The sequence below is a fragment of the Microbacterium sp. zg-B185 genome (assembly GCF_030246885.1).
Classification (GTDB): Bacteria; Actinomycetota; Actinomycetes; order Actinomycetales; family Microbacteriaceae; genus Microbacterium.
The window spans coordinates 1,081,506-1,193,568 of the sequence record NZ_CP126739.1 but is presented as its reverse complement, the minus strand read 5'-3'; the positions used below and the strand labels follow the sequence as shown (position 1 = coordinate 1,193,568).

Here is a 112,063-nt window from a genome sequence, read left to right as displayed (position 1 = left end):
GGAGTGGGTCGATGCGATCGTCGATTCGACGGATGCCGCTGCCGGCGTGCTGGTGCTGCGGACCCTTGACGGGTCGGAGCGGATCGAACTGTGGAGCGGCTCCGGTGCGGCGCAGGCCGCCGGCCCGGGCACGCCCGTCGCGCTGCACGGCCGATACGACGTCCTGTCCGCCGGACCCCTGCGTTTCAATGTTGCGGTGAGTCGGATCAATGCCGCGCAGCGGCGTTGATGCGACTCACCGCAAGATCGAGTAGCGCCGCGAAGCGGCGCGTATCGAGATCTCCCCCGTCGGCGACACCTGCGAACGGCCGTGATCGAGATCTGCCCCGGGCTCAGGCCATCTTCATCATGCTGTCCTTCAGTGCCATGCAGGCATCCACGCACGCCTTGCAGGACTGCGCGCACATTCTGCACACTTCGCTCTCGTCCGCGTGCTCCAAGCACTCGTCCATGCACAGCGAGCACATGGCGATGCACGCGTCGAGCATCGACATCAGCACGGCTGGGGTCATGCCCTGCAGTCGCAGCATGGCGCGCATCATCGTGTTGCACATGTCGGCGCAGTTCATGCACGCCGGCGCGCACGACATCATCTGGGTGGAACACACCGTGCAGGCCTGCTCGCATGCCGAGCAGGCGTCCAGACAGGCCTGCATGAGCGACATGTCCATCGTGCTCATGCCCGGCATCGACATGCCGTCCTTGGCCATCATGTCCATCATCATCGAGTCCACGAGACACTCCTTCCGATCTCTCCCGGACGGCGGCTGCCGCCCCTGCGAACGCTACTCTCCGCCCGTTCGGACGTCACGGGCATTCGCGTCGCGCACAGGAGGATTTCACCTGCCCGTCACACTCAGCAGGGCGGCGTAGCCTTGACCGGATGCGCCCGACAACGACCTCCCCTCGCTCCCTCGTCCGCTCCCTCGCTGCGACGGCCACCGCACTCCTGCTCGCCACCGCGGGCGTCCTGGTCGCCTCTCCGGCCCATGCCCACGACGAGCTGATCTCGACCGATCCCCCGGCGGGCGCGGCGCTGGAGACGCTTCCCCCGCAGTTGACGCTGACCTTCAGCGGCGAGCTCGCGAGCGATCCCGGTGCCACCGAGTTGCAGGTGACGGATGCCGCGGGCACGACGCTCGCCGACGGCGACCCCGTCGTCGAGGGCACGCTCGTGACGCAGCCGCTGACGGGAACGGCATCCGGACCGGTCACCGTGCTGTGGAAGGTCGTCTCCAGCGATGGACACCCCATCTCGGGCGAGTTCGCGTTCTCGGTGACACCCGCCCCGGCTCCGTCACCGACCCCGACGTCGAGTCCTTCGGCCACCGGCACGCCCAGCGAGACGCCCAGCCAAGAGGCGACGGCCACCCCGACGGCGGCGCCGGTCCCGGCGGACAGCGGCAACCCGGCGCTGCCGTGGGTCATCGGCGGCCTGCTGCTGGTCGCACTCGTGGGCGGCGCCGTGGTGTATCTCCTGGTCTCCCGAGCACGTCGGCTGCGGGACCAGGAGGCCCTCCGTGCGGGCCCTCCGGCCACGCCGGGCGACGCGCCCTCGCCCGACTCCGCGCCCCCTGCCGGACGATAGGCTTGAGCCATGCCTCACTACGACGTCGCCATCCTCGGCGCCGGCCCCGGCGGATACGTCGCGGCCGTCCGAGCGGCTCAGCTCGGTCTTTCGGTTGCGATCATCGAGGAGAAGTACTGGGGCGGTGTCTGCCTCAACGTGGGCTGCATCCCCTCCAAGGCGCTGCTGCGCAACGCCGACCTCGCGCACGTGTTCCACCACCAGGCGGAGCTGTTCGGCATCTCCGGCGACGTCTCCTTCGACTTCGGGACGGCGTGGGATCGCAGTCGCAAGGTCGCGGACACCCACGTCAAGGGCATCCACTTCCTGATGAAGAAGAACAAGGTGACCGAGTACGAGGGTCGCGGCAGCTTCGTCGACGACCACACCATCGACGTCACCAAGGCCGACGGTCAGGTGGAGCGGGTCACCTTCGACAATGCGATCATCTCGACGGGCTCGAAGGTCCGCCTGCTTCCGGGGGTCCAACTCGGCGCCAACGTCGTGACGTACGAGGAGCAGATCCTCTCGCGCGAGCTGCCCGGCTCGATCGTGATCGTCGGCGCGGGTGCGATCGGCATGGAGTTCGCCTTCGTCCTGGTCAACTACGGCGTCAAGGTCACGATCATCGAGTTCCTCGACCGGGCGCTGCCCGCCGAGGACGCCGACGTGTCGAAGGAGATCGCCCGCCAGTACAAGAAGTACGGCGTGGAGATCCTCACCTCCACGAAGGTCGAGACGGTGACCGACCACGGCGACCGTGTCACGGTCGCCTACACCGACAAGGCCGGCAACGCCGGCTCGATCGACGCCGACAAGGTGCTCATGTCGATCGGCTTCGCGCCGAACGTCGAGAACTTCGGCCTCGAGAAGACCGGGGTCACACTCACCGACCGCGGCGCCATCGACATCGATGACTACATGCACACGAGCGTCCCGCACATCTACGCGATCGGCGACGTGACCGCCAAGCTGCAGCTCGCCCACGTCGCCGAGGCACAGGGCATCGTCGCCGCCGAGACCATCGGCAAGGCGGAGACCATGGCGCTGGGCGATTACCGCATGATGCCGCGGGCGACGTTCTGCTCCCCCCAGGTGGCATCGTTCGGCCTGACCGAGCAGCAGGCGCGGGATGCCGGGTATGACGTGAAGGTCGCGAAGTTCCCCTTCTCCGCCAACGGCAAGGCCAACGGCCTCGGCGAGCCGATCGGGTTCGTCAAGCTGATCGCGGACGGCGAGCACCTCGAACTGCTCGGTGGCCACATGATCGGCCCCGACGTGTCCGAGCTGCTCCCCGAGCTGACACTCGCCCAGAAGTGGGATCTCACCGCACTCGAGGCGGCGCGCAACGTGCACACGCACCCCACGCTCTCCGAGGCGGTCCAAGAGGCGTTCCACGGCCTGACCGGCCACATGATCAATCTCTGACGCGTCCCGGCTGAGCCGGCGTCGGTCCCTCAGTAGCCCAGGGCGCGGGCGAGCTTCGAACTGGATGCCGCGGTCCGACCCCCTGCGGTGAACACCGCCGCCTCGACCGCTGCGAAGAACTCTCGGGGATCCGCGGAGGCGGCGGGGCCGAGCTCGATCTCCCACTCGCGCCACGCACGGACCGCGCCGGTGCGCACGTCGGTGGCGGTGACGCGATCGTCGACGAACTCCGCGATCACGGTGCCGTCGGCTGAGAGCACGGCGTATGCCGTGCGCGAGTTGAGGATGCGCGCGATCGGTCGAAGATCGGCATCCGTCACGTCGGCGATGCCGGCACGCACGTCGTCGGGCACCTCTTCTTCGGCTGATTCGCCGAGGGGCCAGCCGAGCTCGGTGCGGCCTGCGCCGACGCGCGGACCCTTGACATGCCAGCCCGCATCCGGGCCGCCGCTGCGCCGCCGCACCGCATAGCCCGCGGCAGCCAGCGCGTACTCTGCGGTGTCGAAGTATCGCGCATCCAGCTCGCGGCGTTCGGCGGCGCCGACTGACGCGACGCCGGGCAGCGCGGTCAGATCCGGCAGCGGCGTCTCATCGTCCGCGTCGAATTTGAGCTCGATCTCCACCGAGCGCGAGGGCTCCGGCGAATGTGGACCTGAGTCAGCGGCGGTCACGGGGCTCGTCGGCGTACGGGTCGATGTCGTCCTGCGCCTCCACGAACCAGAACACCGCCTCGGTGGGGCCGTCGCTCTCGCCGGTGCGCTCCAGATCGCCCTTGCGTACGTAGACGACCTGCGTCTCGCTGTAGGGAACGATGAGTCGGTCCAGATCCGGGTTCTCGAGCGGGAGGACCTGTCCGTCGAGGGGTCCGCCGTGCAGACGTGCGATAGCCATGCGCCGAGCCTAGTCCTGTCATCCCGGAATGGTCGGAGCAGACGCGGTTCCCGGGGAAGGTCCGTCAGCGCCGGCATCGGCCCGGGTCCGTCCTGCAGCGATGCTCCCAAGAGCTGGCTCGGCGCCCGCGATCGCGGGTGAAAGCGCTCGCGACCTGGGCAACTAGAATCTTCGCGTGAAGGCCATCCGAACGTTCACCGTCCGCCCCGTGCTGGCCGAGTCCCTCGCGCCGCTGAACCGGCTCGCGTCGAACTGGCGGTGGTCGTGGAGCCGGGCGACGCACGCGCTGTTCGCGTCGATGGATCCGGACCTGTGGGAGCGCATCGGGAGCAACCCTTCGCGCATGCTGGGTGCGCTCGGCCAGACCCGGCTGGACGAGCTCGCACACGACGAGGAGTTCGTGGCGCGCGTGGCTGCGGAGGACGAACGATTGAACGCCTACCTGGGCGGCGATCGCTGGTTCCAGGAACTGGAAGGCGCCAAGCCCAGCGGCATCGCCTACTTCTCCCCCGAGTTCGGCGTGGACGGCTCGCTGCCGCAGTATTCCGGCGGTCTGGGCATCCTCGCCGGCGATCATCTCAAGAGCGCGTCCGACCTCGGCGTTCCCCTGACCGGCGTCGGACTCTTCTACCGCGCCGGATACTTCCGCCAGTCGATCGGGGACGACGGCTGGCAGCACGAAAGCTATCCGCTGCTGGATCCGTACGGCCTCGGGCTTACCCTGCTGCGCGATCACGACGGCACGCCCGTCGAGGTCACGCTGGACCTGCCCGGTGACCGGCAGCTGCACGCTCGCGTCTGGGTCGCCGACATCGGCCGGATCCCCCTGCTTCTGCTGGATTCCGAAGTCCCCGCCAACTCCGAGGAGATGCGCCGCGTCACCGACCGCCTCTACGGCGGCGGCGGCGAACACCGCCTGCTGCAGGAGCTGCTGCTGGGCGTCGGCGGCGTACGTGCCGTGCGCGCCTTCTGCGCGGTCACGGGTCGGCCCACGCCCGAGGTCTACCACACGAACGAAGGCCACGCCGGGTTCCAGGGCCTCGAGCGGATGTCGGAGCTCATCACCCATGACCAGCTGAGCTTCGACGCGGCGCTGGCCCAGGTGCGCGCCTCCACCGTGTTCACGACACACACCCCGGTGCCGGCCGGCATCGACCGGTTTCCCCGGGGCCTGATCGCCGATTTCCTCGCCGGGCGCCTGTTCGCCGGCCTGGATCCCGAGCGGGCACTCGCACTCGGGCTCGAGGACTACGACGGCGGAGATTCCAGCGTGTTCAACATGGCCGTGCTCGGCCTGCATCTCGGCCAGCACGCGAACGGCGTCTCTCTGCTGCACGGGGAGGTCAGTCGCGGCATGTTCGGGGCGCTCTGGCCCGGCGTCGATACCGACGAGGTGCCGATCACGTCCATCACCAACGGCGTGCACGCCCCCACATGGGTGCACGGCGCCATCAAGGCACTGAGCGAGCGCGCCTTCGGCGACGCGCACAGCACCGCGCACGACTGGACCGACAACAACGTCGTCAGCGACGGCGAGCTGTGGGGGGTCCGCTCGCAGATGAAGAACGAGCTCGTGGCCGAGGCTCGGCGGCGGGTCGGTGCGGCTGCCCGCTCGCACGGCAGCGGCGTGGCGCCGGCATGGATAGAGGACATGCTCGATCCCGACGTCCTGACCATCGGGTTCGCCCGTCGTGTGCCGACGTACAAACGCCTGACGCTGATGCTGCGCGACCCCGAGCGTCTGACGAAGCTGCTGACCGATCCGGAGCGGCCGGTGCAGATCGTGATCGGCGGAAAGTCCCACCCCGCCGATGACTCCGGCAAGATCCTCATCCAGCAGCTGGTGCGCTTCAGCCGGGACCCGAAGGTGCGCGGACGCATCGTCTTCCTTCCCGACTACGACATCACGCTCGCCAAGAGCCTCTACCCCGGTTGCGATGTCTGGCTGAACAATCCGCTGCGTCCGCTCGAGGCGTGCGGCACGTCGGGGATGAAGGCGGCTCTCAACGGCGTGCTGAACCTCTCGATCATGGACGGCTGGTGGGATGAGTGGTTCGACGGCCAGAACGGCTGGGCGATCCCCACCGCCGACACCGCCGCCAGCGACGAGGAGCGCGACGACGCCGAGGCGACCGCCCTCTACGACCTGATCGAGCACCAGCTCGTGCCCAAGTTCTACGACCGCGAGGGCGGCATCCCGCTCGGATGGCTGCGAATGGTGCGGCACACGATGACCGGGCTGGGAAAAAAGGCCACGAGCGACCGGATGGTGCAGGAGTACGTCACCCGCCTGTACGTTCCCGCCGCCCAGCACGACGCCGCGCTGCGAGCCGACGGGTTCGCCGGGGCGAAGGAGCTGTCCGCCTTCGTGACCCGGGTGAAGGACTCGTGGCAGGACGTACGGGTCGACAGCGTCGACAGCTCGGGCATCCCCGCGCAGGCACAGGCCGGCGATGTCCTGCAGGTGAGCGCCGGGGTGCGCCTGGACGGGCTCTCGCCCGACGACGTCGCGGTGGAGCTGGTGTACGGCCGCACCGACGAGGACGACGGCCTCGCGCGCGACCACGCGGTATACCGGCTCACCCCGGCGGGGGTGCCCGTGGACGAGGTGACCCAGTTCACCGGCATCCTTCCGCTCACCGTGACCGGCAGCTTCGGCTACACGGTCCGCGTCGTGCCGACGCACCCGCAGCTGGTGTCCCCCGTCGAACTGGGCCTGATCACCTACGCATCCTGATCCGCGCCGACCCGCACACCGACGCCGCACGAAAACCCGAGGTGACGCCATGAAGCCGTTCGTCCTGCTCGCCACGAGGGCTGAGGACCAGCCGGCCGACGAGGAGTACGCGCTCTTCCTGCGCTACACCGGACTGTCCGCGGACCAGCTCATCCGCGTCCGCCTCGAGGCGGGGCCGATGCCCGCCCTGGACCTGGACGAGCTGTCGGGCATCTTCGTCGGCGGCGGACCGTTCAACGCGTCGGACCCGCCCGAGGACAAGTCCGCCGTGCAGCACCGCGTCGAGGCGGAGTTCGCGCGCCTGCTGAACGAGGTGGTGGCGCGGGACTTCCCCTTCCTGGGCGCCTGTTACGGGGTCGGCACGGTGGGCACGCACCTCGGCGCGACCATCGATCGTGCCCACTCCGAACCGATCAGCGTGGTCCCCGTCACGCTCACCGCTGCGGGGCGGGCCGACCCGCTCCTGGCCGCGATGCCACGGACCTTCTCGGCATTCGTCGGGCACAAGGAGGCGATTTCGGCGCTGCCGTCCCCCGCCGTGCTGCTGGCTTCCTCGCCGCTGTGCCCGGTGCAGATGTTCCGGGTCGGTGCGAACGTCTACGCGACGCAGTTCCATCCCGAACTCGACGTGGACGGCATCACGACCCGCATCCACGCGTACGCCGACCATGGGTATTTCGGGGCCGACGAGCTCGAGCTCACTCTCGCCGCGGTACGCCGCGCGGCGGTGTCGGCGCCGAGCCTCATACTCAAGGCCTTCGTCGAGCGCTACGCGCGATAGCGGCTCGAGCTGGGCACGGGTCGGGGCCAACCGCCCTGCCGAGGCGCGCCGCTCAGCCCGGGATGACGGCGGCGACGGATGCCGAACCGGCCGGCTCCGCGTCGGACAGGGCGGGCGTAAGCCCGAGGTCGACCAAGAGGATCGCCCCCGCGCGCTCGGGACCGCTCCCGACGGTCAGCCCGGACTTGACCGCCCCGAACGTCACGGTGATCGATGCCGGCAGCACGACCCCGTCGCTGGATCCGTCGTCGGGCTGCAGTCCGCTGGGCAGGTCGACCGCGATCACCCGCGGTCCCCCCGCACGGACTGCGGGCAGGAGCCCTTCCACGACGGTTCGCGCGGTGCCCCGCAGAGCGGGATCGGTGGACGCGCCGATCCCGAGGATCCCGTCCAGCACCACGTCATAATCGGATGCCGCGGCCAGGACTTCGGGGAGATCCACTCTGCGGGCACCGGCCGCGACAGCCGCGCCCAGAGCGGACTCGTGCACCCGGGCGGAGGTGAGGAGGACGTCGACGGCAACGCCCGGCGCATCGGCGACCTCGGCGGCCGCGAACAGCGCATCGCCGCCGTTGTCGCCGCTGCCGGCGAGCACCAGCACCCGCCCGCCCGCTCCGCCCAGCTCTTCGGCGACGAGCGCGGCGAGGGCCGTCGCTGCTCGGCGCATCAGGGGCTCACCGGCCTCCAGAAGGGGCTTCTCCGCCGCCCGCACCTGCGCCGCGGTGTATGTCGGCACGCGCGACGCCGGTGCACGGTCAGCCATGGGAGCCCGCCCGCTCCTTCTCCTCTTCGGCCCGCGCCACGGATAATTCGTCCGTGGCCAGGCGGACACTCAGCTCGGCGCGCTTCACGCGACGCTGCGCGAAGGTCGACGCGCCGAATCGGGCGCTAACGCGGTCACTCTCCTCATCGACGCTGGTGATGATGTACGCACCCGCGAGCAGGATGACCTGCGCGGACAGGTTGAACCACAGCAGCAGTGCGATCAACGATGCGAACGAGGCCAGCAGCGGGTTCGACGACGCCCCGCCGACGAACAGGCTGGACAGCTGCTGCAGCACCAGGAGTCCGATCGCGCCGTAGAACGTGCCGGGCAGCAGGGCCCGCAGTGACGGCTTCACACCGGAGAGGGTGCGGAAGAGCACTGCGATCGCGGCGGCGTCCAGGAGGAAGACGAGGATGACCGAGACGGCGCGCGTGCCGATCACCGTGACGGGGTTGCCTTCGGAAAGCCCGAGGAGATCGCTGAGTGCCCCGATGCCGGCGTTCGCGAAGAACGTGAGAAGGGCGGACGCCGCGAAGGCCGCGCCGATGCCGATGGCGATCACGAAGTTGCGCAGCAGCACCCAGATCCACAGCACGTCGTCGGTGAGCTTGTCTGCGAGAGTGCGGAACGCGGCGCGAAGCGAGCCGATGGCGCCGATCGCGGCGCCGACCAGTGCGATGATCGACAGGACCGTCGCGACCGTCAGGCCGGCGGCGATCTGGATCGATGACGGATCGATGAGGCCGTCTTCGCCGACCAGCCCGGGGATCGCGGCATCCACCGACTCGGTCAGGGCCTGCAGGAGTTCGGGGTTGCCGGCCAGGAACAGCCCGGCGATCGAGAAGCCCAGCAGCACGCCGGCGAAGACGCTGAACAGCGTGCGGTAGGTGACGCTGTCCGCCAGGATGGGCCCGCGGTGCTCGCTGTAGAGCAGGAACGCGCGGACGGGTTTGCGTTGCAGTGCCCACGCGATGATGCGCGCGATGAAAGCAGCCATGCCCTCGAGGGTATCGGCCGGCTGACGCGCACCGGCGCCCTTGACAGTCGCACCGAGCGCGCGGACTACACGCCGGACGGCCAGGACGTCACGTTCGGCAGCGCTGCCATGGCGATGGCCACCCATGCCCCGCCGAGCATGGCCGGGCCGAATGCGATGCGGGATCGGCGGTCCGCACGCCGCAGCAGGATCAACGCGATCGCCTGGGCGCCGCCGATCAGGAACGCCGCGGCGGTTCCGATCACAAGCGCACCCCACCCGATCCAGCCGAAGTACAAGCCGAGCAGACCGGCGAGCTTCACGTCGCCGCCGCCGAGGGAGGCCGGGCTGGCCAGCCGCATCGCGAAGAAGCACGCGAACAGGATCGCCATGCCGGCGACCGCTCGCAGCAGCCGTGCCGGGTGCCCGTCGAGGGTGGACGCCGCAGCGAACAGCAGCAGGGCGACCGCGTAGCCCGGCAGCACGACGCGGTTGGGCAGCCGGTGCGCGCGCAGGTCGATGATCACCAGGACGATGCTGAGGACGCCGAGATAGGCGAAGGCTGCCCCCGCCAGCACGAAGGACGCAACTGCGCCGGTCATGACGTCCGAGCGTAACGCGTCGGCGGCTCCGGCAGCCTGGGCAGAGCAGTGCTGTGGATAATCCGCGCACCCGCGACCAGCCCGCGGGTCAGCCGTCCAGGACCTCGAGCCGCGCCGTCACAGGTCCACCTTCGACGAGCGACTCGGCGTCGCGGACCGCGCGCTTCAGCGGCAGCACGTACGCGCCCCCCGCGCCCGGGAAGATCGACGTCGACCACTGCGACGTTCCCACTCGGGCGCGCACCCGGACGGATCCGAAGCCGCGATGCGGACGGGGGATCTCCCGGATCTGGGCGCTCAATTCGGGTGGGACCGCGACGAAGAACCACGCCGCGTCCTCGCGGGCATCCCAGCGGAACACGTCACCGTCGAACTCGACGATCACGCGTCCGGGCCCCGAACCTGCTCCGTCATCTCGTACACGAGGGCCACCCTAGCCAGGCCTACCGACCGAAGCCCGGCGCCCAGTCCTCATCGCTGGGCGTCCAGCCATCGTCCCCGATGGCGGAACCGGGGGCGCGCCCGCCATCCAGATCGCGGCGCTTCCACGCGGCGCCCTCCGGCCAGCTCGCCGCGAACGTCGGCACCACCCGCCAGACACGGCGCCACAGACCGCGCTGCGTGACGAGCGGACGCGCCGAGACCGGCATGCGCAGTGCGGGATCGAACCGCACGCCGTCGGCGGGGCGCAGGCGGATGGTGAGGTCGAGGTCGTCGTGGATCCTTCCGTTGGTGCGGTCGACCACGTCCCGCACCCGTTCCCACACGCGGGTGCGCATCGCGAAGTTGGACCCGAAGACCAGCGGGATGCCGAGCCACTTCTTGATCCAGAAGTGACCGCCGCCGATGTACCAGTGCTCGCCGAGATAGCTGACGAGTGGGCCCGCGCCGTAGAACTCCGCTCCCCCGGTCAGCACGCCCAGGTGAGGATCAGCCACGAAGGCGCCCACGAGCCGGGCGATCCAGTCCGGGTGCGGGCGGGAATCGGCATCCAGCCGCGCGATGATGTCCGTGTCGGGCAGGGCCTCGTCATACCCGCGGGCGGCAGCCGGCCAGATCCCGATACTGGTCTCGACGAACACCTCAGCGCCGAACGACCGGGCCACCTCGGCCGTGGCATCGGTGCTGGCGTTGTCCACCACGATCACGCGATCGGCGGGGTGCGTCTGGGCAGCCAGCGCCTCGAGGCACGAACGCAGATACTCCGCATCATTGCGGCAGGGCACGACCACCGTGACGCGGGGCGAGAGGGACACGGCACTCACCATACTCCCGGGACGGGGTCGCCTGCCGAGGACGCAGCCGGGTCGGTCCGCGCCGCCCCGCGCACGAGGAGGCGCAGGAGCCGCCGACCGCCATCGCGCCGAGGGGATCGCCGCGATGTACCCGGCCGGGTCTACTCTCAGTGCATGGACCCGGGAGCGGAACGGGCGGACGGGCTGCGGATCGTGCGCGCCAACGAGGCGTCGTGGGAAGACCTCCAGGCGATCCTGACCGGGCCGGCCCGCCGATGCCAGTGCCAGCGCCAGCGCCTCGGCGATCACGACTGGTGGCATCTGCCGGAGTCCGAACGCGGCGCCATCCTCCGTGCCGAGACCCACTGCGACGACCCGCGAGCGACCGAGACGATCGGCATCGTGGCGTACGTCGACGGCGATCCGGCGGGCTGGTGCGCGGTCGATGCCCGAGGCGTCTTCGGGCGCCTGCGCGGTTCGCCCGTGCCGTGGAAGGACCGCGATGAAGACAAGGAGGACGAGTCAGTCTGGGCGATCGCGTGCCTGATCGTGGCCAAGGAACACCGCCATCAGGGTCTGACGTACCCGCTCGTCGCGGCAGCGGTCGAGTATGCCCGCGCGCGCGGAGCCAAGGCGGTCGAAGGCTATCCGCTGCTCACCGGCGGCAAGCAGGTCATCTGGGACGAGATGAGCGTGGGTGCCGTCGGTCCGTTCCTCGCGGCAGGGCTCGCGGAGGTCTCGCACCCGACGAAGCGACGGCTGGTGATGAGAGTCGATCTGTGACCGCACGCGCGGCGCGTCACCAGAGCGGGTGGATGGCCTCGCGCAGGCGACGGTCGTAGACCTCGTGGACGACTGCGTCGAACGCCGCGACGTCGAAGTCCGCGTCCAGCAGAGCCGCAGCATCCGCATTCGACACCGCTTGCTGGACGTTGCGCGCCCCCGGGATGACGGTGGTCACCCCGGACTGCGAGGAGATCCAGGCAAGTGTCGCGGCCGGGAGCGAGACACCCTCCGGCAACGCCGCGGTCAGCTCCGCTGCCGCGGCGAGCCCGATCCCGTAGTCCACACCTGAGAACGTCTCACCGCGATCGAACGCCTCACCGTGACGGTTGAAGCTGCGGTGGTCGTTCTCGGCGAACGTCGTCGCGGCGGTGTACCTGCCCGAAAGCAGACCGGACGCCAGCGGAACACGCGCGAAGATCGAGACGCCGGCGGCCGCCGCCGCGGGCAGCACCTCATCGAGCGGCTTGAGCCGGAACGGGTTGAAGATGATCTGCACGTTCGTCACGTTCGGCCACGCGATCGCCGCGAGCGCCTGCGCGCATGTCTCCACCGAGACCCCATACGCGCGGATCGCGCCCTCGGCGACGAGCGCATCGAGCGCGTCGTAGGTCGCAGCATCCTCGATCACCGTTGACGGCGGGCAGTGCAGCTGGACCAGGTCCAAGGTCTCGACGCCCAGATTGGCGCGCGAGCGGGCAGTCCAGGTACGGAAGTTCTCGAGGGAGTAGTTCTCCGGCTCCTGAGCGGCGCGCCTGCCCATCTTCGTGGCGACCGTGATCTCGGGGGTCGGGCGGTCGGCAAGGAACCGGCCGATCAGGGACTCGCTGCGTCCATCGCCGTAGACGTCGGCGGTGTCGAACAGGGTGACGCCGCGATCGGCGGATACTGCCAGGACGGCGAGCGCGTCATCCTCGCTGACCGATCCCCAGTCCGAGCCCAGCTGCCATGTCCCCAACCCGATGGCTGAGACGTCGTGGCCGGTGCGGCCGAGCGGTCGCTTCTGCATGAGGATCCCCCTTCGCCCGCGCCGGTGCGCAGCCTCTCCAGCATGCCATGGCCGAGGTCGGGGACCCTGGTGCTTGTGTGGCGCTCAGCTCTCGCAGTTGGCGAGTTCGGTCTCGGCGAGGGGCTTTCCGTCCTGGATGACGTAGGTGACCCAGAGGATCACATCGGTGTCGCCCTCGTTGCGCCCCTCGTGCGGATAACCCGCACCCTCGATGATCGACTCCCCCGTCTTGTAGACGCGCACACCGCCGGGGTGCGTCTCCGAATAGTGGGTGAGCGCACCCGCCTGCACGACCGCGATCAGCTGCCCGTAGTGGCAGTGTTCGCCGGTTCCGGCTCCCGGTTCGATGGTGATCTCGCGGAAGGTGACCCCCACACCTGCCGCACCCCCGTCGACGGCGACCTCCACCGCCTCGGCTTGGTCCCCCGTGGCGACATCGACGGCACTGACCTTCGGTGCCACGGTTTCGGATGCGCCCGGCGCCGGGCTGCCACAGGCAGCGATGGCCAGTGCCATGGCCGCGCCGACGGCGATCGCCGCCGCCCGTCTGAAATGCCTCGTTGCCCGCTTCACGGTTACCCCCACGTCGTACCTCTGCGAACGCACGACCCCGCATGTGCGTCCTTGGACCCTAGCGGGAAACGACGCCCAGCCGAGCGCACGGCCGCCAGGAACACGGCGGTGAGCATAACGCTTGGGTATCGAAGAGCTGCCGGGGTGACTGGTGAGCAGAATGCCGATATCGCATCGATAGCATCAGCAACATGACACGAACTTCCTGGAAAGCACGAGCAGTCGGGATCGGCATCATCGGAGCGCTCACCGCAGCTCTTGCAGCATGCGGTGGACCCGGCGGAGTTGCGGCCCCGAGCGCACCCGTCCCGGCGAACACGATGTGGTCCGGCACGACGATGCCCGACCCGGTGCCGGAGGAGAACGTCGTCCTGAGCGTGCCCAAGGACATGTACCGTCATGACGGTGCCCCCACGGAGTGGTGGTGGCACACCGGCACGCTTCGCGCCGGCGACCGGGTGTTCGGATTCGAAATCAACGCCGCCTCGTTCGTGGGCCAGGACTTCGCGATGACGCAGGTCTCGCTGGCCGACGTCGAGAACGAGCGCCACTACCAGCGCACCCAGGTGTACGGGCCGTCCCCGATCGGCGTCTTCGATGTCGCGAACTGGGCAGAGGGCGATCCCAAGAAGGACTGGTACGCCAAGCTCGGCGATCCCAGCTGGGCGGTCGGTGGTTTCAGCGTGACCGACCCGGGTTCCGGATACACCAAGGCCCCCGACGTCAAGATCGAGGGCGACGGGTCGGATGCCTCGGGCGTCGCGATCCTGGATGACGACGGCGGCGTGGCCCAGATCGTCCTGCTCCAGCCGGGTACCGGCTACACCACGACACCGACCGTGACCCTCAGCGGAGGCGACGGGACGGGCGCGACCGCAGTCGCCGTCCGCAGCTACGTGTCGATGACGGCACCGCAGGCCGACCCGACCCAGAACATCGCCGTGCAGTCGCTGCTGGTCGACGACGAGACGCTCGAAGAGGTCGAGTTCGATCTCACCTTCTCGCAGCAGGGGCGGCCCCTCTACGTCTGGGGCACGGGCATCGACCCCACTTCCACGACACAAGACCTGACCAAGGACAACTACTACTTCTCGTACACCCGCCTCGCGGCATCCGGAACGATCACTGTCAACGGCGAGCAGTTCGCCGTCGAGGGCACCACCTGGATGGATCACGAGTACGGCTACTTCGGCGGCAAGACATCCGACGCGCGGGTGCGCTGGCTCCTGCAGGACATGCAGCTGGACAACGGGTACACGATCTCCAACGCCGGCATCATCGGCGAAGGCTTCAAGCCCCAGATCGGAGTCTCGGTGGACGCCTACGCGACTCTGCAGGATGCCGACGGCAACCTCTACTACGTCGCCAGCACGGTCACCCCGGTCGGCGAGCTGTGGACCAGCCCGGAGACCGGAAACGGCTACGCCCAGCAGTTCCGCGTACAGATCCCCTCCTTCGATGCGGACATCACCGTGACGACACGACTGCAGGACCAGGAGTTCTCGGTGAGCGGGTCCCCGCTCTACGAGGGAATCGCAGATCCCGAGGGGATGATGCTCGGAAAGCCCGTCTCCGGCGACGCCTGGATCGAGCAGGCGTTCTGACGATCGATGCGCGGAAAGGGTCGGCCTTCGGGTCGGCCCTTTCCTCGTTCTGCGGCTCGGGTCCCTGCGGGAGACGGCCGTCGTGACGGTCAGCCGATGATGCCGGCGGCCCGGGCCGGTGCAGCGTACGCCGCCGCGAGGGTCCGGACCGTCTCGTGCGCGTTCAGGCCGCTCGGGTTGGGCAGCACCCACAGCTCCGCCTCCGCGATCCGCTCCGGCTGGCGACCCTGACGCGCCTCAGGATGGTCGAAGCCCTGCCGGTACGCGGTCAGGCCGACGACGGCGACGACGCCGGGACGCCATCGCGCGATGTCTTGGACGAGCCGCGCTGCCCCGTCACGAAGTTCCTGTCGCGTGAGTTCGTCGGCCCGCGCGGTGGCGCGGGGAACGATGCTCGCAATGCCGATGCCCGAGTCGAAGAACATGGCGCGATCCTCGGCCGGCATGCCGGCATCCGGAATACGCGGCATCCGGGGGATGATCCCGGCGGCCACCAGCGCGGGGTAGAACCGATTGCCCGGGCGCGCGAAGGGCGTGCCCGTGGCCGCCGTCCACAGGCCGGGATTGATCCCGACGAAAAGCAGGCGCGGGTGCGGTGGAACGAACTCCGGGATGCTGCGGTCGCGGAACGACTCCAGCTCGGCGCGTGTGAATCCCATCAGCGGTGCTGCTCGTCGTTGCTCATGTCATCCGTCCCGCCTGCCCGGCGTCTGCGCTGAACCCCACGGATCGCCCGCCGGGCACGCCCGATCGTGCCACGAGCCAGGCGCGCGCGCGAGCCGGCGCGAGAGCGGCCGGCACCCGAGGGTCGAATCCGCGCAGCCACTCGACTGACGTGCGGTCCCGGGCAAGACTGGGCCCGCACGCGCGTCAGCTGGAGATGCTCGTGGACGGCTTCCCCGACTTCGGCGTGGATGTACCCGGCGCGGACTACGGCGCGATCGCACGCGCGGTGGGGTTCCACAGCGCGCGCATCCAGGACCCGACACAGCTGCGCGACGCCGTATCGGCGGCGCTCGCGCACCCCGGCCCTGCGCTGGTCGACATCGTCACGGATCCACGCGCGCTGTCGCTGCCGCCCGCGATCACGGGAGAGCAGGTCCGCGGATTCGCGCTGGCGATGTCCAAGATCGTGCTGCGCGGCGGCGCGGCTGAGGCGGTCGCCATGGCCCGGTCCAACATCCGCCACCTGCCCGGGCTCTGAACCGGGCGGGCGCGCCGGCGGGGCGCGTCAGCGGGGTCGACACGTCGTCCGGCGATCACCCTTCAGGATGACGGGACGTTCGAGGAGGTCATCCGCGCGGACGACGACACCGACGTGCGCGGCGGCGATGCTGGAATCATGAACCCCTCAGTGCTGCACGCCAGCGGACTCACGAAGACCTACGGATCCACCACCGCGCTCGCGGGCGTTGATCTGACCATCCTGCGTGGGGAGTCAGTGGCGGTCATGGGGGCGTCCGGCTCCGGCAAGACGACCCTTCTGCACGTGCTCGCCGGCATAACCGCACCCGATGCGGGTCGGGTGTCGTTCTCCCCCGCGGCCGGTGGCGCCATGGATGTCACCGCGCTGGGCGAGGGGGGACGATCGAAGCTGCGGAGGGAGAACTTCGGCTTCGTCTTCCAGCAGGGTCTGCTCATCCCTGAGCTGACCGCGGTGGAGAACGTCGCGATCGCCCTCATGATCACCGGGTGCGGCCGCGCCGAGTCTGTGGAGCGCGCCATGTCCTGGCTCACCGCCCTCGGCCTGGCGGGGATGGAGACCCGCCGTATCGGGGAGCTGTCCGGCGGGCAGGCGCAGCGCGTCGCCATCGCACGCGCGCAGGTCACCGGCGCCGAAGTCGTCTTCGCCGACGAGCCCACCGGCGCTCTGGACTCCCGCACGTCCGGGGAGGTCATGGATGCGCTCCTGTGGGCGACCACCGAACAAGGACGCACGCTCGTGGTCGTGACGCATGACGCCGACGTGGCCGCCCGCTGCTCACGCACCCTCTCGGTGCACGACGGCCGACTGGTCGGCGCCGGGGTGTCCGCATGAACCCCCGTGTCCTGATGATGCTGCTGCGGCCGACCGCGGGGCAGCACGACGTGCTCGTGCTGCCCGTGGTGGCGTTCGCGACGGTCAGCGCCATGGTGCTGACCGTCGTCGGCGGCGCGCAGTCGTTCTGGAGGTGGACGGACGCCGAAGCGCCGATCTATCACGTCCTGGCCGCGATGGCGATCGTCCTGCTCGTCGTGCCCCTGGTGGCATTGGGCGGAGCCGCCGCGAGGCTGTCCGCCCGGCGACGCGACGAGCGGCTCTCCACCCTCCGTCTGCTAGGAGTCTCGCCGGCGGGCGTCGTGGTCGCCACCGTCGCGGAGTCCACCATCGTCGCCGCGGTCGGCGTGGTGGCCGGACTCCTCGTCCACCTGCTGCTGGTGCCGCTGGTGGGTCTGGTGTGGTTCCGGGGCGCGGCGCTCGGCGCGGGGTCCGTGCTGCTGCCGGCATGGTCCGTCCTCGGGATCGCGACCGCGATCGTGCTGCTGGCCGCGGCCAGCGCCGCCGTCGGCCTGCGCACAGTCGTCATCTCGCCGCTCGGTGTCCGCACCCGAGCGGTGACCGAGAAGCCGCACTGGATCCGCGTGGTCATCACTGTCGGCGCGCTCGCCGGGGCTTTCATCCTGATCTCCATCGTCCCCGGCGCTGCGAGCATGCTGCCGACGATCGTCGTGCTGTCCATCGTGTTCGGGATGGCTTTCGCGGTGCTCAACGTGATCGGGCCGTGGGCGATCGGCGTGCAGGCACGCAGACGGCTGCGCCGCGCCGACCGGCCGGACCGCCTGCTCGCCGCACGCACCGTCATGGAGTCGCCGAAAGCGGCCTGGCGTCAGGTCAGCGGGATCGCGATGGCCAGCTTCATGGCGGTATTCGCCGGTGCCGCGGTCTCAGCCCTGGATGTCATGGGCAGCGGATCAGCGGAGGATCTCGTGCTCGCCGCCGACATCCGCACCGGCGTGGTGATCGTCCTGGTCGCATCGTTCCTCATGGTGGCGGCATCCGTCGGTGTCAATCAGGCTGCCGAGATCCTCGACCGTCAGGATCTGCACCGCAGCCTGCACCGCCTGGGCATGCCGATCGCGACCGTCGAGCGAGCCCGACGCAACGCCATCATGAGCCCGCTGCTGTTCACCGCGATCGGATCCGCGTTGTGTGCCGGTGTTCTGATCTTCCCCCTGCTCGGGGTCGCCCTGATCACCGCTCCGGTTTCGCTCATCACGATCGCCACAGTCGTGGGCGCGGGCATCGGAACCGTCTGGCTGAGCACCCGGGCCACCCGGCCGATCCTTCGGCGGGCGTTCATCGAGGTGTGAGCGTCGGTTCCCGGAGCCCGCGGCGGACGGCGACCCTCCGACCGTGTTCTGGATCCGAAGGTCTAAATCCCGTGATCGGTCCAGGTGGACGGGGACGGCTCGGAATCGGTCTGCGCGACCAGTTGCAGGGCAGCCGTCAAACGGCGGATCCGACTGAGGGCGTCCGGATCGCGCAGTTCGTCAGAATCCGTGTCGACGTCCTGGGCCACGATCTGGCTGGCCGGCCCCAGCAGGAAGGTCGCGGCCCCCAGAGAGCCGTCCGCGTTGAGGATCGGAATCTCGACCGTCCCGGCAGTGTCTTCCTCTGCCAGACGCCTGCTGTACTCCATCAACGCGAGCGCGATGTCATCGCCCGTGACGTATTCGCCGCCCGCATAGAGGATCGCCTTCATGAATCCTTTATATAGGGCGAAAGAATCTCCCCTCTCACCCCTTGCCACAGCGCCCGAACCAAGCTAGTCGTCCGAGTCACGACCATCGCGTTGAAAAGCTGACGGATGCACCGGCGACGGCGGTGCGGACTACCTGATCGGGCGCTGTCAAGCCCCTCAACCTGCACCCCGGCGGCGACTTACCGTGACCGGACCAGGAGAGGAGACCGAAATGACCAAAGCACGCGACATCATGACCCCGGACCCCCGCTGCATCGGCGAGAACGAGACGCTGGTCGACGCGGCCCGGCTGATGGCGGAGCTCGACGTGGGCGCGCTTCCCATCTGCGGTGAAGACCAGCGCCTGAAAGGGATGCTCACAGACCGGGACATCGTGGTGAAGTGCCTGGCCCAGGGAGGCGACCCGGCGCAGACGCGCGCAGGTTCGCTCGGGGAGGGCAAGCCGGTGACGATCGGCGCCGATGACGACGTACGCGAGGCGCTGACGACGATGGAGAACCATCAGGTGCGTCGCCTGCCGGTGATCGACGGACATGATCTGGTGGGCATGATCAGCCAGGCGGACATCGCGCTGTCGCTCTCGGCCACGGAAACGGGCGAAACCGTCGAAGCGATCTCGGAGTGAGGGGCGAGAGACCATGAGCAGCCCAGCATCGGATCCACGGAGCCCCGGCGCTTCCCGCTACGACGCCGGCACCGGCGGCGCGGCTCCCGCGGGCCAGGACGACGCTGTTCACCGCGACGTCCTCGCCCGCGAGCAGGAGCGCTTCGGCGGCTTCAAGTTCGGTTCAGCATTCTTCGGATGGCTGACCGCGACCGGCACCGCCGTGCTCCTGACTGCGCTCGTGGGCGCCGTCGGCACTGCCGTCGGATTCAGCACCGGATCCACCGTTGAGGAGGCAGCCGACGTCGCGACCGAGAACACCGGGGTCGTGGCGGTCGTCAGTGCGGTGGTCCTGGGCATCGTGCTGCTCGTCGCCTATTTCGCCGGCGGATATGTCGCGGGTCGGATGGCCCGTTTCAGCGGTGTAAAGCAGGGACTCGCCGTATGGATCTGGTCCGTGGTGATCGCGCTCGTCGTGGCGCTGGTGACGGCCGTGGTTGGCAGCCAGTGGGACATCCTCGCTGCGCTGGACACGTTCCCGCGGATCCCGTTGACCGCGGAGACCGCGACGCTCACCGGCATCCTCACCGCCGTGGGTGCGGCGATCGTGGCACTGGTCGGCGCGGTCCTCGGCGGGATGGCCGGCATGCGTTACCACCGACGGGTGGACCGCGTGGGTCTCGGCGAGGCCTGACCGATCGATTCGGTCGGTCCGACGCCCTGCGGCGAGAGGCGAGGCTCAGACCAGACCGTCGGTCACGAGGCGATAGACGTCGGCGGCGACCGCGCCCGGATCCATACCGTGGGTGACGAGCTGGATGCCGGCGCCGAGCACGCCCTGGACCAGCATCGTGGTCGATTCGCTGCGGGGTACGCCGAGGTCCCGCAGTACCCTGACGACGGGCCGCAGCAGTGCTGCGTGCAGCACCATGAGGTCTTCTCGGCTGCTCGGGCTGAGGTCGGCTTCGCGCAGGGCTCCCGCGATCGCGTGCCTTCCGTCAGCGGTCATCGCCATGGTGGCGTCGATGAACCGCCGCAGCTCGGGCAGACCTGGCTCGACCCCGGCCAGTTGCTGTTCGATCTCGGCATCCCACCGCTCGATCGCGTCGATCGCGATCGACACGACGAGGTCGTCCTTCGTCGCGAAGTAGTCGTAGAAGCTCGATCGGGCAAGCCCCGCGCGCTCGCACACGCTGCGCGGCGTGACCCCGGAGAGGCCGGACTCGACAAGCACAGCCTCGCCCGCTCGCAGAAGCGCTGCGCGTTGCGCGGCGCGATGCTCGGCCACGGTCCGCGCAGAGATCTTGGGCATCCCGCCATTATGGGCCCGGGCCGGTGGCCCACGATCGTTCGAGGCCGCGGGTTCGCTAGCGCCAGACCGTCGCCAGCAGCACGTTCAGCACGGTGAGTCCACCGATGCTGGCCAGGACCCACGTGGCGACCGTCTCACGCTTGCGGTTGACCAGAGCGATCACGATGATCGCGATGAGGACGACGAGTTTGACGGTGATCTTGACGTTGTTCACTTCGTGGCCCAGCGGATACAGCAGGCCGACCAGCAGGATTCCGGTGACCAGCATCGTCCAGGCGCCGTGCATCATCGCCGGAAGCACCCGCGCCCTGCCCGCCCGCATCGCACCGATCTGGTAAAGGACGCCGCCCAACAGGGCGACGACACCGATGATGTGCAAAGCAAGGACGACGTTCTTGAGGATCTCCATGCTCCTCAGCTTACCGACACTATGTCGGCTTATTTTCCACCGCCACAGCGGCAGTCAAGCGGGTCGTACCTCGTGCGGATCGGGGGCAATGCCGCAGCGGGGCAACTCCAATCCCGCATACCAGGACCGTGGCGGTCGGTGACGCGCTCCATGCGCTTGCCCACGAGCGTCCCGCGCCCGTAGCGCCGCACGGACGTCGCACGTCGCGGAACCGACGCTCAGATCGGCTGAATGAGGGTCGGATCCTGCGGATCGACGGTGCGGGTGTTGTTGACCTTCCGGTCCACCTCGTACTGGTCGATCGTGGCCGCGACCTTCTCCGACTCCGCGGTGAGCAGCTCGACCATCCGCTGCCTGCCGGCGTCGTCGAGCTTGCCGGGGTCCAGGTAGTCGCTCCACACGTCCGGCTCGAGGAAGACCGGCATGCGGTCGTGGATCTCCCCGGATGCGTCCCGCGCCGGGCGGGTGATGATCGCCGCTGACACCTCCCACACGTCCTCGACCTTGCGAGCCGTGTAGATGCCCGCGGCGGCGAGCAGATCGCCGCGCGTGGGATGGAGGAAGTGCGCCTGCTTGCGGCCGGGTTCGCCGGTCCACTCGTAATAGCCGATCATCGGGATCAACGCGCGCGACGAGGCGAACGCACCCTTCCACAGGCCATTGGTGGTGACCGTTTCGATGCGGGCGTTGAAGTTCGGGCGCTTGGAGTCCTTCATGAAGGCGGGGTGGAAGTCCCACACGGCCTCGTCGATCGTCCGCCGCACTTCGCCGCTGTCCTCGTCGACGCGTTCGCGCACCATCAGGATGGGATTGGTCGGCGCGAGGGAGTAGCTCGGCCGCCAGTCGCGGAAGTCGCCGCCATCGGCGACGAACTCCTCGATCAGCTCGTTGGTCTCCTTGTTCATCGCAAATCGCCCGCACATGCCACCAAGGTACGCGGCCGAGGCGATTTGCGTCCGGCATCCTGCGCGTCTTCAGGACCCGCCCGATGCCAGTGCCGGATCAGCCGCTGGTGCTTCCCTCGGTGCGCAGTGCCTGCAGCAGGAACCCGCGGAACAGGAGCTCCTCGACGAACCCGACCGCCGCAACTGCCCGACGGCATCGCCGATGTTGACGGCGACGATGTAGATCGCAATCCCGATCACCGCGTGCCAGACCGGCTGGGTGTCCTGCAGCTTCCGAATCCGAGTCCTCCGATGGGTCAGGAGCACGAAGCCTTCGTCCTCAGGCTGGACCTCGCGCAATGGCGCAGACGGGCCCTCTCGCCCGACGCGGGGCCGCGGCCGCGCCTAACACCTTCATGCACCGGACTCAATCCCCTGCTGCTGCGTCCCGTGGCCCCCCTACCGTCGTTGACGACGAGGAGCATGGTTGGCGCGTCCCGACCGCACCGCCTCCCCCGCGCGCACGGCGAGCACGCTGGGCAGCTCACCGAGCATCACCGGTAGGGCGAAGAACCGATCGAATCGTGACCGGGGCTCGCAGAGATGAGAGGAAGACGAACCCGTGGCCGAGCAGCAGAGAACCGTGTCGAATGTGATCGTCGATCGCCTGCGCGAGTGGGGTGTGTCGCGGGTGTACGGCTACAGCGGTGACGGCATCAACGGCGTGCTGGAGGCCATCCGGCAGTCCGGCGGCCAGGTCCAGTTCGTCCAAGCGCGGCACGAGGAGAACGCGGCCTTCATGGCTGTCGGCGAGGCAAAGTATGCCGGTGGGGTCGGCGTGGTCGTCTCGACTCAGGGTCCGGGCGCGGTGCATCTTCTGAATGGCCTCTACGACGCCAAACTCGACCGGGTGCCGGTGGTCGCGCTCATCGGGCAGCAGCACCGCAGCGTCCTGGGATCCGGCTACATGCAGGAAATCGACCTGCGCACACTTTTCTCCGATGTCGCGGCGCAATACACCGTGGAGGTTTCCAGCGCCGAACAGGTGCCCATGGTCATCGACCGGGCGTTCCGCGCGGCGCTCGGATCGCGCTCACCGGCCGTGGTCATCCTCCCTCACGACGTGCAGTCCGAGCCCGCCCCCGAACGTCCTCACGAACACGGCATCGTGCCGAGTGAGGTGACTTTCGACGAGCCCCGCGTTCGCGCGGCCGCTGACCGCGTCGCCGCCGCCGCCGATCTGCTCTCGTCCGCGCAGCGCCCGGCGTTCCTCATCGGTCAGGGCGCCGGCGGCGCGGTCGAGGAGGTCCAGGCGCTGGCCGAGCACCTCGGCGCGGCCGTCGTCTCGAGTCTGCTCGGCAAGCCGTTCGTCGACGAGCGACTGCCTTTCGCTGCGGGAACCATGGGACATCTGGGGACGACCGCGAGCGCGCAGGTCTTCGCCGAGTGCGACGCGTTGCTCATCGTGGGGTCCAATGACCCGTGGACGGAGTTCTACCCGGCGCCCGGGCAGGCCAGAACCGTGCAGATCGACATCGATCCGCGGATGATCGGCAATCGCAGTCCCGTGGATGTCGGGTTGGTGGGAGACGCCGCGTCCACCCTTCGTGCGCTTCGCGAAGCGACTCCGGCGGTGTCGAATGGGACAGCCTGGACCGACCGCGTGCACGAGGTCGTTCGCAGATGGCGGGCGATCAGCGCCGAACGGGCGGCCGTGGAGGCGGACCCGCTCAATCCTGAAGCGGTCATGCGTGCGCTGAACGACCATCTGCCTGACAACGCCCGCGTCGCCGTGGATGTCGGAAGCGTCGTCTACTGGTACGCCCGGCAACTCGTGCTCCCGCGGGGAGTGCCCGCGCACGTCTCCGGAACGCTTGCCAGCATGGGCTGCGGCATCCCCTATGGGATCGCGGCGAAGCTCACGGCGCCCGACCGGCCGGTGCTGGTCCTCTCCGGGGACGGCGGCATGCAGATGAGCGGTTTGGCAGAGCTGGTCACGGTCTCCTCACGCTGGCGGGAGTGGGCCGATCCCCGGTTCGTCATCGCCGTGTTCGACAACGGCGACCTCGCCGAGGTGAGCTGGGAGCAGCGCGAGATGGAGGGCGCGCCGCGATTCGACGCCAGCCAGGATCTCCCGTCGGTGCCGTACGACGAATACGCTCGTCTGCTCGGGCTGGCCGGTGAGCGGGTATCCAGCCGAGACGATGTGGATGACGCATGGAGACGCGCGTGGGCTGCCGACCGCCCGTGCGTGCTGTCGATTCGCAGCGATCCCGCCACTCCGATGCTGCCCCCACTGGCGGCAGCATCGGAGAAGCTCGACCAGATGCGGTCATCACTCCGCGCCGAGGAGGACCTGGGTGGACGTCACGCTGCCCGGGCGCGTCTTCTGTTGGAGAGGTACATCGAGATCGAGAAGCTCGGCGGCGGCACCGAGATCCCAGACCACACCTAGGTGGATTCGGGAGCCGGCTGACAGCATCCGGGATGTCTCCGCTCGATCGGGTGGCCGGAGTTTCACCTCCGGCAACGGCGCCGGATAGGGCCAGGATGTCGGCATCCAGGATCCGAGAACGCAGCGCCGGCCAATCGTCGCCTGGGCCCATGTCGGCCTCCACGCCGGGCTTGACCTCGTCATCGACGACGCGCACCAGTCCGGTGTCCGCCCCTTCGCCTTCCCGTGCGGCGCGCACCTCCCTGGCCAGACGGTCCGTGCTCGATTGCGGATAGCGCAGTCTTCGTGCGCCGTCAATCCCCGCGACCTGGCCGGGCGACGGCAGCATCCTGAGGATGCACACCCGACCCGGAGAGGACGAGATGACACGCGACCAGTACACCTTCACCAATCCCGCCGAACTGTACGCCGACTTCGAGCCCGAGCAGCAGTCTCAGCCCGAGCCCGGCCTGGACGCGGAGCTGGAGCCGAAAGCCGATCTGGGCGAGACGACGTATCGCGGCACCGGCCGCCTGACCGGACGCAAAGCCCTGATCACCGGCGCCGACTCCGGGATCGGCGCCGCGACCGCGATCGCCTTCGCTCGGGAGGGCGCAGACGTGGCCATGTCCTACCTTCCGGAAGAGGAGAAGGACGCCCGACGAATAGCGTCCATCCTCCAGGACGCCGGGGCGAACGTGCTGACGCTGCCGGGCGATCTCCGCGACCCCGACTACTGCCGAAGCCTGGTCGACAGGGCCGTGAGCGGGCTCGGCGGCCTGGACATCCTGGTCAACAACGGCGGCAAGCAGGTCTACAACGAGGACCTCACGACGCTCACGGACGAGCAGTTCGACGACACCTTCAAGACCAACGTGTATGCGATGTTCTGGATCACCAAAGCCGCCTTGCCTCATCTGGCCGCCGGCGCCACGATCATCAACACGACCTCCGTTCAGGCCTACAAGCCGTCCGAGATCCTGGTCGACTACGCCTCGACCAAGGCGACCATCAACACGTTCACCAAGGCGCTCGCCCAGCAACTCGCGCCGAAAGGCATCCGGGTCAACGCCATCGCGCCGGGGCCGATCTGGACCCCCCTGCAGGTGACCGAAGGCCAGCCGCAGTCCAAGATCGCCGAGTTCGGCAAGCAGACGCCCCTCGGTCGAGCCGGCCAGCCGGCCGAACTCCCGCCCGCATACGTCTTCCTGGCATCTGCGGAGTCCAGCTACGTGATCGGCGAGACGCTGAACGTGAACGGCGGCACTCCGACGCCCTGACCCTTCGAGTTCTCGACGCGACGCGACGCTCCGGCGAGAGATGCAGCCGACGCGGACAACCGCGAAGGAGTTCCTCCCCTGGGATTCGTCCAGGTCACGGTTCATCCACGGAGTCGTTTCCCAGGGTCCGCGACGCGTCGGCGGCAACCTCCTCTGACGCAATGCCGTTCCGCAGCGAGATGACCGCGACGACCGCGCAGGCAAGGATACTGCTGAGCCCGCCGCGAATCAGGTTCCTGTGCGGGCGGAGTCACCGTCACCGGGTCGCCGGGACCGTTGCCGAGCTGTTCCTGCCCGAGCTGCTCATCGGCTGACCAACGCGACGTACGCGGGACTCAGTTCGCGCCAACGCTGCATCCAGTCCATCGACGCGGTCCCGGCGATATGAGCGTGCAGGTCTTCCACGTGCGCTTGCCATCCCGCCCCATGGCCGGCGTACTCGGCGAGCGGCAGCCCTCTTTCCTCGATGACGAGCCGAGTGCCGCCGGCGGCCGGGCCGAGCTGAGCCTCCATGACCGTCGCCTGCTCGCCGGGTTGCTGCGTCCGGACCCGCAGGAGGGTCGGGGCGGCGCAGACTTCGATCCGGCCTGTACCGACCCAGCCGCTGGTGAAGGTCGCGTCGAACTCTCCACCGACACGCAGGTCGCCGCTCACCTGGGCGATCCAGCGCGCGAGGCGGTCGGGTTCGGTGATTGCCGACCAGAGGTCATCGATGCCGGTGGCGTAGACGTCTTCGACGCGGACGACTCCCGAACCATTCTCCTCGCGCAGCTCTCCGAGCAGCTTCTGTTCGCTCATCACGATGCCTTTCCTTCCTTCTTGCCTCTGCCGACTTCGGTGTGCAGTGCGTCCATCCGCTGCGTCCAGACAGCGCGGTACGGCGCAAGCCAGTCATCGAGTTCGATGAGTGGCTCGGTGCGCAGCTCGTAGATCCTTCGTTGGGCATCCGCTCGAACTCCGACAAGTCCCGACTCGCGGAGGATTCGAAGGTGCCGGGATACACCTGGCCGCGCGATGGGCACGAGTTCGGCGAGTTCCGTGACAGTGGCGGGGCCTCGGCTCAGTGCATCGAGCAGCGTCCTGCGGTGCGGGTCGCCGATCGCGGTAAGCAGTGCATCCATGCGGCCGAGCGTACACCTCCGTGTACGTACACGTCTAGGTACCTAAGCGGAGTTCTCGGTCTGTTCCGGCCGCGAGTGGGCGACCGACGAAAGGTGTGGTCGCATTCCACTGGCGCGGTTCGCTCAGTGCCGGTTCCTGTTCTGCGTGAGCTCGAACACTGTTGGACCCGCCGCGCGGCGTCAGCGTGCGTCGAGGAGCACGTAGACGGAGGTGACGGTGCTGCCATCGATGATGAGCACATCGCGAACGGTGATGATGGCGGTCCCGCCTTCGGGCCCGAGGTTCCAGCTGTAGGTGACCAGGTCCCGCGCGCCGTGAATGGGGCCGGTCCGGGTGACGACGGCCCTGGGCAGTTGCGCTGAGCGGTGACATCGCGGGGACGGTCCTCTTCCCCGCGGATCACCCGCCGAGGAACTGTTGGAGGGCGGCGTTGACCTCGTCGGCATGAGTCCACAGGAGGCCGTGCGGCGCACCTTCGACCTCGACGTAATCGGCGTCCGGGATGGCCAGACGGAACCTGCGGGCAGTGGCATCGATCGGCAGGATGTTGTCCTTCGTGCCGTGCAGGATCAAGGTCGGCTTGTCGGAAACGCGCACAGCCTCGACGTCACCGCGGAAATCCTCGATCCATGACGGGACGACCGCATACGCGGCGACCGGTGCGCTCGCGATGGCGACGTTCCAACTGCCGGCGACGGCCTCCGGGCTGATGCGGGTGCCGAGGTTCTCGTCCACGTTGTAGAAGTCGTGAAAGAACCGGGTGTACCAGGCGTACCGGTCCTGTTTCGCGGCCGCGGCGATGCCGTCGAACACGTCCTGCGGTACGCCTTCCGGATTATCGTCACCTCGGACGAGGAAGGGTTCGAGCGACGCGAGGAACGCGAACTTCGCGATCCGCTCATGCCCGTACCGACGGACGTATCGGGCAAGCTCCCCGGTGCCCATCGAGAAGCCGACGAGCACGACATCCGCAGATCGAGGGCTTCCAGCAGCGCATTCAGGTCGGCGGCGAACGTGTCGTAGTCGTAGCCGGAGCTCACCTTCGATGACTGCCCGAATCCGCGACGGTCGTAGGTGATCACGCGGTACCCCCGAGCGAGCAACTCGCGCGTCTGCCTCTCCCAACTGTGACCGTTGAGTGGATACCCGTGGATGAGCACCACCGGTTGGCCCGAGCCCTGGTCCTCGTAGTACAGCTCAATCAGGCCCGTGTTCTCGGTGCCGACCGCGACGTATCCCATGATCTTGCCCTTTCGTCTCGGGTCCGGCAGAATGCGGCCCCGCGTGCAACCAGACACTCTGTTCTCGGAACACGGTCAAGGCCTCTCGCGGATCACGCCGGCCACGGACCGCGGATCTCTTCCGAGCCCGTTCGTCGGCGTCCACGTGCGCACGGTAGTCCCTGGTGGCACTTACGTGACTTCCACCGACGCGAGTGCTCCGCCCGCGCTGTGATGCTGGCGGAGCACCACTCGACAAGCGCCGAACACCGAGCGCTCCAAGCCCGGACAGGACGCTCAGCGCTCCTGTCACCGTCCGCCCGACAGGTGAACAACTCGTCCCGACACCGGCGGACCGCACCAGAAAGGAAACCACCGATGATCGAACAATCCACCCGGGCCCAGTCCGGCAGCGCCACCCCCTCACCGCTCGCCGCGAGCGAATCGCCTTCGGCCCGCCCTCCGGCCACAACGGGCGACCACGAAACGCGGTACACAGCCGGCGTGAGCCTGGCCGCGGTGCTGGGTGGAATCCTCTTGAGCGTGAACCACGCACAACGATCCGTTCTGAGCGACGGCCGCGCGCGCGGCGTGGCCGGAATGCCTCCCGTGCGGTCCGGAGGAAGCTGAAATGACGTGGAGCACACGCGAATTGGCAGACCTCGCCGGCACGACCGTCAACACGGTTCGCCACTACCACCGGCTCGGCCTGCTCGACGAGCCCGGACGCCGGTACAACGGGTACAAGCAGTACGGGGTACAAGATCTTGTGCGGCTCTTGCGGATCCGGCGTCTCGCGGACTTGAGCATGCCGCTGGCTCGGATCCGGCGGGTCTGCGCGGGGGGTGAGAGCACACCGGAGGAGCTGTGGGCGGTGGACGCCGAACTCGAGATGAAGGTCGAGCGTCTGCAGCGCGCACGTGCCGATATCGCCACGATACTTCGCGACAATGCTCCGGCAGACGCACCGGCGGGCTTCGCGTCGGTTGCGTCCCGATTGTCCCAGTCGGACAATGCGATCATCCACATCTACACGCAGCTCTATGACGCGGATGCGATGGCAGACCTGCGGCGCATGGTCGAAGTGGATGCCGATGAGGGCGCGATCGGGAATCAGATCAATGCGCTCGCGCCGGACGCGGACGAGGAGACCCGGCGATGCCTGGCAGAACAGCTCGCTCCCACACTCGCGCGGAACCTCATCGACTACCCGTGGCTGAAGGACCCGTCCCGCCATCTGTCCAAGAGCAAGCACGTCGCGCAGAACACCGTCATCGAGGCGGTCGCAGCGCTGTACAACTCGGCACAACTCGACGTCCTCTTCCGCGCCGGCACGCTGGCTCAAGACTCGCTGCGAGCCGGGTCGGCAGAGACCGCACGCACGGCGACGGGGGATCGCGACTCGATCGGAGCCGCTCTCTCGTGAAGGTGTTCATCTTCGGAGTCAGTGGTGCTGTCGGAAAGCTCCTCGCCCGGAACTTGGCTGATCGAGGCGATGAGGTCGTCGGCCTCGTTCGGCGTGAGGAGCAGAGAACCGATCTCTCCATGCGCGGGGTCGAGACTTTCGTCGGTGAGCTGACCGAGCTGGACGCCGAGTCCCTCTCGCCCATGCTCAGCGGATGCGATGTCGTCGTGTACACGGCCGGATCAAATGGCGGTGCTCGACGGATCACGGCGGCGGTGGACGGCGAAGGTGTCGAGAAAGCCCTCGAAGCGACACGACTCGCGGGCGTCGGTCGCTTCGCTCTGCTCTCTGTGCTTCCCGAAGCCGCGCGCGGGCAGCGCCAAGACAGTGACGTCGAGTTCTACTTCGCCGTGAAGAAGCTCGTCGACGTGACCGTCACCCTGAGCGATCTCGACTGGCTGATCCTGCGGCCGTCGCTGCTGCTCGATCGCGCCGGGACCGGAACAGTGGCCCTCGGTCCCGCACAGCCGAATGATGAGATCTCGCGTGAGGATGTCGCGGCCACGCTGGCAGAGCTCCTCCACGAGCCTCGGATACGGCGGCAGCTCCTGGAGCTGAACCAGGGGTTGACGCCGATCGACAAGGCCGTTCGCGCGAATCTTGCCTGGTGTGTCTCTCAGCGTGGGAATCGACCTGAGGAGTCCGACCGCGATGGTGATGCGGCGGGTCAGAGGTGAAGCTCCTTGAGTTGGCGGCGGGACGTGACGCCCAGCTTGCGGAAGATGGTCCGCAGATGCGCCTCGATCGTCCGCGGACTGAGGAACAGCGTCTCGGCGACTTCGCGTGAGGTGGCGCCCGTTGCCACGAGGCGCGCGATGTGCAGCTCGTGCTCTGTGAGCACCACGCCCGGCCGCGAGCTTCGAGCACGAGGGTGCTCGCCGGTGGCGCGCAATTCCTTGGCGGCGCGGTCGGCGAAACCCATCGCTCCGATGTCTGTGAGCATGGCGTGTGCCGTGCGCAGCTGTTCCCGGGCTTCGCGGCGACGACCTTCGCGCCGGAGCCATTCACCGTAGACGAGGTGAGCGCGCCCGAGGTGACCGATGACGCGGGACCCGGTCAGCCGGTCGAGCGACTCGCGGTAGTGGTCCTCGGCGTCCTCACCGGGTGTGATCAGAGCCTGTGAACGGGCAGCCACACCCAGCGCCCACTCGGTGCTGCTTGCGTGGGCTCGCCCGGCCAGTTGTTCATACGCTGCTCGCGCCTGCTCCGACCGGCCGGCACGCGAGGCCGCTTCGACCAACTCGGGCAGCGCAAGGCCCACCACAGCGAATTCATCGGACTCCGCGGCGCGCAGAGCCGCCACCAGCGCGGACTCGAAGTTTCCTGTCGCGTTGTGCAGGACCGCGAGCGCATACTGCGCCATATTGTCGGCTCCGCTGGCTCTCCCCCCGGACCGGGCGGCGCTGTCGCATAGGTCGGTGGTCTCTGCTTCCCGGCCTCGCCAGGAAGCGAGGATGAGAGCCCCGTGGGGCAACGGCACAGCCCCCGTGGCCCGGGCGATCGCTCCGCTCTCATCCAGGAGTTCCGCTGCGCGGCTGAACTCGCCGCTCAGCACGAGGGCCACCGAATGAGTGATCAGGGCAGCATGCAGGGTGGCCACCGCCCCCGTCCTGCGGGCGATCGCGACGCTGCGGACGGCCAGGTCCCGCATCAGATCGTCCTCGAAGAGCGCGACAGCCGTGCGGCTGGCGAGCCAGAGCCAGCGATCGCTGTCCGACTCGCCGGCGATGTCTCGCTCGAGCTGCTCGTCACGCAACAGCATGAGCGATTCTCGCAGCTCGCCAACGCCGGCGGCGTAGCCCTGCGTGCACGTCTTCACGAGCCCGTCGAGCAGGACGTCCAGGGGCCGTGGTGGATCGGGCGGGCGGGGCGCGGCTCGGGCTGCCTCTGCGACGTTCCGCACATCGCCGGCATCGGCACCGGAGTTGATGGATGCATTGAGGGCGAACAGAAAGGTCTCTCGAGACAGGGCGCGGTCCAGCGGCGCCAGTGCGCGCGCGGCTGCCAGGAATTGGGCGGGCACGTCGTCGCTGCGTGCGAGATAGAAACTGATATGCGCTCTGAACAGCGTGAGGCGCGCGGACTGCAAGGGCTCCAGGGGTCCCTGTGCCGCAAGCGCGAGCAGGCTCAATGCTTCATCTGCGGCGCCTGCCTCGTATTTCGCCTGCGCGGCGGTCATGGCGCGTTGAATGCGCACGGCCGGGTCCGGAGTGATCTCCGTCGCCCGCTGGAAGAACGCCGCCGCAGCCGCCATGCCGCCGCGCAGGAGCGCTCGATCGCCGGCGCGCTCCAGCTCGATGGCGATGTTTTCGTCGTTGCCGGGGACGGCCTGCCCCTGATGCCACGCCCGTCGATCGGGATCGATGCCCGCGTCGGTGGCGGCAGCCAGCGCTTCATGCGCACGACGACGTTCCGACGGGGCCGCAGCGCCGTAGATCGCTGATCTGACCAGAGGATGCCGGAACCGCACCACCGAGTCGATGGCGAGCAGCCCGGAAACCTCCGCCGCGGAGACGGCGGAGGGCTCGATTCCGAGGTAGGACCCGGCCTCGAACAGCAGCGTCGCGTCGCCGGTAGGCTCGGCCGCGGCGAGCAGGAGCAAGCGTTGCGCATCGGAAGGGAGTGCGCTCATCCGCTGCAGGAAGCCCTCTTCGAGGCGGTGCGCGACGCTGTGTCGATCGGGTATATCGAACCCGCTTGCCAGGATCGTCGGTCGGACGTTTCGTGGCAGCTCCAGCAGGGCCAAGGGGTTGCCATGCGCTTCCGCGACGACCCGGTCCCGTACGACGTCGTCAATGGGGGTGCGGACCTCAGCCGCAAGCAGCGCCCGCGCGTCGGTGTCGCGGAGCCCGGCAAGTGGCATGACCGAAATACCGGAAAAGACCGCAGACTCGCTGTCCTCAGAATCGCGGCCGGCGATGAGGAACGCCAGTCGTTCGGCCGCCACTCGCCGTGCCGCGAAGGCGATGACCTCGGCCGATGCGCGATCCAGCCATTGCGCATCATCGACAAGACAGAGCAGCGGCTGTTTCTCAGCGCTTTCCGCCAGCAGATTCAGCACAGCCAGACCGACCAGGAACCTGTCCGGCCGAGGCCCCGTTTTGCCTCCGAAGGCGACGGCGAGCGCATCGCGCTGGGGCTCGGTCAACTCGGAGTCGTACTGCAGAAGAGGCGCACACAATTGATGCAGCGCCGCATATGCGAACTGCCTTTCCGACTCCATGCCGATCACCCGCACGATCCGGAAACCCGATTGTTCGGCGATGGAACGCGCAAAATCCAGAAGGGCCGTCTTACCGATCCCCGCCTCGCCCCGGGCGAACACGGCGCTGCTCCGGCCGGCGTGCGCGTCAGCGAGGATGCGCTCGAGAGTGTCGCGTTCCATCTGTCGGCCGAACAGATGCACCGGAATCCTCCATCGACGTCAGGCGAGTTGTGACTGCGTTTTCATTCCGGATCGGGAATGACACATTCCCATGTGCCTACCACACAGTATCCGAATGAATGCGCGACGATGCTTTCCGGATTAATGGAAATGTACGCATGCAACGAAAGAGGCTCGCGTTCGACAACGATTCTCGTTCGCCGGGCATGGCTCACCGCGACGAACCCGCTGTGTCTACGGACCGACGGGACCACTCGGGTTTCGCATGGCGCGCACCCGCTCGTCGGCGATGGCGTGCGCGCGCAGCATCACATCCAGCTGCGCGGGATTGTACAGCTCAGCCATGGCATCCACGAACGTCCTCGCGTTGACCTTTCCTTTCCGGGACAGGTGCGCGGACGGGTCGCTCAACCACGGGTAGTCGATGATGTTCTGCGCGAGACTCTTCGCCAGCCTCTCGGCCAGATCCTGCCTGGCACGTTCATCCGCATCGGCCGGCAACCGGTCGATCTCGGCGCTGGTGTCATCGGTGGTATCCGCCGCCATCCTGCGAACGTCGGCCAGCGCGCCTTCGTCGTAGAACTGGCTGTAGATGTGGATCACCGAGCGGTCACGTTCCGAAAGCCGAGAAGCGACCGACTCGAATCCGGCCGGGCCATCTGCGGGTGCCCCGTGGTGGAGGATCTCTGCGATGTCCGCACGAGCGCTCTGCAGGCGGGCGATACTCATCTGGAGTTCGGCATCGAGGGCGCGCAGCGCATCGGGAGCGCCGTCCACTCCGACGCTGAGATCCGGCATCTGAGACAACGGCACGCCCAGTTCTGCGAGACGTCGGATGCGCAGCAGACTCACCAGGTGGCGCACCCCGTACTGCTTGTATCCGTTGTACCGGCGTTCGGGCTCCTCCAGCAGTCCTATCCGGTGGTAGTGACGGATGGTGTTCACCGTCGTACTGGCCATTTCGGCCAGCTCACGCGTGCTCCACGGCATCCCATGTCCTTTCCGGGCTCACGGCCCACGCTTCGCGGACAACGGTAACCCGGCCGCGATCGCCGGCTTCGCGGACCATCCATTCCGGATCGACCGGGGAGACGTCGTGCCGTCGGCGGTGAGCGGTCGCTCGAGCCATCCGTCCTCCTCGCGGACTGCGCTACTGGCAGCACCTGCATCCGTACAGTCGACACCCTGTTGCCGCCACAGGGTCAACGGCTGCCTTCCTCATCCGCCAGAAACCCCGGCGAACTTGACCGTGTGCCGACAACATGGTGTCAACTGGCGTCGCCTGGCAGCCGGGCCACGACGACCAACCAAGGAGCCCGACGACATGGATTACGGTCACGCAGTAGAGTTCGGAGTCTTCATCACGCCGACCAACGCCCAGCCGCAGGCGCCGGTGGCGTTGGCTCAGCTGAGTGAGCAGCTCGGATTCGATCTCGTGACGTTCCAGGACCACCCCTATCAGCCGCGCTTCCTGGACACGTGGACTCTGCTGTCCTACACCGCGGCGGCGACATCGACGATCCGTCTCGCCCCGAACGTGCTGAATCTTCCCTTGCGACCCCCCGCTGTGGTCGCGCGGGCGGCGGCGTCTCTGGACCTGCTCTCGGGCGGCCGGTTCGAGCTGGGCCTGGGGGCGGGGGCCTTCTGGGATGCGATCGAGGCGATGGGTGTGCCACGGCTGACCCCCGGGCAGGCTGTCGAGGCGTTGGAGGAGGCGATCGATCTCATCCGAGGCATCTGGAATCCCGACCAGCGCGGGCCGCTGCCCAGCGGTGAGCGCTACCCGCTGGGGGGCGCGAAGCGGGGACCCTCCCCCGCGCACGAGATACCGATCTGGATCGGTGCGCTCAAGCCGAGGATGCTGCGCTTGACCGGACGCAAGGCCGACGGCTGGCTGCCGAGCCTGGGCTACCTTCAGCCGGCCGAGATCGGCGCTCAGCACGAGCGGATCGATGACGCCGCGCGCGGGGCCGGGCGCAACCCCGCGGAGGTGCGACGCCTGCTGAACGTCCCCTCCAGCACTGACTCGGGCCAGCTGGCGGATCTCGCCCTGACCCACGGATTCTCCACATTCATCGTGGCCACCGACGACCCGAACGCACTGACCCACTTCGCGCAGGAGACGATACCGACGGTGCGCGGACTCATCGAAGCAGAACGAGTTCGGCGGGGCACGGTCGCGCCGGGACGATCGACACGCGCGCTCGCAGCACGGCGCGAGGGCATCTCCTATGACGAGGTCCCCGCCTCCCTGAGAGGCAAGACGATCGAGCCGGGTGACTTCGCCTACCGCGCCGTGCGGTCCACCTACCTGCGCGGCGGCGCCCCCGGAATCGTCTTCCGCCCCGATGACACCGCGGGAGTGCAGGATGCCGTGGCGTTCGCCCGCGCTCACCGGCATCTGCCGCTCGGCATCCGCAGCGGCGGGCACGGCGTCAGCGGTCGCAGCACGAACGACGGAGGAATCGTCATAGACCTCGCCGGGCTGCGGGAGATCGAGGTCCTGGACGAAGCCCGCCGGTTAGTGCGCGTGGGTCCGGGAGCTCGCTGGCAGGACGTCGCGCGTGCGCTGGAGCCGCACGGGTGGGCGATCACCAGCGGCGACTACGGCGGCGTCGGCGTCGGCGGCCTCGCCACCGCCGGGGGGATCGGATTCCTCGGCCGAGAACACGGCTTGACCATCGACCAGCTGGTCGCCGCCGAGGTGGTCCTCGCCGACGGCGCACTCGTGCGCGCCTCCGCGGACCAGAACCCCGAGCTGTTCTGGGCCGTGCGCGGAGCCGGCGCCAACGTCGGGATCGTCGTCTCCTTCGAGTTCCGAGCTACGCCCATCGGAAAGGTGGCGTGGGTTCAGCTGGTCTTCGACGCCTCCGATGCGGCATCCTTGCTTCACCGCTACGCCCACGCGACAGAGGACGCCCCCCGGGATACGACGCTCTTCCTCATCGCCGGCGCAGCGCGCCCCGCGACCGCGCCGGTTGCCCGGCTGTACGGCGTGATCGACTCGGAGGACACCTCCGTGATCATCGAGCGCCTGCAGCCGTTCCTGACGATCGCCCCGCTGCTGGACCAGTCCGTGCAGCTGGGTTCGTACGCCGACGTCATCACCAACGCCCCGGACACGTCCCACGATGGGCGAGGTGAACCGGGCTTCCGCTCCGGTCTGCTCGATGAGCTCGGTCCGGAGACGGCTGCCGTTGCGGCAGAGCTGGTGCTGTCCGGCAGCACGCCGTGGTTCCAGCTCCGCCCCGTCGGCGGAGCCATCGCCGATGTCCCCGAACAGGCGACCGCCTACGCGCACCGCAGAGCCCGGTACTCGGTGACCGCCGTCGGTCGCTCGGCTTCCTTCGACGAACTGTGGACCCGCCTGGAGGAGCGCTTCGACGGCCTTTACCTGAGCTTCGAGTCACGCACCGGACCCGACATCGTGGCGCGGGCGTTCCCGCCCGCCACTCTGGAACGGCTGCTCACACTCAAGGAGCAGCTGGACCCGGAGGGTCTCTTCCGCGACAACTTCCCCGTCCGATAGCCGCGGTCCGCCGGCGGATGCGGGCTCAGAACGGCCAGATCAGTGGGACGTACAGCAGCGCGACCGCGAGGAAGACGAGCGCCAGTGGCAGGCCGATCCCCGCGGTGATGCCCGCGGCGTTCAGAACCTCACTGAGGACGAACAGCGAAGCGATGAACAGAACGAGCGGGTCGCTGAAATCCCGCAGAGCCTCGTTGAGATCGAGCACCCCCGTCGCCCCAGCGCCATGGGCACGAACAGGGCGACGACCACGAGCGGAACACGGTTCGTCACGAACCCCACCACGGCCAGGGCGAGCACGACGAAAGTGGCGATCATCGGTGAGATCACGGTATCGGTCCCGCGTATTCCATCCAGAAGTCGATCGCGTCCGCGCGCGGGCGAGGCTTCACCTGACTGCCGTCCGCGGTGAACTCCATGACCTGTTCGGGGGCCGTCCGCACTGCCGGCCAGGGCGCAAGCGCAACCGCGGCAGGAGCTCCGGTGCTCACGAAGGCCATCCAGAACCCGCTGATCTGATCGCGCAACCGGTAGTCGGATTCCGTGTAGTCCGCGTCGCTGTCGACTCCCAGATTGTCGTAGGCGTATGCCACTTCCGCACCGTGATACGCGCCGTACTTCTCCAACCCCTCCTCCGGCGGCGTGTGGGAGAAGAAGTAGACGTAGGCGTCGGCATCCGCGGACTGTGTGTGCAGACGCGCCCACCGGTGCATCGCGCGGGTCATGACCCGATCGGTCTGCGCCTGCAGGGAGGACTCCAGCGCCTGCTTCGGCGTGTCGCCGGGGTACAGACTGAGGAATCTGTCCACCAGATCGCCGTACGCCTCGGTGGCGGTCGCCCGGTACTCGTCGACGTCGATCTGGGACGAGGCGGCGAGCGCGAGCGACGCTTCGTCGGCGTTGCTGCCCACGAGGATCGGCACGTCGTGCTGTTGACCGGAGGCGTAGATCTCCGCCGGTGAGCTCGGCAGGACGTGTCCGTCGATGGAAGGGCGCCAATGAGCCGCGAACGCGCGGGATGCTTCGAGGATGCGATCCACCGGCATCCCACGCATCTCCGCGATCGTCGCGTCGCCCAACCGCTCGCTCACTCGCCGGCCGACATCCTCCGCGGCGTCTCGGGTGTCGAACTGATCTCCGTTCTCGGTGTCGCCTGTCGTGCCCATGCATGCACCGCTGCCGGCGATGATGCCATCGAGCAGGCCATCCGCGAGCGGAGTCGCCCCCAGGATGCACACGCTCTGACCCCCCGCCGACTCGCCGGCGATCGTCACCCGCTCCGCATCGCCGCCGAACGCCGCGATGTTCTCTCGCACCCATTCGAGTGCCGCGATCTGGTCCAGGAGGCCGTAGTTCCCCGACGCGTCGTAGCCCGACTCGGCTGCAAGGTCGGGATGGGAGAGGAAGCCGAGTACGCCGAGCCGGTAATTGATGGTGACTGTGATCACGTCACCGCGGGACGCGAGCGCTGCACCGTCGTACAGAGGCAACGCGCCGGACCCCGTGGAGAAGCCTCCGCCGGGTATGTACACAAGCACGGGAAGATCATCACCGGCAGGCGCAGTGCTCCGCCAGATGTTGAGCGTGAGACTGTCTTCGCTCACGGGGTAGGGGTTGAGCAGGGTGCCTTCCAGCGGCACATCCACCAGTTGCGCGAGTGCCCGCGTCGAGAAGCTCGAGGTGCCCTGGACGGGAACCGCCGAGAATCGGTCGGCGACGAGCACTTCTTCGCGCGGCGCGGGTGGTTCGGGTGCGCGCCACCGTCGCTCCCCCACCGGAGGCCGCGCATACGGGATGCCCGCGAAGATCTCCACGGTGCGCGCATCATCGGTGACTCCCTGCACGGGACCCTCCTGAGTGGAGACCTGTGGTGTGAGTTTCGGATCGCCGTCTCCGGCCGCGCGGGTCTGAGCCGGCGGGTAGGCCAGTACGGCCGTTCCGCCCACGAGGAGGGCAGCGAGCAGCCACGCACCGAACTGGAATCCGGCGGGTTGCCGCATCCACCAGCGGGCCCCCACGCCTATCGGCACTAGGAGCGTCAGTGTCAGCGCCCATCCCCACCACGGGCTTTGGTTGAGCCAGAGCACGGCCAGCGCGATCGCCGCCAACAGCAGAAGTGCAGGCGCGTAGCCCAGGAACGGGAGGAACCGTGGGCGCCTCTCGACGGCGCGGGCCGCTGGTCCGTGAATCGGGTCCATGATTCGGCTGCTTCCTGGCGGGTCGTGGTTCGAGGGATGCTCGACTTCCGCCCCAGTAGAAACCGTGTTGTCAGGACACGGTCAACTCCCTCCATGACGAGGGAGCAAGCTCTGGACTCGGTGGCTCAGCCTGCGGACGCAGCCGAGGCTGTGTGGGTCGTTGAGGTGCCGAGATTCGCCGAGGCCCACTCGCCGAGCTGATCGAGAATGGGCAGCAGGCCACGGCCGCTTTCCGTCAGCGCGTACGACACCGCCAGCGGAGGGCCGGAGTCGACCGTCCGCGCCACCAACCCGGCGTGAGCCAGCTCGGACAGACGGTCCGAGAGCACCGTGTCGCTGATGCCGCTGACCGCGCGGCGTAAGGCTGCGAAGGACACCGGTCCGGGCCCGAGGGTGGAGACGATCATGCCGTTCCAACGCTTGCCGAGCACGCTGAACGCCAGGGTGACTGCGCCGTCGCAGGCATGGGTGGCGCTCTCCGTCTCGGTCATACCGCCATTCTAGCCATGCTACGCTCTCCGTGGTTACTGCGGAATTCGTAGTGACTACGCAATCGAAAGGACTCCTGTGACTCTGTTCCGCTTGGACGCCAGCATCCTGCCCGCAACCTCCGCCAGCCGCGCGCTCGCCGATCTCGTCGAGTCGGAGTGGACGACGGCGCACCCTGACTCCACCGTCACGCGGCGCGACCTTGCGCAGGACCCCGTTCCTGCCACCGTCTGGGCCGATGCTGTCACGGGCAGCTTCGCCGAAGAAGGGCAGCGCACGGCCGGGCAGATCGCTGCCCGTGAACTCGCGACGACCTTCGCCGACGAGTTGATCAGCGCCGACGCGTTGCTGTTCGCTGTGCCGCTGTACAACTACGGCGTCTCGCAGCACTTCAAGACCTGGTTCGACCTCGCCTACACCGACCCCCGCATCGACCCGACCGGGACTGCCCTCAGGGGCAAGCCCGCCACTCTGGTCACCGTCCTGGGCGGCAACTACGCGCCCGGCACCCCGAAGGAAGGCTGGGACCACTCCACCGCGTGGTTGCGCCGTGTGCTGGAGGACGTCTGGGGACTCGACCTCCGGGTCGTCCAGCGGCCGTTCACGTTGGTGGGGGTCAACCCGATGCTCGACGCGTTCACCGACACGGCTCAGGAACTGAAGGATGCCGCGGAGCAGTCCGCGCGCAGGCACGGGCGCGAGATCGCCGCCGCGCGCGTGACTGCGGCCTGAGCGCCACGCCGCAATCGACAGAGGCTCGGAATCCCGCACTCCGCGCGAGTTCCGAGCCTCTGGTGGTCGGGCTGCCGTCGACCGCCGCTGGGCGGGCGAATCACTACGTCGGTTCTGCGATGAGGGCCGTTGTGATGTCGGCCCGACCGCCGACCGCGGATCGGGCGCGGCGTCAGAACGACCCGCCGTCTCCCGCGCCGGAACCGTCTCCCCCGCCGGAGTCCCCGGTTGTGCGGTCATGGCCGACCGCGCCGGCTGCGCCGCCTGACGTGTCCGAACTGCCGGCGGCAGCCTTCCTCCGCGTGCTCGATTGCCAGACCCAGTAGGGGACAGCCAACGCACTGCCGACACCCACGCCGATGGCGATACCGACGCCGATGTTGTCCATCACCAGCCCGATGGCCACGCCGATCGCCAGCCCGACAGGGATTGCGACACCCCAGGCGGTGGCGCTCATCTGACCGCTCTTGCTCTCGTCGTCTGCCATACCCGCCACCCTACGAAGCGCGCCCTCAACCGGCATCCATCGGTAGGGGGAGATCGTCGAACCTCTGGGGGTCTCACCGACCTGTCGGCGGCAGTGTGTCGACCCCGTGACGCCTGGGCTTTTCAGGTTCCGCCGCAGTGTCGGGCGACGCGTTGGATCGGACCGCCGACGCACCGGCATCCGGATGGTGCTGCTCGTCCAGGTCCCTCTCCTCATCGCGTTGCTCCAACGGCGGCAGGCGGTCACGGGCCGGTGTGGTCTCGTCTCGATCGCTCATGTGCCGAGCCTTCTTCCGCGCATCGCCCGACGCCCAGGGGTTGTCATCCTTGAGCAGTCATGATCCAAGACCAACCCGCGCGTGGTCGGTGGGTGCTCACCGCATCCCTCGGGTGGCGGACGCCACGGTCGCAGCGCCCAGTCCTCCGGTGGCAAGGCGACCGGACTCGTCCCGATCAGGACCACGGGCTTGCCGCCAACGACTGCGGGTGTCGTCAGCGACCGAGCACCGCGTCCAGGAGTCGGTCGACATCTCGCGGACCGACGGTGGTGCGAGCCAAGGCCCGCAGGATGACCGCGCCGATGAGTGCGTCTGCGACCTCGTCCACGGGCGCACCTTCAGGGAGGTTGGGCACCGTGCCGGTGGCCCGCATCAGGCGTTTCGAGATCGAATCCGACCCTGACAGGCTGTCACGCAGCCGGAGACCCACTTCGGCGTGCTCCGCCGCGGCGGCGATGAGAGAGCGCAGCATGCCCTCACCTTCCGCGCTGCCCAGCAGCGCGAAGACGCGTCCGAGCCAGGTGGTGAGGTCCTGACGGATGTCGCCGGTGTCCGGCGGACGCAAACGTTCGGTGGGCAGCATCCCCTCGAGCAGACACTCCGCGATCACGGCGCCCTTCGACGGCCACCAGCGGTAGATCGTCTGCTTGCCCACCCCGGCGCGTGTCGCGATGCCCTCGATGCTGAGGTGGTCGTAGCCGCGTTCAGAGAGCAGTTCCACGGTCGCGCGCAGGATCGCCAGCCGGGCCGCTTCGCTGCGCACCGGACCGCTTCGGGGTAGGGCCATCGCGGGGCATCCCTCCGGATAAGACGAGACGGTGCGTGTTATCTTAGCCACGCTTGTCGATGACGAGGGGCTCCTCGTCATCGAGGTGCACCCTCGACGATCTGAGGGAGAGTCGTGGCCGAGCTGTTGCACCGGTTGGGGACGTTCGCGGCACGCCGTGCGGGGACGGTCATCATCGCGTGGGTCGTGATCCTCGGGATCGCAGTCGGCGGGTTCCTCGTCGGGTTCAAGGGACTGAGCTCGAGCTTCGACATCCCGGGCACGGCCTCCGGAGACGTGATCGCCGAGCTCGAGGAGCAGCTGCCCGACTTCAGCGGCGCGTCCGGAACCGTCGTCTTCCACACCACCGACGGGTCGGCGTTCTCGGACGCGCAGCAGGCCGAGATCACCGCACTCGCCGAGTCCGCACGCGACCTGCCCGACGTCGCGGACGTGATCGACCCGTTCGCGACGCAGCAGCAGCTGGCAGATCAGCGTCAGCAGATCGAGGACGGCCGCACACAGATCGCCGCCGCCCGCGCGCAGGCGGAGGCCGGGCAAGCTCAGCTGGATGCCGGGACCGCGCAGTTGGATGCCGCGCAGACGCAGCTGGATCAGGGTCGTGCACAGGCTGAGGCGGCGGGCTTGCCGACCACCGAGCTGGACGCGCAGCAGGCGATCCTGGACGCTCAGCGGGCGCAGTTAGAGACCGAGCAGCAGGCCCTCGCCGACGGTCTTGCGACGATCCAGGGACAGGAAGCCACGCTGGAACAGGGTGCCGAGCTGATCTCGTTCGCCGACGGCATCCGGGTGGTGTCCGAGGACGGCGCCACCGCCATCGTGAATGTGCAGTTCACCGAGCCGCGCCTTGAACTCGCTCAGACCTCCAAGGACGCGGTCATCGAGCATTTCGAGAGCGAGCCGGTCGACGGCGTCGAGGTCGCCTTCTCCAGCGACATCTCTCAGGGTGTGCCGCAGATCCTCGGTGTCGGGGAGGTCGTCGGCGTCGCACTGGCGGCGGTCGTCCTGATCGTCGTACTCGGCTCGCTGCTGGCGGCGGCGTTCCCGATCGTCACGGCCTTGGTCGGTGTCGCCATCGGCGCCATGGCCACGCTCGCCTTCTCGGGGGTGGTGCAGATGGCCTCGGTCACGCCGATTCTGGGGGTGATGCTTGGGCTTGCCGTCGGCATCGACTACTCGCTGTTCGTGCTCTATCGACACCGCAAGCAGCTGCTGCAGGGCGCTGACGTGGTCGAATCCATCGGCCTGGCCAACGGCACCGCCGGCAACGCCGTCGTGTTCGCCGGGACGACGGTGATCGTTGCGCTGCTCGCGCTCAACATCACCGGCATCCCCTTCCTGGGGCTCATGGGAACGGCCGGCGCGATCAGCGTCGCCGTCGCCGTGCTGATCGCCATCTCTCTCACACCCGCGCTGCTGGGGCTCGCGAAGAGTCGCGTGCTCAGTAAGCGCGCCCGCGCTCGCGCCGCCGCTGGGACCGCACTGAGCGATGCCACGACGCTGCGGGCGCGCAACCGCGCGAGCGCACCGATGTCGACGCTGCGCGCCATCCTCACCGTCATCGTCGCGACGGTCGCCCTGCTGGTCGTTGCGATCCCCGCGATGTCGATGCGCCTGGGTTTGCCCGACGGCGGATCCGAGTCCGCAGATTCCACCGCCTACCGCGCGTTCACCCTTACCGAAGACTCGTTCGGCGCCGGAGTCAACGGACCCTTGCTGGTCACCGCGACCCTTCCAGAGGGGCTCGACGACGATCAGGTGCTGAACGATCAGCTGCTGGTCGCCCGCCAACTGGCCGCGATGGACGACGTCGTCGCTGTTGCGCCCATCGCCGTTTCGGACGACAACACTCTCGCCGCGTTCCAGGTCGTCCCCGCCGAAGGTCCGAACAGCACCTCGACGGAAACACTCGTGCGGGAGCTTCGCGACCTGCCACCCATTGCTGATCAGATCACGCTCGGCGTGGCCGGTCAGGCTGCGATCAACATCGACATCTCGGAGGCGCTCGCGAATGTGCTGCCGCTCTACCTGCTTGTGGTGGTCGGCCTGTCATTCCTGATCATGGTCATGGTCTTCCGCTCGCTGCTTGTGCCACTGATCGCCACTGCCGGTTTCGTGCTGTCGCTCCTGGCGACCTACGGCGCGGTCACGGCCGTCTTCCAGTGGGGATGGCTCGGTGACTTGTTGGGCGTACACAACCCCGGCCCGATCCTGAGCTTCCTGCCGGTGATCCTGGTGGGCATCCTGTTCGGCCTGGCCATGGACTACCAGCTGTTCCTGACGACCGGGATGCGGGAGGCATGGGCCCACGGTGCACCCGCGCGGCTTGCCGTCGCGCAGGGATTCCGCGCAGGCCGCACGGTCGTGATCGCGGCAGCGCTGATCATGATCGCGGTCTTCTCCGGCTTCATCACCTCAGAGTCGGTGATCATCAAATCGATGGGTCTGGGCCTGGCCCTTGGCGTTCTCTTCGATGCGTTCCTCGTGCGAATGCTGCTCATTCCGGCGCTCATGCACCTGCTCGGCGAATCGGCCTGGTGGCTGCCGAAGTGGCTGAGCCGCGTCATCCCGAACGTGGACGTAGAAGGCTCGGCGCTGGAGCGTCGCCACCCGGTGCACCACACCCTCTGACCGTCTCCGGAGGGTCTTGCGCGGGCTCGCGCGCCAACGCTCCGGCCACCGGGTCACAGGGAACGGCGCCGCTTCCCGTGGTGGTGAACAGCAGACTCCCCTTCGCCGTGCGATCATCGCCGCCAACGCGGTCGCCGGATGCCGCCTGCTCTACGCCGCCCAACCGCACGACCCGCGAATACGTCGGTGTCAGCCAACCAGGACGGACTGTTGCCGTACCGGCAGTGCTGCGGCGGGTTCGCCGACGAGATGCAGCCCCTGTGCAGAGTTCGCCGTCGAGATGAGAGCTTCCAGCCAATGCAGGTTGATGTCCGGCTGTCGGCTGCCGTGGAATTTGAAGATCAGCGACGCCCCCGCATGCATCCACACGGAACTGCGGCCCTCACCCACACTGATGTCGTCCTTCCACGTGAAGAAGAACCCTTCCCCCCGGCGCAGCTTCGTTCCGATGGTGATCTGAAGGTGCGCCAGCACCCGGTCGTCGAAGTTCTTGGACGTTTGAGCGTTGTACGTGAACTTGCCCATGACGGGCCTCCAATGCGGCACGCACCAGAGATCGCCTGTTTCGGGGAGGAAACGCATTCGGCGGACGGAGACTGTGGCATACCGTTCCTTCGAAGTCTCGCAGGTTCCTTCCTCACCACAAGGGACCAGTGCTCAGTCTCCGCAAGATCGCCGATAGGCGACACACCAGCCGACCTGCGCCGAATCCGGCATGATTCCGGGGAAGTCCGAGCCGACGAACTGACGACTCTTGAAGAGGTCGTCTGGCCGCCGGATTGCCACCTCGTGGTCCGAGTTTTCGTTGTCAGGAGCATCGGTCTCAGCACCTCCTCCCCCGGACCTTGCGTACTCACTACCCGGTCCCATCCCAAGGCGGGGATTCGGGCCGCCGAGCCGCGAGGGACCTTCGGCCCTATCCGGGCGTCCGGCACGGAGGATTCACTGGGAGCGACCCAGGAGGCGCCATGAACCTGCACGCCGCTCCGAGCCGCTCGGCGTTCCCCGTTGCGACCACGGCGGCCGCGCAGCCGCTCCGCCGGAGCGACCCTCGTGGCCGTTCTGGCGGCCGCCGCGATGGTGATCCTCCCTCTCGGCGGAGCGGCCAGCGCGTGGATCGAGGACGGTGCGCCGGCGACGGGCACGGAAACTCCGTTGCCGCTCTTGTGGGGCGACCTCGCGGGGCTGGTGGGGGGTGCCCTGCTGGTGGCCGCGAGTCTGACGCTCCTCCGCAAACCCGGGAACTCGGCGCGACCGCCTAGGTCGTAGCCGCGCTGGTCCCCCATCACCGACGAAAGGCCCCCCGTGACCGACTCGCGCCCCCGTCTTCGATCCCGGAACCCCGGCATACGTCTCCCCGCGTCCGTCCTCTGGGCGACGGCCGCGATGGCCGCTCTCACCTTCGCCTTCCTCCCGGTCGGTGGGCCCGCTCAAGCGAGGCTCACCGACGAGAGTCCCGTCATCGAATCGCCGGACGGACCGAACACCGATGTCGAGGTGACCGGCCTCGGACCCGGAGCGAGGTTGACGGGAGGGTATCCGGCCACCCCGACGCCGCAGGATCCGATGGCGCCCTACCCCGCGGCACCCCCTGCGGGGTACACCCTGGGCGGCGGCTTCACCGCGCTGATCAATACCGTGAGCGTGACAGATCCGACACTGACCGCCGAGATGTACTGCATCGACGTCCGCACCGGAACCCTGATCGGCGGCGGTTACGAGAACGGAACGTGGGACGAATCGAACGTCCAGAACCTCGGGTACGTCGCCTACATTCTGAACAACTTCTACCCCGCGTTCCCCGCTGAACCGGCGGGTCTGGCGTCCGAAGGCGAGCAGGCCGCCGCCGTGCAATCGGCCATCTGGTACTTCACGGACGGCTTCATCCTGGACGCAGCCTCGCCGATACGGGCAGCGACGGCAGGAGTCATCGCGGCCGCGCAGCTCAACGGCCCGGTGACCGAGCCGCCTCCCCCGGCGGTATCCATCACCCCGCCCGCTGCCGCCGCGCCGGCGGGATCGGCGGCCGGCCCGTTCACCGTGACAACGGACGCCCCCAGCGTGACCCTCTCCGTGCCCGCCGGGTACACGATGTACGGTGACGCGGCCGCCACCGCTCCTCTCCCCAACCCCTACACGACCACCACGGGGGCCCAGGTGTGGGTGGGCAGCGGAACCGACGCGGTGGACGAGACGCTGCTGAGCGCTCGAGCGGTCGTAACCGTCCAGCGCGGGCGGGTGTACCTCTATGACGGCCTGGCACCGGGCGTCGATGACTTGCAAAAACTCGTCCTTGCTGAAACCGCCACGTTGGAGGCGACCGCCCAGGCGCCTGTCCAGTTCTTCGAGGCGGCCAGCCTGACCGTCAACAAGGCTTTCGCGGGGGCCGGAGTGGGCCAACAAGGGGCAAGTCAGCTGACCGTAGATTGCGGTGACGGCGTGGCGCGGGTAGCGGACATCCCGCAGGGCGCGTCCACGGCCCAGGTCTTCACCTTCGAGGGCATCGCCGTCGGGGCGACGTGCCTGATCGACGAACCAGCGACGGGAGAGACCACCGCGGTGACGGTGACCACTGACGCGCCGCAGAGCGTTCCGATACCAGAGGCGGGGGCGACGGCGACGATCACGAACACGGTGACCGTCCGTCCGGGAGCGCTCGATGTCACCAAGGTGATCGCGGGCCCGCAGGCAGGTCTCCAAGGCGAGATCACCCTCGATGTGGTGTGCGGCACCGCCCTCAGCGAGACGGTCGTCATCCCCGCAGGCGCGGCCGCCGGCACGTACACCGAGACATTCAGCGAACTCCCTGCCGGCACCGAGTGCACGATCACCGAGACGGCCACGGGTGAGACAGCCGCGGTGGTCGTCGTTTCCGACGGCCCGGTCACCGTCACCGTCGCGCCCGGCGCCGGGGTGGCTGCCGCCGTCACCGACACCGTGACGTACCGGCCGGGCTCGCTGAGCGTCAGCAAGGTCCTCACCGGCGCACTGGCCGGCCAGCAGGGACAGATCACCCTCGCCGTGGACTGCGGAGCGGCGCTCGCCGACACCGTGATCATCCCGGCGGGAGCGGCAGCGGGAACCTACACCGAGACCTTCACCGAACTGCCCGCGGGCACCGCGTGCACCGTCACCGAGCCGGTCTCCGGCGAGACGAGCGCCGTACGCGTCTTCTCCAGCGGCACGGCGAACGCCACGATCCAGCCGGGCACCGACTCGACGGTCGAGCTGACCAACACCGTGACCCAGCGAGCGACCCTCTCGGCGCGGCTGCCCGCCACGGGTTCGGAGATCTTGATGCCTCTGCTGTGGGTCGGTGGCGCCGCCGCCGCTGCCGGCGCGCTGCTGCTCCTGATGGGCACCGTCTCCCGCCGCAGGAGCGCAACTTCGGCGCGGGACTGAAATTCGCGGGCACGAAGCCCGAGAAGGAGAAGGGCACCGGCTCAAAGCCAGTGCCCTTCTCGTTCTCGACCGTTCTGCTCGACATGCCATCGAGGACACTGCCGGGACGTTGCATCCCCATAGCGTCGTCCCGTCGTGTCCAATCGACGCCGCGTCCCGTGAGCGAGCGCCTACTCATTCGGTGAGGAGATCGATAAGGGTCTGCCGGTAGTTGAGGAACGCCGCCCGACCTTGCGCGGTGATCCCAAGGAAGGTTGCGCTCGTGCGCCCCTGAATCGTCTTCTCCTGAGTTATGTAACCAGCGTCCTCAAGCTTGCGTAGATGCACCGACAGGTTGCCGGCAGTCATGCCGAGGATCGCACGCAGCTTCGGGAAGGTCATGGAGTTTCCCTCGCCGATCGTGTTCAGCGCGGTCATCACGCGCAGGCGGGCATCGGCATGAATGACCGGGTCGAGCTGCCGGCTTGTCATCGGCGGGCCCCAGTCACGGATCGATGAGCCTCGATGCCGGCACCGGCGAACAGCACCGCGCAGGCTGCGAGCCACCCGATCAACACCAGAGGACTGGGGCCCACGAGCACCGAGATGAGGTTGGCTGCGAGGAGGGCGACGCCCTGCAAGAACATCGCCAGGTCGAGGAAGACCGCTCCCCCTGCGGTGAAAAGCACGCCCACGAGCAACGTCGCCACTGCGCTGGCGAGCCAGACCAACGTCGCGGGCTCGAGGTTCAACCGAAGCAACGCCACCACGATGAAGCCGACACTCACCATGCCGGTAGCCCAGGCCAGGCCGTACAGCATGCCCCGACGGCTGGATGCCCCTCGCAGCTCCTTGCCTGCGCGGATACCCAGCACGGTGGACACTGCGGCGCCCGCGACCGTCAGTACTGCGAAGAGAGTGAGCGCGAGCGGTAAGCTCACCGGCGCCCAACGGAACAGCGCGGCATGCAGCGCCAGGTAGCCCAGGGCGTAAACCGTTCCCCACAGCAGATACAGGATGGGTGGGTTCGGAGCGGTGGACCGACGGGTGATCGCCTCGCTGTCGCTGATCGCGGAAAGAGCGGCGCTTGTGTCGAAAGCTAGTTCGCGCTGCGTCATGGAGTGCCTCAGTTTCTGGTTGGTTGTAAACTCCAACCAGTTTGCATCGCAAACTCGTTGGTGTCAACCATGGCCGCCCCACTACGACGCGAGCAATCCACCGCAACGACTCCCCCAGCGGCTCCACCGGCCGAACCCCCGGCCGATGCCGAGCCAGCGTGTGTTCCGGAGATGTCCGATCAGCGCCGAAGCGAAGCAGACGACAGACCGGCCCTCATCGCCGCCGTTCAATCGCCACTTTGTGGCACGGAGGGCCAGCTCGATGGTTACGACGGGCCGGTGATGTGCAGACTCTCGTTCGACAACCCGCTACCGCACGCGACTATCCAGGATGGGTGACGTCCCGCTCTCCCGACCACCATGCCCGAACCTGCACCAGACGCGGGCGCAGATTGCCCATCAACTGCGAGCATCGGAAGTCGCTACGTGAGAGCGGGTTGGACACCAGGAATGGCATGCGCCGGCTGCCTAGCGCGTATCGGACGAGCGGGACGGTGCGTGACGGCGCCCGCGTCCAGGGCGTACGTTCTCCGTCATGAACGCACGATCGCGACCGACACCGGGCGCGCTCCCTGGGCGGGCGAGCCCGTTCGAGTTGCTGTTCGACCTGGTGTTCGTGTTCACGATCACGCAGGTCACCCATGTGGTCATCGAGGAGCCGGATTTCCTAGGCGCCTACAAGGCGGTCATTCTGCTCGCGCTCGTGTACTGCGTCTACGACGGGTACATCTGGCTGATGAATCAGGGGGCGACCTCCAGCGCTGTGACCCGCGCGGTGCTGCTGATCGCCATGGCGGGGTTCCTCATCATCGCGGTCGCGATCCCCAGGGCGTTCGGTGCGGGGCAGTGGGCCTTCACGATCTCATTCCTCGTGCTCATGGTCCTCCACCACGCGTTGTTCCTCATCGTCGGGTCGGCCGGCAACGTGCGCGGCATTCTCCGCATCGGTCCGTTCAACATCGTGGCGGCGATCGTCCTCGTCGCCTCCGGCCTGCTGGGCGAGTCCGGCGCGCTGTGGCTCTTCCCCCTGGCACTCGTGATCATCCTCGCCAACGTGCTCACCAACCGCCGTGGCGGCTTCGAGCTCGGCGCCGCCCACCTGATCGAACGCCACGGCCTGTTGATGCTGATCGCCTTCGGCGAGGCGATCGTCGCCGTCGGGGCCACCTTGTCGCGGCAACCGCTGGATGCGTTCTCATTGGGCGCCGCGACCCTCACCGTCGCCGTCGTGGGCGGACTGTGGTCGACGTACTTCCCGTCGGGTGACCTCGCCAGGACGGAGCACGGGGTGGAGGACCGCGACGCGAGGAGCCGGACGATGCTCGCGATCACCGCATTTTACGGTGATCACCTCGGCATGATGGTCGGCCTCGTCCTGTTCGCCGCCGGGAGCGGCCTGTCGATCCAGCGCAGCGGGGAGACGCCCCTCGGCGCGGGGCTGCTGGCGGCCGTCGGTATCGCAATCTATCTGGCGAGCCAAGCGCTGTACCGCGTCGAGCTCGGGCTCGGGCGGGTGGCGCCGAGGCTCGTGGGAACCGCGGCTGCGGCGGCGGTGGCCGTCGCCAGTTTCGGCCTGGGTCCGCTCGTCGAGCTGGCGCTGCTGCTCGTCGTGGTCGCGACCGTCGCGTCGTGGGGCCCGCTGGCGCATGCCACCCAGCGGCGCCGCGCCCAAGCCGCTCACGGGGGATCGGAATCAGCCGGCCCGTGAGCTCGGTTCTGCCGCATCCACGGCCTGCTGCTCCACGAGGTGGAGGCTGAACGCGTCGAGTCGGAGGCCCTGCGCCCGGGTGGTCGCGGGTGCGGCGCTTGCGCGGAGGCGTGCGGCATCCTGCCCCGGTGCACGCCCGAAGGTGCGCCGGTACTCTCGGGTGAACTGCGACACGCTGCCGTACCCGACCGTGGACGCGACGTCCGCTACGGTCGCGTCGCCCGCGGCGAGCAGGATCCTTGCCTGCCGGAGCCGTAGCGCCTTCTGCCACTGGATCGGCGTCATCGATGTGGTCGCCCGGAACCGGCGGTGGAAGGTCGACACGCTCATTCCGCTCAGCCGTGCGAGCATCTCCACGGATACCGGATCCGCGAGGTTGTCACGCATCCAGGTGGTGGCGCGGGAGATGTGCGCGACGTTGCTGTCCGCCGAGCCGATCAGCCGTACGAGTCCGCCGAGTGGGCCGGTGAGCAGGCGCCAGACGATCTCGTGCTCCGTCGGTGCACGCAGCGCCGCGATGCCGGCCGGGTCTTCGGCGAGGCGCATCATCCGCACGACCGCGTCGATCAGCTCGTCCGACGCCGTTGCGACGGCCATCCCGGTGAACGGTGGCGGGTCGGCGACGTCGACCGTGTCCAGCAGCAGGGAGGCGATGACCGCGGGGCGGAGCGCGAAGCTGAAGACCACGAACGGATCGTCGGGCGAGGCAGCCGCAACGTGGCCGATCGCGGGCAGATCGAGCGATGCGACGAAGAGCTGACCGGGCCCGTACACGAATTCGAGGTCACCCATGGTGGTGCGTTTTACCCCACCCGCGACCAGGGTCATGGAGGGCCGCGCCATCGTGGCGGTCGGCCGGGTGCCGTAGCGGACCACGCCGACGCTGACGCCGTCCGTGAGATCACGCCGGATCGTGTCACCGACGTACCGCAGAATGCGCTCGCGCAGCTCTTCGCGCCCGTCCATACGTCGTAGCGAAGCACGTCCCGCGAGCCGCGGCAATGCGTGTATGCGATCCCGCCGAGATCGACAGGATCGTGCATCTGGTCGCCACGATCGTGATCGCGCCGCCGGCGCTCCGGAGGTTGGCTGGACGGGAACCTGTTCGAAGGAGCAGAAGACCATGAGACGACGGACGTTCGGCGCGACAGGCTGGTCGGTGAGCGAGCTCGCTCTGGGGACGATGATGTTCGGCGCAATGGGCAACACCGACCAGGCGGACAGCGCGCGGATCATTAATCGGGCACTGGACGCGGGCATCAACTTCGTCGACACCGCAGACGTCTACTCGGAGGGCGAGTGCGAGAAGATCGTCGGCGCCGCGATCGCACAACGGCGCGACGAGCTGGTGCTCGCGACGAAGTTCGGTCTGCCGACGGGGGTAGACCCCAACCGGAGCGGTGCCTCGCGCCGCTGGATCATCCAGGCGGTGGAAGGTAGCCTGCGACGGCTCAGCACCGACCGCATCGACCTGTATCAACTGCACCGGTTCGACCCCCGAACAGATCTGAGCGAGACCCTGTCGGCGCTGGACGACCTGATCCGCGCGGGCAAAGTGCTCGCCGTGGGCACCTCCACCTTCGCAGCGGAACACATCGTCGAGGCTCAGTGGGTGGCCGAGCGCACCCGCACTCACCGCTTCCTGAGCGAGCAGCCGCAGTACTCGATCCTGGGGCGCGCGCCCGAGCGTGCCGTCTTCCCTGTCGCGCAGCAGTACGGGATGGGCGTCCTGACCTACAGCCCGTTGCACAGCGGCTGGCTTTCCGGGCGGCCACGGACGGAGAGCCACCGCGCACGGGGATGGGCGGAACTGCACGATCCGACATCCGAGGCGGGGCGACGCCGGGTGCGTGCGGTGGAGGAGCTTCAGCGGATCGCGGCGGATGCGGGCCTCACCATGCCGCAGCTGGCCATCGCGTTCGTCACCACGCATCCCGCGGTCACCTCGGCGATCATCGGCCCGCGGACGCAGGAACAACTCGACGGGCTGCTCGCCGCCGCCGACATCGTGCTCGGGGACGACGTGCTCGATCGCATCGACGCGGTCGTCGCGCCCGGCACCGAGCTCCACGACGACAGCTACCACGCCACGCCGTCCGCGCTCATCGACCCTGCGCTGCGCCGACGTTGACGGAACCCCCGACGAAAGGACGAACCAGGATGTTGGAACGACTTCAGTACGAGGTGCACACCGAGCGACGCGAGGGGCTGACGCGCGACCTCCCGCCCGGGAACGAGCAGTGGCGATGGGTGGCGAACAGCGCGACGCTCATTCGCAGCGGGCGGGAGGCCGTGCTCGTCGACACATTCGCGACCATCGCTCAGAACGAACGCCTCATCGCATGGATCCGCGCGCATGACGTCGAGCTCTCCGCCGTCTACCTGACGCACGGTCATGGTGACCACGCGTACGGTGTGGGTCAACTGCGTGCCGCATTCCCACGCGCAGCGGTGCTGGCCACGGCCGGAACGCTAGCGGAGTTGCAGGAGCAGGCGCGTCCCCAGTGGCGTGACGACTTCTGGGGCCGCCTCTTCCCCGGCCAGATCCCGGAGGTCGCCTTCCCGGACGTGGTCGAGGGCGGCTTCACCTTCGCGGGCCACGATCTGCACATCATCGAGGCCGGTCACACCGACACGGTGGGAACGACCTCGCTGTGGGTGCCGGACGCGCGGCTCATCGTCGCGGGGGACGTCGTCTACAACGCGACCTCTCCCTACATCGCCGAGACCACACCCGAGACGCGGCGCCACTGGATCGCCGTGTTGGAGCGGCTCCGTGACCTGGAGCCGGAGCACGTGGTGAGCGGGCACAAGCAACCCGACCGGCCCGACAGCCCGACCGACATCGAAGCGACCATCCGCTATCTGGAGGACCTGGAAGACACCGAGACGACACCCGGCGAGCCATTGGGATTCTACGAGCGGATGCTCGCGAAGCAACCCGATCGGGCCAACATCGGCTCGCTGTGGGGCGCAGCGAAGCTCATCACCGCTGAGCGCGGATGAGCCGTCCCACCCCTCGCAGCGGAGACCTCCTCGTCACCGAGAGCGAAGAGCGCCGTGGGGACCACTGCAGCGAGCTTGCCACCCGCTCCGGTGACCGCGTCCCGCACGACGCGGTCGTACCGGCCGCGATCGCGCGGGTTGACAAGCGGCGACGCACGACGGCTATTACTCAGGATGCCGCCATCAACACTAGGCACGGGACGGAAGTGTCGGGCGGCCACTCGACCGTGCAGCGCGAATTCGAACCACGGCGCCGACTGAGCGGTCATCATGGTCGCGCCGCCGACGCCGGCGCGTTTGCGTGCGACCTCCCACTGCGTCAGGAGGATGGCGGTGCGCCAGCCGGAGCGAGCGAGAAGTCGTCGAAGAATCGGTGTGTCAGGTGGTACGGCACGTTGCCGACGAGAACGGGATGCTCGCGAGGATGCCGCAGGGCGTCAGCGCGTTCGACACGCACGTCGGCAGGAGCTGCCGGAGCATACGCACACGGTGCTCGTCGATGTCGATCGCGGTGAGGTCGCGGCCGAGGGCTGCCAGGGGCACGGTCGGGGCCTTGTCGCCGGCGCCGATCTCGAGGACCGGACCGCGCTCCTGTCCAGTCACCGCAATCATGCCCAAACCATTGGCCCGCACGCATCCGGTCCTTCATCGTTCTTGATTGGGGATTAGTTGCTCAGGAAGAGAACGCTGATGAGGAGCGCGATGATGAAGGTGCTGAACGCGAACCCGATGTAGGTCTGTCCGGTGACGACGGAGCGTGCCCGAGTGGTCAGGATGCTGACGTCTGAGGATGAAAAGGTGGTCGCGAGCTGCGCAGCGAGGTAGTAGTAGTCGGCGAACACTTCTTGGTCGCCAAGCTCCCCTGGGAACGCAAGGGATGGTTCCTGGGTGTTCAGGCGGGCGTAATGCACCGCGTAAGCAGTGACGGTCACCAGCCATGCTGTGATGACAACGGCGAAGCTCAGCGCGTTGGCGAGCGGACTGTCGAGAAGTCCGGGGAGTACCAGGACGAGGGCGACGGCGAGCACAGCCAGGATTGCCCATTGGGCGGCGGTGGCTGGGATTGCGAGACTGCGGCTTTGTGCATTCGTCGCGGTGAGCCAGTTGCGAAGAGTTGCCGCATCCGCCTTGCCGAAGGTGGTGTGAGTGAGGATCAGGAATCCCAGGGAGTACGCGATCCAGAACACGAAGGTGGTGAGCGCGACGGTGTCGGGCGTGAAGTGTAGCGGTGCGATCAGGGCGTAGCCGATCAGTGCGAGCACGGCGACGGCGGCCGCGAGGCCGAGCGAGACCACGTTGCGCAATCCCTCATGCGCCATCCGGGGCATGAGTGGTCGGTCCGACGACATGACCGAATCGTAGTGGCCGCCGCGCTCCCGCGAACCAACGGGTGCAGCAGCGTCCGAAAGTCGGTCCTTACCCGGGCACTGGGTTCAGTGACGGCCGCCGAACGTGTCGCGGAGGGGGCGACTATCGATCCCCGCGCGACGGGCAGGATCCCGCGATGCTAACTGGGGTTGGAAGCTCCCGCCGGCACCCGTAAGGAACAGCGATGACTGGAATCGCTACGCACCACGAGCTTTTCACGTCAGCAGCCTCATTTCCTTCACGCCATCGTCGCGGGTGATCTCGCGGGGGGCCAGAAACAATCTCTTCTCTTCGCGTCCGCGTCTGCGTCCCTACACAGGAAGCGGGACCCCCGTCGGGCGAGCGCGTCCATCTACGGGACCGACGACGAGCGTCGATTCCGCTGTGCACACGGTTACCGCCGGCTCATCACCGGGGTCCTGAGCCGCAGTGATCGCGACAGCCTGTGTCCCGGTCAGCAGCACAGCGCCCGCGAGGGAAGCGAGTACGACGCCGGCTGAAAGCCGGCGTCCACGTGAAGTGTTCACGATGACCCTTCCGTCGAAGCCCTTCGGCTTCGGCTCTTGACATCCACGATCGCGATCGCCCGGCGTGGGAGCATCGGGCGGTACTCCTTAAGAAGCGGGTACGACCCCTCAGTTTCACCATCGCCGCTCGGCGAAATGACACACTGGACGCATGGTGGCCGGTGCACGCTACCGAAGCGACTCCGTTCTGGTCGGACGCGACCGAGAGCTCGCGCTACTGCGCGCAGCGCTCGAAGAACGGGAAAGTGCCGTCTCATCCACTGTGATCGTCGAGGGCGAACCCGGCATAGGAAAGACCACTCTCGTTTCGGCCGCAGTAGTAGATCTCTGCAGCACCGCAGAGGATGCGCTGGTGCTCCGAGGAGCATGTCTGCCCCTCGCCTCGATCACGGTGCCGTTCATCGGAATCCGCTCGGCCGTTCGCGGTCTGGCACAGACGCCCATCGACGACGATTTCTTGCCTTGCCCGCCGGACCTTGATGGCGCGCCCACACGAGTGCCGGTGCTCTTCGACGAGTGGATCGACCGGATCACGGCCCGCCGGCGGGTCGTGATCACGATCGACGACCTGCAGTGGGCGGACGATGACACCCTCGATGCGCTGATGTACCTCGCGGCCGGCCCCGATAGGCGCCCGCTGACGCTGGTCGGCACCGTACGCTCGCCGGACGGCGCCCACGAACGTCCGATCGATCGATGGTTGGCCGAGCTTTATCGCATGCCGCGGGTCGAAGTGCTTCATCTCGCGAACCTCACCCGGGAAGACACTGCCGAGCAGATCTCGGCCCTGCTCGCTTGGCCCGCGGACCAGTCGCTCGTCGAGGACGTGTATGACAAGACGAGGGGCCATCCGTATCTCACCGAACTGACCGTGGCCAACGTTCCACCAGGAGCCACTCACCTGCCTCGCGACCTGCCGAGCACACTCAGGTCTGCCGTCCTCGACGCCGTCCGCCAGCTTCCCTCTGAAGCGCAGGTGGTGATGCTCGTCCTCGCCATCGCCGGGCGGCCGTTGGACTTGCCGGCGCTCGCGCGGGTGATCGCAGGCGGCGGCTTCGCCGTTCCCCAGGCCGATGCCGATCTCGGCTCACTTATCGATGAGTCGCTTCGCGCAGGCGTCATCGTGGAACAGTCCGTCGGCTTCTGGTTTCGGCATCCGCTCACCGCGGAGCTCATCGAGTCCGGGCTCTCGCTCAGCGACAGACACCGTTTGCACACGGTCCTGTCGCAGTTCGAGGAGACCGTCACGCCCACGTCGGGTGCAGAGCTCGACCATGCGCTGCGGATCGCCGATCACCACTATCGATCGGGCGTCGTCGAGCGAGCCTATGCGTCGGCCGTCGAGACGTCAGAATCGGCACGGGATGCCGGCGCTTACCCGCAGGAACTTCTGCTGTTGTTGCGCGCGCTTGAGATAGGCCCGACCATCGGCCTGAACGCGCTCCCGCGGTACGAACTTCTGTGCTGCGCACGTCGCGCGGCCCAGGATGCCGGTGCTTCGGACGACGAACTCACGATCATCGACGAGATTCTTACGTCGGAAGAGCTGCCCTCCCTCGTTCGCGCGGAGTTCCTTATGCGTCGAATGAGGCTTAGGGCGATCACCCAGCGAGAGTCACCTCCCGTCACGCAGTGCGAGGCGATCCTCGCGATGACCGGGAGTCATCCCTCGAGCTGGCAGCACGCGCGAGCTCTCTCGATGTGGGTCGACACGAAGCTGGAAACCGGCTTCCCGCTCGAACTCGCCACCCTTGAACGCGCGTCAGAGTCGGCCCTCGCGATCGCCCGTAGCGCGGGCGACGCGCAGACGTTGGCGTGCGCCTTGGTGACCGAAGGCAGGGTGCGATTTGCTCTCGGCGATCGGGCAGCGGCAGCCGAGGCCTACACTGCGGCGATCCCCGTCGCCCTGACTTCTCGGGAGTGGATTGCGTTCAACTCTGCAACCGGCGGACTGACCGACGCCAACGGCGTGTGGTGGAGCGCCGCGTCGGCGCGGATGATGCGGGCCCGTCGCCATGACCTCATCGTCGCTGGGGCGCCCCATGTCTATGTGGCGTGGCTTGCCGGGTCCGAGTCCATCGCGTGGTTGTTCGTCGGCGAGTGGCAGGAGTGTGCCGAGGTACTGCGTTTCGTAGCCGGGCGCGACCCGGGTCCCTACAGTGACGCGGCCGCACGGCTGACCGCGGCACGTCTGGCCGGCCTTCAGGGCGACCAGGCTGCGGCCGAGGCTCACGTTGCCCGTATCGAGGAGCTGTCCGAGACGCATCACCGCTTCTGGTTGATGGGACTGGACACGATCCGGGCAGAAGTGCGGCTAGCCGCACACGATCCCGAGGGAGCGTTCCTCGCGGCGATGGCGGGACTTCACCGCGAGGAGATGCCCGACCTCGCCGAGTGGCTGCCACCTGTCGCCGCGAGAGCATTGGCCGACCTCGCCGAGATCGAGCGAGATCGGGGACAGAGTTCCGCCGCCGCTCTGGACCGGCTCGATCGGCTCCTCGAAGCGCACCCCCGGATCGAGTTCGGCCCCCCACGAGATCAGCGGCCCGCTGCGACGCGGCAGGACGAGGGCTTGGAGCAGAGTTTGATGGTCGCGTTGACGATGCTCTATGCGAGCGAGGTGGCGCGCGCGCGACGCTCCGCGGACGAGCACCGCGCCTGGTCGGGCGCGGTGGACGCGTTAGCGGAAGCACAGCTCCCCTGGGAGGAGGCATATGCGTGCCAACGGCTGGCCGAATCCCTCCTGCGCGGCGCGGGGGGTGCGCGTCGCCTCGGCGGTGCCCGCACCGCGATCGGACGAGGACTTGCGCTAGCGGATCGCTTGCACGCAGCGCCGGTCGCTGCATCTCTTCGCCGACTTGCCACCCTCGCCCACATTCACGTGGAAGTTTCGTCCGGTCCCGTCCCGCCAACACCATCGCCACCGGGTGTGACACATCCCCGCCTTCAATCGCTCACCGTGCGCGAACGAGAAGTGCTCGCTCACATCGTGGCTGGCGAGACATATGCCGAGACGGCAGCGGCGCTGTACATCAGCGAGAAGACCGTCAGCTCCCACGTGTCGCACCTGCTGGCCAAGACGGGCACGTCCAATCGGGTTGAACTCGCACTGCTCGCCGTCCCACCCGCCACGTGACGTTTCTTCGCTGCGATTGGAGGACCCACTGCGCCGCGGCCCAGCTAAGCGGCTCAATGACGCTCTCGCTCCACCGTCCGGGACATGACTCAACAACGAGCACCGTTGCTGGCGAAGCTGTTCGCCCAAGCCCGTTAGGCCGTCCACCACTGCGGCGAGATTTTGCCGCGCTTGGGTGGGCGCAGGGAGCGGGGCGGTACGCTCGCGTGCATGGAGCATCCCGCGCCGAGGGTCATTCATGTTCGGCAGGGCAGAGTTGAGCCATCCGGCTCATGGCTGTACGTGTGGGTCGATGTCCATGCCAGTTCGGTGGAGTACGTCGGCGGAACCGGATTCGATCCCGAACTGCGCGCGTACCTGCACATCTCGAGCCATGATCACGAGGTTGGCCGGGTAAGAGCGATCGTTCCAAGCGCGACCGAGCGGGACTTCGATGTGCTGGCGTTCGGATTGCCCGACGCGGTGTCCCGTCCTGACGCGAAGGTCGCGCTGATGGACCGCCTCGCAGGACGGAGCGGAACGGCGGATCATCCACGCTTGGACGACGACCTGGTTGGCCCAATCGCCGATGCGGTTGCAGTCCACCTTCGAATGCTCGACAAGTCTGACCGGTAGAAGGTCGTTCGCAAGCCGGTCGCTGCGCGCCCGCGATCAGTGGCCAAGGCGGGACTCGCCAGCGGTCGCGTCTATTGCGCCGGGCGCTCTTGCCGTCGCGTGACGATCAACCACGAGGCGTAGTTCTCTACGACCCGTCCGCCGAGGTCAGCCACAGCGGCGGCTGCACGCTCCACCTCCTCGGGGGACCAATCGCTGAATGTGGTGAAGAGGCGGTGGACCTGACGTTGATCCAGTTCCATGCTCCATCGATATGTGTGGGTGGACTCTAGTGAGAACAGACCCGTGCGGGTGAGCGCGAGCGCTGCTTCCGCGAGGTCCTCGGCGTTGCCGGGGCGGGGAGGTGCATCCCGCTCCGCCACGATCTGCGCGATCCGCTGACGGAATGGCGTCAAGGTGGCGGCTGGGTCGCCGAAGACGTTCCGCCACACCAGGAGCAGACCGCTCGGACGAAGCCAGCGGTGGACCCTCGGGAGAACGAGGTCCAGATCCATCCAATGGATGGAGGTCGCGGCAACCGCCAGGTCGAAGGATCGGTCGGGCAACCTCACCGTCTCGGCCCGCTCCTGTATGACGGTCGCCGCGGGATAAGCCGTTCTCATGCGTGCGGCGAGCCGCGGCCCCGGTTCCACAGCCGTGACACGCATCCCCGCCGCCAGCAACGGTCCGGTCGCCTGCCCAGTGCCCGCACCGAGATCAACGGCACTGCATCCCGGCTCGAGCACGCCCAGGTCGCGCACCGTATTCCACAACTCCACCGGATACGGCGGCCGGGCTTCCCCGTACACCTCAGCGTGCCCCTCGAAATGCATCCCGTCCGGCATCCCAACAGTCTAGGAATCGAGGTCGCGGTACCCCCACGAGGACGCCCGTAAAGCCGGTGCCTCAGCGGGTGTCCGTTAGCTGGCGACGGGTTCTATCGATTCCAGCGCGACCTCGACGGCGGCGGCTGTGTCGAGAGTGCGCCCCATCATCCGCGCTTGCTGAAACATCACGGGAGAAGTCTGTTCGATGTCTCGCAGGACCGGCGCGTGAAACGACATTTTGGCGGCGTCGGCATTTTCCTTGCGTTGGCGGATTGTCTCTGCTGCTCCCAGCAGTTTTCCTCCGCGTTCTACGTCGCCGACCGCCACGGCAGTGGCGAAGAAGCCTTCCAGTGCATAAGCGACGCCTTGCTCATGTCCAATCGCTGATGCGACCAGTATCTGCTGTCGGAAGCACTCTTCGGCTTGGTCGAGGTCGCCCGCGAGGATAGCGGCCCATCCACGGGCGTTGAGCATGGAGCCTGTGAGCAAGCTGTCACCGATGCCGCCGCTGTCCGCTAGAAACGCGTCAAGAATTTCGACCGCTCCGGGAAGATTGCCTCGAAGAATATGGGCATGCCCGATCATGATACGAACCCCGGCAGCGACATAGCGATCGTTGAGAGACTCGACGAGGTCGAGCGATTGCTGCAGGTACTCCTCCGCGGCGTCAAAGTCGGGCGGGAAACTGTAGATGTGGATCCACGCGATCCCGGCCAGTGCTTTCGCTTCGCTGCGCCCATCCCCGTGTGCACCGAAGTAGTTGGCGCATTCGGTGAGGGGGCCGATCGACGCTCGATCGGGGTTGCGCCAGACGCCGATTAACACGACCTCCACTCGTGCGAGGGTCCGCGCTCGTTCTGACGCCTCGATACCGTCGTCCAGGACGCGTTGCATCCATGAGCTGACCTCGACGAGACGTCCCGTGATGCCCCAGAACCAGTCGAGTGACCAGACCAGGGTTACTGCGTCGTCCCATCGTCGGCTTTCGAGCAGATACTCGACCGCCGCGGTTAGTTCGTTGTTTTCGTCGACCAGGCGCGATGCCCATGCTTGCTGTTGTGGCCCGATGATCTCTGCGCCGGCAGCGGCGGCCAAGCGGATGTAGAACTCGGCATGGCGATCGCTGTACTGGGCGAATTGGTCAAGGGCGGTGAGGTTGTCGCGTGCGTATTCGCGAACGGTCGCCAACATGGTGAACCACGTGCGGTCTCCTCGGTCGTGCTCCTGGACAAGGCTTCCGTCGATCAGCGCGGTCAGCAGATCCAGGGTGGAGGATTCAGCCTCCTCCCCGTTGATCCACTCGGCGGCGTCAAGGGCGAAGCCGCTGCGGAAGACACCTAGACGCAGCAGCAGGGCATGCTGATCCGGGCGAAGGAGTTCGGCGCTCCAGTCGATCGTGGAGCGGAGCGTTTGCTGCCGCTCAGGCCGGTCCCTTGCGCCCTCGACGAGAAGCGGCAATGTGTGCTGAAGGCGGTCGGCGATTTCCGAGGGGCTCAAGACACGGACGCGTGCCGCCGCAAGTTCTATTGCCAACGGTAGATTGTCAACTGCTTGGCAGATCTTTGCGACGTGGCTGGCGTTCGAGTCGCTGATCTCGAAGTCTGGCTTCACCGCGCGGGCTCGTTCGGCGAACAGCTCGATGGCTGCAGTGCTGGGTAGGCTGCCGAGTGCGAGATTTTGCTCGCCGTCGACCCTGAGGAGCGTCCGGCTCGTCACCAGCACCGATACGGCGGTGTTCGACGCCAGACGAGCGAGTTCTGGAGCGGCGCCAATGACCTGTTCTGCGTTGTCGAGGATCAGCAACATGCGACGATCCCCAAGCGCAGTTTGCAACTGGATGTTTAACGGCGTCTTCCCGCTGTCGACAACGCCGACTGCGGAGGCAACCGCGTCAAGCACAAGAGCCGGGTCGCGTAGCGGAGCGAGGTCAACGAACGCCACACCGTCAAACCTCGGCCCCATTTCGCGCGCCGCGGCGAGAGCCAGCCTCGTCTTGCCCACACCGCCTGGCCCGGTGATGGTGACCAGCCGACGCCCGTCATCGATGAGGAACTGTGTCAAGATCGACAGCTCCGCTTGCCGCCCGATCAAGGGCGTGAGCACCGGTGGCGGCGCTACCAGCGTCGTAGCGCCGGGGGCACGTGCCGGTTCCGGAAGCGCAGACCGGCCGGTTCCCAACTCGAAGCGCTCTGCGAGCAGGGTAGCCACGTCGGAAGTGAGGAGGCGTCGCAACTCTGGTGCCCCGACAAACGTCACGTAGGAAACGCGGTCATCCTCACGGATGCGGTCGAGCAGATCTTCCAACCGCGGATCACGCTGGGCGCTTTCCTTGATGTAGATCAGCATCGGAATCTGCGGTGCGAGGTTGTACTCGTCCTCGAGTCCAGACACGGCTTCGCCGGGTGCGATCCAGCCGTAGGACTCCCAGTAGATGCCGACGAAGACATCACTCTGCTCGAGGTACGCCCTATACAGAGAACGAGGCGGGTGAGGGCGAGCGCCTAACTCAAACATGACCGGTGCGAGCGCGAGCCGTTCGATCGCAGCGCGAGCCGCCCGCCGCTCTTGCGCGAGTTCACGCAACGTCGAACTGACAAAGACCCGCAGACGCTGATCGGGAGTGCGGATGAGGCCCGGCGTGGCCCGATTCATGGGCCACAGTCTGGTACTCGCTGTGGCGACTGTCCAGAGCTGACACAACCGCGCGCGGCGTCATGAGGAGGCTTGACGCCACACCACCTGACTTCGGCGGCGGCTCGTCGACGAGGACCAAGTGGCTGCACTGCTCGCGTGTCGGCTGCCCACTGGTTGACGCGAGATACGGCTGCGAAAATGGAGCATGGTCACCGCCCCCACTGCGGAAGACTTTCGCGCATGCATGGCTGAAACCCCGCGAACCGTCGCCACGGCCTTAGGCCCCGTCGAGTACGCCGAACGCGGCGACGGCTCACCGGTTCTCGCTGTCCACGGCACGCTCGGCGGCTGGGATCAAGGATTGGTCAGCGCAGAATTCCTGCGACTGAACGGCTACCGAATCATCGCTCCGAGCAGACCCGGATACCTCGGCACACCACTGAGCACCGGACGCACCTTCCGTGAGCAGGGCGACGCCCTCGCGGCGTTGCTGGACTCGCTCAGCATCGACGACATCATCGTGCTCGGCGTCTCAGGCGGCGGACCCGCCAGCTACGAACTAGCCGCGCGGCATCCAAGTCGCGTTTCCAAGCTCGTGCAGATCGACAGCGTATGTATCCCCGGCCCCCTCCCGAACCGGATGTCGAGCATCGCCGCGCGCGACGCCACAGCGAAGCTGGAACTATGGCTACTCCGCCACGCGACAAGGTGGACGCTTAGCCTGCTACTGCGCGGAGCAGGGACGTACACGAAACGTGAGGCCACCGAGCGCGCCACAGCGCTTGCAGCCACCCCCGGTCGGACGGCCCAGCTGGAGGCGGTGCTCGCCGCGTCGCTCGGTTCCGCCCGGCGCCGGCCCGGCATGCGGAACGACTTCACGGTGTTCGTGCCGGCGCCGCTGGAAAACATCACCTGCCCGACACTCATCGTCCATGGGTGCTATGACAAGATGGCGCCGCCCACCAACGCGCAGTACGCAGACGCACACATCGCCGACTGCGACGTGCACTGGATGGACGGCTCACATGTCGCTTTCGCCGTGGAAGCGGCAGAGACCGCTCCAGCCGTCGTACTCGACTGGCTACGCAACGAGCGCTGACGCCTCAGCTTGGCGAGATTCCGCGTTCCACCAGGTACGCTCACTGCTCGCTGGACGGTCCCTGACCGTACGGGTGCCGGTCGGACCGCGGGCTCGTCTCGCGGATAAGCGCGCACGACGCCGTAAGCCCGTCGACAAACTGCGGAAGTTTGCCTAGTCGATTCGCGGACGTTGCCTGCCCTTGCAACGATTCGGGTGGACCATAGGCTGACGACCATGACTGTTCCCGTTAGCGGTCGCCAGCAGCGCAGCGTCTGGCCGACTATCGTCAGCGATCACGCGTACGCGATTCGCGATTGGATGACCGCGCTCGGGTTCATCGAAGATCTGCTGATCCCGGGTGAGGACCCAGACAAAATCCACCACTGTCAGCTGGACTGGCCCGAAGGGGGTCGAGTGCTGCTCTCAAGCACTGGTGAGCGCCCGACGCCGTGCAGGCCAGGCACGAGTTCACTGCATGTTGTGACTGCGACCCCGGACGCAGTCATGGCCCGCGCGCGCATCATCGGAGCGAACGTCGTGAACGAACTGGTCAACCAGACGGATTATCCGTCGCGTGAGTTCACGATCTCTGACCCCGACGGCAACCACTGGACATTCGCCACATTCGCGGGATAGCAAGCGTACGGGCGCCCGGGGTACGAGTTCCTAGCCGTTCGGCAGTCGATCCCTCACCGCGGCAGGTGACGAATCAGATGGGATCCTTCTATCGAGCGGGTTTCACGGTTCCCCAGCGCGCGAGAAGAATTCTGGGAAGCCTGTCGAATTCGGTCTGGAGCGTTCGTAGCGATGATGAGAGAGAGGAACTCACCCATGAAACTCACCATCAGCCTGCAGGTTACGCTCGACGGCGTCGCACAAGCGAACGGGGGCAACAACGAGGACTTGGATCCCGGCTTCACCCGCGGGGGCTGGGCGCTTCCGCTCGGCGACGACGAGAGTGTGCAGTACATTCTCGACACGTGGCGACGTCCTGACAGGTTCCTGATGGGCCGCAAGACGTTCGACATGTTCGCGACCTTTTGGGGTGCGCGCAGCGACGACGGCGGATTCGGCGAGGCGATCAGTTCGAAGCCGAAGTACGTGGTGTCGAACACGCTGATCAACCCGGCCTGGGAGCAGTCAACCGTCATCTCGGGCGATGTCGTCGCCGAGATCCGTGAGATCAAGGCGCAGCACGTCGGGGAACTGTTGCTAGTCGGCAGCGTTCGGCTCGCGCGCTGGTTGCTTGACAATGAGCTGGTGGATGAGCTCAACCTCGTCCAGTTCCCGGTGATCGTCGGCGAGGGCGAGCGCCTGTTCCCGCAGGACGGTCTCGACATCAGGCTCGAGCTGCTCGACTCGCAGGTGTTCGGCACCGGAGTAATCGGCCTCACCTACCGCGTCGCTGGTCGTCCCGAGTACGCCTGAGGGAGAGGATCCACCCATGCATTATCTGGTCAACGTCATCGACTACCGCAGCGAATCGGGGACCGCTGAGGAGCAGGTCGCGATCGATGTCTTCAACAAAAAGCTGATCGCGGGTGGCTACTGGGTCTTCGCGGCCGGGCTCGCCGACCCGACCACCTCGACCGTGATTGACGGCCGCGGCGACGAGCCGATCTTCACCGATGGCCCGTATGTTGAGGCCAAGGAGTGGGCCGCCGGCTTCTGGATCATCGAAGCCCCCGACCTCGACGTCGCGCTTGCGCTGATGGCCGAGGGCTCGAGGGCCTGCGATCGCCGCCTCGAGGTGCGTCCCTTGCTGGCGCCGCCTGCTTGAGTGACGTCCAGGAGGCCCTGACCCGCGCCCACCGGGAGGAATGGGCGCGGGTCGTGGCGACGCTCGCGAAGCGATTCGGGAATCTCGATACCGCGGAGGAGGCGGCCGCGGAGGCCTTCGCGACCGCCGCGGAGCGTTGGCCGCGGGTCGGCATCCCGCCCAACCCCGGCGCGTGGCTTACTACGACCGCAACCCGCAAAGCCATCGACCGGATACGTCGCGAGAGCAGCCGCGACGCCCGGCACCGGGAGGCTGAGCTCTTGTACGGCACTAAGACCGAGCCCCTCGGCGCGATCGATGACGACCGACTGCGGCTGGTCTTCATCTGCTGCCACCCGGCGCTTGCGCTGGGGGCGCGTGTCGCATTGACGCTCCGGATGGTCGGCGGGCTGACCGTCACCGAGATCGCGAGCGCCTTCCTCGTGCAAGACACCGCGATTGGTGCCCGTATCACGCGCGCCAAGGCGAAGATCGCTGCTGCCGGCATCCCGTATCGCGTGCCCGCTGCTGACGACTTACCGCGCCGCGTCTCGGGAGTTCTGGCGGTGCTCCTACTGATCTTCAACGAGGGGTATCTCGCGACTGGACCTGACACGGCACCGGTTCGCGGGGAATTGACCGCAGAGGCGATCCGACTGACGCGGTTACTGCACCAGTTGCTGCCCGACGACGCCGAGGTGACCGGGGTGCTGGGCCTCATGCTGCTCACAGACTCGCGCCGGTCGGCGCGGGTGTCATCGCAAGGCGCCCTAGTCCCCCTGGCCGAGCAGGATCGCCGGCTGTGGGATGCGGCACTGATCTCCGAGGGCCACGCCCTCGTCCGCGAACGGCTTGCCTCCGGCATCCCGCCGGGCCGGTACCAGCTGCTGGCGGCGATCAACGCCGTGCACACTGACGGCGATGCGACTGAGTGGACGCAGGTCGTCGCGCTCTACGACCAGCTGATACGACTCGACGCCTCGCCGATTGTGCGGCTCAATCGCGCCATCGCGGTGAGCGAGCGCGACGGCGCGGAGGCAGGGCTTGCGCTCGTCGACGAGCTCGGGTCCGACCTGGTGGACTACCACGCGTACCACGCCGCTCGCGCCAAGCTGCTTCGGCGGCTAGGTCGTGATGCGGCATCCCGCGAGGCGTACGACGCCGCGATCAAGCTCGCTACCAACACGGCCGAGGTCGCGTACCTCAGGGCGCAGCGAGAACAGCGAGACTGACTAAGAGGCGTCCCGCTACCCGGTCGTGTATCGACCGCGCGGGGGACGACTCACGCCACGTTGAGCGGCGGACGCCAGGCGGCGAGCAGCTTGGCTTCGAGTGAGGCTGCTTCCTCGCTTGATGCGCTGGTGACCCACGATAGGTCGCAGCTTCGGATCCATTCCGTGACGATGGCGACTTGCTCGTCCGTCATGACTGTCGGACGACGTCGCGTGTGTTCCCGGGTGAGATTCAGCTCTCGCACCGCTACCCAGGAGCGGAGTGTGCTTCGACTGAGGTCCAGGGACGTCCCAAGATGCGTCCCGAGGCGCGACCTGAGGTTCGAAGCCTTCCCTAGATAGACGCAGTCGCCGTCGCGGAACCATGCGTACACCCCGGGGCCGTCAGGAACATCGCCGCGCTGTATGGTGCTTGCCGGTTGCCTTGGCTGAGCGAGTACGACGTTCCACTCCGGGGTAGAAGGGCTCGTCATGTCGCCAGGCTAGCGATCGCACTCGACATCGCTGACACCTCGCTCCTAAGCGGGTCGCTCACGGCAACAACGCCGATACCGCTGACAGGTCTCAGCCGTTGCGACGATTAGGCAAAAGCTCGAACGATCTGGTCCGCGAAAGTGCCGGCAGTGTTCAGGGACATCGAGGTCACCACCACCGCGATCACAGCAAAGATCACGATGCGACCGAGGCTGCTGCGGCGGACGATGGCAGCGGCGAGCACACCGACGGCAGTGAGCACCGCGATCGTCTGGCCGGCGACCACCGCGAAGGCGACGTGCACGAACGTTGCTGTGCCGGGTTCAAAGCCTCGGGGTGTGAGAAGCGCGATCAGCGCGGGCACAACGACGACCCCAAGGACAAGATAGATCCCCGGGGGCAGCTCCCGCTTGCCCTTAACGTTCGGCGCGGCTTCCTGCGTGGCGCTCATGTCGACACCGTACCGCGTCACATTCGGAAGCCCGACGTGTCAGGAGATTGTCGTCATTGGCGCGGTTACGCAGGTCCGCCCTGAAGCGGGTCCCTCACCGAACGTCCACAAGCGGATCGTCGTGCGCGAACAGATTGCACTGAACTCACCGGTTGTCAATCGGACCCGACCATGCGCCCCGGGTGCCCCTTCTCTGAGTAGTCGCGCGGGGCGGCAGCGCATTCCCACCGCCCCGTACCTCACCCCACCGAGGAGTAGGACGCGTTAGTATCCCCCTCTGTCTGGTGTGCCCAAGCCAAAACGCGATCGAGCTGGGCGAGGGTTCGGCTGTCAGGTCTCTCGCCGCGTGCATACGCACTGCTGACCGCCTGCGCGGTGTTGAGGTTCACGTAGATGAAGCGGTACAGCTCGCCAGTGCCGCGGTTTGACTTTCAAGCCGCTGGTGATCGCTCGAACGGTGAGGCTCAACTGAGACCGCCCAGATCGCGACGCCGACAACGACGCATGGGATGCCGCATACGAATCCCACGTCTATGACGAGTTGATGTCCTCGGTGCGTTCACGCTCTCGCTTATCAGAGGAGCACTGCGTGAGCGCCACACCACCGAGTGCCCCCGGCCCCTACGAGCGCCGTCAAGATGGGTACTAGTGCGTCTATGCCGTCTGCCACGGCGATGTGCAGCCTGGCCTGTGAGTCGCAGCAAAGCTGCTATCCGTTGTGGTTGGCCTGGGCTCAATCGAAACGGCGAGAGAGTGGTCGGAGTGAACCGACCCACCCTGATCGCCCGCCGAATGGACGGCAAATCAGACCGGCTCGACGCGGAAGAGATCGCCCGCGCGATTCTCGGCGAAACCTCCACCGCGATCCCGAAGAGCAGGTCGGGCACGGTCGAAGTAATCCGAACCGTCCGAGTCGCCCGCTCGAGGCGCCGTGAAAGCGCGCATCCAGGCTTTCAACTCCCTATTCGGAGTGATGATCGGCGATCCGTCACTTCTGCGCGACGAACTGATCGATCTCACCAAGCGGACTCTCGTGAACAAAGTGCTAGCGGCTCCGGTGCGGTGCGCAGCGGAGAAGAGTACCGTTGCACGCGTTACCGACCGCATTAGGTCTCGCGAACCATTCCTGAACCACCTTGCGGCCTGCCAAGAGCCGGCCCCTTCACGACCGACATCAGTCTTGCCTCCAGGTCGCGCACCTAGGGAGGCATCATGAGCACCACCATCGGCACCACGTCCGAAATCGAATCGTTCCAGGTCGCGACTCCAGAAGAGCGCCTCGACGACTTGCGCCGACGTATCGCGGCCACGCGCTGGCCCACCAAGGAGCTCGTTCCAGACCGCTCTCAAGGAGTGCAGCTGGCCACGATGCAGGCGCTCGCCCGCTACTGGACCGACAAATATGACTGGCGCAGGTGCGAGGCAAGCCTGAACGCGCTGCCGCAGTTCACGACCGAGATCGACGGGGTCGGGATCCACTTCATCCATGTCAGGTCGCCGCACGAGAACGCCTTGCCGCTTATCATGTCGCATGGCTGGCCCGGCTCGGTCATCGAGCTGCTGGAAACGGTCGGTCCGTTGACGGATCCGACCGCTCACGGTGGCAGCGCCGAGGATGCCTTCCACCTGGTGCTTCCGTCCTTGCCCGGCTACGGCTTCTCCGGCAAGCCGACCGTGCTCGGCTGGGACTCGGCCCGCACCGCACGCGCCTGGGCGAAGCTGATGCACCGCCTCGGCTACACCCGCTACGTCGCACAGGGCGGTGACGTGGGTGCCCTCGTCACGGACCTGATGGGTCGCCAGGCGGTCGAGGGTTTAGCCGGCTACCACCTGAACCTGCTCACCGCGGCGCTCGCGATCGGCGATCACCTGCCGAAGGAATCCGAACAGGAACGCAACGCGGCCGCCGCGTTCGGCGTGTTCCGGCAGGACGGCTTCGGCTACTTCCTCGAGATGGCAACGCGACCGCAGACGATCGGATACTCCCTGCTGGATTCACCTATCGGGTTGGCAGCCTGGCTACTCGACCATGACACGGATAGCTACTACAAGATCTCGCGCGCGTTTGTCGACGGCGAGCCCGTGGGTCGTCTCACCCGAGACACCATCCTCGACAACATCACGCTGTACTGGCTGACCGGCACCGCAGACTCGGCGGCCCGCTCGTACTGGGAGGACGCACGTGCGCTGGCCGCATCCCTTGCGAGCGGCCAGGCTCCCGCGCCGGTCACCGTGCCGGTCGGCTTCACGACGTTCCCTGGCGAGATCTGGGCCTCGCCGCGCAGCTGGGTCGAAGCGGTCTACCCCGACCTCGCCTACTTCAGCGAGGCCGAGCGGGGCGGCCACTTCGCTGCATGGGAAGAACCGCAACTGTTCACCGACGAACTGAGAGCCGCGTTCCGCCCACTCCGCTGACAGGGGCCCGCCATGAAGGCCATCACCGTCGCAGAGAAGGGGGCCGGCGTCGATCGCTGACGCTGACCGACATCGAATTTCCCACTGCCATTGAGAACGACGTCGTCCGCGTCCACGCGGCAGGCTTCACGCGCGGCGAACTGACGTCGGCCGGCACCTGGGTCGACCGTGCCGGGCGGGACCGCACCCCGAGCGTCCCGGGTCATGAGGTGGCCGGTGTCGTCGCCGAACTGGGCTTCGGCACCACCGGGCTCACCGTCGGGCAGCACGTGTTCGGCCTGACGGACTGGACCCGGAACGGCTCACGTGCCGAGTACGTCGCCGTCGAAGCACGCAACCTCGCGCCGCTGCCGGCGAGCGTGGACTTCGTCACCGCCGCGGCTCTGCCGATCTCCGGCCTCACCGCGTGGCAAGGACTCTTCGATCACGGATGCCTCCAGACCGGGCAGACCGTCCTCATCCACGGGGCGGCCGGCGGCGTCGGCTCTATCGCCGTGCAACTCGCTCGCGATGCCGGCGCGCGAATCGGAGGCACCGGCCGCGCCCAGGATCGCGACTTCGTGATCGAGCTCGGCGCGGACGCGTGACTCTTCCTGCCCTGCTCGCCATTCATGTACATCTAAGAGGACGAGATGTACAATTGCTTCATGTCTATCGTCAGTGTCGCGGACGCGCGGAAACACCTTTCCGATGTCATTGATCGCTCGAAGAGCGAAGCGGTGTTCATTGAGCGTCGGGGTCAGCGCGCCGCCGTTGTCGTCAGTCCTGAGCAGTACGAGCGGATGCTTGAGGCACTCGAAGACGCCGAAGATGTCGCCGCGTTCGACGAGGCCATGGCAGAGGAAGGCCCCAACATCCCGTGGGCTCAGGTGAAAGCCGACCTGGGCTGGAAGTGACCTACCAGATCGAACTGCGTCCCGCCGCGGTTCGCGCGTTGAAGCGAATTGACCACCAGGACCGCGACCGCATTCGCGGGGCGATCGCACTTCTGGGCGAGGACCCACGGCCACCAGGAGCCACAGCGCTCCAGGGACGCCCCGGCCTCCGAGTCCGCATCGGGGACTATCGCGTCATCTACACCGTCGACGACAACGTCCTCATCGTCGCCGTGATCACACTCGGCCACCGCCGCGACGTCTACGACCGCTGAGCGCCCGCAAGCGGACCCGCTTCCGTGCAGTCGGGCCGGGCTCACGAGGGATGCAAAGGGAGGGCGCGCTACCCGAAGCGCTGTCGCTCAGCGCAGAAGCGGGGTCAGCAGTTCGGTGACCGCGAGTTCGGTCTGGGCCGTGGACAAGTTGCCGTCGAATCGCAGGATCCGCCAGGTGGTCGCGTCGCAGATGGACACGATCTGGGCGAGCCGCCTCTGTCGGGACGCGTCGTCGGAGGGCGGCGAAAGGTGCTCAGAAAAGGCGCGTCGGCACCAATCAAGGTGATACGCCCTGCCGCGCGCGACGATGTCCGGCAGCCCTGGCACGAGTGAGGCCTCGGAGTAGGTCTTGAGGATTAGCAGCCCGTATTCGTCGTAGTGCTCCACCAGCGCTCGAATCGTCTCAGCTGAGCCGGATCGCAGCGCTGCCTCGCGCTTCGCCGCGATGCGTCCGAGTTCGCGTTCGACTGTTGTGGTCATCAGCACCGGTTTGCTGCCGAACCGGCGGATCACCGTCTGCGAGGTCACGCCGGCGTCCGCGGCGACGTCGTCAAGTCTGATCCGCTCGTATGGGGTGGTGCGCAGGCGCTCGAGCATGCAGTCGATGATCCGCTGACCCGTGAGCTCTGCAGCGTCTGCTCGGGCCGACATCCGGTACTTGCGCTCTTTCATGTTAGTCATGGTAACGTGAAATCATGAAGACCTCCTCCGAACGCTCCGAGCGTGTCGATACCCGCCTCGGCTCCCTCGCCGTTCGTCGCGTCGGCGCGGGCGACATGACCGTGCTGTGGTCATCGATGTTCGTCGACAGCCACACCTGGGACGTCGTGCTGCCCCTGTTACTGGCCGGTGCCCCCGAACGAGAGTTCGTCCTCATCGACCCGCCCGGGCTGGGTCTCAGCGATGCGCTTACACGGCGCAGCAGCATCGCCGAAGCAGCGGATGCCGCGCGGGACGCCCTCGCCGGGCTCGGTGCGACCACCCCTGTCGACTGGGTGGGCAACGCATTCGGTGGGCACATCGGCTATCAGCTCGCGACCGACCCCTCCATCATCCGTAGTTTCGTTGCGATCAGCGCGCCTACTGAGCCGATACCTGCTCACCTCCGGCGCCAGATCGCCGTTCTTCATCCGGTCCTGCGCTGTTTCGGAGCGATCCGACCGGTACGCGCGGCAGTGATTTCGGCGATGTTGACGGATGCCTCGGCCGCGATTCCGGGTATCCGCGACGTGATCGTCGAAAGTCTCAACCGACCCACGCGAGCCAGCATGAGTTACGCGCTGCGCGCGTTCATCATCGATCGAACCGACGTGACCGATCGCCTCTCGGGCATCGGCGTCCCCAGTCTGTTCATCGCATCCGATGACCGGGGAGACTGGAGCCCCGAGGATGCTGTGCGCGCGGCGGCATCCGTGCCGCACGCCAGATCCGTCACAGTCACCCGAGCGCGCACGCTCATTCCGCTCGAGCAGCCCGATGCACTTGCGCAGGCGATCCTCACATTCTGGGCAGCCACCGGCGCGTAGCCGGTGGCGCCCATCGCGCGGTATTCTTTCCGCGCGATGTGGCTCGCCGAGTGCATTGCTCGTCAGGATCGCCTGCGCAACCACCGTGCTGGGGGCCGCCATGAGCGCGCGAGTCCGTCGACTGCTCTTCGCTATAAGCGCGACCTCCGCCGCTCGCTGTCGGCTTGCTTGGGCTCGCGTGGTGCGCGCCCGCCGGCGACCCGACACCATCGCCGAGTCCGACTCGGACAACCGTCGTGATCGACGGCAGCTTCGAGGTGGAGGCGGGCCGGTCTCTTGCCCTACTGTGCGTGGGCGATAAATCCCCGACGGTCGTGTACGACGCGGAACCGGCGCCAGCGGCACCTCTGTGCTCGCGCCCGCCGTCAAGTCGCTCGCGAAGACTACGCGTGTCTGCGCGTACGATCGGGCAGGGACAGGCAGGAGCGACCCTCCGCCCGACCGCGCACGCACGGTTGATGACCTTGCCGATGACCTACACACGCTCCTCGACGCGGCGGAGGTCTCTGGACCCTACCTGCTGGTCGGCTCGTCCAGCGGCGGCTTCGACGTGTATCACTACGCCGGCCGCTTTCCCGATGAGGTCGCGGGAATCGTCATGGACGACGTGCCGGCCCCCAAGGCAGACATGCCCGCGACGGAAGTGCCCGCGTGGGACAGCCCCGACAACCCGGAGCACATGGACTATGTACTGTTCGAGCACCAGCTGGCAGTCGACCGTCTGCCAATCCCCGCCATACCGGTCACCGTCCTCTGGGCGACGCACGGGCAGTCGCCGAGCCAGGAAGAACACGCACTGTGGCTCAAAGGCAGCTCGAAGCCCGTGTCCATCGCCGTGGAGTCGGGTCACGACATCATGGGCGGCAACCCGGCCGCAGTGGCCGATGCGATCGCCGACATGCTCGCCTCGCTACGGGGCTGAGCCCCACGCCCGTTAGATTTTGGTGAGACCGTTCCGGCATGCCCTTCGGCTCTCCCGACGTCCAGGACGGGCGCGCCCAGCGCGCGGAACCCGGTCGATGAACGGGCGGTCTGCCCGCGGGCGCGCTCCCGCGCGCGGCGCCGCGCGCGTAGGGTGATCGCCATGAGCGAAGACGGGTGGCGTGCGTTCCTCACCGGCGAAGGCGTCGATGACTGGGTGATTCTTCATGGTGGCCCGACCGCCGTGTTCAAGGTGGGCTCGCTCCAGGAGGCTGCGCGGCTGGCGGCGGCCGTGGCGGAGATCCCAGGGCTCGGCCCGCGCACGTTGCTGACAGCGGTCTCGGACCGTCTCACGGTAAAGCTGACTCGCGAGATGTGGGGAACCGAACGGTCGCACCTTGATGTGGCTAGGAAGATCTCGACCATCGCCCGCGACCACGGTGCGGTCGCCGACACGGCCCGGGTACAGGAGGTGCAGGTTGCTGTCGCAGCAATGCCCGACGCGATCGATCTGCCGTTCTGGCGAGCGGTGCTGGGATACGCGCCGTTGCACGAGGACAACTGCATCGATCCGCTCGGTCAGGGATCAACGGTATGGATGCAGGAGTTGGACCCTTCAAAGCCCCTCACTCACGCCATGCACATCGACGTCTCGCTGGCCAAGGAGCACATCGAGGCTCGCGTCGCCGCGGCAGTGGCCGCGGGGGGCCGGGTGGTTGAATCCGTCGAGGCGCCCAGCGGATGGATCCTCGCCGACCGGTCGGGAAACAAGGTGTGCCTGGCAGCCTGGCCAGACGGCGCGGAACCCGCCAGCCCCGAGCAAGCCGCATAAAGTCCACAGCGGCGCAACCAGATAGAGGGCGCGGGACTTCGAAACTAATTATGCGACCGATTGCCGGTCCGTCAGTGAGACAGTCCGAGTCGCGCAAGCGGATCGCTGAGCGATCGTGCGTCGACCCCGCCACGAAGCCTCGCCAGATCGCTCACAGCCGACATCTCCACGCCCAGCCTCCGATTCCCGGGCGGTGAGTGCCGTAGCAATGGGTATTTGTCTTCCCCCCAACGAGGCTTCGTGCGGGAAATCAGGAGATAGTCTGAGCCGCTATGAAAGTGGTCCAGCGGGAAATCAGTTACGTCCGGTTCGAGCATGTCGCCCCGGACGAAACTTGGGCTGAGATCGCGAAACTCTTCATCTCAATCTTCGCGGCCCCTCCTTACAACGAATCGCCAGACGAACTCCAAAGCATCGACCAATGGGGCCCCGACCAACTCGCCAGTGCTGGTGGGCGACTTGTCGCGGCGGGCCACGATGGGCACGTGATCGGCTTCGCGTTATCTCAGAGGCTTGACCAGGACAGCTCCTGGCAGCGACGACTAGACGCAATGCGGCCAGCGCTGGACGCGGCAATCACACCATCGCGAACCGTGATTGTGCAGGAACTTGCTGTCGACGAAAGCTTTCGAGGCCGTGGGATAGCCAAACAGTGCGTCCGTGAACTCCTCTCGAACCGAACTGAGCACGATGCCGTCCTGGGTGTTTTTGGCCAAGCTGCACAGGCACGAGAGATGTATAGACATTGGGGTTTTTCTGAGCTCGGGACCGCCCTCATTTACGGCGGAGCCGTGACCCTGCATGCCTTGCATCACAAACTTCCCTGGACGGTCTGACCATCGGACACCAGACCGAGTAGGAGCCCGCAACCGGTCCCTAGGCGGGCGACAAGGGCATGCTCAGAACCCGCCGCACTGTTCCGTCGTTGCCTCGATCCTCGTCTTCCCGGTGCATCCCGATCTTCTCCGCCACCCGAATCGACGCGCGATTGTCGGGGTGGACGATCGCGATGACTTCTTCGGCTCCGAGTCGGTCCCTCGCGAAGTCGCGGCACGCGGCGGCCGCCTCTGTCGCGAGTCCCAGCCCTTGCCGGCGGGGCAGGACGTGGTAGCCGATCTCCAGGCGCTTGACTCCGTTGACGTCCTGCCAAGTGAGGCCACAATCCCCGACGAACTCCCCATCACTTGTCTCGATGATCCAGAGCCCGTGTCCGTCCCGGACATAGTTCTTCAGGTTCCAGTCGATCCACGACGCCGCCTGCTCACGCGTCTTCGGGGCGGGATAGAACCGCATGACATCGGCGTCTCCGAGAAGGCCGGCCATCGCGGGCAGATCGGCTGGAGCCATCTCGCGAAAGCGCAGGCGCGGAGTGTTCGGCGGAAGCATCCGTCGACCATAGCGAAACCCCCGCCCAACTCGTCATCGGGTGGCACATGGAGAACGGGACCGCCCGCGCACCAGGCCGGCGCAGGCTGCCGGACCGTTCGCCGGCGCGCGGATGTCGGTCCCCACGCGAGCGATGTGGGATCGGCGTCGTCCGCTTCGAGCAGGTTGCCCGAGTATGGACACTGTGGCGACGCGACTGCGCCGGGCACCCGGGCGTAGACGGGCTGGTCCATCACAGCGACGCTGGCTCGCAATTCACGAGCGTGTCGTTCGCCGAAACACTCGCCCTCGAGGGCATCGCCGCGTCGATCGGATCGATCGGCGACGCGTACGACAACGCCCTCGCCATCGACGGCGTCGAATGGGTCACCGCAGGCTGGGTCGATTGGTACAACGCCAGGCGGCTGCACTCGACCATCGGCAACGTCCCGCCCGACGAGTTCGAGGCCTTCTACTACGCTGACCTCGAAACCCCATCCCACCCGGTGATGGAACCCGCACAGGAGCGGCCAAGAACCGGGGACGGTTCAGTGTGGTGAGCACATAGTTTGGTTGCATGTCGCAGAGCGGGGGCAATGGTGTCGCAGCTGCTGGGTAGGGAGCGGGAGCGCCATATCGTCGAGCAGCTGCTGGTCGCGGTGCAGGCCGGGCGCAGCAGGGCGCTGGTGGTGCGCGGCGCGGCGGGCATAGGCAAGACGGCGCTGCTGGAACACCTGCGCGATGCGGCGATCGCCTCCCGCTTCCGGGTCGAGACCTCGACGGGTGTCGAGGCCGAGATGCAGTTCGCCTTCGCCGGACTCCACCAGTACTGCGCCCCTTTCCTGGATCGCCTCGCAGCTCTGCCCGAGCCTCAGCAGCGGGCTCTCGGCACTGCCCTGGGGAGTCGAAACGGCCCCGCACCCGACAAGTTCCTGATCGGCCTCGCCACCCTCAACCTCGTCGCCGAAGCCGCCGAGCATGGGCCGCTGCTGTGCGTGGTCGACGACGTGCAGTGGCTCGACGAGGCATCGGCTGAGATCATCGCCTTCGTCGCTCGGCGCATCGACGCCGAGCGCCTGGCGATCGTGTTCGGCCTGCGCAATGCCGACGGCGGAGGCCAACCGGGCGCCTTCTCGCACCTCCCGGAGTTGCAGCTGACCGGACTCGACCACACCGCCGCGCGGACATTGCTGAGCACCGCGTTCCGAGCGCCCGTCGACGAGGCCGTGCGCGAGCTGATCATCGCCGAAGCGCGCGGCAACCCTCTCGCCCTCCTGGAACTGCCGGCACACGTTCCGGCGGCACGGCTCGCGGGCGGCTTCGACCTCCCGCACCTGCCGGATGTCCAGGAACGGGTCGAACGCGGGTTTCTGAGCCGCTACCGCGAACTCCCCGCGGCGACGCAGCTCCTGCTGCTCGCGGCGGCAGCCGATCCCACCGGCGATCCCGAGCTGCTGCACCGCGTCGCCGCAGAGCTCGGCGTCTCGGCGGAATCCTCCGCGCCGGCGGAGATGGCCGGATTGATCGACCTGGGAACGAAGGTGCGGTTTCGCCACCCACTCGTGCGCTCGGTCGTGTACCGGTCGGCCGACGCACCGAATCGCCGCCGCGTCCACGGCGCATTGGCGGCCGTCATCGATGCAGCGCATGATCCCGACCGGCGCGCGTGGCACCGCGCTCACGCCGTGAGTGGGGCCGACGAAGCGGTCGCCGCAGAGTTGGAGCGCTTGGCCGGGCGGGCGCGCTCTCGCGGCGGGTACGCCGCGGCCGGCGCGTTCCTGCGGCGGTCGGCAGAACTCACCCCGGGCGTCGCCGACCAGACCCGTCGCGCCCTCGACGCGGCGCACGCGCTGCACACGGCGGGGGAGTCCGAGACGGCCGTGGAGCTGCTTGCGATCGCAGAACGTGGCGCACCCGACCCGCTTCAACGCGCACGCGCCGCACTTCTTCGTGCCCAGATCGCCTTCCACCGCACGCGCGGAACGGACGTGCCGCAGATGCTGCTCGACGCCGCGGCGACCCTGGCACCATTCGACCCGCTGCTGTCACGCGAGACCACTCTGCACGCGCTCGACGCGGCGATCGTCGGTGGAAGCCCCGACATCGTGGACATCGCTCGCACAGCGCTCGCCGCGGTCCGGGCCGAGCGTCCTCGGCCGGTCGACCTGCTCCTTGACGGACTCGCCGTGACGGTGGTGCACGGGTACACGGCGGGGGTTCCGGCCGTGCGTGTGGCGCTCGATGCGATCACGGCGGCGACGCGCCCGGAGGCGGTGCGCGAGGAGGGCAGCGAACCGTGGCTGTGGGTCGCCGGACGCGTCGCCGTCGGCATCCTTGACGACGAGCGCGCGCACGAGATCGCCGACCGCAATGTGCGCGCGGCTCGCACCACGGGGGCCCTGGCAGCGCTCCCGAGAGCGCTCAACCTGCACGCCAACATCCTTACGATCAGCGGCGAGCTCACGCGGGCAGGCGAGCTCGTCGCCGAGGCGGAGTCACTCACCGAGTCGATGGGCGTCGCTCCGCTGCGCCACGCCCGGGCCATGCTCGCGGCCTGGCGTGGTGACCGCCCAACGGTCGAGCGGTCGAACAGCCTCGCCCTCACGGCCGACGGGAACCTCGTCGGGAGCGCGCAGAGCGCGTTCGCGCACTATGCGAGCGCCATTCTTCACAACGGTCTCGGCGCGTACTCGACCGCGCTTGATGCGGCAACCGCGACATGCGAGTCGGCTGAACTCTCGCTCAGCACTCTGGGCCTGCCGGAAGTGATCGAGGCATCCGTTCGCACCGGTGACACAGACACCGCACTGCGGGCGCTCGAACGACTCAGCGCGCGCGTGAGAGCCAGCGACACGCCTTGGGCGCGAGGCCTGGAGGCGCGATCCCGCGCGCTGACGAGCAGCGGACCGGCCGCAGAGGAGGGGTATCGCGAAGCCATCAGGCAGCTCAGCACCTCCAAGATCGCCGTCGAGACGGCCCGTGCCCATCTGCTCTACGGCGAATGGCTGCGCCGCGAAGGACGCCGTCACGACGCACGCCAAGCCCTGCGCAGTGCCTATGAGTCGCTGTCGGAGATGGGCGCCGCTGCCTTCGCCCAACGGGCCGCGCGCGAACTGCACGCCACCGGTGAGCGCGCGAGACAGCGCTCCGCCGCGCAGAGCGACGGCCTCACGGCGCAAGAACTGCAGATCGCTCGGCTGGTGGCGGCCGGTGCGACATCACGAGAGGTGGGCACGCAGCTGTTCTTGAGCCCGCGCACGATCGAGGCCCACCTGCGAAACATCTTTCGCAAGCTCGGCATCACCTCGCGCAGGCAGCTCCGAGACCTCCGCCTCGACGCGCGGGGGTGACGATCCTCACGATGCTGGAGAAACCTGCGCGGTCGCCGACGACGCTTGACCCGATTCCGGCAACATAGGTTCTTCTTTCTTTGCGGCTGCTCGCCCGAGCAGTCACAGAAAGAAAGACGCAGAGCATGCTGTCCCCACGACGAGACCCGTCCGTCCGCCGCGGTGCCGTGCCCGGCCACAAACGGCGCGCCTCCGTCGATCGGGCTGTTCAAGAACGAAGCGATCCGCGACGGCTCACCCTTCCGATCCGGGCCGTTGCGCACGATCGACGACGTCGAGTGGGTCACCGCCGGATGGGTCGGTGAGCGGGCGGTTGAACGAGTTGCACGCCCCCTGACCGATGTTGGGGTGAGAATTGACGCATGTCACGACGCAAGGACGGGAGACCTCGGTCGCGGACGCCAGCGGCGAACCCATCCACCAGCGGGGTAACGACGGAACCGGCGACCGTGAAGGGTGAACGCCTGTCGTTGGGTGATCCGGAGCGCAGCATTCCGGGCGAGCTGAAGACCGGCGAGTTCTCCCTGCGGCCCATCCTGGCTACGGACGCGGCGCGTGATTTTGAAGCCGTTATGGAGACGCGGGTTGATCTGCGCGTGTGGGAGCAGTCTTCCTGGCCAGCCGACGATTTCACTATCGAGGCGAATCGCCAAGACCTCGCGGATCTCGAGCGACGACACGTAGACCGGCGTGCATTCACCTACACCGTGCTCGACCCGGGCGGCACCGAGTGCCTCGGTTGCGTCTACATCTTCCCGACAACCGCGACGTTCCTCACGAAAGCCGCAGTGACTTCCGTGCTCGAGGGCGCCCAATGGGCGGAGATCGACGCTGTCGTCTACTTCTGGGTCCGCGAGTCGCGGATCTCCTCAGATATGGATGTCCGACTTCTTGCCGCGATCAGGTCGTGGATGGATGAGGACTGGTCGCTCGCGCGGAGCGTGTTCGTTACCAACGAACAGTTCGAGCGACAGGTCCAACTGCTCGAGCTTGCGGGACTGCAGGTGAACTTCGAGCTGCGTGAGCCGGGCAAGCCCGGCAATTACCTCGTCTACGGATGAGCTGTCCTTCGCAGTCCTCGCCTGGAGCAACTCGACCCACCCGCGGACGCGGCCCGCAAGCCGGTCCTCCTCGGGGCGTTCCACGCATCGGTTAAGTCCAGAGCGCAAGGGGTTGGCCGCGAGGCAACTCTGATGCTCTTTGGACCCGCTCGCAGGTATGCCCGATCAGCGCCCCTGAAACGAACCCACGTCAGCGCGGCTCTGTGATCGGCACAGCATCCGCGGGTCGCGCCTCGGCACCGCTCGCCCAGTACGCCCGTTCCCTCCCCCGCACACGCAGCATTCGCACGACCGTCACCGGCCCGTTGACCGCGAACTTTGGGTGCGTTCCACGGGCACTGCAGCACGAGCAGGTTGATCCATTCCGCCGCACCGCCAGCGACCCACTGCGCGAGTGCGGCGGCGGTCACAATGTAGACGACCGCGAGAAGCATCGCGGGTACGCCCCACTTGAGGCCGCGGCGAGTGTGCGTAGCGCGGATCAGGATGTTCGTCGGCATGTTCCGCTGGTGCCGTAATGGCGTGCGGGGGCGCCTGTCCCTTCGTCCGCCACTCGTAGATGGTCGACACTGGGACGCGGAGATACGCCGCGAGTTCGTTGACATTGAGGAGTGTCGCTCCAACCCCCAGAGCCGAGCGTGAGGCTGTCTACCGCATCCATGCCAAGCAGGTGCGCACTTCGTCGCCCCACCGTTCGGAGACAACCGGAGCGAAGTCGAGTCCCTCGAGGCTCTGCGCCGGGAGAGGGCGCTGGAGCGGTCAATTCGATGGCATTGCGATGACGTGGTCACATCTCACCAACTAAGAAGTCCCGGGAACCCTTAGGTTCCCGGGACTATCCAGTCGGGATGACAGGATTTGAACCTGCGACCCCCTGACCCCCAGTCAGGTGCGCTACCAAGCTGCGCCACATCCCGATGCCCGCACGCGGACAACTCCCCTATCCTACCCGCTCCCCGCGAGCGCCGCGAACGACCGGCATCCGAGCAGCCGACATCCCGAACCTGCCCTTCCCCGTGTCGGTCCCGGTCGCTACCGTCGGATGATGGCCGAGATCGTCATCTCCCCCGCGACCCCCGACCGCTTCGACGATGCCGAGTATGCCCTGTCCGGGGGCGGCGACGGCCGCGCCTGTCAGTGTCAGTGGTGGATGATCACGAGCGCGCAGTTCGACAATACGACCCAGAGCGAGCGGCGGGAGCTGCTCCGCGAAGAGCTCCATCGGGACGCCGCTCCGCCCGCGCTGATCGCCTATGTCGATGACGAGGCTGCGGGCTGGGTGCGGGTGGGGCCGCGGGCCGCGCAGATCCGTCTGCTGCGGACACGGGCGATCGCGGCGAACACCGACGTGCCGCTGGATGACCTCGGCGTCTGGGCGATCAGCTGCTTCGTCGTTCGACGCGAGTATCGCGGTCGGGGCCTGACCGGCAAGCTGCTCTCGGCCGCGATCGACTTCGCCCGCAGTCAGGGTGCCCGATCGATCGAGGCGTACCCCCTCGACACGACCGCGGCCACGCACCGCCCCAACGAGCTGTACCACGGCATCCTGTCGGGGTTCCAGCGGGCAGGCTTCCGCGAGGTCGCGCGCCCGAAGCCCGACCGGACCATCGTGTCGCTCGACCTGAGCGGCTGACCGCGACCGCCGGTGCCGACTGGTCAGCGCGTTCGCGCTCGCTCGGTCGGACGCGTCTCTTTGATCGCCGCGACCTCCAACAGCACGACGATGCCGCTCAGCAGCAACGCGGACACCGCGTACTCCCCCACCGGCAGAAGGCCGCTCGCGGCGATCAGGGAAGCCGCGACGACGATCGCGGCGGACGCGCCGCCCGCCAGCGTCGGTCGCAGGAGGATCGCCCAGGCGCTGACCACGAACAGCGCGATGGGAAGCGTGAGTGCAAGTCCGGCGGTGGCATGGGCGATCTCGGTGTGGCCGGTGATCTCATCGATCTCGACCTCCACGCCTGAGGAGACCGCGCCCGCCGCCGCGAAGATCAGGTAGTGCAGATACCCGAATGCGAAGCCGGCGCGCAGGCTGCGCAGCCGCCCGTGCTGCTCTCGGGCGAAGTACAACCACCACATCCCGGCGGTGACGACGACCCCGGATGCCGCAAGCGCGAGCAGCTGCGGGATGCGCTCGCCACCGGCGAGCGCATCGATCATGGCGTTGGCCGAGGCCAGCAGGCTCTCTCCGAGCAGCAGCAGGGTGAACAGCCCGAAACGCTCGGCGATGTGGACCGGATGCCAGCTGGTCCGCCGGTGGGATTCCGCCCACACCGGCACGAGGAACTCGGCCGCGACGAGCACGAAGAAGGACCAGAGCTGAGCGCCCTCATCGAGCAGGTAGATGCGTCCGATCCAGAGCACCTGAACGATCGTGATCCCCACGGCGAACCGCAGCGCTGTGGGTCGGGATTCGGGGTCGGATGCCGCGGCGCGCAGCCACTGCCCCACCATGGCCAGTCGCATCAGCACGTAGCCCCACGTGACCGTCAGGTAGTCCAATTCGACCATTGCGGTGTGCACCCCGGCCGCGAGCACGAGCACCCCGGCCATCTGCACGATCGTCATGACGCGGTAGAGCCAGTCGTCCGTGTCGAACGCCGACGCGAACCAGGTGAAGTTCATCCACGCCCACCAGATCGCGAAGAACACCATCAGGTAGGCCAGCACGCCCTGACCGACATGGCCGTCGCGGATGAGGTGGTGCAGGTTCTGCGACGCCTGTGAGACCGCCACGACGAACACCAGGTCGAACAGCAGCTCGAGCGGGGTGGCCACGCGACCCGGCTGGCCAGGATCACGCCCCGTCATGCGCCGAAGGCCGATCCTGCTGAGCGCGTCGGTCATGCGACGATTATGGGGCCCGCCCGCTCGATGAGGAGAACAATGAACCGGCTCTGGATCGGATTCGTACCGTTCGGCCTGGTGTCCGCCGTCCATGTCGGCGCGCTCGCCGCCGGCGTCCCGGCGCTGGCCGGTCCGACGAAGCTCCTGCTGATGCCGCTGCTGGCGGCGGCGGCGCTCTGGGGAGGCCGCGGGTCGCGCTGGGGTCTGCCCTACACACTGCTCTTCGCGGCGATCGCCTTCTCGTGGCTCGGCGACGGCGCAGGAACCTTCTTCGCCGCCGCGCCGACCGTGCCGATGATGCTCCTCTTCTTCGGCCTCGCGCACCTCTGCTACATCTGGCTGTTCTGGCGGCTGATTCCGGTGCGCCGTGTACCGGCATGGGCTGCGGTGTACGGCCTGTGGTGGATCGCGCTTCTCGCGGTGCTCTGGCCGCACCTCGGAGGCCTTCTCATCCCCGTCGCCGTCTACGGGCTCGTGCTGGGCGGAACCGCGGTCGCGGCATCCCGCTGTCATCCGCTGGTGACCTGGGGCGGCGCGTTCTTCCTCGCCTCCGACACCGTTCTGGCGTTCCGTCTGTTCCTTCCGGACGCGACCCCCGACTGGACCAGCCCGGTGGTCATGCTCACCTACTGCGCTGGACAGGGGCTCATCGCCGGCGGCGTCGTGGTCGCCGACCGGCTGGTCGGCACCGCGGCACGCCGCGAACGTGCGGGGACGGCCGGATGACCGGGACCGCGCGCGTGGACGCATGGCTCTGGGCCGTGCGGGTCTACAAGACCCGCTCCGCGGCGACGGCGGCGTGCCGTGCGGGACACGTGCGCGTCAACGGCGAGCGGGTCAAGGCCGCGCAGCCGGTGCGCGAGGGCGACGAACTGCGGGTGCGGATCTCGGGATTCGATCGGATGCTGGTGGTGAAGCTTCCGATCTCCAAACGCGTCGGCGCGGTTCTCGCCGCGGAGGCCGTGGAGGACAGGACTCCCCCGCCCCCGCCGATCGAGGAACGCGCTCTGGTGCCGCTGCGCGACCGCGGTACGGGGCGTCCGACCAAACGCGAACGCCGCGACATCGACCGGCTGCGCGGTCGGGATGCCGACCCGGACGTTGACGGCGGGGACCGATAGCGTCACGCCGCAGGTCCGCGCGGGTGTGCCTGCTACGAAAGCCGCTCGAGCAGCCAGCGCGTGCCGCGCACCGCGGCACCGGCATCCGTCACCCGGCGCGCCAGTTCCCGATCACTCGTCACCACGAACACGGTGCGTCCGGTGGTCAGGAGTCGCGCGGTTTCGAGAACGATGGCATCGTCACCGGATGCCTCGGCACGAACCACCTGGATGCCGCCCGCGCCGTCGCCCGCCGCGCGCGCCTGCCCTTCGACCACGACCACCCACTCCGGGAACCAGGTGTGCTCCGGCAGGTCCAGGTCCGCGGCGGGGACGCCCGTCGCGGCGAGGGTTCCGACCCGGGCGATCAAGCGGCGGGCGGCGGCCGGGCGGTCGTGCCACCACCCGTCCGGGACGGAGCCGACCACGTTCGCGGCGTCCACCACCACCGCGGGGCGGACATCCAGCAGTGGTCGCAGGTGCGCCCACGACAGCGCGAAGGCCGGATGCAGCGGCTTCTCCTGGACAGCGTCCGGCGCGATCCACGCCAGTTCGCGACTCTCCGGGTCGCTGATCGTCGGCTCGAACGGGGCGGTGACGTCCCCGACCAGTGTCGTGTACGTCCAGTAGCCCAGATCCAGAACACTGAGCAGCCGCGGGCGAATCGCGAACTCCGGTACGCCGGCCTCTTCGGCGGCCTCGCGCAGCGCAGCGTCGGTCGCCGATTCACCCTCGTGTCGCGCTCCACCGGGCAGCGCCCAGGTGTCGCCGTAATGGGACCACGACACCCGATGCTGCAGCAGCACTCCACGGTCGGGGTCCAGGGCGAGCAGTCCCGCCGCGCCGAAGAGCCCCCAATACTTCTCGCCGGTCGGTGCGACGACCCAGGCATCGCCGGGGTCCCGTGGTCCGGACGGGCGGCGCGGTGCACCGGGTGCGGGAGGCTCGATGGTCACCTCTCCACCCTGTCACACACGCGTGCCACAGCCTGTCGATCGGACCGCATCCTGGACCGATCGGACTCGTCGGCGCGGGCCAGAATACGGGAATGGAACACGACGAGTACGAGCTGGACGACGATCCCGTGCGCATCTCCCGCGATGCGGTCTGGGCGTGGCTGTCCGCTCAGGCGTACTGGGGCCGCTGGCGCACCCGCGCCGACGTGGACGCCCAGATCGAGAATGCGTGGCGGGTCGTCGGCGCCTACCGCGCCGGCACCGACGAACTGGTCGGCTTCGCGCGAGCCGCCTCGGACGGCGTGGGATTCGCATACCTCGCGGACGTGTACGTCCTGGACGCGCACCGCGGCCACGGTCTGGGCAAGCGACTCGTCCGCACCATGATCGACGAGGGTCCGGGAGCCGAGTTCCGCTGGTCGCTGTTCACCGCGGATGCCCACGGTCTGTACGAGCAGTTCGGCTTCGCGGCGCCGGACGCGACGGCGATGGTACGACCGCCGAAGAACCCGCCGATCGGCTAGCGGGCCCGCTTCTCGCGCACCCGCATGTTGATCACGATCGGTGTTCCCTCGAATCCCCAGATCTCGCGCAGGCGGCGCTGGATGAACCGGCGGTAGCCCGGGTCGAGGAATCCGGTCGTGAACAGCACGAACGTCGGCGGACGCGTCGAGGCCTGGGTGCCGAACAGGATGCGCGGCTGCTTGCCGCCGCGCAGCGGGTGCGGGTGCTCGGCGACCAGTTCGGACAGGAACGCGTTGAACTTGCCGGTCGGAATGCGGGTGTCCCAGGAGTTCAGCGATGTCTCCAGGGCCGGTACCAGTCGCTCCAGGTGGCGGCCCGTGCGGGCGGAGATGTTCACTCGCGGAGCCCAGGCCACGTGGGCCAGATCCTGCTCGATCTCGCGCTCGAGGTGCCGACGCCGCTCGATGTTCTCGAGGTCTTCGTCGTTGAGACGGTCCCACTTGTTGAACGCGAGCACCAGAGCCCGGCCGGACTCCAGGACCAGATCGATGATGCGGACATCCTGCTCGCTGACCGGCTCGCTGACGTCGATCACGACGACGGCGACTTCGGCCTTCTCCAGCGCCGCGGAGGTCCGCAGCGACGCATAGAAGTCCGCGCCCTGCTGCAGGTGCACGCGGCGGCGGATTCCGGCGGTGTCGACGAAGCGCCACAGCTTGCCACCCAGTTCGACGATCTCATCGACGGGGTCGCGCGTGGTTCCGGCGAGTTCGTTGACCACCACGCGCTCTTCGCCGGCCGCCTTGTTCAGGAGCGAGGACTTGCCGACGTTGGGGCGCCCGAGGATCGCGACGCGGCGCGGGCCGCCGATCTCCTGCTTGGCGACCGCGGACACCTCGGGGAGGACCTTCATGACCTCATCCAGCAGGTCCGCTACGCCCCGTCCGTGGATGGCCGAGACCGGGTACGGCTGGCCGAGCCCGAGGCTCCAGAGCGGAGCGGCCTCCGGCTCGTGGCGAGCGTCGTCGATCTTGTTGGCGACCAGGAACACCGGCTTGCCGCTCTTGCGCAGCAACTTGACGACGTGCTCGTCCGTCGAGGTCGCACCGACCATGGCGTCCACGACGAACAGGACGACGTCGCAGAGCTCGATCGCTACCTCAGCCTGTGCGGCCACGGAGAGGTCGATGCCTCGCGCGTCCGGCTCCCAGCCGCCCGTGTCGACGAGGGAGAACCGGCGATCCATCCACTCCGCCTTGTACGTGACACGGTCCCGGGTCACCCCGGGGGTGTCCTCCACGACGGCCTCGCGGCGACCGAGGATGCGGTTCACCAGCGCGGACTTGCCGACGTTCGGCCGACCCACGATGGCGACCACCGGCAGGGCCGGGAAGTACTGGATGCCGTCGTCGCCGAGGGCGACGCCCTCGAGGAGCGCGGCGTCCTCGTCGTCGAGCTCGTAGTCGGAGAGGCTCGCGCGCAGTGTCGCGGCGCGTGCCTCGGCAAGGTCCTCATCGAGGTCGGCGAGGGCTTCGGCGATCTTGTCGTCGCCACCTTCGTATTCGTCGTCAGCGCCCATCGTGCGCTCCCGTCTGTGTGGGTACGACCTTCAGGATGACGTCGAGGACGGCATCCACGGTCTGTTCGAAATCGAGATCGGATGAGTCGACCACCTCGACGCCGGGGGCGGCGGTGAGGAAATCGACGACAGTGGAATCGGACGCGTCGCGGCGGTGCAGCGCTTCGGCGACCGCGGCGGAATCGTGCCCGCTCAGCTCCGCGCTGCGCCGCGCGGCGCGGACGGCTGGCGCGGCGGTGAGCAGGATCCGCACGGGCGCGTCAGGGGCGACCACGGTGGTGATGTCCCTGCCCTCCACGACCACGCCGGGCAGGCCGGATCCGGCGATGAGGTCGCGGAAGAGCGCATTGACCGTCTGACGCACGGCCGGCACGCGCGCGACGCCGCTGACGGCGTCGGTGACCCGCGGCTCGCGGATCGCGTCGGTGACATCGGTCGCGCCGACGCGGACCCAGTAGTGGTCGGGATCCAAGGAGATGGCGAAGGCGAAGTCGCCGGTCACATCCAGCACGGATGCCGCGTCGGAGGTGTCTGCGCCATGGGCCAGGGCGTGCCAGGCGAGGGCGCGGTAGGCGGCCCCGGTGTCGAGGTAGCCGTAGGCCAGTCGTCGGGCGACCTGCTTGGACACGCTCGACTTCCCGCTACCGGCGGGGCCGTCGATCGCGATGACCGTCGCAGCGTGGCTAGTCATTGGTGGTGCTCGCGATCTTCCAGCCGCGGGCTTGGAGCCCGTCGACGGCGTGGCGGAGTGCGCTCGGGACGACGCTGATCTCGGCGAGTCCGAATTGCGCTCCCGGCGAGTGCTCGAGACGCAGGTCTTCGACGTTGACCTGGAGTTCGCCGAGTTCGCCGAACAGCCTGCCGAGCTGGCCGGGGGTGTCATCCACCATCACCACGACCTGCTCGAATCGCCGGTTCTGCCCGTGCTTTCCGGGGAGTCGTTCGACCCCGTCGTTGCCCCGGCGGATGGTGTCGGCGACCGCGCGGCGGGAACCCGGCGCCTCGGGGTCGCGCAGTGCCGCCGCGACCGAGCTCAGATCTGCGGCGAGCGCGTCCAGCACGTCTACGACGGGCGCTGCGTTGGCGCCGAGGATCTGCACCCATAGTTCCGGGGCGGATGCGGCGATCCGCGTCGTGTCGCGGACGCCCTGACCGGCCAGTCGCAGCGAGCCGTCCGGCGCCTCCACGAAACGACCGGCGAGCAGGCTCGCCACCAGCTGCGGGACATGCGACACGAGCGCGACGGCGCGATCATGATCCTCGGGGGTCATCTCCACCGGCGTGGCGCCGAGTTCCAGGGCCAGGCCTTCGACGAGGGCGAGGTCCTCGGCGGAGGTGTCCTCGTCGCGGCAGACGACCCAGGGCCGGCCGACGAAGATGTCCGCGCGCGCCGAGATCGCGCCGCCGCGCTCGCGCCCCGCGAGGGGGTGCGAGCCGATGTAGTGGGCGAGGTCGATGCCGCGTTCCTGAAGGGTCCGGAGCGGGTCCAGCTTCACACTGGCCACGTCCGTGACGACGGCGTTCGGATGCGCCGCGAGTTCGCGTTCGATGACGTCGGCGGTGACGTCGGGGGGCACCGCCACGACGATGAGGGAGGGTTCGTCATCCGCCCGGGGCCGGCGGCCCGCGCCGTAATCGACTGCCAGACGCAGCTGCGAGGGCGACGCGTCATCCAGAACGACATCCACCCCGCGGGCGGTGAGCGCGTGGCCGATGCTCGAGCCCAGCAGCCCGGCGCCGACGATGCGCACGGTACCGCGGACGCGCGCCGCCAACGGACTGGCGGCACGCGTAGGCGTGCTCGTCGATTCGCTCACTCGGTCTCCTGGTGATCCTTCTGCGCGGCGCCGATGCTCGGTGCCGCTCCTGGCGGTGCCGCTGTCCCGGCGTCGTGCCGCTAGTCGGAGTCGCTCTCGCTGCTCGCGGGCGGCGGCTCTTCGGCCGCGCCACGCGCAAGTGTCAACAGGGCGCCCCGCTCAACCTTAGTCAACTCGCGCGCGCGACCCACTGGGAGGGTTCCCAGGTGCAACGGCCCGAACTGCCGCCGCACCAATTCGATGACCGGATGCCCGACGGCCGCCATCATCCGCCGCACGATGCGGTTGCGGCCGGAGTGGAGGGTCAGCTCGATCAGTGACTCGCCGCCTCTGCCCCCGGAAGAGCTGCTCGGCGACGCCGACAGCAGTCGCGCCCGGTCCGCGGCGATCGTCCCGTCCTCGAGCTCCAGCCCGCGCGTCAGCGTCGCGATCGTTTGGGCGCTCACCTTTCCCTCCACCTTCGCGACGTACACCTTGGTCACGCCGAAGGAGGGGTGCGCGAGGACATGGGCCAGCTCGCCGTCGTTCGTGAGGACGAGCAGTCCGCTGGTGTCGGCATCCAGCCGTCCGACGTTGTACAGCCGCTCAGGCCGGTCCTGGACGAATTCGCGCAGGTCGGGCCGACCGCGTTCGTCGCGCATCGAGCTGACCACGCCGCGGGGCTTGTTGAGGACGACGTAGCGCTTGGTCTCATCGAACTGGATGGCCGTCCCGTCCACGTCGACGAGGTCGACCTCGGGATCGATGCGCGAGCCGAGCTCGGTGACGACGACGCCGTTCACGCGCACACGGCCTTCGACGATGAGGTTCTCTGCCACGCGCCGCGAGGCCACACCGGCGTTGGCGAGCGCCTTCTGCAGGCGCACACCGTCCGTGGAGCGGCCCTCGGCTCCCTGCTCGGATGCCGACTCGAGGTCATCGTTCATGCGCGGATCATCTCCTCGAACCCGTCAGCGCCGTCATCCAGCAGCGGCGAGATGTGCGGCAGCTCGTCCAGCGAGTTGATCCCGAGGTTCACCAGCAGTGCATCGGTGGTGCCGTAGTGGATCGCGCCGGTCTCCGCGTCGGTGAACTGCTCCGTGATCAGCCCGCGGGCGAGCAGGGTGCGCACGACGGAATCCACGTTCACCGCTCGGATCGATGCGACCTGACCACGTGTGACGGGCTGCTTGTAGGCGATCACGGCAAGGGTTTCCAACGCGGCTTGAGACAGCCGGGACGGCGCCTGCGTGTTGACGAACTCGGTGACCAGATCGTCGTGCTCGGCACGCACGTACAGCCGCCAGCCGCCGCCGACCTCGCGCAGCTCGAATCCACGGCGGGGTCCGCCGGTGAGCCCGTCGTAGTCCTCGACCAGCCCCTCGATCGCCTGTCGTACCGCGGGTACCGGCGCGCCGACGGCCGTCGCGAGGCTCACGAGGCTCTGCGGCTCCTCGACGACCAGCAGAATCGCCTCGAGTCTCCTGGCGACATCTGCCGGTGACGCCATCTTCGCCTCCCCGGCGGTATCGGGGTCATTGGTCATAGTCGGCTCCTAGGCTCGCAAGGTTCTCATCGGACCACCGTTCGGCGATCCAGCGCAGGGTCAGCTCTCCGAGCGGCTCGAGCTGCTCGAAGGACAGGGCTCCGTGGCGGTACAGCTCCAGCACGGAGAGGAAACGGGCCACGACGACGCCCGGCTGTGCGGCGCCGGCGACCAGCTCGCGGAAGCTGAGGGTGCCGGCATCCCGGAGCAGGGTCACCACGATCGCCGCCTGCTCGCGGATGCTCACCAGGGGGGCGTGCAGATGGTCGAGCCCGACGTGAGGGATCTCCTTCGGCGTCATCGCGAGAATGGCCAGCGCGGCGAAGTCGTCGGGTGTCAGCGTCCAGACCAGCTCGGGCACCGCCTGCCGGAACTTCTCGTCCAGGCGGACGGCGCGGGTGTGGCGGCGGTCCTCCGCCTGAAGGCGACCGGCGAACCACCCGGAGATCTCTTTGAACGCGCGGTACTGCAGCAGTCGTGCGAACAGCAGGTCACGAGCCTCGAGGAGCGCGACGGCTTCGGCGTCCACCAGCTCGCCTTGCGGGAGCAGGCCGGCCACCTTCATGTCCAGCAGCGTCGCGGCGACCACCAGGAACTCAGATGCCTGTTCCATCTCCTCGTCCGGGTCCAGGCCGCGCAGGTACGAGATGAACTCGTCGGTCACCCGGCTCAGCGAGACCTCGGTGATGTCCAGCTCGTGCTTGGTGATCAGTGTCAGGAGAAGATCGAACGGTCCGTCGAAGACTCCGAGCGAGACGCGGAACCCCTCGACGGGCTCGGTCGGTGCGCTTCCGTCGGCGGTGAGGGCTTCGTCAGGCGACGGCACCACGGGCGACCAGCTCTCGCGCCAGCCGCAGGTACGCCTGCGCGGCCGCGTGCTCGGGCGCGAATTCGGTGATCGGCACACCCGACACGGAGGCATCCGGGAATTTCACCGTGCGACCGATGACGGTCTCCAGCACGTCGTCTCCGAACGCCTCGACGACGCGTTCCAGCACCTCGCGAGAATGCAGCGTGCGCGGGTCGTACATCGTTGCCAGCACGCCGTCCAGTTCGATGGTCGGGTTGAGCCGGTCGCGCACCTTGTCGATCGTCTCGATCAGCAGGGCGACACCGCGCAGGGCGAAGAACTCGCACTCGAGCGGGATGACGACGCCGTGGCTCGCGGTCAGTGCGTTGACGGTGAGCAGTCCCAGCGAGGGCTGGCAGTCGATCAGGATCACGTCGTAGTCGGGCGTGACCTTGCGCAGCACGCGGGCGAGGATGGTCTCGCGGGCGACCTCGTTGACCAGATGCACTTCGGCGGCCGAGAGGTCGATGTTCGCGGGGAGGATGTCCAGCCCCTCGACCGCGGTGTGGATGATCACGTCGCGCGGGTCGCGTTTGGTATCCAGAAGCAGATCGTAGATGGTCGGCACGTCGTGGGTCTGGATGCCGAGACCTGCCGACAGAGCACCCTGCGGATCGAAGTCCACGGCGAGCACCTTGCGCCCGTACTGGGCCAGTGCGGCGGCGAGATTGATCGTCGTCGTCGTCTTGCCCACGCCGCCCTTCTGGTTGCAGAGGGCGATGATCCGAGCAGGACCGTGGCTGGAGAGCTTCGGCGGCGTCGGGAAGCCGTGGTACGGGCGACCCGTCGGACCCATCGTCGGTTCGTCCTGGTCCTTCTTCGGCCGCGGTGAGGTTTTCGCGTGTGCCGTCTTCTGCGGGGTCGTGCCCCTGGTCGCGCTGCCAGCCACCCGGTCTCCTGCCGTTACTTCCTGCTTGGTCGATTGTAGCGACCGCCTCGGCGCGTGCTCGGCGCCTCGCGGCGCGATGGTCGGGTCCGCTGCCTCAGCGCGCCCGCGGATGCGATGTCGCATAGACATCGCGGAGCGCGTCGACCGAGACGTGCGTGTAGATCTGGGTGGTGGCGACCGAGGCGTGGCCGAGCAGCTCCTGCACGACCCGCACGTCGGCGCCGCCCTGCAGCAGGTGCGTCGCGAACGAGTGTCGGAGCGTGTGCGGGGACACGTGCGCGGTCAGCTGCGCCCGCGCGGCCGCGTGCTGGATGACCAGCCAGGCGCTCTGGCGCGAAAGCGGTGCGCCGCGGGCGCCGAGGAACAGGCGTGGGGTGGCCCGTCCCCGCCGCGACAGTTCCGGCCGGGAACGCGTCAGGTAGGCCTCGAGCGCCGCCCGCGCGTAGGAGCCGACCGGGACGATCCGCTCCTTGGACCCCTTGCCGCGAACTCGCACCACATCGCCGTGGGCCAGGTCGTCCACATCCAGCTGCACGACTTCGGAGACGCGGGCGCCGGTCGCGTAGAGCAGTTCGAGGAGTGCCCGGTCGCGTAGGCCGATCAGCTCGTCGCTTCCGGTCGCGGGCAGGACGTCGCCGGTCGGCCTTGCCTCCGGCCCCGAGGCATCCAGCAGCCGTTCGATCTGATCCACGGTGAGCGCCTTCGGCAGCCGCCGTGCGGCCTTCGGCGGCCGCAGCCGCCCAGTCGGGTCGTCGGTCTCGATGCCCTCTCGGGCGAGGAACCGGTGAAAGCCGCGGACCGAGGACTGCAGGCGGGCCAGGCTGGATGCCGCCGGCGGGGGTTCGGCCGAAGCCCGCTCCCCCGCGAACTGGGCCACCAGAGCGCCGGTCACCTCGTTCGAGTCCGCGACGCCCCGAGCCGTGAGCCATTCCACGTAGCCGGCGAGATCCCGCCGGTAGGCGGACACGGTGTGAGCAGACAGTCCGCGTTCGATCGCGACGTGCCGCAGATACGCATCCACCGCTCGTTCGAGCTGCACGTCACTCGCCCGCGGCTCCGCGGCCCCGTCGGATCGCCTCGGCAGCCGCGAGGACACCGACCGCGAGGATGCCGTTGCGCAGTCGCCCTTCGATCACGCCGGTCACGGCATCCGCCAGCGGCACCCATTCGACGCGGATGTCCGCCTCCTCCGCCTCGCGGGGGTGCGCTTCGCCCACCGGCGACAGGTGCCGCGCCAGGAAGACGTGCACCACCTCGTCATTGCCGCCGGGCGTGGTGTACACGCTCAGCAGCGGCTGCCACTCGGCGGCGGTCAGATCCGCTTCCTCAATGAGTTCGCGTTGAGCGGTCTGCAACGGGGACTCGCCCGCGACGTCGAGGAGTCCGGCCGGGATCTCCCAGTCGCGGCGGCGGATGGGGTGGCGGTACTGCTGGATGAGCAGCACCCGTTCTTGCTCGTCGATCGCCACGATCGCCGACGCACCCGGGTGATCGACGTACTGACGCACCATCTCATCGTCGCCGTAGCGCACGGTATCGCTGCGCACGTCCCACACGGCGCCTTGGTAGACCAGCTGGCTGTCGATGATCTCAGCGTCGACGGGCTCGTCGCGCAGGCCGGCCCCGGTCGGAGCGACGTCAGTCATTCTCGACATCGAACAGTTCGCTGGCACGGTGGCGCTCGAGCGCCGCGCCGACGAGGCCGCGGAACAACGGGTGCGGGTCGGTGGGGCGGGAGCGCAGCTCGGGGTGCGCCTGGGTGGCGACGTAGTACGGGTGCACCTCGCGGGGCAGCTCGACGTATTCGACCAGGTTGCGGTCAGGCGAGAGTCCGGAGAAGAACAGACCCGCGCTGGAGAGCGTGTCCCGATAGGCGTTGTTGACCTCGTAGCGGTGCCGGTGGCGCTCATCCACGCGCGCGGCGCCGTAGACCTCGCGCGCGAGCGACCCCTCTGCCAGTTCCGCCGGGTACATGCCCAAGCGCATCGTGCCGCCGAGATCGCCGCCTGCGATGATGTCGACCTGCTCCGCCATGGTGGCGATGACCGGATTGGGGGTGTCCGGGTCGAATTCGCTGGAGGATGCGTCCTCGATCCCGGCGACATTGCGGGCGAACTCGATGACCATGCACTGAAGACCCAGACACAGGCCCAGGGTGGGAATGCCCTGCTCGCGCGCGAACTTCAGCGCCCCCAGCTTGCCTTCGATGCCTCGGATGCCGAACCCGCCCGGCACTATGATCCCATCGAGTTCGCCGAGAGCCTTCGCCGCGCCTTCCGGCGTCTCGCACAGATCGGACGGGATCCAGGTGATGGACACGTGCGTCTCGTGCGCGAAGCCGCCGGCCTTGAGCGCCTCGGTGACGGACAGATACGCATCCGGCAGGTCGATGTACTTTCCGACCAGCCCGATCGTGACCTCGTGCTTCGGGTTGTGGACGGCCTGCAGCACCCGCTCCCACCGCGACCAGTCGACCTCCGCCGCCTGGTCCAGACCCAGCGTGCGGACGATGTACTCGTCCAGGCGCTGGTCGTGCAGCATCGTCGGGATGTCGTAGATGCTCGGCACGTCCACCGCGTTGACGACGGCGGCCTCGTCGACGTCGCACATGAGCGCGATCTTGCGCTTGTTCGACTCGGTGACGGGCCGGTCGCTGCGCAGCACCAGCGCGTCGGGCTGGATGCCGATCGAGCGGAGAGTCGCGACCGAGTGCTGGGTGGGCTTGGTCTTCTGCTCACCCGAGGCGCCCATGAAAGGCACCAGCGAGACATGCACGAAGAACACGTTGGCCCGACCGAGCTCGTGACGGATCTGACGAGCCGCCTCGATGAACGGCTGCGACTCGATGTCACCGACGGTGCCGCCGATCTCGGTGATGATCACGTCCGGCTTGGGCGTCTCGCCCGCCTGCAGGCGCATGCGGCGCTTGATCTCGTCGGTGATGTGCGGAATGACCTGCACGGTGTCTCCGAGGTAGCCCCCGCGGCGCTCACGCGCGATGACCTCGGAGTAGATCTGCCCGGTGGTGACGTTGGCCGCCTGGCTGAGGTTGATGTCCAGGAATCGCTCATAGTGCCCGATGTCGAGGTCGGTCTCGGCACCGTCGTCGGTCACGAAGACCTCGCCGTGCTGGAACGGATTCATCGTCCCCGGGTCGACGTTCAGGTAGGGGTCGAGCTTCTGCATGACCACGCGCAGGCCGCGCGCGGTGAGCAGATTCCCCAAGCTGGCGGCGGTGAGCCCCTTGCCCAACGAGGAAACGACACCGCCGGTCACGAAGATGTGCCTGGTGGTGCCGTTTGAAGAAAGTGAGCCGTTGAAAGTATCCGCCGTATGAGTGTCCGCCACGGGCTTTTATCCTATCAGTCAGCGCCGGCGCGAAGGACGCCGCCGGGGTGCGGGAGCCGGGACAGGCGGGCGGGCGCGTGGCCGGCGGGTGGCCATGAGCACCCCGAACGACATGATCGCGCTCACCAGCAGGCATGCCACGAGCAGCACGAAGATCGGTTCGTCGCCGCCCAGGTCCTCCGTCGCCCAGAACAGGGTGAGCACCTGCGCGGCGCTCAGCCACGGTGGCAGCCATCGGACGACGTCTCGCCAGAGACCGCCCTCGACGCGCCGGGGCGCGCGGAACGCGAGGACGAGTCCGATGATCGCCGCCGCCACGGCGATCATCGCGAACGTCACCGGGATGATCACCACGGTCGCATCGGCCAGCACGTGCAGCATCCATTCGGCGCGGTTCGCGTCGGCGAACGTGCCGTCGGGGAACAGCATCCGAGCACCCAGGTACGACGAGTCCGACCACCATCCGTCATCGTCCGGCTGCAGTTCCGCTCGATACACCACGGTGTCTGCGGCCGACTCCGGCGCACCGAATTCCCGGACCGCGACGCCCTCGTCCCACGGCGCATGGTCCAGCCATCCGCTGGCACCGGTCATCGCCTCCGCGAATCGGGCCGGCATCCGCAGAGTCAGGTCGATCCGCTCGACGTCGTCCTCGACGCCGCTCCAGCCGTACTTCCACCCGGGGTTCAGCGCCGTCCACCGCAGCTGGTCGTGCCAGCCGCCGTCGAGGTACGCGGCGCCGATGACGTCGTCCATCTCATACCGGATGATCACCTCGTGCTCACCGGGCCATTCGTCGGGGATCCGGGTCTGCAGCAGCGCCATGCCCTGCACGCGGCCCTGGTCGAACGGCACCGCGGCGCCATCGATCGTGACCGACGTGATCGTCAGACGCGTGTCGTGACCATCGACCTTGTCCTGCCACTGGCGCAGGACCTGCGGCACGTCGCGGTAGTTCGAACCGACGACCACCTGCAGACGTTCCGAGACCTCCATCCGGACCCGCTCGCCCTCGGGGATCAGCGTGGCATCCGTCTCGTAGACGTTCACGAACATGCCGTAGTCGCCCGCGAAGTCGCCGCTGTAGACGGCGTCGTCGTCTGGGCGTGCGCTGCTGGCGGGCACCCAGGCGTTCAGAGCGAGCGCTGCGGCGACGGAGAGGATCGCTGCCGCTCGCACCACCAGTCGCGGCCCGGTGATGAACTCCGGGTCATCGCGGACCTGCCGGGCGATGCCCTCTTCGGCAAGCAGCCGGTGCAGGAGCCGGCGGGCACGGCGGGGCGGTGAGAACAGCACCGTATACGGCAGGAGCGGGTCGCGCAGCGAGGTGCGTTCGCCGCTCGCGGTCTGGTCCAGGTACAGCTCCAGACCGAGCAGGTGTTCCCGGGCCAGCGCACCCCGATGTGTCAACGGCAGGGCGGTCAGTGCGAGCACCGCGATGGCCGCAGCCAGAACGGTGGTCAGGCACACGATCGCCACCGGCCACCAGTACACGCTCAGCGCGAATTGGTAGGACAGCTGCCGCACGAGTCCCCACTGCAGGACGGTGAGGGCGACGGCGGCGCTGAGAAAGCTGTCTCGGACGAAGCCGCGGGAAACGCGGCGCAGACCGCGGGTGAACTGCTCCCGCCATGCGGGTGCGGTGAGGTATTTCGTCCAGGCCGAGGGCACGTTCCCCAGCCGGCCGGCACGCGATGTCTCCCGTACCAGCGCGCGGCGGGCCGCCGGATCACCGGGGTTGCCCTGGAAGCGCTCGACCGCCGCTGCCAACGGCGCGACCAGGACCGCACGCGAGATGCGGGCCGCCAGGGCGGCGGAGACGTCCTTCTGCGGGCTGTACTGGGCGACGAACCATGCCCGCCCCCGGGCATCGCCCCATGCGACGGCGCGGGCGGCGAGGCTGAACAGGACGGCGACCGAGAGCATGACCAGGGGAACGAACGGTCCGATCACCTGCAGCCAGTACAGCGCCGATTCCGGCGGCATCAGGAAGGTGCCCGGCGCGAAGCGGAACGTGAACCAGAACTGGGCGTGCGGCGGCATGCGCTGGTCGTTCTCGAGCGTGTACGTGACAGCGTCGGGGGTCTGGCTGTCCGGGGTCAGGGTTGCGGAGTCGCTCAAAATCGACCACGCGATGCCCCCGCTCGGCTGCCGGGAGAAGTCATCGACCAGGTCGGGTGCCAGCGTCACCGTCAAGGCGCTGTGCCCGACGGCGTGCGGCCACGCCGGCCCGAACACGTTCCAGTCCAGCACCTCCTCCTGCAGCTGCGTGGAATCGTCCACGGCCGGGTACGCGACATCGAACAGCGTGTAGCGCAGCTCGACGTCGTGGTCGCCGGTGAGCGTCTGGCCGGTGTCCATCCCGACCGTGGCGGACGTGGCGCCCCGCGTGACGGTCACGGGGATCTCGGCCCCGCCCCACCGCGCGCCGGTGATCTGCAGTGCCAGGTCATGACCTTGGAACTGGCTCGCGATCACGCGTTCCACGCCGGACTCTGCGACGTCGTCGGGGAAGTGCGCCTCGATGCGCTCGACCACCTCCATGCGCATCCGGCCGTGGTCGTCGCGCAGGAGCGTGTACTCGGCGGCGAACGATCGTGCGATCCAGGTATCGGTGGCGGTGGAGGCCGACGAGGTGATGTCCTCGAGGGAGAGCGGCTTGTTCAGCACAGGGCCGAGCAGCAGGAAGGCGCCGGTCGCGGCGACAACGGCCCAGAAGGCGATGGTCACCGTGCGGATGCGCACGGATCCGTGCGAGCGGACCCAGCCCTCCAGCCGCACCAGCAGAGCGGACAGCGCGGCGTACAGCGGGGTCGGTCGAGGGTTCTCGATGGGAACCGCCTCGGGCGGCGGGATGGCGGCCGAGTCCAGCTCGTCCGCTTCGAGTGTTCCTTCGGGTGCTGCGGCGGGGTCGGTCTGCTTCTTCTTCCGGCGCCGGATCATGCGGCCTTGGACGCGAGCATGAGCAGCTCCCGGGCGTGGCTGAGGGCGGCGGCCGAGTCGGGCATACCGGAGAGCAGCCGTGCCATCTCGGCTTCGCGGTCAGCCCCGTCGAGCCTGCGCACGTCGGATGCGGTGACCGACCCGTCGTTGGCTTTGACGACCGACAGGTGGTTGTTGGCGAACGCGGCGACTTGGGCGAGGTGTGTGACGGCGATGACCTGCGACGATCGGGCCAGCCGTGCGAGGCGGCGGCCCACCTCGATGGCGGCGGCGCCGCCGATCCCGGCATCCACCTCGTCGAAGACGAACGTGGGCACGGGATCGACGGATGCGATCACGACTTCGATCGCCAGCATGACGCGACTGAGTTCGCCACCCGAGGCGCTCTTGGCCACCGGACGCGGGTCGGCGCCGATGTGGGGGGCGAGCAATATGGCGACGTCGTCGCGACCGGTCGCCGATTCGGCGCCGGGCGTGACCGCGACGACGACGTGCGCATCCGGCATCGCGAGCGCGTGCAGCTCCTCGGTGACCGCGTCGCCGAGGCGGGCGGCGGCTTCGCTGCGGGCGGCGGTGAGTGCGGCGGCTCGCTCGTCCAGGGCGGATGCCGCGGCATCCCGTTCGCTGGTCAGGCGTTCGATCCGCGCGCCGTCGTCGTCGAGTTCGGCGAGGCGGGCGGAGCCGGTCTGAAGCAGCTCGATCGCCGCGTCCAGCGATCCGTGGGCGCGGATCAGCCCTCCGAGCACCGCTCGTCGGTCCTCGACGGCGGCCAGCTCGTGGGGTCCGGTCTCATCGAGGTCGGCCAGGTAGCCGGCGATGGATTGGGCCAAGTCTGCGGAGCGATAGCCCAGGTCGGCCACCTGGGCGGCGAGGTCGTCCAGCGCGGGATCGTGACCTCGCTCGAGGGCGCGCCGCGCCTCGGCCAGCAGCATTCCGACATCGGGTGCGTCCAGCTCACCGGACAGCAGCTCGTGAGCCGTGGCCGCCGCGGAACGGAGCACCTCGGCGTTCGCGAGCCGCTCGGCGCGCAGAGAGAGTTCGGCGTCTTCGCCCGGCTGCGGCTCCACCCGCTCGATCTCGGCGAGCGCGACGCGAAGTTCCTCGGCCTCGCGCATGCGGGCGTCGCGGTCGTCGGTGAGCATCGTCAGCTCGCGGCCCAGTTCGCGGACACGCTCGTACGCAACGCGGTACTGCTGCAGCGCGCTGTCCACGGGTGCGCCGCCAAAACGGTCGAGCGCCTCCCGCTGGGCTGCGGCGGTGCGCAGGCGCAGCTGGTCGGATTGCCCGTGCACGACGACGAGATGATCGGCGAGGTCGGCCAGCACCGTGGCCGGAGCGGCACGACCGCCGACCGTCGCCCGGCTGCGGCCTTCGCTGGAGAGCGATCGTCCGACCAGGAGCTCGGCCAGGCCGTTGCCGATCGATTCGACATCGCCGCCGGCCTCACGGACACGATCGACGACAGGTCCCCGCTCCGGCACGATCCAGGTGCCGTCCACCGACGCCTGCGGCGCGCCGGCCCGCACCGCGCCGGAGTCCGCGCGCTGACCGAGCAGCAGGCCGAGCCCGGTGACGACCATCGTCTTGCCCGCGCCGGTCTCGCCGGTGATCGCCGTGAACCCTGACCCGATGGGCAGCGTGGCCTCGGCGATGACGCCGAGATCGCGGAGGCGCATCTCCTCGATCACGGAGCCTGGCCGTTCACGCCGTGGGAGGGTGCCGGTCCGCGCCATCCTTCGACGGGGAGGCGGAACTTGCGGACGAGCCGGTCGGTGAACGCCGCCGGGTGCAGTCGGGCGAGGCGAACCGGGCGCTCCGAGCGCCGCACGACCACGCGCGCGCCCGGGGGCAGATCGTGGGAGCGCCGACCGTCGCACCACAGCACGCCCGTTCCGTTCGTGCGCTCGAGCACTTCGATCGCAACGGCGTGCTCGGGTCCGACGACCAGCGGTTTGGCGAACAGCGCATGCGCGGACAGCGGGACGACCGCGATGGCCTGGACCGTCGGCCAGATCACCGGTCCCCCCGCGGAGAAGTTGTACGCGGTGGACCCCGTCGGCGTGGACACCACCACTCCGTCGCATCCGAACGAGGACAGCGGCCTGCCGTCGATCTCGATGACGACTTCGAGCATCCGTTCCCGGCTGGCCTTCTCGACGGTGGCTTCGTTCAGCGCCCATGTGTCGAAGATCACTTCGTCCGAAGCATCCTTCACGCGCACCTGCAGGGCGAGACGCTCCTCGACGGCGTAGTCGCGATCGATGGCGCGGCGCACAGCGTAGTCCATGTCGTCACGCTCGATCTCGGCCAGGAAGCCGACGTGCCCCATATTGATGCCGAGCACCGGCGCGGTGCCCTCGCGGACCAGTTCGGCCGCGCGCAGAATCGACCCGTCCCCGCCCAGCACGATCGCCAGCTCGATGTCCTGCACGGGCACATCGACCTCCAGCGTCGCCACGTCGCCGAGCAGCGCCAGGGAGTCGCCCAGCTCTTCGCGGTCGTCGATCGACAGGACGGGTCGGGCGCCGGCCTCGCGAAGCGCAGAGACCACCCGCGCGGCCGCCGCGACCGTGTCGTCGCGGCGCGCGTGCACCACGACCAGGATGCTGCGTTCTGCCTCGTTCATGGACTTCCCGTCAGTCGGTTCACGGTGCTCAACCATTGTGTCGGATTCGCCCCCCGGCCCGTGCCGTCAGGTACTGCTCGGAAGTGCGCGATGTACTCGGCGTTGCCGTGCGTGCCGACGATCGGCGAGGCGATCACACCGCACGTGCCGAGACCCGCGTCCCACGCCGACCAGAGCACGCCCGCCACCGCGTCGGCTCGGGACGCGGCATCCGTCACGAGGCCGCCCTTGACCGCGGTCCTGCCCACCTCGAACTGCGGCTTGATCAGCAGCACGAGATCTGCATCCGGCGCCGCGACGGCCTTCGCCGCAGGCAGAACGTGCGTGAGGGAGATGAAGGACAGATCACCGGTCACGATCTGCGGGCGCTCGCGGATGCCGCTCTGTCGCGCGAGGTCCTCGGCAGTCATGTAGCGGACGTTGAATCCCTCGATCACGATCACGCCCGGATCGGCACGCACGGATGCTGCGAGCTGACCGTGACCGACATCGACGGCGATCACGGGGTCGGCGCCTCGTTCACGAAGCACCTGAGTGAACCCGCCGGTCGATGCGCCCATGTCCAGCGCGAGACGCCCCGCCACCGGCAGAGCGAACGCGTGGAGCGCCGCGATCAGTTTGTGCGCCGCCCGGCTGACGTAGTGGTCGGTGGCCGCGACTTCGATGAGCGCATCGTCGTCGACCTGCGTGGACGCCTTGACCACCGTTCGTCCGTCCACGCTGACGAGTCCGTCCGCGATGAGGGTGGCCGCGTGGGTGCGCGAGCGGGCCAGACCTCGCGCCGGCAGAGCAGCGTCCAGGCGCGTGCTCATGACTGCGCGGTGATGCCCGCCGGGCCGGACTCGAGGCGGCGCGCGATCGCGTCGTGCAGACCCTCGTATGCGGCCGCGCGAGACGCCAGAGGTTGCGCCTCGATCACCTCAAGCGTCGAGAGCAGGTCATCCTGCTCCTCGTCCTGCGGTGCGGTCTGTTCCATGCCCTCAGGATATGTCCCGGAGCGGGAGATCCCGCGAAGGTCAGGGACGACGGAACGGATCCGCGTACAGCCGCTCCGGCACTCGGAACCCGTAGATGGCCCGACCGGTGTCCCAGATCGCCTTCGCTCCGGCGCGGAGCAGATCGACGGGATCGTCACCCTCCGCGAGGATGCGCACATCGGCGCCGTCCACCCGCACCTTGGCGCCGCGGACCGTGACGACGCCGTCGCTGACCACGGCGTGAGGGTAGGGCACGTGCAGCTCCCTCAGATCACGGAGGATGTAGGTCGGCTGCGACCCGGCCGGTGCTGCCAGCACGTGCTTGGGCCGGTCTATCCCGGTCAGCACGAGCGCGGAGGGGATGCCGGCACGGTTTGCTCCGAGGATGTCCGTGTCCAGCCGGTCTCCGAGGAAGAGCGGATGCTGTGCGGCGAAGCGCGCCACCGCCTCGTCGAAGATCGGCACTTCGGGTTTGCCCGCGACCGTGGCCAGTCGGCCGACGGCGGTGTGGACGGCCGACACCAGGGTGCCGTTTCCCGGGGCGATCCCCCGTGCTTGCGGGATCGTCCAGTCCGTGTTCGTCGCGATCCAGGGGATGCCGCCCTCCTCTTCAGGAAGAGCAAGTGCGTAGGACGCTTCAGCGAGCTGCGTCCAGCCCACTTCGGGGGCGAACCCCTGAACGACCGCGGCGGGGTCGTCGGCGGAGCTGCGGGTGACCACGAAGCCGGCCTTCTGAAGCTCGTCGACCAGCCCGTCGCCGCCGACGACGAGCACGGTGGAACCGGCTGCCACCCGGTCGGTGAGCAGCCGCACCGCGGCCTGTGGGCTGGTCACCACGTCGGTGGGCGCTGTGGCCAGGCCCAAGGCGCTGAGGTGGGCTGCGACGGAGACGTCGGTGCGGGACGCGTTGTTCGTAATGTAGCCGATGCGGCGTCCGGGACGACTGAGATTCAGGCTCTCGACCGCATGAGGCAGTGCGCCATCGCCCGCATAGACGACGCCGTCCAGATCTGCCAGGACGACGTCGACACCGTCAAGCGGTGCGCGCTCCGGCGACCGGCGGGCGAACAGCGCCATCAGTCCTGGCTCTCGGAGTCGGCTGCCTCCTCGTCCGGGGACGCGGCATTCCGAGCGTCCGGGACGGGAAGCTCCTCGTCGACGGGCTCGTCCTCAGCAGAGGGTTCCTCGGCGGGGAGTTCATCCTCGGCGAGATCCTCGACCGAGAGGTCCCCCTCGACGGGCTCATCCTCGACGAGCTCGTCCTGCGTGGTGCCCTCATCCTCGACGAAGCGGGGGTCCTCGAGCACCTCTTCGACGTACAGCACCTCGAGGTCGTCGGATCCGTCAGCCGCGTCAAGCGCCGCCTGCGCCACGTCGGCCCGTCGGTGCCATTCGCGCGCTTCGTCGTCTCGGCCGAGCTCTTCCAAAACCGTCGCGCGTGCGGAGAACAGCGCAGGGCTCCACTCGAACGCGCGATCCGGGTCCAGCTCGGGAATGTCCAGCTCCTGGAGTGCGCGCTCGGTCTCGCCGAGGTCCAGGCGGGCGCCGGACATCGCAATCGCGAGCTCGACCCGGACGGACTGGGCGAGGGAGGCCCGGTCGACAGCGCGACCCACCTCGAGCGCGCGATCGGGTCGCCCGACACCGCGCTCGCTGTCGACCATCAGCGCGATCTGATCGTCACTGCCCGAGATGCGACGGTACGTGCGCAGCTCGCGCAGCGCGAGGGCGTAGTCGCCGATCGCGTAGGCAGTGATCGCCGCCGTCTCCCGGACAACTCCGATACGTCCCGCGCGGCGCGTGGCGGCGATTGCGTGCTGATGCGCCAGCTGCGGATCAGCGTCGATCACCTCGGCTGCCATCGCCAGGTGTCGGGCGACGGCGTCGGCATTCTCTTTGCTCAGTGTCTTCAGCTGGTTGCGCGCCGCCGCGTTCAGATCGGTCGCCACGACCTCGTCCGGAACGACGGGCTCCTCGAATGAGGAACGGACCGCACGAAGTTCTTCGGGACGGGACTGACGATCGTCTCGTCGCTCGTCGCGCCCGGTGCCGGCGCGGGGCGGTCGGCTACTGCCGTCGCGCGGGGTGAACGACCTGCGTTCGCCGTCGCGGGGCGGGTACGACTTGCGCTCGCTGTCGCGCGGCGGGTACGAGGGTCGCTCGCCGTCGCGTTTGACGTACGGCTTCCGCTCACCATCGCGGGGCGGATAGGACTTGCGCTCGCCGTCGCGCGGCGGGTACGAGGGTCGCTCGCCGTCGCGCTTGACGTACGGCTTCCGCTCACCATCGCGGGGCGGGTACGAGGGTCGCTCGCCGTCACGTTTGACGTACGGCTTCCGCTCACCATCACGCGGTGGGTAGGACTTGCGCTCGCCGTCGCGCGGCGGGTACGAGGGTCGCTCGCCGTCGCGTTTGACGTACGGCTTCCGCTCGCCGTCGCGCTTCGGATACGCGGGTCGGTCGCCGTCACGCTTGACGTACGGCTTCCGCTCACCCTCACGCGGCGGGTAGGACTTGCGCTCACCCTCACGGGCGGCGTAAGGCTTCTTCTCGCCGTCGCGCTTCGGATACGCGGGTCGGTCGCCGTCGCGCTTGACGTACGGCTTCCGCTCACCATCACGCGGTGGGTAGGACTTGCGCTCACCCTCACGGGCGGCGTAAGGCTTCTTCTCGCCGTCGCGCTTCGGATACGCGGGTCGATCGGCGTCGCGCTTGACGTACGGCTTCTTGTCGCCGGCGCGCGGAGCGCGCTCGGCGCGGCCACTCGATTCGTGGCGCGAGCCGTCGGGGGTGCTGCGCCGGCGCTGCGGAGGTTCGCCCTCGCGTGAGCGTCGGGTCGGATCGTCGTCTGCCATGTCCTTGATCCTCCCCGGGTCGGTGCGTTAACGAGAAATGGCCACCCAGCGATGGGTGGCCATTTCACGAAAGAAGTCCGGCGGTGTCCTACTCTCCCACAGGGTCCCCCCTGCAGTACCATCGGCGCTGTGAGGCTTAGCTTCCGGGTTCGGAATGTAACCGGGCGTTTCCCTCACGCTATGGCCGCCGAAACACTATTGATGTTTCAATCGTTCAAAAGCATGAATTGCTACACGAATGTAGCGGTCGCTGCGTGGACGCAGCTCATGCGGTTCTCGACCGTACATCGAGAACCACTCAGTGGACGCAAGCACCTGGAACGGTGATTATCAAGTCATCGGCTTATTAGTACCGGTCAGCTGCACGTGTTGCCACGCTTACACATCCGGCCTATCAACCCAGTAATCTGGCTGGGAGCCTCTCGCCCGAAGGCATGGAAATCTCATCTTGAGGCCGGCTTCCCGCTTAGATGCTTTCAGCGGTTATCCATCCCGAACGTAGCTAATCAGCGGTGCTCCTGGCGGAACAACTGACACACCAGAGGTTCGTCCAACCCGGTCCTCTCGTACTAGGGTCAGATCCTCTCAAATTTCCTGCGCGCGCAGCGGATAGGGACCGAACTGTCTCACGACGTTCTAAACCCAGCTCGCGTACCGCTTTAATGGGCGAACAGCCCAACCCTTGGGACCTACTCCAGCCCCAGGATGCGACGAGCCGACATCGAGGTGCCAAACCATGCCGTCGATATGGACTCTTGGGCAAGATCAGCCTGTTATCCCCGAGGTACCTTTTATCCGTTGAGCGACAGCGCTTCCACAAGCCACTGCCGGATCACTAGTCCCGACTTTCGTCCCTGCTCGACCTGTCAGTCTCACAGTCAAGCTCCCTTGTGCACTTACACTCGCCACCTGATTGCCAACCAGGTTGAGGGAACCTTTGGGCGCCTCCGTTACTCTTTAGGAGGCAACCGCCCCAGTTAAACTACCCATCAGGCACTGTCCCTGAACCGGATTACGGTTCTAAGTTAGATATCCAGAGTGACCAGAGTGGTATTTCAACAATGACTCCACATGAACTAGCGTCCACGCTTCAAAGTCTCCCACCTATCCTACACAAGCCACACCGAACACCAATACCAAACTATAGTAAAGGTCACGGGGTCTTTCCGTCCTGCTGCGCGTAACGAGCATCTTTACTCGTAATGCAATTTCGCCGAGTTCGCGGTTGAGACAGTTGGGAAGTCGTTACGCCATTCGTGCAGGTCGGAACTTACCCGACAAGGAATTTCGCTACCTTAGGATGGTTATAGTTACCACCGCCGTTTACTGGGGCTTAAATTCTCAGCTTCGCCTTGCGGCTAACCGGTCCTCTTAACCTTCCAGCACCGGGCAGGCGTCAGTCCGTATACATCGTCTTGCGACTTGGCACGGACCTGTGTTTTTAGTAAACAGTCGCTACCCACTAGTCTCTGCGGCCTCCAAACGCTTTCGGAGCAAGTCCTAATACGTCGAAGGCCCCCCTTCTCCCGAAGTTACGGGGGCATTTTGCCGAGTTCCTTAACCACGATTCTCTCGATCTCCTTGGTATTCTCTACCTGACCACCTGAGTCGGTTTGGGGTACGGGCGGCTTGAACCTCGCGTCGATGCTTTTCTTGGCAGCATAGGATCACCCACTTTTTATCCGCATCGTGTCTCAGCCTTAATGAGTGACGGATTTGCCTATCACTCGGCCTACGCACTTGCACCAGGACTACCATCGCCTGGCTTGGGCTACCTTCCTGCGTCACACCTGTTAATACGCTAACCGCCTCAGCATAGGGTCGTGTGCTAGGCCCAACGCCTCACCCCGAAGGGATCGGTCACTGGGATTCAGACACTTAGCATTACTGGATTGGTTTGGGCGGTTCTTCGCCGGTACGGGAATATCAACCCGTTGTCCATCGACTACGCCTGTCGGCCTCGCCTTAGGTCCCGACTTACCCAGGGAAGATTAGCTTGACCCTGGAACCCTTGGTCTTTCGGAGGACGTGTTTCTCACACGTCTTTCGCTACTCATGCCTGCATTCTCACTCGTGTAGCCTCCACGGCTGGTTCACACCGCCGCTTCGCTGGCCACACGACGCTCTCCTACCCATCAATACGGCTGGACCACGAAGGCCTACCAATAATATCAATGCCACAGCTTCGGTGGCGTGCTTGAGCCCCGTTACATTGTCGGCGCGGAATCACTTGACCAGTGAGCTATTACGCACTCTTTCAAGGGTGGCTGCTTCTAAGCCAACCTCCTGGTTGTCAAAGCAACTCCACATCCTTTCCCACTTAGCACGCGCTTTGGGACCTTAGATGGTGGTCTGGGTTGTTTCCCTCTCGACTATGAAGCTTATCCCCCACAGTCTCACTGCTGCGCTCTCACTTACCGGCATTCGGAGTTTGGCTGACGTCAGTAACCTTGTAGGGCCCATCGGCCATCCAGTAGCTCTACCTCCGGCAAGAAACACGCAACGCTGCACCTAAATGCATTTCGGAGAGAACCAGCTATCACGAAGTTTGATTGGCCTTTCACCCCTATCCACAGCTCATCCCCTCAGTTTTCAACCTAAGTGGGTTCGGTCCTCCACGACGTCTTACCGTCGCTTCAACCTGGCCATGGATAGATCACTTCGCTTCGGGTCTAGGACATGCGACTGAATCGCCCTATTCAGACTCGCTTTCGCTACGGCTACCCCACTCGGGTTAACCTCGCCACATATCGCTAACTCGCAGGCTCATTCTTCAAAAGGCACGCTGTCACCCCTACTAAGGAGGCTCCAACGGTTTGTAAGCAAACGGTTTCAGGTACTATTTCACTCCCCTCCCGGGGTACTTTTCACCTTTCCCTCACGGTACTTGTCCGCTATCGGTCATCTGGGAGTATTTAGGCTTATCAGGTGGTCCTGACAGATTCACACGGGATTTCTCGGGCCCCGTGCTACTTGGGATACTCTTCGCGCCAAGGGAGGCATTTCGACTACGGGGTTCACACCCTCTATGACCGGCCTTTCAATGCCGTTCGTCTATACCTTCTTGTAACGCCGGCTGCTCGGCAGAGCAGCCCGAAAAGTCCCACAACCCCGAATACGCAACTCCTGCCGGATATCACGCGTACTCGGTTTAGCCTGTTCCGGTTTCGCTCGCCACTACTAACGGAATCGCGGTTGCTTTCTCTTCCTGTGGGTACTGAGATGTTTCACTTCCCCACGTTCCCTCTACCCGCCCTATATATTCAGGCGGGAGTCACTAGGTCGGCACGCCGCCCAGCGGGGTTTCCCCATTCGGACATCCTCGGATCAAAGTGTGCTTATCCACTCCCCGAGGCTTATCGCAGATTGCTACGTCCTTCTTCGGCTCCAGATGCCAAGGCATTCACCGTTTGCTCTTAAAGACTTGAAAATCACATGAGTTCGTCTCTTCGGCCCGGACCTAAATCCGGTTTGAAATTGACTAATGATCTTTAAAAGATCATCTTGATGAAACGACCTACGCAACACACACACCAGCAAGCCGGCACATCCATCACGAAAGCCATCTCAAAGATGCTCGCGTCCACTGTGTAGTTCTCAAAGTACGGGCGGTACCCTCCCCCGCTCACCGAAACCGGCAAACCAGAAAAGGTCCTGAGTAATCGTCTGGCCCGAAAAAATCCGAGCACATCCGGTCCCTCAGGACCCAACAGCGTGCATGTGCGATCTCCACCATCCCCCACCGTTCCGGCTGCAAGCAGCGTACTGAGTGAAAAACACCTTCCTTCGCACCTCATCAAATGTTCCACCCATGAGCTACCGGTCGAGAACATACGTCCCGAATCCGGCGCCTGGACACCCCGAAGAGTGCCAGATGCTCCTTAGAAAGGAGGTGATCCAGCCGCACCTTCCGGTACGGCTACCTTGTTACGACTTAGTCCTAATTACCAATCCCACCTTCGACGGCTCCCTCCACAAGGGTTGGGCCACCGGCTTCAGGTGTTACCGACTTTCATGACTTGACGGGCGGTGTGTACAAGACCCGGGAACGTATTCACCGCAGCGTTGCTGATCTGCGATTACTAGCGACTCCGACTTCATGAGGTCGAGTTGCAGACCTCAATCCGAACTGGGACCGGCTTTTTGGGATTCGCTCCACCTTACGGTATTGCAGCCCTTTGTACCGGCCATTGTAGCATGCGTGAAGCCCAAGACATAAGGGGCATGATGATTTGACGTCATCCCCACCTTCCTCCGAGTTGACCCCGGCAGTATCCCATGAGTTCCCACCATTACGTGCTGGCAACATAGAACGAGGGTTGCGCTCGTTGCGGGACTTAACCCAACATCTCACGACACGAGCTGACGACAACCATGCACCACCTGTTTACGAGTGTCCAAAGAGTTGACCATTTCTGGCCCGTTCTCGTATATGTCAAGCCTTGGTAAGGTTCTTCGCGTTGCATCGAATTAATCCGCATGCTCCGCCGCTTGTGCGGGTCCCCGTCAATTCCTTTGAGTTTTAGCCTTGCGGCCGTACTCCCCAGGCGGGGAACTTAATGCGTTAGCTGCGTCACGGAATCCGTGGAATGGACCCCACAACTAGTTCCCAACGTTTACGGGGTGGACTACCAGGGTATCTAAGCCTGTTTGCTCCCCACCCTTTCGCTCCTCAGCGTCAGTTACGGCCCAGAGATCTGCCTTCGCCATCGGTGTTCCTCCTGATATCTGCGCATTCCACCGCTACACCAGGAATTCCAATCTCCCCTACCGCACTCTAGTCTGCCCGTACCCACTGCAGGCCCGAGGTTGAGCCTCGGGGTTTCACAGCAGACGCGACAAACCGCCTACGAGCTCTTTACGCCCAATAATTCCGGATAACGCTTGCACCCTACGTATTACCGCGGCTGCTGGCACGTAGTTAGCCGGTGCTTTTTCTGCAGGTACCGTCACTTTCGCTTCTTCCCTGCTAAAAGAGGTTTACAACCCGAAGGCCGTCGTCCCTCACGCGGCGTTGCTGCATCAGGCTTGCGCCCATTGTGCAATATTCCCCACTGCTGCCTCCCGTAGGAGTCTGGGCCGTGTCTCAGTCCCAGTGTGGCCGGTCACCCTCTCAGGCCGGCTACCCGTCGACGCCTTGGTGAGCCATTACCTCACCAACTAGCTGATAGGCCGCGAGCTCATCCCTGACCGAAGTTCTTTCCAGCTGCTGAAGATGCCTTCGCAGCTCGTATCCGGTATTAGACGCCGTTTCCAGCGCTTATCCCAGAGTCAGGGGCAGATTGCTCACGTGTTACTCACCCGTTCGCCACTGATCCAGAGAGCAAGCTCTCCTTCACCGTTCGACTTGCATGTGTTAAGCACGCCGCCAGCGTTCATCCTGAGCCAGGATCAAACTCTCCGTAAAAGAATTTTGCTGCGAACGAACCGGAATAGGTTCGACCGAGCGAGTTTGAACTGACGATCGGATGTCATTACTGACAAATCCGTTTAATCTCAAAAGAATCTCACCGGCCAGCAAAGCTGACCGCGAGGTTTTTTGGCATTTGACAAGTGCACGCTGTTGAGTTCTCAAGGATCGGATGCTCCCGCAGGTCAGCCTCTCGGCATCCCCATCAGGGCAACTTCTCTATCTTATTCCCCGCGACCCGCCTGTCAAATCCGCACAATCCAACGTTTCCGCCGGAAGCACGATCATCGACCGCGTCTCACGAAGAGAGATCAGGTGCCCTGCGCTTCGGCGTATCAGCCAGTCCGCGGGGCAGCTCATCTATCTTACCCCATTCCGTCAGCCTGTCAAATCGGCCGTTCGTGACGTTCAGACGTCAGCGAACAGCACTCATCGACAGCTTCGAGGAGTGAGGACCTCCATCCTAAACCCGGAGGCACGAACTCTCAATGAGAGTTCGAAAGGATGGGGGGTGGTTCTCCACTTGAGGGGGGTGAAGCCTTCCGGCCTCTCCGCTTCCCTGTGGGGCGAACAATCAATAGATTACGTGGGGCCTGGGGGGCTGGCAAATCCGGGCCGTGTCCCGGGCGTGTCTGCCTGGTCGGGGGCGCTTTCCGTGGATCCGACGGACTCACGTCGCCCTCACGATCGGCTGGTCGGCCGAGCTGCGGCGGCGGTAGCCTCCAGCCATGCGCGTGCACTCGCCCCTCCCACACCTGTTCGTCCGTGAGGGAGGGGCATGAGCGTCTCCCCCTCCGCCCGGCGCCTGCTGCTCGAGCGCACCTGGGCTGCACTCGGCGGAGGCCCACTCTCATCCTCCGCGTTCATCGACACGGCGCCCCCGGTTCCGCTCCCGGCGCGCACGGACGTCGCATCTCTGGCCTGGGCGAGCGTGGGTGCGTCTGCGTTGGCGGCCGGGGCGCTCAGCGGTGGGCGCGCCCTTGCTCTCGATCCGGCACGCGTCGCGGTGTCGTACTCCAGCGAACGGCATCTTCTGCTCGACGACGAGCAGCCCCCGGTGTGGGCGCCGCTGTCCGGCTTCTTCCGGTCATCGGACAGCTGGGTCCGCACGCACGGCAACTACCCGCACCATGCGGCGGAGTTGCGACGCGGACTGGGGCTGACGCCGGGGGCTGACGCGATCACCGTGGCGGCCGCACTCCGCGGAATGCCGGCGGCTGTCGCGACGCAGGCGATCACATCCGCGGGTGGTCTGTGCGTGGCGGTGTCCCGTGAGAACCCGACGCTCGATGCGGCACTGCGCGGTGCACCCCTCGTCCATCTCCGGCACTCCGGCGCCGCGCACCCCCGGTCCCGCGCCGGGCGGGCCGGGGAGGCGCCGCTGCGCGGCATCCGCGTGCTGGATCTGACCCGCGTGATCGCCGGACCGGTGGCCACTCGCGCGCTCGCCCTTCTCGGTGCCGAGGTTCTGCGGATCGATCCCCCGGGACTTCCGGAGCCGGAGTGGCAGCACCTGGACAGCGGCCACGGCAAGCGGTCGGCGCTGCTGGACCTGCACGCGCCGCACGCTCGTGCCGTCTTCGATGAACTGCTGGCGTCGGCCGATGTCGTGGTCACCGGCTACCGCGCCGCGGCGATGGAACGGCTCGGTCTGGGGCCGCACCAGCTCATCGACCGGCATCCCGGCCTTGTCGTCGCGCGTCTGACCGCCTGGGGCGCAGAGCCCGCGGTGGCGGACCGCCGTGGTTTCGACAGCCTGGTGCAGGCCGCCAGTGGGATCTCCTGGATCGAGTCGCCCGACGGCGAACGACCCGGCGCGCTGCCGGCACAGGCTCTCGACCACAGCGCGGGCTACCTTCTGGCGGCGGGGGTGATGTCGGCATTCCGTCACCAGGATGCCGATGGCGGATCGTGGCTCGTGGACGTCTCCCTCCGCCGCGTCGCCGCTGAGCTGCTCGGCATGCCGCGCAGCTCCTCCCCCGAACCGTCCGATCCGGTGGTCGATCCCGCCCCGCACCTG

Annotated in this window: 103 protein-coding genes, 1 tRNA gene, 3 rRNA genes and 3 pseudogenes (2 of these 110 only partly in view); 46 read left to right on the top strand and 64 right to left on the bottom strand. The window is 67.4% G+C overall.

The window, feature by feature from the left end:
* Positions 1 to 229, top strand: the 3' portion of a protein-coding gene (locus QNO12_RS05625; protein WP_257501780.1) for a hypothetical protein. It extends 146 nt beyond the left edge of the window; 229 of the gene's 375 nt are visible here — the last part of the coding sequence; the start codon falls outside the window, past its left edge; the stop codon is at positions 227 to 229.
* A gap of 103 nt (positions 230 to 332) precedes the next feature.
* Here the strand turns inward: QNO12_RS05625 and QNO12_RS05620 are convergent, their stop codons facing one another.
* A complete protein-coding gene (locus QNO12_RS05620; protein ID WP_257501933.1) occupies positions 333 to 725 on the bottom strand; it encodes a four-helix bundle copper-binding protein in 393 nt (130 codons plus the stop codon).
* Between the two features lie 158 nt (positions 726 to 883).
* On the opposite strand from QNO12_RS05620, the gene QNO12_RS05615 reads away from it, so the two are divergent.
* Complete coding sequence (locus QNO12_RS05615) at positions 884 to 1,588, top strand: copper resistance CopC family protein (protein ID WP_257501779.1); 705 nt, start codon at positions 884 to 886, stop codon at positions 1,586 to 1,588.
* Positions 1,589 to 1,597: 9 nt separating this feature from the next.
* Positions 1,598 to 2,995 (top strand): dihydrolipoyl dehydrogenase, encoded by a 1,398-nt coding sequence (lpdA, locus tag QNO12_RS05610; protein ID WP_257501778.1) that lies wholly within the window; start codon positions 1,598 to 1,600, stop codon positions 2,993 to 2,995.
* A 29-nt stretch (positions 2,996 to 3,024) separates the two neighbouring features.
* Here lpdA and QNO12_RS05605 read toward each other — a convergent pair whose 3' ends face one another.
* Entirely contained in the window at positions 3,025 to 3,666 is a 642-nt protein-coding gene (locus QNO12_RS05605) for a CYTH domain-containing protein (RefSeq protein WP_257501777.1), read from the bottom strand.
* Positions 3,653 to 3,886, bottom strand: coding sequence for a response regulator (locus QNO12_RS05600; protein WP_257501776.1), 234 nt, complete (start codon positions 3,884 to 3,886; stop codon positions 3,653 to 3,655). The genes QNO12_RS05605 and QNO12_RS05600 overlap by 14 nt, the downstream gene beginning before the upstream one ends.
* Positions 3,887 to 4,061: 175 nt before the next feature.
* On the opposite strand from QNO12_RS05600, the gene glgP reads away from it, so the two are divergent.
* Together glgP and QNO12_RS05590 are read left to right on the top strand one after the other, a co-directional pair.
* Positions 4,062 to 6,623, top strand: coding sequence for an alpha-glucan family phosphorylase (gene glgP / locus QNO12_RS05595; protein WP_257501775.1), 2,562 nt, complete (start codon positions 4,062 to 4,064; stop codon positions 6,621 to 6,623).
* A gap of 49 nt (positions 6,624 to 6,672) precedes the next feature.
* Positions 6,673 to 7,404: a glutamine amidotransferase gene (locus QNO12_RS05590; RefSeq protein ID WP_257501774.1), complete on the top strand. Its 732-nt coding sequence runs from the start codon at positions 6,673 to 6,675 to the stop codon at positions 7,402 to 7,404.
* 52 nt (positions 7,405 to 7,456) lie between these two features.
* Here the strand turns inward: QNO12_RS05590 and QNO12_RS05585 are convergent, their stop codons facing one another.
* From QNO12_RS05585 to QNO12_RS05565, 5 genes are all read right to left on the bottom strand, one after another.
* Positions 7,457 to 8,167: an NAD(P)H-hydrate epimerase gene (locus QNO12_RS05585; RefSeq protein WP_257501773.1), complete on the bottom strand. Its 711-nt coding sequence runs from the start codon at positions 8,165 to 8,167 to the stop codon at positions 7,457 to 7,459.
* The gene (locus tag QNO12_RS05580; protein ID WP_257501772.1) at positions 8,160 to 9,167 is read right to left on the bottom strand and encodes a YihY/virulence factor BrkB family protein; all 1,008 of its coding nucleotides are present in this window, start codon (positions 9,165 to 9,167) and stop codon (positions 8,160 to 8,162) included. Before QNO12_RS05580 ends, QNO12_RS05585 begins: the two co-directional genes overlap by 8 nt.
* Positions 9,168 to 9,232: 65 nt before the next feature.
* Positions 9,233 to 9,748 (bottom strand): prepilin peptidase, encoded by a 516-nt coding sequence (locus QNO12_RS05575; RefSeq protein WP_257501771.1) that lies wholly within the window; start codon positions 9,746 to 9,748, stop codon positions 9,233 to 9,235.
* Between the two features lie 88 nt (positions 9,749 to 9,836).
* On the bottom strand, positions 9,837 to 10,133 hold the full coding sequence (locus tag QNO12_RS05570; protein WP_257501770.1) for a DUF1905 domain-containing protein: 297 nt from the start codon (positions 10,131 to 10,133) through the stop codon (positions 9,837 to 9,839).
* Between the two features lie 58 nt (positions 10,134 to 10,191).
* Entirely contained in the window at positions 10,192 to 11,004 is an 813-nt protein-coding gene (locus QNO12_RS05565; protein ID WP_257501769.1) for a glycosyltransferase family 2 protein, read from the bottom strand.
* A gap of 153 nt (positions 11,005 to 11,157) precedes the next feature.
* Here QNO12_RS05565 and QNO12_RS05560 point away from each other — a divergent pair, with 153 nt between their 5' ends.
* Positions 11,158 to 11,766 (top strand): GNAT family N-acetyltransferase, encoded by a 609-nt coding sequence (locus QNO12_RS05560; RefSeq protein WP_257501768.1) that lies wholly within the window; start codon positions 11,158 to 11,160, stop codon positions 11,764 to 11,766.
* A gap of 16 nt (positions 11,767 to 11,782) precedes the next feature.
* On the opposite strand, the gene QNO12_RS05555 is transcribed toward QNO12_RS05560, so the two are convergent.
* Together QNO12_RS05555 and QNO12_RS05550 are read right to left on the bottom strand one after the other, a co-directional pair.
* Positions 11,783 to 12,775: an aldo/keto reductase gene (locus QNO12_RS05555; RefSeq protein ID WP_257501767.1), complete on the bottom strand. Its 993-nt coding sequence runs from the start codon at positions 12,773 to 12,775 to the stop codon at positions 11,783 to 11,785.
* Between the two features lie 84 nt (positions 12,776 to 12,859).
* A complete protein-coding gene (locus QNO12_RS05550) occupies positions 12,860 to 13,291 on the bottom strand; it encodes a cupin domain-containing protein (protein ID WP_257501766.1) in 432 nt (143 codons plus the stop codon).
* A gap of 248 nt (positions 13,292 to 13,539) precedes the next feature.
* Between QNO12_RS05550 and QNO12_RS05545 the strand changes: the two genes are divergently transcribed.
* Positions 13,540 to 14,952, top strand: a complete 1,413-nt coding sequence (locus QNO12_RS05545) for a lipocalin-like domain-containing protein (protein WP_257501765.1) — start codon at positions 13,540 to 13,542, stop codon at positions 14,950 to 14,952.
* A gap of 89 nt (positions 14,953 to 15,041) precedes the next feature.
* On the opposite strand, the gene QNO12_RS05540 is transcribed toward QNO12_RS05545, so the two are convergent.
* Positions 15,042 to 15,611 carry a mismatch-specific DNA-glycosylase gene (locus tag QNO12_RS05540; protein ID WP_257501764.1) on the bottom strand — a complete coding sequence of 190 codons (570 nt, stop codon included), beginning with the start codon at positions 15,609 to 15,611 and terminating at the stop codon, positions 15,042 to 15,044.
* A gap of 212 nt (positions 15,612 to 15,823) precedes the next feature.
* Between QNO12_RS05540 and QNO12_RS05535 the strand changes: the two are divergent.
* The 3 genes and pseudogenes from QNO12_RS05535 to QNO12_RS05525 form a co-directional block, all read left to right on the top strand.
* Positions 15,824 to 16,156, top strand: a pseudogene (locus QNO12_RS05535) (thiamine pyrophosphate-dependent enzyme); the annotation flags it as partial.
* A gap of 138 nt (positions 16,157 to 16,294) precedes the next feature.
* A complete protein-coding gene (locus QNO12_RS05530) occupies positions 16,295 to 16,990 on the top strand; it encodes an ABC transporter ATP-binding protein (RefSeq protein ID WP_257501762.1) in 696 nt (231 codons plus the stop codon).
* Positions 16,987 to 18,303 (top strand): permease, encoded by a 1,317-nt coding sequence (locus QNO12_RS05525; RefSeq protein WP_257501761.1) that lies wholly within the window; start codon positions 16,987 to 16,989, stop codon positions 18,301 to 18,303. Before QNO12_RS05530 ends, QNO12_RS05525 begins: the two co-directional genes overlap by 4 nt.
* A 62-nt stretch (positions 18,304 to 18,365) precedes the next feature.
* On the opposite strand, the gene QNO12_RS05520 is transcribed toward QNO12_RS05525, so the two are convergent.
* Positions 18,366 to 18,695 carry a hypothetical protein gene (locus QNO12_RS05520; RefSeq protein WP_257501760.1) on the bottom strand — a complete coding sequence of 110 codons (330 nt, stop codon included), beginning with the start codon at positions 18,693 to 18,695 and terminating at the stop codon, positions 18,366 to 18,368.
* A 211-nt stretch (positions 18,696 to 18,906) separates the two neighbouring features.
* Between QNO12_RS05520 and QNO12_RS05515 the strand changes: the two genes are divergently transcribed.
* Positions 18,907 to 19,320, top strand: a complete 414-nt coding sequence (locus QNO12_RS05515) for a CBS domain-containing protein (RefSeq protein ID WP_257501759.1) — start codon at positions 18,907 to 18,909, stop codon at positions 19,318 to 19,320.
* A gap of 13 nt (positions 19,321 to 19,333) precedes the next feature.
* Positions 19,334 to 19,993, top strand: a complete 660-nt coding sequence (locus QNO12_RS05510; RefSeq protein WP_257501758.1) for a hypothetical protein — start codon at positions 19,334 to 19,336, stop codon at positions 19,991 to 19,993.
* A gap of 45 nt (positions 19,994 to 20,038) precedes the next feature.
* Here the strand turns inward: QNO12_RS05510 and QNO12_RS05505 are convergent, their stop codons facing one another.
* The 3 genes from QNO12_RS05505 to QNO12_RS05495 form a co-directional block, all read right to left on the bottom strand.
* A complete protein-coding gene (locus tag QNO12_RS05505; RefSeq protein ID WP_257501757.1) occupies positions 20,039 to 20,611 on the bottom strand; it encodes a TetR/AcrR family transcriptional regulator in 573 nt (190 codons plus the stop codon).
* Between the two features lie 55 nt (positions 20,612 to 20,666).
* On the bottom strand, positions 20,667 to 21,020 hold the full coding sequence (locus QNO12_RS05500) for a hypothetical protein (protein ID WP_257501756.1): 354 nt from the start codon (positions 21,018 to 21,020) through the stop codon (positions 20,667 to 20,669).
* A 218-nt stretch (positions 21,021 to 21,238) separates the two neighbouring features.
* A complete protein-coding gene (locus QNO12_RS05495) occupies positions 21,239 to 21,943 on the bottom strand; it encodes an SOS response-associated peptidase (RefSeq protein WP_257501755.1) in 705 nt (234 codons plus the stop codon).
* Positions 21,944 to 22,547: 604 nt separating this feature from the next.
* On the opposite strand from QNO12_RS05495, the gene QNO12_RS05490 reads away from it, so the two are divergent.
* Complete coding sequence (locus tag QNO12_RS05490) at positions 22,548 to 24,359, top strand: thiamine pyrophosphate-requiring protein (protein WP_257501754.1); 1,812 nt, start codon at positions 22,548 to 22,550, stop codon at positions 24,357 to 24,359.
* 362 nt (positions 24,360 to 24,721) lie between these two features.
* Entirely contained in the window at positions 24,722 to 25,618 is an 897-nt protein-coding gene (locus QNO12_RS05485) for an SDR family oxidoreductase (protein WP_257501932.1), read from the top strand.
* Positions 25,619 to 25,921: 303 nt separating this feature from the next.
* Here QNO12_RS05485 and QNO12_RS05480 read toward each other — a convergent pair whose 3' ends face one another.
* From QNO12_RS05480 to QNO12_RS05470, 3 genes and pseudogenes are all read right to left on the bottom strand, one after another.
* Positions 25,922 to 26,416: an SRPBCC domain-containing protein gene (locus QNO12_RS05480; RefSeq protein ID WP_257501753.1), complete on the bottom strand. Its 495-nt coding sequence runs from the start codon at positions 26,414 to 26,416 to the stop codon at positions 25,922 to 25,924.
* On the bottom strand, positions 26,416 to 26,739 hold the full coding sequence (locus tag QNO12_RS05475; protein WP_257501752.1) for an ArsR/SmtB family transcription factor: 324 nt from the start codon (positions 26,737 to 26,739) through the stop codon (positions 26,416 to 26,418). Before QNO12_RS05475 ends, QNO12_RS05480 begins: the two co-directional genes overlap by 1 nt.
* A gap of 400 nt (positions 26,740 to 27,139) precedes the next feature.
* Positions 27,140 to 27,981: pseudogene (locus QNO12_RS05470) on the bottom strand (alpha/beta fold hydrolase).
* Positions 27,982 to 28,591: 610 nt separating this feature from the next.
* Here QNO12_RS05470 and QNO12_RS05465 point away from each other — a divergent pair.
* A complete protein-coding gene (locus QNO12_RS05465) occupies positions 28,592 to 29,386 on the top strand; it encodes a MerR family transcriptional regulator (protein ID WP_257501751.1) in 795 nt (264 codons plus the stop codon).
* Complete coding sequence (locus QNO12_RS05460) at positions 29,383 to 30,102, top strand: NAD(P)H-binding protein (protein WP_257501750.1); 720 nt, start codon at positions 29,383 to 29,385, stop codon at positions 30,100 to 30,102. Before QNO12_RS05465 ends, QNO12_RS05460 begins: the two co-directional genes overlap by 4 nt.
* Here the strand turns inward: QNO12_RS05460 and QNO12_RS05455 are convergent.
* The 3 genes from QNO12_RS05455 to QNO12_RS05445 form a co-directional block, all read right to left on the bottom strand.
* Positions 30,093 to 32,831, bottom strand: a complete 2,739-nt coding sequence (locus tag QNO12_RS05455) for an ATP-binding protein (RefSeq protein WP_285178314.1) — start codon at positions 32,829 to 32,831, stop codon at positions 30,093 to 30,095. The genes QNO12_RS05460 and QNO12_RS05455 overlap by 10 nt on opposite strands.
* A 213-nt stretch (positions 32,832 to 33,044) precedes the next feature.
* Positions 33,045 to 33,800 carry a MerR family transcriptional regulator gene (locus QNO12_RS05450; RefSeq protein ID WP_257501747.1) on the bottom strand — a complete coding sequence of 252 codons (756 nt, stop codon included), beginning with the start codon at positions 33,798 to 33,800 and terminating at the stop codon, positions 33,045 to 33,047.
* On the bottom strand, positions 33,781 to 33,939 hold the full coding sequence (locus QNO12_RS05445) for a hypothetical protein (protein ID WP_257501746.1): 159 nt from the start codon (positions 33,937 to 33,939) through the stop codon (positions 33,781 to 33,783). The genes QNO12_RS05450 and QNO12_RS05445 overlap by 20 nt, the downstream gene beginning before the upstream one ends.
* A gap of 195 nt (positions 33,940 to 34,134) precedes the next feature.
* Here QNO12_RS05445 and QNO12_RS05440 point away from each other — a divergent pair, with 195 nt between their 5' ends.
* The gene (locus QNO12_RS05440) at positions 34,135 to 36,339 is read left to right on the top strand and encodes an LLM class flavin-dependent oxidoreductase (protein WP_257501745.1); all 2,205 of its coding nucleotides are present in this window, start codon (positions 34,135 to 34,137) and stop codon (positions 36,337 to 36,339) included.
* Between the two features lie 25 nt (positions 36,340 to 36,364).
* Here the strand turns inward: QNO12_RS05440 and QNO12_RS05435 are convergent, their stop codons facing one another.
* From QNO12_RS05435 to QNO12_RS05425, 3 genes are all read right to left on the bottom strand, one after another.
* Complete coding sequence (locus tag QNO12_RS05435) at positions 36,365 to 36,547, bottom strand: hypothetical protein (protein WP_257501744.1); 183 nt, start codon at positions 36,545 to 36,547, stop codon at positions 36,365 to 36,367.
* Positions 36,548 to 36,665: 118 nt separating this feature from the next.
* Entirely contained in the window at positions 36,666 to 38,537 is a 1,872-nt protein-coding gene (locus tag QNO12_RS05430; RefSeq protein WP_257501743.1) for a carboxylesterase/lipase family protein, read from the bottom strand.
* A gap of 125 nt (positions 38,538 to 38,662) precedes the next feature.
* Positions 38,663 to 39,028: a winged helix-turn-helix transcriptional regulator gene (locus tag QNO12_RS05425; RefSeq protein WP_257501742.1), complete on the bottom strand. Its 366-nt coding sequence runs from the start codon at positions 39,026 to 39,028 to the stop codon at positions 38,663 to 38,665.
* Between the two features lie 76 nt (positions 39,029 to 39,104).
* Here QNO12_RS05425 and QNO12_RS05420 point away from each other — a divergent pair, with 76 nt between their 5' ends.
* Positions 39,105 to 39,758, top strand: a complete 654-nt coding sequence (locus QNO12_RS05420; protein ID WP_257501741.1) for an FMN-dependent NADH-azoreductase — start codon at positions 39,105 to 39,107, stop codon at positions 39,756 to 39,758.
* 172 nt (positions 39,759 to 39,930) lie between these two features.
* On the opposite strand, the gene QNO12_RS05415 is transcribed toward QNO12_RS05420, so the two are convergent.
* The 3 genes from QNO12_RS05415 to QNO12_RS05405 form a co-directional block, all read right to left on the bottom strand.
* Positions 39,931 to 40,245 (bottom strand): hypothetical protein, encoded by a 315-nt coding sequence (locus QNO12_RS05415; protein ID WP_257501740.1) that lies wholly within the window; start codon positions 40,243 to 40,245, stop codon positions 39,931 to 39,933.
* A 73-nt stretch (positions 40,246 to 40,318) separates the two neighbouring features.
* Positions 40,319 to 40,522 (bottom strand): hypothetical protein, encoded by a 204-nt coding sequence (locus QNO12_RS05410; protein WP_257501739.1) that lies wholly within the window; start codon positions 40,520 to 40,522, stop codon positions 40,319 to 40,321.
* 214 nt (positions 40,523 to 40,736) lie between these two features.
* Complete coding sequence (locus QNO12_RS05405) at positions 40,737 to 41,309, bottom strand: TetR/AcrR family transcriptional regulator (protein WP_257501738.1); 573 nt, start codon at positions 41,307 to 41,309, stop codon at positions 40,737 to 40,739.
* Between the two features lie 114 nt (positions 41,310 to 41,423).
* Here QNO12_RS05405 and QNO12_RS05400 point away from each other — a divergent pair, with 114 nt between their 5' ends.
* Positions 41,424 to 43,940 (top strand): MMPL family transporter, encoded by a 2,517-nt coding sequence (locus tag QNO12_RS05400; RefSeq protein WP_257501737.1) that lies wholly within the window; start codon positions 41,424 to 41,426, stop codon positions 43,938 to 43,940.
* Between the two features lie 189 nt (positions 43,941 to 44,129).
* Here the strand turns inward: QNO12_RS05400 and QNO12_RS05395 are convergent, their stop codons facing one another.
* Positions 44,130 to 44,465: a DUF7882 family protein gene (locus tag QNO12_RS05395; protein WP_257501736.1), complete on the bottom strand. Its 336-nt coding sequence runs from the start codon at positions 44,463 to 44,465 to the stop codon at positions 44,130 to 44,132.
* 861 nt (positions 44,466 to 45,326) lie between these two features.
* Here QNO12_RS05395 and QNO12_RS05390 point away from each other — a divergent pair.
* Positions 45,327 to 47,342, top strand: a complete 2,016-nt coding sequence (locus QNO12_RS05390) for a thioester domain-containing protein (RefSeq protein WP_257501735.1) — start codon at positions 45,327 to 45,329, stop codon at positions 47,340 to 47,342.
* A gap of 174 nt (positions 47,343 to 47,516) precedes the next feature.
* On the opposite strand, the gene QNO12_RS05385 is transcribed toward QNO12_RS05390, so the two are convergent.
* Positions 47,517 to 47,813, bottom strand: coding sequence for a transcriptional regulator (locus QNO12_RS05385; RefSeq protein WP_257501734.1), 297 nt, complete (start codon positions 47,811 to 47,813; stop codon positions 47,517 to 47,519).
* A complete protein-coding gene (locus QNO12_RS05380; protein ID WP_257501733.1) occupies positions 47,810 to 48,439 on the bottom strand; it encodes a hypothetical protein in 630 nt (209 codons plus the stop codon). The genes QNO12_RS05385 and QNO12_RS05380 overlap by 4 nt, the downstream gene beginning before the upstream one ends.
* Positions 48,440 to 48,974: 535 nt before the next feature.
* Between QNO12_RS05380 and QNO12_RS05375 the strand changes: the two genes are divergently transcribed.
* Complete coding sequence (locus QNO12_RS05375) at positions 48,975 to 50,147, top strand: low temperature requirement protein A (RefSeq protein ID WP_257501732.1); 1,173 nt, start codon at positions 48,975 to 48,977, stop codon at positions 50,145 to 50,147.
* On the opposite strand, the gene QNO12_RS05370 is transcribed toward QNO12_RS05375, so the two are convergent.
* Positions 50,133 to 51,113: an AraC family transcriptional regulator gene (locus tag QNO12_RS05370; RefSeq protein WP_257501731.1), complete on the bottom strand. Its 981-nt coding sequence runs from the start codon at positions 51,111 to 51,113 to the stop codon at positions 50,133 to 50,135. The genes QNO12_RS05375 and QNO12_RS05370 overlap by 15 nt on opposite strands.
* 157 nt (positions 51,114 to 51,270) lie before the next feature.
* Between QNO12_RS05370 and QNO12_RS05365 the strand changes: the two genes are divergently transcribed.
* Both QNO12_RS05365 and QNO12_RS05360 read left to right on the top strand, forming a co-directional pair.
* Positions 51,271 to 52,278 (top strand): aldo/keto reductase, encoded by a 1,008-nt coding sequence (locus tag QNO12_RS05365; protein ID WP_257501730.1) that lies wholly within the window; start codon positions 51,271 to 51,273, stop codon positions 52,276 to 52,278.
* Positions 52,279 to 52,307: 29 nt separating this feature from the next.
* Complete coding sequence (locus tag QNO12_RS05360; protein WP_257501729.1) at positions 52,308 to 53,153, top strand: MBL fold metallo-hydrolase; 846 nt, start codon at positions 52,308 to 52,310, stop codon at positions 53,151 to 53,153.
* Here QNO12_RS05360 and QNO12_RS05355 read toward each other — a convergent pair.
* From QNO12_RS05355 to QNO12_RS05345, 3 genes are read right to left on the bottom strand one after another with little or no spacing between them, the layout of a single operon-like run.
* Positions 53,063 to 53,476 (bottom strand): hypothetical protein, encoded by a 414-nt coding sequence (locus tag QNO12_RS05355; protein ID WP_257501931.1) that lies wholly within the window; start codon positions 53,474 to 53,476, stop codon positions 53,063 to 53,065. The genes QNO12_RS05360 and QNO12_RS05355 overlap by 91 nt on opposite strands.
* A gap of 55 nt (positions 53,477 to 53,531) precedes the next feature.
* The gene (locus QNO12_RS05350; protein WP_257501728.1) at positions 53,532 to 53,765 is read right to left on the bottom strand and encodes a class I SAM-dependent methyltransferase; all 234 of its coding nucleotides are present in this window, start codon (positions 53,763 to 53,765) and stop codon (positions 53,532 to 53,534) included.
* A gap of 53 nt (positions 53,766 to 53,818) precedes the next feature.
* Complete coding sequence (locus tag QNO12_RS05345) at positions 53,819 to 54,502, bottom strand: DUF1345 domain-containing protein (protein ID WP_257501727.1); 684 nt, start codon at positions 54,500 to 54,502, stop codon at positions 53,819 to 53,821.
* A gap of 697 nt (positions 54,503 to 55,199) precedes the next feature.
* Here QNO12_RS05345 and QNO12_RS05340 point away from each other — a divergent pair.
* Positions 55,200 to 58,184 carry a helix-turn-helix transcriptional regulator gene (locus tag QNO12_RS05340; RefSeq protein ID WP_285178309.1) on the top strand — a complete coding sequence of 995 codons (2,985 nt, stop codon included), beginning with the start codon at positions 55,200 to 55,202 and terminating at the stop codon, positions 58,182 to 58,184.
* 210 nt (positions 58,185 to 58,394) lie between these two features.
* Positions 58,395 to 58,799, top strand: coding sequence for a hypothetical protein (locus QNO12_RS05335; protein WP_257501726.1), 405 nt, complete (start codon positions 58,395 to 58,397; stop codon positions 58,797 to 58,799).
* A gap of 71 nt (positions 58,800 to 58,870) precedes the next feature.
* Here the strand turns inward: QNO12_RS05335 and QNO12_RS05330 are convergent, their stop codons facing one another.
* Positions 58,871 to 59,623, bottom strand: a complete 753-nt coding sequence (locus tag QNO12_RS05330; protein ID WP_257501725.1) for a class I SAM-dependent methyltransferase — start codon at positions 59,621 to 59,623, stop codon at positions 58,871 to 58,873.
* Between the two features lie 75 nt (positions 59,624 to 59,698).
* Positions 59,699 to 62,257: a DUF4062 domain-containing protein gene (locus QNO12_RS05325; protein ID WP_257501724.1), complete on the bottom strand. Its 2,559-nt coding sequence runs from the start codon at positions 62,255 to 62,257 to the stop codon at positions 59,699 to 59,701.
* A gap of 226 nt (positions 62,258 to 62,483) precedes the next feature.
* Between QNO12_RS05325 and QNO12_RS05320 the strand changes: the two genes are divergently transcribed.
* From QNO12_RS05320 to QNO12_RS05300, 5 genes are all read left to right on the top strand, one after another.
* Positions 62,484 to 63,338 carry an alpha/beta fold hydrolase gene (locus QNO12_RS05320; RefSeq protein ID WP_257501723.1) on the top strand — a complete coding sequence of 285 codons (855 nt, stop codon included), beginning with the start codon at positions 62,484 to 62,486 and terminating at the stop codon, positions 63,336 to 63,338.
* A 216-nt stretch (positions 63,339 to 63,554) separates the two neighbouring features.
* The gene (locus QNO12_RS05315) at positions 63,555 to 63,956 is read left to right on the top strand and encodes a VOC family protein (RefSeq protein WP_257501722.1); all 402 of its coding nucleotides are present in this window, start codon (positions 63,555 to 63,557) and stop codon (positions 63,954 to 63,956) included.
* 195 nt (positions 63,957 to 64,151) lie between these two features.
* Positions 64,152 to 64,748 carry a dihydrofolate reductase family protein gene (locus QNO12_RS05310; RefSeq protein ID WP_257501721.1) on the top strand — a complete coding sequence of 199 codons (597 nt, stop codon included), beginning with the start codon at positions 64,152 to 64,154 and terminating at the stop codon, positions 64,746 to 64,748.
* 16 nt (positions 64,749 to 64,764) lie between these two features.
* The gene (locus QNO12_RS05305) at positions 64,765 to 65,100 is read left to right on the top strand and encodes a YciI family protein (RefSeq protein WP_257501720.1); all 336 of its coding nucleotides are present in this window, start codon (positions 64,765 to 64,767) and stop codon (positions 65,098 to 65,100) included.
* The gene (locus QNO12_RS05300) at positions 65,097 to 66,311 is read left to right on the top strand and encodes an RNA polymerase sigma factor (RefSeq protein ID WP_257501719.1); all 1,215 of its coding nucleotides are present in this window, start codon (positions 65,097 to 65,099) and stop codon (positions 66,309 to 66,311) included. The genes QNO12_RS05305 and QNO12_RS05300 overlap by 4 nt, the downstream gene beginning before the upstream one ends.
* A gap of 50 nt (positions 66,312 to 66,361) precedes the next feature.
* Here the strand turns inward: QNO12_RS05300 and QNO12_RS17010 are convergent, their stop codons facing one another.
* Positions 66,362 to 66,784, bottom strand: coding sequence for a GIY-YIG nuclease family protein (locus tag QNO12_RS17010; protein ID WP_350338521.1), 423 nt, complete (start codon positions 66,782 to 66,784; stop codon positions 66,362 to 66,364).
* Between the two features lie 107 nt (positions 66,785 to 66,891).
* The gene (locus QNO12_RS05295; protein WP_257501718.1) at positions 66,892 to 67,236 is read right to left on the bottom strand and encodes a hypothetical protein; all 345 of its coding nucleotides are present in this window, start codon (positions 67,234 to 67,236) and stop codon (positions 66,892 to 66,894) included.
* Positions 67,237 to 68,448: 1,212 nt separating this feature from the next.
* Between QNO12_RS05295 and QNO12_RS05290 the strand changes: the two genes are divergently transcribed.
* From QNO12_RS05290 to QNO12_RS05275, 4 genes are read left to right on the top strand one after another with little or no spacing between them, the layout of a single operon-like run.
* A complete protein-coding gene (locus tag QNO12_RS05290; RefSeq protein WP_257501717.1) occupies positions 68,449 to 69,651 on the top strand; it encodes an epoxide hydrolase family protein in 1,203 nt (400 codons plus the stop codon).
* The gene (locus QNO12_RS05285; protein WP_257501716.1) at positions 69,591 to 70,238 is read left to right on the top strand and encodes an NADP-dependent oxidoreductase; all 648 of its coding nucleotides are present in this window, start codon (positions 69,591 to 69,593) and stop codon (positions 70,236 to 70,238) included. Before QNO12_RS05290 ends, QNO12_RS05285 begins: the two co-directional genes overlap by 61 nt.
* A gap of 60 nt (positions 70,239 to 70,298) precedes the next feature.
* Positions 70,299 to 70,547, top strand: a complete 249-nt coding sequence (locus tag QNO12_RS05280) for a type II toxin-antitoxin system Phd/YefM family antitoxin (protein WP_257501715.1) — start codon at positions 70,299 to 70,301, stop codon at positions 70,545 to 70,547.
* Positions 70,544 to 70,801 (top strand): type II toxin-antitoxin system RelE family toxin, encoded by a 258-nt coding sequence (locus QNO12_RS05275; RefSeq protein WP_257501714.1) that lies wholly within the window; start codon positions 70,544 to 70,546, stop codon positions 70,799 to 70,801. Before QNO12_RS05280 ends, QNO12_RS05275 begins: the two co-directional genes overlap by 4 nt.
* Positions 70,802 to 70,888: 87 nt before the next feature.
* On the opposite strand, the gene QNO12_RS05270 is transcribed toward QNO12_RS05275, so the two are convergent.
* The gene (locus QNO12_RS05270; protein WP_257501713.1) at positions 70,889 to 71,473 is read right to left on the bottom strand and encodes a TetR/AcrR family transcriptional regulator; all 585 of its coding nucleotides are present in this window, start codon (positions 71,471 to 71,473) and stop codon (positions 70,889 to 70,891) included.
* A 23-nt stretch (positions 71,474 to 71,496) separates the two neighbouring features.
* On the opposite strand from QNO12_RS05270, the gene QNO12_RS05265 reads away from it, so the two are divergent.
* From QNO12_RS05265 to QNO12_RS05250, 4 genes are all read left to right on the top strand, one after another.
* The gene (locus QNO12_RS05265) at positions 71,497 to 72,327 is read left to right on the top strand and encodes an alpha/beta fold hydrolase (protein ID WP_257501712.1); all 831 of its coding nucleotides are present in this window, start codon (positions 71,497 to 71,499) and stop codon (positions 72,325 to 72,327) included.
* Between the two features lie 349 nt (positions 72,328 to 72,676).
* Entirely contained in the window at positions 72,677 to 73,249 is a 573-nt protein-coding gene (locus QNO12_RS05260; protein ID WP_257501711.1) for an alpha/beta fold hydrolase, read from the top strand.
* A 162-nt stretch (positions 73,250 to 73,411) separates the two neighbouring features.
* Positions 73,412 to 74,080, top strand: coding sequence for a VOC family protein (locus QNO12_RS05255; RefSeq protein WP_257496085.1), 669 nt, complete (start codon positions 73,412 to 73,414; stop codon positions 74,078 to 74,080).
* A 272-nt stretch (positions 74,081 to 74,352) separates the two neighbouring features.
* Complete coding sequence (locus tag QNO12_RS05250) at positions 74,353 to 74,916, top strand: GNAT family N-acetyltransferase (RefSeq protein ID WP_257501710.1); 564 nt, start codon at positions 74,353 to 74,355, stop codon at positions 74,914 to 74,916.
* Between the two features lie 40 nt (positions 74,917 to 74,956).
* Here the strand turns inward: QNO12_RS05250 and QNO12_RS05245 are convergent, their stop codons facing one another.
* Positions 74,957 to 75,466, bottom strand: a complete 510-nt coding sequence (locus tag QNO12_RS05245) for a GNAT family N-acetyltransferase (protein ID WP_257501709.1) — start codon at positions 75,464 to 75,466, stop codon at positions 74,957 to 74,959.
* 182 nt (positions 75,467 to 75,648) lie between these two features.
* Here QNO12_RS05245 and QNO12_RS05240 point away from each other — a divergent pair.
* The 3 genes and pseudogenes from QNO12_RS05240 to QNO12_RS05230 all read left to right on the top strand — a co-directional run.
* A pseudogene (locus QNO12_RS05240) lies at positions 75,649 to 76,005 on the top strand (hypothetical protein); the annotation flags it as partial.
* 36 nt (positions 76,006 to 76,041) lie between these two features.
* Complete coding sequence (locus QNO12_RS05235) at positions 76,042 to 78,795, top strand: ATP-binding protein (RefSeq protein ID WP_257501708.1); 2,754 nt, start codon at positions 76,042 to 76,044, stop codon at positions 78,793 to 78,795.
* Positions 78,796 to 79,244: 449 nt separating this feature from the next.
* Entirely contained in the window at positions 79,245 to 79,856 is a 612-nt protein-coding gene (locus QNO12_RS05230) for an N-acetyltransferase (RefSeq protein ID WP_257501707.1), read from the top strand.
* A gap of 294 nt (positions 79,857 to 80,150) precedes the next feature.
* Here QNO12_RS05230 and QNO12_RS17005 read toward each other — a convergent pair whose 3' ends face one another.
* On the bottom strand, positions 80,151 to 80,426 hold the full coding sequence (locus QNO12_RS17005; RefSeq protein ID WP_374761016.1) for a hypothetical protein: 276 nt from the start codon (positions 80,424 to 80,426) through the stop codon (positions 80,151 to 80,153).
* 273 nt (positions 80,427 to 80,699) lie between these two features.
* Positions 80,700 to 80,773, bottom strand: a tRNA-Pro gene (locus tag QNO12_RS05225).
* A 128-nt stretch (positions 80,774 to 80,901) separates the two neighbouring features.
* Here QNO12_RS05225 and QNO12_RS05220 point away from each other — a divergent pair.
* A complete protein-coding gene (locus QNO12_RS05220) occupies positions 80,902 to 81,489 on the top strand; it encodes a GNAT family N-acetyltransferase (RefSeq protein ID WP_257501706.1) in 588 nt (195 codons plus the stop codon).
* A 23-nt stretch (positions 81,490 to 81,512) separates the two neighbouring features.
* Here QNO12_RS05220 and QNO12_RS05215 read toward each other — a convergent pair whose 3' ends face one another.
* Positions 81,513 to 82,703 carry a low temperature requirement protein A gene (locus QNO12_RS05215; protein WP_257501705.1) on the bottom strand — a complete coding sequence of 397 codons (1,191 nt, stop codon included), beginning with the start codon at positions 82,701 to 82,703 and terminating at the stop codon, positions 81,513 to 81,515.
* A gap of 39 nt (positions 82,704 to 82,742) precedes the next feature.
* Between QNO12_RS05215 and QNO12_RS05210 the strand changes: the two genes are divergently transcribed.
* Together QNO12_RS05210 and QNO12_RS05205 are read left to right on the top strand one after the other, a co-directional pair.
* The gene (locus QNO12_RS05210) at positions 82,743 to 83,429 is read left to right on the top strand and encodes a lysoplasmalogenase (protein ID WP_257501704.1); all 687 of its coding nucleotides are present in this window, start codon (positions 82,743 to 82,745) and stop codon (positions 83,427 to 83,429) included.
* Positions 83,426 to 83,824, top strand: a complete 399-nt coding sequence (locus QNO12_RS05205) for an RNA-binding S4 domain-containing protein (RefSeq protein WP_257501703.1) — start codon at positions 83,426 to 83,428, stop codon at positions 83,822 to 83,824. The genes QNO12_RS05210 and QNO12_RS05205 overlap by 4 nt, the downstream gene beginning before the upstream one ends.
* A gap of 32 nt (positions 83,825 to 83,856) precedes the next feature.
* On the opposite strand, the gene QNO12_RS05200 is transcribed toward QNO12_RS05205, so the two are convergent.
* On the bottom strand, positions 83,857 to 84,759 hold the full coding sequence (locus tag QNO12_RS05200; RefSeq protein WP_257501702.1) for an NUDIX domain-containing protein: 903 nt from the start codon (positions 84,757 to 84,759) through the stop codon (positions 83,857 to 83,859).
* Positions 84,760 to 84,851: 92 nt separating this feature from the next.
* Between QNO12_RS05200 and QNO12_RS05195 the strand changes: the two genes are divergently transcribed.
* Positions 84,852 to 85,283, top strand: coding sequence for a GNAT family N-acetyltransferase (locus QNO12_RS05195; RefSeq protein WP_257501701.1), 432 nt, complete (start codon positions 84,852 to 84,854; stop codon positions 85,281 to 85,283).
* Here QNO12_RS05195 and der read toward each other — a convergent pair.
* From der to QNO12_RS05095, 20 genes are all read right to left on the bottom strand, one after another.
* Positions 85,280 to 86,803 (bottom strand): ribosome biogenesis GTPase Der, encoded by a 1,524-nt coding sequence (gene der / locus QNO12_RS05190; protein WP_257501700.1) that lies wholly within the window; start codon positions 86,801 to 86,803, stop codon positions 85,280 to 85,282. The two genes, QNO12_RS05195 and der, sit on opposite strands and share 4 nt — an antisense overlap.
* Complete coding sequence (gene cmk / locus QNO12_RS05185; protein ID WP_257501699.1) at positions 86,793 to 87,494, bottom strand: (d)CMP kinase; 702 nt, start codon at positions 87,492 to 87,494, stop codon at positions 86,793 to 86,795. Before cmk ends, der begins: the two co-directional genes overlap by 11 nt.
* Complete coding sequence (locus tag QNO12_RS05180; RefSeq protein WP_257501698.1) at positions 87,487 to 88,620, bottom strand: prephenate dehydrogenase; 1,134 nt, start codon at positions 88,618 to 88,620, stop codon at positions 87,487 to 87,489. Before QNO12_RS05180 ends, cmk begins: the two co-directional genes overlap by 8 nt.
* 80 nt (positions 88,621 to 88,700) lie before the next feature.
* Positions 88,701 to 89,546 carry a pseudouridine synthase gene (locus tag QNO12_RS05175; RefSeq protein ID WP_257501697.1) on the bottom strand — a complete coding sequence of 282 codons (846 nt, stop codon included), beginning with the start codon at positions 89,544 to 89,546 and terminating at the stop codon, positions 88,701 to 88,703.
* Entirely contained in the window at positions 89,543 to 90,145 is a 603-nt protein-coding gene (gene scpB, locus QNO12_RS05170; protein ID WP_257501696.1) for an SMC-Scp complex subunit ScpB, read from the bottom strand. Before scpB ends, QNO12_RS05175 begins: the two co-directional genes overlap by 4 nt.
* A complete protein-coding gene (locus QNO12_RS05165; protein WP_374761015.1) occupies positions 90,135 to 90,974 on the bottom strand; it encodes a segregation and condensation protein A in 840 nt (279 codons plus the stop codon). Before QNO12_RS05165 ends, scpB begins: the two co-directional genes overlap by 11 nt.
* Entirely contained in the window at positions 90,958 to 91,791 is an 834-nt protein-coding gene (locus tag QNO12_RS05160) for a ParA family protein (protein WP_257501925.1), read from the bottom strand. Before QNO12_RS05160 ends, QNO12_RS05165 begins: the two co-directional genes overlap by 17 nt.
* A 187-nt stretch (positions 91,792 to 91,978) precedes the next feature.
* Complete coding sequence (gene xerD / locus QNO12_RS05155; RefSeq protein ID WP_257501695.1) at positions 91,979 to 92,923, bottom strand: site-specific tyrosine recombinase XerD; 945 nt, start codon at positions 92,921 to 92,923, stop codon at positions 91,979 to 91,981.
* Between the two features lies 1 nt (position 92,924).
* On the bottom strand, positions 92,925 to 93,530 hold the full coding sequence (locus tag QNO12_RS05150) for an NUDIX domain-containing protein (RefSeq protein ID WP_257501694.1): 606 nt from the start codon (positions 93,528 to 93,530) through the stop codon (positions 92,925 to 92,927).
* Positions 93,523 to 95,232: a CTP synthase gene (gene pyrG / locus QNO12_RS05145; RefSeq protein WP_257501693.1), complete on the bottom strand. Its 1,710-nt coding sequence runs from the start codon at positions 95,230 to 95,232 to the stop codon at positions 93,523 to 93,525. The genes QNO12_RS05150 and pyrG overlap by 8 nt, the downstream gene beginning before the upstream one ends.
* A gap of 18 nt (positions 95,233 to 95,250) precedes the next feature.
* Positions 95,251 to 98,175, bottom strand: a complete 2,925-nt coding sequence (locus QNO12_RS05140) for a hypothetical protein (RefSeq protein WP_257501692.1) — start codon at positions 98,173 to 98,175, stop codon at positions 95,251 to 95,253.
* Positions 98,172 to 99,863: a DNA repair protein RecN gene (gene recN / locus QNO12_RS05135; RefSeq protein ID WP_257501691.1), complete on the bottom strand. Its 1,692-nt coding sequence runs from the start codon at positions 99,861 to 99,863 to the stop codon at positions 98,172 to 98,174. Before recN ends, QNO12_RS05140 begins: the two co-directional genes overlap by 4 nt.
* Positions 99,860 to 100,801: an NAD kinase gene (locus QNO12_RS05130; RefSeq protein WP_257501690.1), complete on the bottom strand. Its 942-nt coding sequence runs from the start codon at positions 100,799 to 100,801 to the stop codon at positions 99,860 to 99,862. The genes recN and QNO12_RS05130 overlap by 4 nt, the downstream gene beginning before the upstream one ends.
* Positions 100,798 to 101,613: a TlyA family RNA methyltransferase gene (locus QNO12_RS05125; RefSeq protein ID WP_257501689.1), complete on the bottom strand. Its 816-nt coding sequence runs from the start codon at positions 101,611 to 101,613 to the stop codon at positions 100,798 to 100,800. The genes QNO12_RS05130 and QNO12_RS05125 overlap by 4 nt, the downstream gene beginning before the upstream one ends.
* On the bottom strand, positions 101,610 to 101,777 hold the full coding sequence (locus QNO12_RS05120) for a hypothetical protein (protein WP_257501688.1): 168 nt from the start codon (positions 101,775 to 101,777) through the stop codon (positions 101,610 to 101,612). Before QNO12_RS05120 ends, QNO12_RS05125 begins: the two co-directional genes overlap by 4 nt.
* A 40-nt stretch (positions 101,778 to 101,817) precedes the next feature.
* On the bottom strand, positions 101,818 to 102,855 hold the full coding sequence (locus QNO12_RS05115; RefSeq protein WP_257501687.1) for an HAD-IIA family hydrolase: 1,038 nt from the start codon (positions 102,853 to 102,855) through the stop codon (positions 101,818 to 101,820).
* On the bottom strand, positions 102,855 to 104,633 hold the full coding sequence (locus tag QNO12_RS05110) for a chromosomal replication initiator protein DnaA (protein ID WP_257501686.1): 1,779 nt from the start codon (positions 104,631 to 104,633) through the stop codon (positions 102,855 to 102,857). Before QNO12_RS05110 ends, QNO12_RS05115 begins: the two co-directional genes overlap by 1 nt.
* A 75-nt stretch (positions 104,634 to 104,708) precedes the next feature.
* Positions 104,709 to 104,825, bottom strand: a 5S ribosomal RNA gene (gene rrf, locus QNO12_RS05105).
* Positions 104,826 to 104,959: 134 nt separating this feature from the next.
* Positions 104,960 to 108,063: ribosomal RNA gene (locus QNO12_RS05100) — 23S ribosomal RNA — on the bottom strand.
* 455 nt (positions 108,064 to 108,518) lie between these two features.
* Positions 108,519 to 110,040: ribosomal RNA gene (locus QNO12_RS05095) — 16S ribosomal RNA — on the bottom strand.
* The 16S, 23S and 5S rRNA genes sit together here, the layout of an rRNA operon.
* 781 nt (positions 110,041 to 110,821) lie before the next feature.
* Between QNO12_RS05095 and QNO12_RS05090 the strand changes: the two genes are divergently transcribed.
* Positions 110,822 to 112,063, top strand: the 5' portion of a protein-coding gene (locus QNO12_RS05090; RefSeq protein WP_257502646.1) for a CoA transferase. It continues 132 nt past the right edge of the window; only the first 1,242 of its 1,374 coding nucleotides appear in the window; its start codon is at positions 110,822 to 110,824; its stop codon lies off the right edge, out of view.

Excerpts from the sequence above, each read along its gene's own strand:
- QNO12_RS05620 (WP_257501933.1), bottom strand. The coding sequence starts at position 725 with ATGATGATGGACATGATGGCCAAGGACGGCATGTCGATGCCGGGCATG.
- QNO12_RS05615 (WP_257501779.1), top strand. The coding sequence starts at position 884 with ATGCGCCCGACAACGACCTCCCCTCGCTCCCTCGTCCGCTCCCTCGCT.
- lpdA (WP_257501778.1), top strand. The coding sequence starts at position 1,598 with ATGCCTCACTACGACGTCGCCATCCTCGGCGCCGGCCCCGGCGGATAC.
- QNO12_RS05600 (WP_257501776.1), bottom strand. The coding sequence starts at position 3,886 with ATGGCTATCGCACGTCTGCACGGCGGACCCCTCGACGGACAGGTCCTC.
- QNO12_RS05590 (WP_257501774.1), top strand. The coding sequence starts at position 6,673 with ATGAAGCCGTTCGTCCTGCTCGCCACGAGGGCTGAGGACCAGCCGGCC.
- QNO12_RS05585 (WP_257501773.1), bottom strand. The coding sequence starts at position 8,167 with ATGGCTGACCGTGCACCGGCGTCGCGCGTGCCGACATACACCGCGGCG.
- QNO12_RS05580 (WP_257501772.1), bottom strand. The coding sequence starts at position 9,167 with ATGGCTGCTTTCATCGCGCGCATCATCGCGTGGGCACTGCAACGCAAA.
- QNO12_RS05575 (WP_257501771.1), bottom strand. The coding sequence starts at position 9,748 with ATGACCGGCGCAGTTGCGTCCTTCGTGCTGGCGGGGGCAGCCTTCGCC.
- QNO12_RS05560 (WP_257501768.1), top strand. The coding sequence starts at position 11,158 with ATGGACCCGGGAGCGGAACGGGCGGACGGGCTGCGGATCGTGCGCGCC.
- QNO12_RS05555 (WP_257501767.1), bottom strand. The coding sequence starts at position 12,775 with ATGCAGAAGCGACCGCTCGGCCGCACCGGCCACGACGTCTCAGCCATC.
- QNO12_RS05550 (WP_257501766.1), bottom strand. The coding sequence starts at position 13,291 with ATGGCACTGGCCATCGCTGCCTGTGGCAGCCCGGCGCCGGGCGCATCC.
- QNO12_RS05545 (WP_257501765.1), top strand. The coding sequence starts at position 13,540 with ATGACACGAACTTCCTGGAAAGCACGAGCAGTCGGGATCGGCATCATC.
- QNO12_RS05540 (WP_257501764.1), bottom strand. The coding sequence starts at position 15,611 with ATGGGATTCACACGCGCCGAGCTGGAGTCGTTCCGCGACCGCAGCATC.
- QNO12_RS05530 (WP_257501762.1), top strand. The coding sequence starts at position 16,295 with ATGAACCCCTCAGTGCTGCACGCCAGCGGACTCACGAAGACCTACGGA.
- QNO12_RS05525 (WP_257501761.1), top strand. The coding sequence starts at position 16,987 with ATGAACCCCCGTGTCCTGATGATGCTGCTGCGGCCGACCGCGGGGCAG.
- QNO12_RS05520 (WP_257501760.1), bottom strand. The coding sequence starts at position 18,695 with ATGAAGGCGATCCTCTATGCGGGCGGCGAATACGTCACGGGCGATGAC.
- QNO12_RS05515 (WP_257501759.1), top strand. The coding sequence starts at position 18,907 with ATGACCAAAGCACGCGACATCATGACCCCGGACCCCCGCTGCATCGGC.
- QNO12_RS05510 (WP_257501758.1), top strand. The coding sequence starts at position 19,334 with ATGAGCAGCCCAGCATCGGATCCACGGAGCCCCGGCGCTTCCCGCTAC.
- QNO12_RS05505 (WP_257501757.1), bottom strand. The coding sequence starts at position 20,611 with ATGCCCAAGATCTCTGCGCGGACCGTGGCCGAGCATCGCGCCGCGCAA.
- QNO12_RS05500 (WP_257501756.1), bottom strand. The coding sequence starts at position 21,020 with ATGGAGATCCTCAAGAACGTCGTCCTTGCTTTGCACATCATCGGTGTC.
- QNO12_RS05495 (WP_257501755.1), bottom strand. The coding sequence starts at position 21,943 with ATGTGCGGGCGATTTGCGATGAACAAGGAGACCAACGAGCTGATCGAG.
- QNO12_RS05485 (WP_257501932.1), top strand. The coding sequence starts at position 24,722 with ATGACACGCGACCAGTACACCTTCACCAATCCCGCCGAACTGTACGCC.
- QNO12_RS05480 (WP_257501753.1), bottom strand. The coding sequence starts at position 26,416 with ATGAGCGAACAGAAGCTGCTCGGAGAGCTGCGCGAGGAGAATGGTTCG.
- QNO12_RS05475 (WP_257501752.1), bottom strand. The coding sequence starts at position 26,739 with ATGGATGCACTGCTTACCGCGATCGGCGACCCGCACCGCAGGACGCTG.
- QNO12_RS05465 (WP_257501751.1), top strand. The coding sequence starts at position 28,592 with ATGACGTGGAGCACACGCGAATTGGCAGACCTCGCCGGCACGACCGTC.
- QNO12_RS05450 (WP_257501747.1), bottom strand. The coding sequence starts at position 33,800 with ATGCCGTGGAGCACGCGTGAGCTGGCCGAAATGGCCAGTACGACGGTG.
- QNO12_RS05445 (WP_257501746.1), bottom strand. The coding sequence starts at position 33,939 with ATGGCTCGAGCGACCGCTCACCGCCGACGGCACGACGTCTCCCCGGTC.
- QNO12_RS05440 (WP_257501745.1), top strand. The coding sequence starts at position 34,135 with ATGGATTACGGTCACGCAGTAGAGTTCGGAGTCTTCATCACGCCGACC.
- QNO12_RS05430 (WP_257501743.1), bottom strand. The coding sequence starts at position 38,537 with ATGGACCCGATTCACGGACCAGCGGCCCGCGCCGTCGAGAGGCGCCCA.
- QNO12_RS05425 (WP_257501742.1), bottom strand. The coding sequence starts at position 39,028 with ATGACCGAGACGGAGAGCGCCACCCATGCCTGCGACGGCGCAGTCACC.
- QNO12_RS05415 (WP_257501740.1), bottom strand. The coding sequence starts at position 40,245 with ATGGCAGACGACGAGAGCAAGAGCGGTCAGATGAGCGCCACCGCCTGG.
- QNO12_RS05410 (WP_257501739.1), bottom strand. The coding sequence starts at position 40,522 with ATGAGCGATCGAGACGAGACCACACCGGCCCGTGACCGCCTGCCGCCG.
- QNO12_RS05405 (WP_257501738.1), bottom strand. The coding sequence starts at position 41,309 with ATGGCCCTACCCCGAAGCGGTCCGGTGCGCAGCGAAGCGGCCCGGCTG.
- QNO12_RS05395 (WP_257501736.1), bottom strand. The coding sequence starts at position 44,465 with ATGGGCAAGTTCACGTACAACGCTCAAACGTCCAAGAACTTCGACGAC.
- QNO12_RS05390 (WP_257501735.1), top strand. The coding sequence starts at position 45,327 with ATGGCCGCTCTCACCTTCGCCTTCCTCCCGGTCGGTGGGCCCGCTCAA.
- QNO12_RS05385 (WP_257501734.1), bottom strand. The coding sequence starts at position 47,813 with ATGACAAGCCGGCAGCTCGACCCGGTCATTCATGCCGATGCCCGCCTG.
- QNO12_RS05380 (WP_257501733.1), bottom strand. The coding sequence starts at position 48,439 with ATGACGCAGCGCGAACTAGCTTTCGACACAAGCGCCGCTCTTTCCGCG.
- QNO12_RS05375 (WP_257501732.1), top strand. The coding sequence starts at position 48,975 with ATGAACGCACGATCGCGACCGACACCGGGCGCGCTCCCTGGGCGGGCG.
- QNO12_RS05370 (WP_257501731.1), bottom strand. The coding sequence starts at position 51,113 with ATGGACGGGCGCGAAGAGCTGCGCGAGCGCATTCTGCGGTACGTCGGT.
- QNO12_RS05365 (WP_257501730.1), top strand. The coding sequence starts at position 51,271 with ATGAGACGACGGACGTTCGGCGCGACAGGCTGGTCGGTGAGCGAGCTC.
- QNO12_RS05360 (WP_257501729.1), top strand. The coding sequence starts at position 52,308 with ATGTTGGAACGACTTCAGTACGAGGTGCACACCGAGCGACGCGAGGGG.
- QNO12_RS05350 (WP_257501728.1), bottom strand. The coding sequence starts at position 53,765 with ATGATTGCGGTGACTGGACAGGAGCGCGGTCCGGTCCTCGAGATCGGC.
- QNO12_RS05345 (WP_257501727.1), bottom strand. The coding sequence starts at position 54,502 with ATGTCGTCGGACCGACCACTCATGCCCCGGATGGCGCATGAGGGATTG.
- QNO12_RS05340 (WP_285178309.1), top strand. The coding sequence starts at position 55,200 with ATGGTGGCCGGTGCACGCTACCGAAGCGACTCCGTTCTGGTCGGACGC.
- QNO12_RS05335 (WP_257501726.1), top strand. The coding sequence starts at position 58,395 with ATGGAGCATCCCGCGCCGAGGGTCATTCATGTTCGGCAGGGCAGAGTT.
- QNO12_RS05330 (WP_257501725.1), bottom strand. The coding sequence starts at position 59,623 with ATGCCGGACGGGATGCATTTCGAGGGGCACGCTGAGGTGTACGGGGAA.
- QNO12_RS05325 (WP_257501724.1), bottom strand. The coding sequence starts at position 62,257 with ATGAATCGGGCCACGCCGGGCCTCATCCGCACTCCCGATCAGCGTCTG.
- QNO12_RS05320 (WP_257501723.1), top strand. The coding sequence starts at position 62,484 with ATGGCTGAAACCCCGCGAACCGTCGCCACGGCCTTAGGCCCCGTCGAG.
- QNO12_RS05315 (WP_257501722.1), top strand. The coding sequence starts at position 63,555 with ATGACTGTTCCCGTTAGCGGTCGCCAGCAGCGCAGCGTCTGGCCGACT.
- QNO12_RS05310 (WP_257501721.1), top strand. The coding sequence starts at position 64,152 with ATGAAACTCACCATCAGCCTGCAGGTTACGCTCGACGGCGTCGCACAA.
- QNO12_RS05305 (WP_257501720.1), top strand. The coding sequence starts at position 64,765 with ATGCATTATCTGGTCAACGTCATCGACTACCGCAGCGAATCGGGGACC.
- QNO12_RS17010 (WP_350338521.1), bottom strand. The coding sequence starts at position 66,784 with ATGACGAGCCCTTCTACCCCGGAGTGGAACGTCGTACTCGCTCAGCCA.
- QNO12_RS05295 (WP_257501718.1), bottom strand. The coding sequence starts at position 67,236 with ATGAGCGCCACGCAGGAAGCCGCGCCGAACGTTAAGGGCAAGCGGGAG.
- QNO12_RS05290 (WP_257501717.1), top strand. The coding sequence starts at position 68,449 with ATGAGCACCACCATCGGCACCACGTCCGAAATCGAATCGTTCCAGGTC.
- QNO12_RS05285 (WP_257501716.1), top strand. The coding sequence starts at position 69,591 with ATGGGAAGAACCGCAACTGTTCACCGACGAACTGAGAGCCGCGTTCCG.
- QNO12_RS05280 (WP_257501715.1), top strand. The coding sequence starts at position 70,299 with ATGTCTATCGTCAGTGTCGCGGACGCGCGGAAACACCTTTCCGATGTC.
- QNO12_RS05270 (WP_257501713.1), bottom strand. The coding sequence starts at position 71,473 with ATGAAAGAGCGCAAGTACCGGATGTCGGCCCGAGCAGACGCTGCAGAG.
- QNO12_RS05265 (WP_257501712.1), top strand. The coding sequence starts at position 71,497 with ATGAAGACCTCCTCCGAACGCTCCGAGCGTGTCGATACCCGCCTCGGC.
- QNO12_RS05255 (WP_257496085.1), top strand. The coding sequence starts at position 73,412 with ATGAGCGAAGACGGGTGGCGTGCGTTCCTCACCGGCGAAGGCGTCGAT.
- QNO12_RS05250 (WP_257501710.1), top strand. The coding sequence starts at position 74,353 with ATGAAAGTGGTCCAGCGGGAAATCAGTTACGTCCGGTTCGAGCATGTC.
- QNO12_RS05245 (WP_257501709.1), bottom strand. The coding sequence starts at position 75,466 with ATGCTTCCGCCGAACACTCCGCGCCTGCGCTTTCGCGAGATGGCTCCA.
- QNO12_RS05235 (WP_257501708.1), top strand. The coding sequence starts at position 76,042 with ATGGTGTCGCAGCTGCTGGGTAGGGAGCGGGAGCGCCATATCGTCGAG.
- QNO12_RS05220 (WP_257501706.1), top strand. The coding sequence starts at position 80,902 with ATGGCCGAGATCGTCATCTCCCCCGCGACCCCCGACCGCTTCGACGAT.
- QNO12_RS05215 (WP_257501705.1), bottom strand. The coding sequence starts at position 82,703 with ATGACCGACGCGCTCAGCAGGATCGGCCTTCGGCGCATGACGGGGCGT.
- QNO12_RS05210 (WP_257501704.1), top strand. The coding sequence starts at position 82,743 with ATGAACCGGCTCTGGATCGGATTCGTACCGTTCGGCCTGGTGTCCGCC.
- QNO12_RS05205 (WP_257501703.1), top strand. The coding sequence starts at position 83,426 with ATGACCGGGACCGCGCGCGTGGACGCATGGCTCTGGGCCGTGCGGGTC.
- QNO12_RS05195 (WP_257501701.1), top strand. The coding sequence starts at position 84,852 with ATGGAACACGACGAGTACGAGCTGGACGACGATCCCGTGCGCATCTCC.
- der (WP_257501700.1), bottom strand. The coding sequence starts at position 86,803 with ATGGGCGCTGACGACGAATACGAAGGTGGCGACGACAAGATCGCCGAA.
- cmk (WP_257501699.1), bottom strand. The coding sequence starts at position 87,494 with ATGACTAGCCACGCTGCGACGGTCATCGCGATCGACGGCCCCGCCGGT.
- QNO12_RS05175 (WP_257501697.1), bottom strand. The coding sequence starts at position 89,546 with ATGAACGATGACCTCGAGTCGGCATCCGAGCAGGGAGCCGAGGGCCGC.
- scpB (WP_257501696.1), bottom strand. The coding sequence starts at position 90,145 with ATGACCAATGACCCCGATACCGCCGGGGAGGCGAAGATGGCGTCACCG.
- QNO12_RS05160 (WP_257501925.1), bottom strand. The coding sequence starts at position 91,791 with ATGGGTCCGACGGGTCGCCCGTACCACGGCTTCCCGACGCCGCCGAAG.
- QNO12_RS05150 (WP_257501694.1), bottom strand. The coding sequence starts at position 93,530 with ATGACTGACGTCGCTCCGACCGGGGCCGGCCTGCGCGACGAGCCCGTC.
- QNO12_RS05140 (WP_257501692.1), bottom strand. The coding sequence starts at position 98,175 with ATGATCCGGCGCCGGAAGAAGAAGCAGACCGACCCCGCCGCAGCACCC.
- QNO12_RS05130 (WP_257501690.1), bottom strand. The coding sequence starts at position 100,801 with ATGAACGAGGCAGAACGCAGCATCCTGGTCGTGGTGCACGCGCGCCGC.
- QNO12_RS05125 (WP_257501689.1), bottom strand. The coding sequence starts at position 101,613 with ATGAGCACGCGCCTGGACGCTGCTCTGCCGGCGCGAGGTCTGGCCCGC.
- QNO12_RS05120 (WP_257501688.1), bottom strand. The coding sequence starts at position 101,777 with ATGGAACAGACCGCACCGCAGGACGAGGAGCAGGATGACCTGCTCTCG.
- QNO12_RS05115 (WP_257501687.1), bottom strand. The coding sequence starts at position 102,855 with ATGGCGCTGTTCGCCCGCCGGTCGCCGGAGCGCGCACCGCTTGACGGT.
- QNO12_RS05110 (WP_257501686.1), bottom strand. The coding sequence starts at position 104,633 with ATGGCAGACGACGATCCGACCCGACGCTCACGCGAGGGCGAACCTCCG.